This window comes from Bradyrhizobium canariense (assembly GCF_018130465.1).
Taxonomy (GTDB): domain Bacteria; phylum Pseudomonadota; class Alphaproteobacteria; order Rhizobiales; family Xanthobacteraceae; genus Bradyrhizobium; species Bradyrhizobium canariense_C.
The window spans coordinates 388,280-486,194 of record NZ_JAFCKJ010000004.1 but is presented as its reverse complement, the minus strand read 5'-3'; the positions used below and the strand labels follow the sequence as shown (position 1 = coordinate 486,194).

General features: G+C 64.7%; 97 protein-coding genes, 1 tRNA gene and 1 pseudogene (1 of these 99 only partly in view). 55 read left to right on the top strand and 44 right to left on the bottom strand.

Annotation, left to right across the window (positions count from 1 at the left end):
* Nucleotides 1–258 precede the first annotated feature (258 nt).
* Nucleotides 259–1,041 (bottom strand): carboxymuconolactone decarboxylase family protein, encoded by a 783-nt coding sequence (locus JQ591_RS15650; protein ID WP_211396887.1) that lies wholly within the window; start codon nt 1,039–1,041, stop codon nt 259–261.
* A gap of 262 nt (nt 1,042–1,303) precedes the next feature.
* Here JQ591_RS15650 and JQ591_RS15645 point away from each other — a divergent pair, with 262 nt between their 5' ends.
* Complete coding sequence (locus JQ591_RS15645) at nt 1,304–2,203, top strand: LysR family transcriptional regulator (RefSeq protein WP_211396886.1); 900 nt, start codon at nt 1,304–1,306, stop codon at nt 2,201–2,203.
* A 49-nt stretch (nt 2,204–2,252) separates the two neighbouring features.
* Here the strand turns inward: JQ591_RS15645 and JQ591_RS15640 are convergent, their stop codons facing one another.
* From JQ591_RS15640 to JQ591_RS15620, 5 genes are all read right to left on the bottom strand, one after another.
* Nucleotides 2,253–3,566: an NAD(P)H-dependent oxidoreductase gene (locus JQ591_RS15640; protein ID WP_211396885.1), complete on the bottom strand. Its 1,314-nt coding sequence runs from the start codon at nt 3,564–3,566 to the stop codon at nt 2,253–2,255.
* 161 nt (nt 3,567–3,727) lie between these two features.
* Nucleotides 3,728–4,528 (bottom strand): phytanoyl-CoA dioxygenase family protein, encoded by an 801-nt coding sequence (locus JQ591_RS15635; protein ID WP_211396884.1) that lies wholly within the window; start codon nt 4,526–4,528, stop codon nt 3,728–3,730.
* Between the two features lie 141 nt (nt 4,529–4,669).
* Nucleotides 4,670–5,347: a GntR family transcriptional regulator gene (locus JQ591_RS15630; RefSeq protein WP_211396883.1), complete on the bottom strand. Its 678-nt coding sequence runs from the start codon at nt 5,345–5,347 to the stop codon at nt 4,670–4,672.
* Between the two features lie 189 nt (nt 5,348–5,536).
* Nucleotides 5,537–6,349, bottom strand: a complete 813-nt coding sequence (locus tag JQ591_RS15625) for an alpha/beta fold hydrolase (RefSeq protein ID WP_211396882.1) — start codon at nt 6,347–6,349, stop codon at nt 5,537–5,539.
* Nucleotides 6,350–6,351: 2 nt separating this feature from the next.
* Nucleotides 6,352–7,170 carry an alpha/beta fold hydrolase gene (locus tag JQ591_RS15620; RefSeq protein ID WP_211396881.1) on the bottom strand — a complete coding sequence of 273 codons (819 nt, stop codon included), beginning with the start codon at nt 7,168–7,170 and terminating at the stop codon, nt 6,352–6,354.
* Nucleotides 7,171–7,307: 137 nt separating this feature from the next.
* On the opposite strand from JQ591_RS15620, the gene JQ591_RS15615 reads away from it, so the two are divergent.
* On the top strand, nt 7,308–7,850 hold the full coding sequence (locus JQ591_RS15615) for a methylated-DNA--[protein]-cysteine S-methyltransferase (RefSeq protein WP_211396880.1): 543 nt from the start codon (nt 7,308–7,310) through the stop codon (nt 7,848–7,850).
* Nucleotides 7,851–7,984: 134 nt separating this feature from the next.
* Here the strand turns inward: JQ591_RS15615 and JQ591_RS15610 are convergent, their stop codons facing one another.
* Nucleotides 7,985–9,529 carry an acyl-CoA synthetase gene (locus tag JQ591_RS15610; RefSeq protein ID WP_211396879.1) on the bottom strand — a complete coding sequence of 515 codons (1,545 nt, stop codon included), beginning with the start codon at nt 9,527–9,529 and terminating at the stop codon, nt 7,985–7,987.
* Between the two features lie 187 nt (nt 9,530–9,716).
* Nucleotides 9,717–10,889 carry an acetyl-CoA C-acetyltransferase gene (locus JQ591_RS15605; RefSeq protein WP_211396878.1) on the bottom strand — a complete coding sequence of 391 codons (1,173 nt, stop codon included), beginning with the start codon at nt 10,887–10,889 and terminating at the stop codon, nt 9,717–9,719.
* A gap of 207 nt (nt 10,890–11,096) precedes the next feature.
* Here JQ591_RS15605 and JQ591_RS15600 point away from each other — a divergent pair, with 207 nt between their 5' ends.
* The 8 genes from JQ591_RS15600 (at nt 11,097) to JQ591_RS15565 (ending at nt 20,151) form a co-directional block, all read left to right on the top strand.
* Nucleotides 11,097–11,699 (top strand): TetR family transcriptional regulator, encoded by a 603-nt coding sequence (locus tag JQ591_RS15600; RefSeq protein WP_249136980.1) that lies wholly within the window; start codon nt 11,097–11,099, stop codon nt 11,697–11,699.
* A gap of 67 nt (nt 11,700–11,766) precedes the next feature.
* Nucleotides 11,767–12,525 carry an SDR family NAD(P)-dependent oxidoreductase gene (locus JQ591_RS15595; protein ID WP_211396876.1) on the top strand — a complete coding sequence of 253 codons (759 nt, stop codon included), beginning with the start codon at nt 11,767–11,769 and terminating at the stop codon, nt 12,523–12,525.
* Nucleotides 12,526–12,689: 164 nt separating this feature from the next.
* The gene (locus JQ591_RS15590; protein WP_211396875.1) at nt 12,690–13,496 is read left to right on the top strand and encodes an enoyl-CoA hydratase/isomerase family protein; all 807 of its coding nucleotides are present in this window, start codon (nt 12,690–12,692) and stop codon (nt 13,494–13,496) included.
* A gap of 43 nt (nt 13,497–13,539) precedes the next feature.
* Nucleotides 13,540–15,411, top strand: coding sequence for an AMP-binding protein (locus tag JQ591_RS15585; RefSeq protein ID WP_211396874.1), 1,872 nt, complete (start codon nt 13,540–13,542; stop codon nt 15,409–15,411).
* Nucleotides 15,412–15,438: 27 nt separating this feature from the next.
* A complete protein-coding gene (locus tag JQ591_RS15580) occupies nt 15,439–16,566 on the top strand; it encodes an acyl-CoA dehydrogenase family protein (RefSeq protein WP_211396873.1) in 1,128 nt (375 codons plus the stop codon).
* Nucleotides 16,567–16,686: 120 nt separating this feature from the next.
* A complete protein-coding gene (locus JQ591_RS15575) occupies nt 16,687–17,931 on the top strand; it encodes an acyl-CoA dehydrogenase (RefSeq protein WP_211396872.1) in 1,245 nt (414 codons plus the stop codon).
* A gap of 136 nt (nt 17,932–18,067) precedes the next feature.
* Nucleotides 18,068–19,312 carry an acyl-CoA dehydrogenase gene (locus JQ591_RS15570; RefSeq protein WP_211396871.1) on the top strand — a complete coding sequence of 415 codons (1,245 nt, stop codon included), beginning with the start codon at nt 18,068–18,070 and terminating at the stop codon, nt 19,310–19,312.
* A gap of 140 nt (nt 19,313–19,452) precedes the next feature.
* Nucleotides 19,453–20,151 carry a nitroreductase gene (locus JQ591_RS15565; RefSeq protein ID WP_211396870.1) on the top strand — a complete coding sequence of 233 codons (699 nt, stop codon included), beginning with the start codon at nt 19,453–19,455 and terminating at the stop codon, nt 20,149–20,151.
* A gap of 97 nt (nt 20,152–20,248) precedes the next feature.
* Here JQ591_RS15565 and JQ591_RS15560 read toward each other — a convergent pair whose 3' ends face one another.
* Both JQ591_RS15560 and JQ591_RS15555 read right to left on the bottom strand, forming a co-directional pair.
* Nucleotides 20,249–20,797, bottom strand: coding sequence for a sigma-70 family RNA polymerase sigma factor (locus JQ591_RS15560; RefSeq protein ID WP_211396869.1), 549 nt, complete (start codon nt 20,795–20,797; stop codon nt 20,249–20,251).
* Entirely contained in the window at nt 20,797–21,030 is a 234-nt protein-coding gene (locus JQ591_RS15555; RefSeq protein WP_007597239.1) for a NepR family anti-sigma factor, read from the bottom strand. The genes JQ591_RS15560 and JQ591_RS15555 overlap by 1 nt, the downstream gene beginning before the upstream one ends.
* A 219-nt stretch (nt 21,031–21,249) precedes the next feature.
* Here JQ591_RS15555 and JQ591_RS15550 point away from each other — a divergent pair, with 219 nt between their 5' ends.
* The gene (locus JQ591_RS15550) at nt 21,250–22,056 is read left to right on the top strand and encodes a response regulator (protein WP_007597237.1); all 807 of its coding nucleotides are present in this window, start codon (nt 21,250–21,252) and stop codon (nt 22,054–22,056) included.
* A 72-nt stretch (nt 22,057–22,128) separates the two neighbouring features.
* Here the strand turns inward: JQ591_RS15550 and JQ591_RS35315 are convergent, their stop codons facing one another.
* Nucleotides 22,129–22,485 (bottom strand): energy transducer TonB family protein, encoded by a 357-nt coding sequence (locus JQ591_RS35315; RefSeq protein WP_249136978.1) that lies wholly within the window; start codon nt 22,483–22,485, stop codon nt 22,129–22,131.
* On the bottom strand, nt 22,379–22,816 hold the full coding sequence (locus JQ591_RS35310; RefSeq protein WP_249137062.1) for an energy transducer TonB family protein: 438 nt from the start codon (nt 22,814–22,816) through the stop codon (nt 22,379–22,381). The genes JQ591_RS35315 and JQ591_RS35310 overlap by 107 nt, the downstream gene beginning before the upstream one ends.
* 277 nt (nt 22,817–23,093) lie before the next feature.
* Between JQ591_RS35310 and JQ591_RS15540 the strand changes: the two genes are divergently transcribed.
* The 5 genes from JQ591_RS15540 to JQ591_RS15520 all read left to right on the top strand — a co-directional run bounded on the left by JQ591_RS15540 (nt 23,094) and on the right by JQ591_RS15520 (nt 27,057).
* On the top strand, nt 23,094–23,693 hold the full coding sequence (locus JQ591_RS15540; protein ID WP_211396868.1) for a nuclear transport factor 2 family protein: 600 nt from the start codon (nt 23,094–23,096) through the stop codon (nt 23,691–23,693).
* Nucleotides 23,694–23,943: 250 nt separating this feature from the next.
* Nucleotides 23,944–24,357, top strand: coding sequence for a hypothetical protein (locus tag JQ591_RS15535; protein WP_211396867.1), 414 nt, complete (start codon nt 23,944–23,946; stop codon nt 24,355–24,357).
* Nucleotides 24,358–24,477: 120 nt separating this feature from the next.
* Nucleotides 24,478–26,355 (top strand): molecular chaperone HtpG, encoded by a 1,878-nt coding sequence (gene htpG / locus JQ591_RS15530; protein ID WP_211396866.1) that lies wholly within the window; start codon nt 24,478–24,480, stop codon nt 26,353–26,355.
* Nucleotides 26,356–26,478: 123 nt separating this feature from the next.
* Nucleotides 26,479–26,754, top strand: coding sequence for a DUF3551 domain-containing protein (locus JQ591_RS15525; protein ID WP_211396865.1), 276 nt, complete (start codon nt 26,479–26,481; stop codon nt 26,752–26,754).
* 33 nt (nt 26,755–26,787) lie between these two features.
* Complete coding sequence (locus JQ591_RS15520; RefSeq protein ID WP_211396864.1) at nt 26,788–27,057, top strand: DUF3551 domain-containing protein; 270 nt, start codon at nt 26,788–26,790, stop codon at nt 27,055–27,057.
* A 44-nt stretch (nt 27,058–27,101) separates the two neighbouring features.
* On the opposite strand, the gene JQ591_RS15515 is transcribed toward JQ591_RS15520, so the two are convergent.
* Both JQ591_RS15515 and JQ591_RS15510 read right to left on the bottom strand, forming a co-directional pair.
* Entirely contained in the window at nt 27,102–27,809 is a 708-nt protein-coding gene (locus tag JQ591_RS15515) for an SGNH/GDSL hydrolase family protein (protein WP_211396863.1), read from the bottom strand.
* Nucleotides 27,810–27,904: 95 nt separating this feature from the next.
* Complete coding sequence (locus JQ591_RS15510) at nt 27,905–28,885, bottom strand: Bug family tripartite tricarboxylate transporter substrate binding protein (RefSeq protein ID WP_211396862.1); 981 nt, start codon at nt 28,883–28,885, stop codon at nt 27,905–27,907.
* Between the two features lie 232 nt (nt 28,886–29,117).
* Between JQ591_RS15510 and JQ591_RS15505 the strand changes: the two genes are divergently transcribed.
* The 5 genes from JQ591_RS15505 (at nt 29,118) to JQ591_RS15485 (ending at nt 33,744) form a co-directional block, all read left to right on the top strand.
* Nucleotides 29,118–30,932 (top strand): long-chain-acyl-CoA synthetase, encoded by a 1,815-nt coding sequence (locus JQ591_RS15505; RefSeq protein WP_211396861.1) that lies wholly within the window; start codon nt 29,118–29,120, stop codon nt 30,930–30,932.
* 140 nt (nt 30,933–31,072) lie between these two features.
* On the top strand, nt 31,073–31,318 hold the full coding sequence (locus tag JQ591_RS15500) for an acyl carrier protein (protein ID WP_007597226.1): 246 nt from the start codon (nt 31,073–31,075) through the stop codon (nt 31,316–31,318).
* Complete coding sequence (locus JQ591_RS15495) at nt 31,305–32,687, top strand: class I adenylate-forming enzyme family protein (protein WP_211396860.1); 1,383 nt, start codon at nt 31,305–31,307, stop codon at nt 32,685–32,687. The genes JQ591_RS15500 and JQ591_RS15495 overlap by 14 nt, the downstream gene beginning before the upstream one ends.
* Nucleotides 32,680–33,402, top strand: a complete 723-nt coding sequence (locus tag JQ591_RS15490) for an SDR family NAD(P)-dependent oxidoreductase (protein WP_211396859.1) — start codon at nt 32,680–32,682, stop codon at nt 33,400–33,402. The genes JQ591_RS15495 and JQ591_RS15490 overlap by 8 nt, the downstream gene beginning before the upstream one ends.
* A 126-nt stretch (nt 33,403–33,528) precedes the next feature.
* Nucleotides 33,529–33,744: a hypothetical protein gene (locus JQ591_RS15485; protein ID WP_211396858.1), complete on the top strand. Its 216-nt coding sequence runs from the start codon at nt 33,529–33,531 to the stop codon at nt 33,742–33,744.
* A 4-nt stretch (nt 33,745–33,748) separates the two neighbouring features.
* Here JQ591_RS15485 and JQ591_RS15480 read toward each other — a convergent pair whose 3' ends face one another.
* Nucleotides 33,749–34,174 (bottom strand): hypothetical protein, encoded by a 426-nt coding sequence (locus tag JQ591_RS15480; protein ID WP_249136976.1) that lies wholly within the window; start codon nt 34,172–34,174, stop codon nt 33,749–33,751.
* Between the two features lie 176 nt (nt 34,175–34,350).
* Here JQ591_RS15480 and JQ591_RS15475 point away from each other — a divergent pair, with 176 nt between their 5' ends.
* Complete coding sequence (locus JQ591_RS15475; RefSeq protein ID WP_211396857.1) at nt 34,351–35,490, top strand: DUF3095 domain-containing protein; 1,140 nt, start codon at nt 34,351–34,353, stop codon at nt 35,488–35,490.
* 4 nt (nt 35,491–35,494) lie between these two features.
* On the opposite strand, the gene JQ591_RS15470 is transcribed toward JQ591_RS15475, so the two are convergent.
* From JQ591_RS15470 to JQ591_RS15460, 3 genes are all read right to left on the bottom strand, one after another.
* Nucleotides 35,495–35,929, bottom strand: a complete 435-nt coding sequence (locus JQ591_RS15470) for a DUF2147 domain-containing protein (protein WP_211396856.1) — start codon at nt 35,927–35,929, stop codon at nt 35,495–35,497.
* 79 nt (nt 35,930–36,008) lie between these two features.
* Nucleotides 36,009–37,391 (bottom strand): MATE family efflux transporter, encoded by a 1,383-nt coding sequence (locus JQ591_RS15465; protein ID WP_211396855.1) that lies wholly within the window; start codon nt 37,389–37,391, stop codon nt 36,009–36,011.
* Nucleotides 37,392–37,473: 82 nt separating this feature from the next.
* Nucleotides 37,474–38,001, bottom strand: coding sequence for a GNAT family N-acetyltransferase (locus JQ591_RS15460; RefSeq protein ID WP_211396854.1), 528 nt, complete (start codon nt 37,999–38,001; stop codon nt 37,474–37,476).
* A 237-nt stretch (nt 38,002–38,238) separates the two neighbouring features.
* Between JQ591_RS15460 and JQ591_RS15455 the strand changes: the two genes are divergently transcribed.
* The 11 genes from JQ591_RS15455 (at nt 38,239) to JQ591_RS15410 (ending at nt 46,285) form a co-directional block, all read left to right on the top strand.
* Nucleotides 38,239–38,835 carry a superoxide dismutase gene (locus JQ591_RS15455; protein WP_007597204.1) on the top strand — a complete coding sequence of 199 codons (597 nt, stop codon included), beginning with the start codon at nt 38,239–38,241 and terminating at the stop codon, nt 38,833–38,835.
* A 245-nt stretch (nt 38,836–39,080) separates the two neighbouring features.
* On the top strand, nt 39,081–39,692 hold the full coding sequence (locus JQ591_RS15450; protein WP_211396853.1) for a permease: 612 nt from the start codon (nt 39,081–39,083) through the stop codon (nt 39,690–39,692).
* Nucleotides 39,689–40,189, top strand: a complete 501-nt coding sequence (locus tag JQ591_RS15445) for a hypothetical protein (protein WP_211396852.1) — start codon at nt 39,689–39,691, stop codon at nt 40,187–40,189. Before JQ591_RS15450 ends, JQ591_RS15445 begins: the two co-directional genes overlap by 4 nt.
* A 43-nt stretch (nt 40,190–40,232) precedes the next feature.
* On the top strand, nt 40,233–40,484 hold the full coding sequence (locus JQ591_RS35305) for a hypothetical protein (RefSeq protein ID WP_249136973.1): 252 nt from the start codon (nt 40,233–40,235) through the stop codon (nt 40,482–40,484).
* Nucleotides 40,485–40,486: 2 nt separating this feature from the next.
* Nucleotides 40,487–41,242, top strand: coding sequence for a metal ABC transporter ATP-binding protein (locus JQ591_RS15440; protein WP_211396851.1), 756 nt, complete (start codon nt 40,487–40,489; stop codon nt 41,240–41,242).
* Nucleotides 41,243–41,248: 6 nt separating this feature from the next.
* Nucleotides 41,249–42,118: a metal ABC transporter permease gene (locus JQ591_RS15435; RefSeq protein WP_211396850.1), complete on the top strand. Its 870-nt coding sequence runs from the start codon at nt 41,249–41,251 to the stop codon at nt 42,116–42,118.
* A gap of 5 nt (nt 42,119–42,123) precedes the next feature.
* Nucleotides 42,124–42,987: a metal ABC transporter solute-binding protein, Zn/Mn family gene (locus JQ591_RS15430; protein ID WP_211396908.1), complete on the top strand. Its 864-nt coding sequence runs from the start codon at nt 42,124–42,126 to the stop codon at nt 42,985–42,987.
* Between the two features lie 54 nt (nt 42,988–43,041).
* Nucleotides 43,042–44,088, top strand: a complete 1,047-nt coding sequence (locus JQ591_RS15425; RefSeq protein WP_211396849.1) for a CobW family GTP-binding protein — start codon at nt 43,042–43,044, stop codon at nt 44,086–44,088.
* Nucleotides 44,088–45,107: a WD40 repeat domain-containing protein gene (locus JQ591_RS15420; RefSeq protein ID WP_211396848.1), complete on the top strand. Its 1,020-nt coding sequence runs from the start codon at nt 44,088–44,090 to the stop codon at nt 45,105–45,107. The genes JQ591_RS15425 and JQ591_RS15420 overlap by 1 nt, the downstream gene beginning before the upstream one ends.
* A gap of 30 nt (nt 45,108–45,137) precedes the next feature.
* On the top strand, nt 45,138–45,854 hold the full coding sequence (locus JQ591_RS15415; protein WP_211396847.1) for an MgtC/SapB family protein: 717 nt from the start codon (nt 45,138–45,140) through the stop codon (nt 45,852–45,854).
* 101 nt (nt 45,855–45,955) lie between these two features.
* Nucleotides 45,956–46,285: a hypothetical protein gene (locus JQ591_RS15410; RefSeq protein WP_211396846.1), complete on the top strand. Its 330-nt coding sequence runs from the start codon at nt 45,956–45,958 to the stop codon at nt 46,283–46,285.
* Between the two features lie 180 nt (nt 46,286–46,465).
* Here JQ591_RS15410 and JQ591_RS15405 read toward each other — a convergent pair whose 3' ends face one another.
* The 5 genes from JQ591_RS15405 to JQ591_RS15385 form a co-directional block, all read right to left on the bottom strand.
* The gene (locus JQ591_RS15405; RefSeq protein ID WP_211396845.1) at nt 46,466–47,908 is read right to left on the bottom strand and encodes a homospermidine synthase; all 1,443 of its coding nucleotides are present in this window, start codon (nt 47,906–47,908) and stop codon (nt 46,466–46,468) included.
* Between the two features lie 48 nt (nt 47,909–47,956).
* Nucleotides 47,957–48,346, bottom strand: coding sequence for a RidA family protein (locus JQ591_RS15400; protein ID WP_211396844.1), 390 nt, complete (start codon nt 48,344–48,346; stop codon nt 47,957–47,959).
* A 135-nt stretch (nt 48,347–48,481) separates the two neighbouring features.
* On the bottom strand, nt 48,482–49,069 hold the full coding sequence (locus JQ591_RS15395; RefSeq protein ID WP_211396843.1) for a GNAT family N-acetyltransferase: 588 nt from the start codon (nt 49,067–49,069) through the stop codon (nt 48,482–48,484).
* Nucleotides 49,070–49,214: 145 nt separating this feature from the next.
* The gene (locus tag JQ591_RS15390) at nt 49,215–50,357 is read right to left on the bottom strand and encodes a type III PLP-dependent enzyme (RefSeq protein WP_211396842.1); all 1,143 of its coding nucleotides are present in this window, start codon (nt 50,355–50,357) and stop codon (nt 49,215–49,217) included.
* Between the two features lie 672 nt (nt 50,358–51,029).
* On the bottom strand, nt 51,030–51,284 hold the full coding sequence (locus JQ591_RS15385) for a hypothetical protein (RefSeq protein ID WP_007597166.1): 255 nt from the start codon (nt 51,282–51,284) through the stop codon (nt 51,030–51,032).
* A gap of 136 nt (nt 51,285–51,420) precedes the next feature.
* Between JQ591_RS15385 and JQ591_RS15380 the strand changes: the two genes are divergently transcribed.
* Genes JQ591_RS15380 through JQ591_RS15370 form a run of 3 tightly spaced genes read left to right on the top strand, consistent with a single transcriptional unit; the run spans nt 51,421 to nt 55,252 of the window.
* Complete coding sequence (locus JQ591_RS15380) at nt 51,421–53,502, top strand: M3 family metallopeptidase (RefSeq protein WP_211396841.1); 2,082 nt, start codon at nt 51,421–51,423, stop codon at nt 53,500–53,502.
* Nucleotides 53,502–54,140: a DUF1007 family protein gene (locus tag JQ591_RS15375; protein ID WP_211396840.1), complete on the top strand. Its 639-nt coding sequence runs from the start codon at nt 53,502–53,504 to the stop codon at nt 54,138–54,140. Before JQ591_RS15380 ends, JQ591_RS15375 begins: the two co-directional genes overlap by 1 nt.
* Nucleotides 54,131–55,252 carry a nickel/cobalt transporter gene (locus tag JQ591_RS15370; RefSeq protein WP_211396839.1) on the top strand — a complete coding sequence of 374 codons (1,122 nt, stop codon included), beginning with the start codon at nt 54,131–54,133 and terminating at the stop codon, nt 55,250–55,252. Before JQ591_RS15375 ends, JQ591_RS15370 begins: the two co-directional genes overlap by 10 nt.
* Nucleotides 55,253–55,322: 70 nt before the next feature.
* On the opposite strand, the gene JQ591_RS15365 is transcribed toward JQ591_RS15370, so the two are convergent.
* On the bottom strand, nt 55,323–55,721 hold the full coding sequence (locus JQ591_RS15365; protein WP_211396838.1) for an MAPEG family protein: 399 nt from the start codon (nt 55,719–55,721) through the stop codon (nt 55,323–55,325).
* A gap of 82 nt (nt 55,722–55,803) precedes the next feature.
* Here JQ591_RS15365 and hemH point away from each other — a divergent pair, with 82 nt between their 5' ends.
* The 4 genes from hemH (at nt 55,804) to JQ591_RS15345 (ending at nt 59,543) form a co-directional block, all read left to right on the top strand.
* Nucleotides 55,804–56,841 (top strand): ferrochelatase, encoded by a 1,038-nt coding sequence (hemH, locus tag JQ591_RS15360; RefSeq protein ID WP_211396837.1) that lies wholly within the window; start codon nt 55,804–55,806, stop codon nt 56,839–56,841.
* Between the two features lie 10 nt (nt 56,842–56,851).
* A complete protein-coding gene (locus JQ591_RS15355; protein ID WP_211396836.1) occupies nt 56,852–57,829 on the top strand; it encodes an ABC transporter substrate-binding protein in 978 nt (325 codons plus the stop codon).
* Between the two features lie 253 nt (nt 57,830–58,082).
* The gene (locus tag JQ591_RS15350; protein WP_211396835.1) at nt 58,083–59,084 is read left to right on the top strand and encodes an SPFH domain-containing protein; all 1,002 of its coding nucleotides are present in this window, start codon (nt 58,083–58,085) and stop codon (nt 59,082–59,084) included.
* Between the two features lie 15 nt (nt 59,085–59,099).
* Nucleotides 59,100–59,543, top strand: coding sequence for an NfeD family protein (locus tag JQ591_RS15345; RefSeq protein ID WP_211396834.1), 444 nt, complete (start codon nt 59,100–59,102; stop codon nt 59,541–59,543).
* A 181-nt stretch (nt 59,544–59,724) separates the two neighbouring features.
* On the opposite strand, the gene JQ591_RS15340 is transcribed toward JQ591_RS15345, so the two are convergent.
* Nucleotides 59,725–60,051 (bottom strand): winged helix-turn-helix transcriptional regulator, encoded by a 327-nt coding sequence (locus JQ591_RS15340; protein ID WP_211396833.1) that lies wholly within the window; start codon nt 60,049–60,051, stop codon nt 59,725–59,727.
* Between the two features lie 72 nt (nt 60,052–60,123).
* On the opposite strand from JQ591_RS15340, the gene JQ591_RS15335 reads away from it, so the two are divergent.
* Entirely contained in the window at nt 60,124–60,678 is a 555-nt protein-coding gene (locus JQ591_RS15335; RefSeq protein WP_211396832.1) for a carboxymuconolactone decarboxylase family protein, read from the top strand.
* Between the two features lie 108 nt (nt 60,679–60,786).
* Here the strand turns inward: JQ591_RS15335 and JQ591_RS15330 are convergent, their stop codons facing one another.
* Entirely contained in the window at nt 60,787–61,794 is a 1,008-nt protein-coding gene (locus JQ591_RS15330; protein ID WP_211396831.1) for a KpsF/GutQ family sugar-phosphate isomerase, read from the bottom strand.
* A 191-nt stretch (nt 61,795–61,985) separates the two neighbouring features.
* On the opposite strand from JQ591_RS15330, the gene JQ591_RS15325 reads away from it, so the two are divergent.
* Together JQ591_RS15325 and JQ591_RS15320 are read left to right on the top strand one after the other, a co-directional pair.
* A complete protein-coding gene (locus tag JQ591_RS15325; RefSeq protein WP_211396830.1) occupies nt 61,986–63,767 on the top strand; it encodes an outer membrane beta-barrel protein in 1,782 nt (593 codons plus the stop codon).
* Nucleotides 63,768–63,778: 11 nt separating this feature from the next.
* On the top strand, nt 63,779–64,045 hold the full coding sequence (locus JQ591_RS15320; RefSeq protein ID WP_211396829.1) for a hypothetical protein: 267 nt from the start codon (nt 63,779–63,781) through the stop codon (nt 64,043–64,045).
* Nucleotides 64,046–64,206: 161 nt separating this feature from the next.
* Here JQ591_RS15320 and JQ591_RS15315 read toward each other — a convergent pair whose 3' ends face one another.
* Together JQ591_RS15315 and gltB are read right to left on the bottom strand one after the other, a co-directional pair.
* Nucleotides 64,207–65,658, bottom strand: coding sequence for a glutamate synthase subunit beta (locus JQ591_RS15315; protein ID WP_211396828.1), 1,452 nt, complete (start codon nt 65,656–65,658; stop codon nt 64,207–64,209).
* Between the two features lie 144 nt (nt 65,659–65,802).
* On the bottom strand, nt 65,803–70,536 hold the full coding sequence (gene gltB / locus JQ591_RS15310) for a glutamate synthase large subunit (RefSeq protein ID WP_211396827.1): 4,734 nt from the start codon (nt 70,534–70,536) through the stop codon (nt 65,803–65,805).
* 492 nt (nt 70,537–71,028) lie between these two features.
* Here gltB and JQ591_RS15305 point away from each other — a divergent pair, with 492 nt between their 5' ends.
* Nucleotides 71,029–71,808, top strand: a complete 780-nt coding sequence (locus tag JQ591_RS15305; RefSeq protein ID WP_211396826.1) for a hypothetical protein — start codon at nt 71,029–71,031, stop codon at nt 71,806–71,808.
* A 244-nt stretch (nt 71,809–72,052) separates the two neighbouring features.
* Here the strand turns inward: JQ591_RS15305 and JQ591_RS15300 are convergent, their stop codons facing one another.
* Together JQ591_RS15300 and JQ591_RS15295 are read right to left on the bottom strand one after the other, a co-directional pair.
* Nucleotides 72,053–72,823 carry an alpha/beta fold hydrolase gene (locus JQ591_RS15300; protein ID WP_211396825.1) on the bottom strand — a complete coding sequence of 257 codons (771 nt, stop codon included), beginning with the start codon at nt 72,821–72,823 and terminating at the stop codon, nt 72,053–72,055.
* Between the two features lie 202 nt (nt 72,824–73,025).
* The gene (locus JQ591_RS15295; protein WP_211396824.1) at nt 73,026–73,487 is read right to left on the bottom strand and encodes an Hsp20 family protein; all 462 of its coding nucleotides are present in this window, start codon (nt 73,485–73,487) and stop codon (nt 73,026–73,028) included.
* A gap of 219 nt (nt 73,488–73,706) precedes the next feature.
* On the opposite strand from JQ591_RS15295, the gene JQ591_RS15290 reads away from it, so the two are divergent.
* Nucleotides 73,707–74,654, top strand: a complete 948-nt coding sequence (locus JQ591_RS15290; RefSeq protein WP_211396823.1) for an alpha/beta fold hydrolase — start codon at nt 73,707–73,709, stop codon at nt 74,652–74,654.
* Nucleotides 74,655–74,807: 153 nt separating this feature from the next.
* On the opposite strand, the gene JQ591_RS15285 is transcribed toward JQ591_RS15290, so the two are convergent.
* Nucleotides 74,808–77,603 carry a di-heme-cytochrome C peroxidase gene (locus JQ591_RS15285; RefSeq protein ID WP_211396822.1) on the bottom strand — a complete coding sequence of 932 codons (2,796 nt, stop codon included), beginning with the start codon at nt 77,601–77,603 and terminating at the stop codon, nt 74,808–74,810.
* A 175-nt stretch (nt 77,604–77,778) separates the two neighbouring features.
* On the bottom strand, nt 77,779–79,575 hold the full coding sequence (locus tag JQ591_RS15280) for an adenylate/guanylate cyclase domain-containing protein (RefSeq protein WP_211396821.1): 1,797 nt from the start codon (nt 79,573–79,575) through the stop codon (nt 77,779–77,781).
* Between the two features lie 247 nt (nt 79,576–79,822).
* On the opposite strand from JQ591_RS15280, the gene JQ591_RS15275 reads away from it, so the two are divergent.
* Nucleotides 79,823–80,455, top strand: coding sequence for a LysE family translocator (locus tag JQ591_RS15275; RefSeq protein ID WP_211396820.1), 633 nt, complete (start codon nt 79,823–79,825; stop codon nt 80,453–80,455).
* Nucleotides 80,456–80,461: 6 nt separating this feature from the next.
* On the opposite strand, the gene JQ591_RS15270 is transcribed toward JQ591_RS15275, so the two are convergent.
* On the bottom strand, nt 80,462–81,214 hold the full coding sequence (locus JQ591_RS15270; RefSeq protein WP_211396819.1) for a sulfite exporter TauE/SafE family protein: 753 nt from the start codon (nt 81,212–81,214) through the stop codon (nt 80,462–80,464).
* Nucleotides 81,215–81,303: 89 nt separating this feature from the next.
* Here JQ591_RS15270 and JQ591_RS15265 point away from each other — a divergent pair, with 89 nt between their 5' ends.
* The gene (locus JQ591_RS15265; protein WP_211396818.1) at nt 81,304–82,194 is read left to right on the top strand and encodes a LysR substrate-binding domain-containing protein; all 891 of its coding nucleotides are present in this window, start codon (nt 81,304–81,306) and stop codon (nt 82,192–82,194) included.
* A gap of 104 nt (nt 82,195–82,298) precedes the next feature.
* On the opposite strand, the gene JQ591_RS15260 is transcribed toward JQ591_RS15265, so the two are convergent.
* The 3 genes from JQ591_RS15260 to JQ591_RS15250 form a co-directional block, all read right to left on the bottom strand.
* Nucleotides 82,299–83,264, bottom strand: coding sequence for a Bug family tripartite tricarboxylate transporter substrate binding protein (locus JQ591_RS15260; RefSeq protein ID WP_211396817.1), 966 nt, complete (start codon nt 83,262–83,264; stop codon nt 82,299–82,301).
* A gap of 18 nt (nt 83,265–83,282) precedes the next feature.
* Nucleotides 83,283–84,065, bottom strand: coding sequence for a histidinol-phosphatase (gene hisN / locus JQ591_RS15255; protein ID WP_211396816.1), 783 nt, complete (start codon nt 84,063–84,065; stop codon nt 83,283–83,285).
* Nucleotides 84,066–84,597: 532 nt separating this feature from the next.
* Nucleotides 84,598–85,488, bottom strand: coding sequence for an N-formylglutamate amidohydrolase (locus JQ591_RS15250; protein ID WP_211396815.1), 891 nt, complete (start codon nt 85,486–85,488; stop codon nt 84,598–84,600).
* Between the two features lie 350 nt (nt 85,489–85,838).
* On the opposite strand from JQ591_RS15250, the gene cpdR reads away from it, so the two are divergent.
* From cpdR to JQ591_RS15230, 4 genes are all read left to right on the top strand, one after another.
* On the top strand, nt 85,839–86,198 hold the full coding sequence (gene cpdR, locus JQ591_RS15245; protein WP_007597092.1) for a cell cycle two-component system response regulator CpdR: 360 nt from the start codon (nt 85,839–85,841) through the stop codon (nt 86,196–86,198).
* 74 nt (nt 86,199–86,272) lie between these two features.
* Nucleotides 86,273–86,347: transfer RNA gene (locus JQ591_RS15240), tRNA-Val, on the top strand.
* A 201-nt stretch (nt 86,348–86,548) separates the two neighbouring features.
* On the top strand, nt 86,549–87,022 hold the full coding sequence (locus JQ591_RS15235; protein ID WP_211396814.1) for an L-2-amino-thiazoline-4-carboxylic acid hydrolase: 474 nt from the start codon (nt 86,549–86,551) through the stop codon (nt 87,020–87,022).
* Nucleotides 87,023–87,036: 14 nt separating this feature from the next.
* Nucleotides 87,037–87,279 carry a hypothetical protein gene (locus tag JQ591_RS15230; RefSeq protein WP_211396813.1) on the top strand — a complete coding sequence of 81 codons (243 nt, stop codon included), beginning with the start codon at nt 87,037–87,039 and terminating at the stop codon, nt 87,277–87,279.
* Nucleotides 87,280–87,291: 12 nt separating this feature from the next.
* On the opposite strand, the gene JQ591_RS15225 is transcribed toward JQ591_RS15230, so the two are convergent.
* Nucleotides 87,292–87,756, bottom strand: coding sequence for an NUDIX hydrolase (locus JQ591_RS15225; RefSeq protein ID WP_211396812.1), 465 nt, complete (start codon nt 87,754–87,756; stop codon nt 87,292–87,294).
* Between JQ591_RS15225 and JQ591_RS15220 the strand changes: the two genes are divergently transcribed.
* Nucleotides 87,755–88,312, top strand: coding sequence for a RidA family protein (locus JQ591_RS15220; RefSeq protein ID WP_249136971.1), 558 nt, complete (start codon nt 87,755–87,757; stop codon nt 88,310–88,312). The two genes, JQ591_RS15225 and JQ591_RS15220, sit on opposite strands and share 2 nt — an antisense overlap.
* A 9-nt stretch (nt 88,313–88,321) precedes the next feature.
* Here JQ591_RS15220 and JQ591_RS35745 read toward each other — a convergent pair.
* Nucleotides 88,322–88,488: pseudogene (locus JQ591_RS35745) on the bottom strand (enolase C-terminal domain-like protein); the annotation flags it as partial.
* A gap of 163 nt (nt 88,489–88,651) precedes the next feature.
* Between JQ591_RS35745 and JQ591_RS15215 the strand changes: the two are divergent.
* Nucleotides 88,652–89,926: a lipase family protein gene (locus JQ591_RS15215; protein WP_211396811.1), complete on the top strand. Its 1,275-nt coding sequence runs from the start codon at nt 88,652–88,654 to the stop codon at nt 89,924–89,926.
* Here JQ591_RS15215 and JQ591_RS15210 read toward each other — a convergent pair.
* Nucleotides 89,923–91,014, bottom strand: a complete 1,092-nt coding sequence (locus JQ591_RS15210; protein ID WP_211396810.1) for an enolase C-terminal domain-like protein — start codon at nt 91,012–91,014, stop codon at nt 89,923–89,925. The two genes, JQ591_RS15215 and JQ591_RS15210, sit on opposite strands and share 4 nt — an antisense overlap.
* Before the next feature lie 178 nt (nt 91,015–91,192).
* Here JQ591_RS15210 and JQ591_RS15205 point away from each other — a divergent pair, with 178 nt between their 5' ends.
* On the top strand, nt 91,193–92,755 hold the full coding sequence (locus JQ591_RS15205) for an adenylate/guanylate cyclase domain-containing protein (RefSeq protein ID WP_211396809.1): 1,563 nt from the start codon (nt 91,193–91,195) through the stop codon (nt 92,753–92,755).
* Nucleotides 92,756–92,992: 237 nt separating this feature from the next.
* On the opposite strand, the gene JQ591_RS15200 is transcribed toward JQ591_RS15205, so the two are convergent.
* The 4 genes from JQ591_RS15200 to JQ591_RS15185 form a co-directional block, all read right to left on the bottom strand.
* Nucleotides 92,993–94,219 (bottom strand): ABC transporter substrate-binding protein, encoded by a 1,227-nt coding sequence (locus JQ591_RS15200; RefSeq protein ID WP_211396808.1) that lies wholly within the window; start codon nt 94,217–94,219, stop codon nt 92,993–92,995.
* Nucleotides 94,220–94,650: 431 nt separating this feature from the next.
* Entirely contained in the window at nt 94,651–95,580 is a 930-nt protein-coding gene (locus JQ591_RS15195; RefSeq protein WP_211396807.1) for an alpha/beta hydrolase, read from the bottom strand.
* A gap of 136 nt (nt 95,581–95,716) precedes the next feature.
* Complete coding sequence (locus tag JQ591_RS15190; RefSeq protein ID WP_211396806.1) at nt 95,717–96,211, bottom strand: hypothetical protein; 495 nt, start codon at nt 96,209–96,211, stop codon at nt 95,717–95,719.
* 22 nt (nt 96,212–96,233) lie between these two features.
* Nucleotides 96,234–96,638: a DUF3606 domain-containing protein gene (locus tag JQ591_RS15185; RefSeq protein WP_211396805.1), complete on the bottom strand. Its 405-nt coding sequence runs from the start codon at nt 96,636–96,638 to the stop codon at nt 96,234–96,236.
* A 268-nt stretch (nt 96,639–96,906) separates the two neighbouring features.
* Here JQ591_RS15185 and JQ591_RS15180 point away from each other — a divergent pair, with 268 nt between their 5' ends.
* Nucleotides 96,907–97,047, top strand: a complete 141-nt coding sequence (locus tag JQ591_RS15180) for a hypothetical protein (RefSeq protein WP_018321489.1) — start codon at nt 96,907–96,909, stop codon at nt 97,045–97,047.
* Here JQ591_RS15180 and JQ591_RS15175 read toward each other — a convergent pair.
* A protein-coding gene (locus JQ591_RS15175) for an ATP-binding protein (RefSeq protein ID WP_211396804.1) crosses the window boundary here: on the bottom strand, nt 97,044–97,915 show its 3' portion. It continues 715 nt past the right edge of the window; the window shows 872 of its 1,587 coding nt (coding positions 716–1,587); the start codon falls outside the window, past its right edge; its stop codon occupies nt 97,044–97,046. The genes JQ591_RS15180 and JQ591_RS15175 overlap by 4 nt on opposite strands.

Here is a 97,915-nt window from a genome sequence, read left to right as displayed (position 1 = left end):
GTCCTCCCTCGAATCTTTGCAAATCCGAAGGAATCACAGGCCCGCCAATGCCGCTCACCTTTTTTCGGTCAGGCTCTAAGGGGCGCGAACCGGGCGCGCGCCGATCATCGGTTCGAGATACCGATTTCCGCGATGTTTCGTGCGATAGGCCCGGTCGATCGAATCCATGATCGCTTGGGCGTGGGCATCCAGCGCCGCCGATGCGGCGCCACCGGCGACGATGCCGATGGCCTGTCGACGGGAGGTACGGCGGCATCGCTACGGGGACCTCTTCTCGATGACTTCCTTGATCACCGGCGCTGCCGAGAATGCGTTGGGCCAACCGGCATAGAATGCAAGATGTCCGACGACCTCGCCGGCTTCTTCCTTGGTCAACCCGTTATCCATCGCCCGGTTCAGATGGTAGGTGATCTGCGCGACCTGGCCGGTCGCGACGAGGGCACTGACCGTGGTGAGACTTCGGTCGCGCGGGGCGAGCCCCGGCCTGAGCCAGAGGTCGCGGAACAGCACGTCCGTCGTGTCCTGGACGAGGCTGGGCGTGATCTTGCCGAACTGCTCGCCGACCCGGGTCGCTCGCTGCGCCTCTGCCGCCTCGTCGAGGGGAAGCTGGGGACCGGAGGCCGGCGGAAGCTGGTCGGTGCCGATGTTGCGGCCCTTGAACACGTCCTTGGCCGCAGCAACGGCATCCATCGCATTGGCCCATCCGGTGTAGAATGCCAAATGCGTGATGATCTCCGACAATTCGGCCGGCTTCACGCCGTTGTCGAGCGCGAGGTTGAGATAGTACGGTAATTCGACCGTCTGATCTCGAGCGATGAGCGCGGCGATCGTGACGATGCTCCGGTCGCGCGCGGGCAGCCCCGGCCGCTTCCAGAGATCGCCGCGCACGACGTCCTTTGCATATTTTTCGAGGGCGGGCGCTACGGCCCGAATGTCTTCGGTCGTGGGCATGGCCTTTACTCCTTCGATGATTGTCTGTTGACCGTTGGCCGCGCCAGCGACGAGCGAAAGCGAAAGTACGGTTGCTGCGAGAAGCTTCATTGATGTCCTCCACGGTTGGCAGGTTCATCATCAGCCACGACGCGACTAGCGCGGCGCAGAGCACGGGTGACGGCGTTGGCGAGAAACACGGCGTTCAGTCCGGCTCCCTGACGACCAAGCCAAGCGCGGACTTGCCTTCCGGCGATCCGTCCTCCGCGCCAAGCACTGCCGTCGGAGCAGCCGGTCAGCATCCAAAGTAGGCGCTTGGGCTCGTTCAGATTAGATGATAAAAGCCAATTAGATTGATTGGAGTAGCCTATAAATGGAACGCGCCGACGCGAGCGATCTGCTCGCCTTCCTTGCCGTGGCGAGGGAGCGCAGCTTCACCCGCGCGGCGGCGCGGCTGGCGATCGCTCAGCCGACGCTCAGTCAAATCGTCCGGAATCTGGAAGAGCGGCTGGGCGTAAGGTTGCTGAACCGTACCACCCGCAGCGTTACGCCGACGCAAGCTGGCGAGCGGCTGCTGCAGAAGATCGGACCCAAGTTCGACGAGATGGATGCCGAGCTCGGAGCCTTGAGCGAACTACGCGAAAAGCCGGCCGGGACGATCCGAATTACCGCGACGGAATATGCGGCGCAGGCGATCCTGATGCCTGCCATGGCCAAACTCGTGCCGCTGTATCCGGACATCAAAGTCGAGGTGATGATCGACGTTGGCCTCACGAACATCGTGGTCGCGCAGTACGACGCCGGGATTCGGCCAGGCGAACTAGTCGCGAAGGACATGATCGCGGTGCGGGTCGGTCCGGACTTGCGCATGGCCGTGGTGGGCTCGCCGTCCTACTTCGCATCCCGAGTGAAGCCGCGGACACCGCAGGATCTGACGCAGCATAACTGCGTCAACCTTCATCTACCCACCCACGGCGGAAGTCTCTACGCGTGGGAGTTCGAGAGAAACGGACGCGACGTCAAAGTGCGCGTGGACGGGCAACTTGTCTTCAACAGTTCGGGCGCCCTGCTTCAGGCGGCACTGCAGGGTCTCGGCCTAGCCTATCTGATCGAAGGCAACGTGCAGCCCTATCTCTCTAGCGGCGAACTCATCCGTGTGTTGTCGGATTGGTGCCCGCCGTTCTCCGGATATCACTTGTACTATCCGAGCCGCAGACAATCGTCGCCTGCGTTCTCACTGTTGGTTGATGCTCTTCGATATCGCGGGAAATAATGGAAGCCGAAGACTAACCTTCAAGAGGTGAAGTTCATCCCGGCACGGTCTACCCCTCTTTCGCGAACGCCGCCTCCATTGCCTTCCGCGTCCTGATCGTCTCGTTGCCCGCGTCGAACTCGACGTCGCTCCAGCGCACGATCTCGCCATGTGCGACGTCGTGCTTCAACTTGAGCCGATGCGCCAGCCCGATCGGCAGGGCGCCGGCCTTGAGGCTCGCGGCCGCCGGCACCAGCTTGCCCCAAACGGTGTAGCCGCCTTCGCCGTCCAGCATCTCGCCGGCGCGCAGATTACGTTTTGCCACGGAGGCGACGTCGCCGCGGAAACCATGGGGCTGCCCCGTCGGCTCGCCCCGCAGCGCGGCCGACAGCACCGAGATGTTCAGCTCGAGCCCGATCAGATGATAGGGCTTGTACATCGCAGCGTATCGCCCGCTGCCGTCGGTCTTCAGGCCGTATTGCCTGAAGCAGTCGGCGGCGTAGTCGTTCGGCGCCTCCAGCACGACGTAGACGCCCCAGCGCAGATCGCGAAACACCGGTCGGCCGTCGCGCTCGAGCGAGGAGACCACCTCCACGACGCCCGACCGCTCCAGCACGCCGCCCTTGCTGCGCGGCCGCATGATATGCGGCAGGTCGTCGACGCCGCAGGGTGGAAACAGCAGGCCCTCCGCGGGCACGTCCAGTCCGCAGGCATTGGCGATCGCGGCCATCTCGATCGCCGACTTGGTGCCGTCGAGGAAGGAGTTGAACATCTGCGGATTCATCCCGGCCGATTGCGCCTCGCCCGCGGTCAACCCGTAATGCTGCCAGACGCCATCCGGCGTCACGTCGTGATAGGCCGGCAGATATTTTGTCCCTTTGCCGGCGGCGACCACGTGAAAGCCGGTGGCGCGGGCCCAATCCACCATCTCCGCGGTCAGCGCCGGCTGGTCGCCATAGGCCAGCGAATAGACCACGCCGGCCTTGCGGGCTTCCTCGGCGAGCAGCGGACCCGCCAGCACGTCGGCCTCGACATTGACCATCACGATATGCTTGCCCGCCGCGATCGCCGCGCGCGCGTGCTTGATGCCGACGGCCGGATTGCCGGTCGCCTCCACCACCACGTCCATCGCGCCGCCGGCAATGGCGCGCGCGCCGTCATCGGTGAAAACAGTGGCGGCGATCCGCGCCGCGTCCCAGCCGACGGTGCGGCAGGCCTCGCGCGCGCGGTCGCGATCGACGTCGACGATGATAGGCACCTCCAGCCCCGGCGTGTGCTGCACCTGCGCCAGAAACATCGAGCCGAATTTGCCGGCGCCGATCAGCGCGACGCGGACGGGCTTGCCGGCGGAAGCGCGGGCCTGGAGGAGGCGGAAGAGGTTCATGGGGATGTCCTGCGGAATGATCGTGTCCCGGACGCGGTGCAGCGCGTAGCGCTGCTCCGCAGAGCCGGGACCCAGTGTAAGGGAATCCGTGCCGCGTGGGCCCCGGCTCTGCAGCGCACCGCTAAAGAAGCGCTGCGCTGCGTCCGGGGCACAAGAGTGTCTTACTCCGCCGCCTGACGCGGCGCACGGGCGAGCCGCACCAGCGCGTCGTCGTCCACCTTCTTGATCGGCGCGAAGTCGCGATGCGCGATGTACTCCGGCCTTGTCGGGGTTCGGATGTAGTTCGAAACCGCGTTCAGCGTCAGGTACACGATCTTGCGCGGGTAGGGCGTGATGTTGCCGGCCGAGCCATGCACGAGATTGCCGTGGAACATCAGCATGCCGCCGGGCTTGCCGGTCGGCGCCACGATGCCGCCCTGCTTGACGAGGCGCGTCACGGTCTCCTCGTCGAGCGTCCACAGCGGATAGGAGGTCGTCGCAAGGTCGTGCGAGGCCTTGAGGTCGCCGGCGTTCTGGCTCTGCGGCACCAGCATCAGGGGACCGTTGATCGGCATCACCTCGTCCAGGAAGATCGCGATGTTCATCGCGCGCGGCTCGGGCATGCCGTCGTCGCGCTTCCACGTGCCGTAATCCTGGTGCCATTGCCAGACGTCGCCGGTGAAGGCGGATTTCGCGTTGATCTTGAACTGGTGCATGTAGACCGGCTCACCGAACAATTGCTCGACCGGGTCGATCATGCGCGGATGCGCACCCAGAATGCCGAACGCCTCGTTGTAGAGATGCGCGGCAAAGGCCGTGCGCGGCGCGCCGCTCTTCTCGCGCCAGACTTCCGGCCGGTTCGCGTCATAGATGGCGACCGCCTCGCGCGCGAGGAGATCGACTTCCTCTGGGCTGAACAATTCGGGCAGGAACAGCCAGCCCTCGCGGTGGAAGAACTCCAGTTGCTCCTGGGACAGTTTCATGGGGCGTCCTCCTTTGGTTTGTTTTTGTTATATTCGTCGTTCCGGGGCGGTCCGTAGGACCGAACCTCAGGTGCGCAATTGCGCACCGGGGAACCTCGAGATTCCGGGCTCACGCTTCGCCTGCCCCGGAATGACGGCGACCTACGCCGCCGCCTCGTTCGTTGCCCTCAATCTCTCTTCGGTCATTCGTCCCGCGGTCTGCGCATGGGCAAGCGCCGCACGTTCGGCCGCCTTCGCATCGCCCGCGAGAATGTGTCCGGCAATGTCGGCATGCTCGGCCCAGGCACTGCCGCGATAATCGAGCTCCGACAGCACCGTCGCCATCGAGCGGCGCATATGGGGCCATTGCGGCGTAATCGTCTCTTCGATCACGGGATTGCCGGCGAGCCGATAGATCGCGCGATGAAACTCGACGTCGAGCGCGATCAGCTCGGCGAGCGTGGTCTTGCCGTCGATCCTGCGCCCGGCGGCGAGCGCCGCCTCCAGCCGCGCGCGTCCCGCCGCATCGCTTGCGGCGCGTCCGCCGGCAAGCCGCGCCGCCAGCGCATCGATCGCGCCGCGCACCTCGTAGAGCTGGCGGATGCGTGCGGGATCGAGCTGGGTGACTTCAAAGCCGCGCCGGCCGCTCTCGGCGACGAGTCCCTGCCGGTGCAACAGGTGCAGCGCATGCGACACCGGCTGGCGCGACACGCCGAGCCTGTCGGCAAGCTCGTTCTGCCGGATGCGCTGGCCGGGCTGCAGCGTGCGGTCGGAGATCGCCTCCAGGATCCGCGCATAGACCTGGTGGATCAAGTTCGGAAGCGGGTCGAGAGGGATCACGCCGGCAGCTCCGAGAGTCATGATAGGGAATACAGAATTCCGTGTTTGAAGATACGGCGAGAGGATAAGGGCGTCAAGCGCGGCCAAGGCGGCGTCCGACCTCGTTTTTTCGTTCTTCTAAGTCATTGATATTGCTGGGGCCGGCTACTGTACATGGGGTTGTTTTCGAGGAAAAAGAGGGCAGGTCGCTTACTCCGCCAGGAACGCGACCACCGCCTCGCCGAACTCCAGCGGCGCCTGCTCGAACATCCAGTGGCCGGCCTTGGGGATCACGGCCGTCTTGGCGCCCGCGATGTGCGCGGCCAATACGCGCCACATCACCGACAGGCTCCCCGTCGTCGCGCCGCCGCCGATCAGCAGCGTCGGCGTTCTGATCGCCTGCGCATCCGCGAGCGTGTAGGGCCGGCGCTGCTCGTTGATCTGGCCGAGGAAGGTGATGGCGTTGTCGCGCAATTGCTGCTTCGCCGCCGCCGGCACGCGCCGCCACGTGCCGTCGCCTTCGATGCCTTCGTAGAAGTTCTGCAGCGCGGCCTCGATGTCGCCGGCGCGGATCATCTCGACCGAGCGCGCCGTGCGCGCGGCCAGCGGCGGGTGCGCGGGCGTGCCTGCCGGCACAGGCAGGCTGGCATCAAGATCGCCGCCGGGCTCGGCCAGCACCAGCTTGCGCAACAGATCGGGCCGCGCCTGCGCCACGCGAAAGGCGATGTGGCCGCCGCGGGAATGGCCCATCAAATCGACCGGCCCGGGTTCGACCTGCTCGATGAAGGCGATCACGTCAGCGACGTGCTGGGCCATCTTGTAATCGTCGCCGACGGCGTCCCAATGCTCGGGAAAGAAATGCCGCAGGCTGACCGAAATCACGCGATGCGATTTCGACAGGGGACCGAGCACCGAATACCAGGTGCGGAAATCGCCGAGCGTGCCGTGCACGCACACCAGCGGCGGTCCTCGTCCCACTTCGAGATAGGCCATGTCGTAACCGTTGACGCAAAATGTCTGCATGATCAGCTCGCCAGAAAATCCAGCACCACTTCGGAGTATTTCTGCGGCGCCTGCTCGAACATCGGGTGCGTCGCGTTCGGGATGACGGCCGTCCTGGAATACGGCACATGCGCGGCGAGCGCATGCAGCACTTTCGGCAGCAGGCCCTTGGTTCGCGCACCCAGGACGAACAGCGTCGGCACCTTGATCGCCTCCGCATCCGCCTTCGAGAATGGCGGGCGGTTGTCGCGGACCTGGCCGATCAGCGTGTACGCGTTGTCGCGCAGATTCTGCTTCACCATGGCCGGCAGCCGCGGCCAGGTGCCGGCTCCCTCCAGCGTGTCGACAAAGACGGCGAGGCCGCCATCGACGTCGCCGGCCGCGATCTTCTCGGCCGAGGCCGTGAACCGCGCCAGCAGCGGCGAGGGGCCGCCGGCATAGTCGGGATCGAGGCTGGCATCGAGCTCGCCGCCGGGCTCGGCCAGGACCAGCCGCCGGAGCAGCTCCGGCCGCCGCTGCGCCACGCGGAAGCAAATGTGCCCGCCGCGGGAATGGCCCATCAAATCAACCGGGCCGAGGTCGAGTTCCTCGATGAAGGCGATGACGTCTTGGACATGCTGGGCGATCGAATAGGTGTCGCCGACGCCATCCCAGCGGTCGGGGAAGAAGTGCCGCAGGCTGACAGCAATCACCCGGTGCCGCTGCGTCAGCGTGCCGAGCACGCAGCCCCAGACCCGGAAGTCATTGAGCGACCCGTGGACGCAGACCAGCGGCGGCCTTCCTCGCTCTTCGCCCACGTCGAGATAGGGCATGTCGTATCCGTTGACGTGGAGGCTCTGCATTCTGGGCTCGCGAAAGGGGGGCGGAACTCCTGTGCAAGATTCCCGGAAACCGGGTGGATCGCAACTATTTCCAAGCCTAGATTTAGTCTCAGATCACAATGGGGGCATGCGAGGGAACGCAAGCCAGGGACCAAGCCATGACCGACCAGCATTTTGCCCTGTTCGATAGCAAGATCGGCCTATGCGCCATTGCCTGGGGTCCGCGCGGCATCAACGGCACGCAACTGCCGATGGGCGGCGAGCAGAAGATCCGCACCCGCATCAGCCAGCGCCATGCCGACGCCAGCGAAGCCGAGCCGACCGCCGAAGTGCGGCAGGCGATCGACCGCATCACAAAACTGCTCGCGGGCGAGCCGGATGACCTCACCGACATCCCGCTCGATCTCGACGGCGTGCCCGACTTCAACCGCGGCGTCTACGCGATCGCCCGCACCATTCCGCCGGGCAAGACCGTCACCTATGGCGACATCGCCAAGCAGCTCGGCGGTGTCGAGCTGTCGCGCGACGTCGGCCAGGCGCTCGGCCGCAATCCGTGCCCGATCGTCGTGCCCTGCCATCGCGTGCTGGCGGCCGGCAACAAGCCCGGCGGCTTCTCTGCGAATGGCGGCGTGGTCACGAAGCTGAAGATGCTGGAGATCGAAGGCGCGCTGGTGAACCACACGCCGAGCTTGTTTGATTGAGGCTGGGCTCTCGTGCCCCGGACGCGGTGCGGCACATAGTGACGCACTGCAGAGCCGGGGCACAGCACCTCAGCGAGATGGGTCCCGGCTCTGCGGCGCACCGCTACGCGCTGCACCGCGTCCGGGACACTCGCCTAAATCTTCGCTGCCGCCTTCGGCCAATATTTGTCACGCAGATGCCGCTTCACCAGCTTGCCGGTCGGCGTGCGCGGCAGCTCGGCTTCGAAATCGATCGAGCGCGGGCATTTGATCGCCGAGAGGCGGCTCTTGCAGTAGGCGATCAGGTCAGCCTCGAACGCCTTGCCGGCGCGCTTCGGATCGTGCGGCTGCACCACCGCCTTGACCTCTTCGCCCATCTCCTCGTTCGGCACACCGAACACGGCGACGTCGGCGACCTCGGGGTGGGTGATGAGCACGTCCTCGGTCTCCTGCGGGTAGATATTCACACCACCCGAGATGATCATGTAGGACTTGCGGTCGGTGAGGAACAGAAAGCCATCCTTGTCGAGATAGCCGACGTCGCCGAGCGTCGACCAGCCTTTTGCGTTGTAAGCCTTCTTCGTCTTCTCGGGATCGTTGTGATAGGTGAAAACAGGCGCGTCGGCGAAATAGACCGTGCCGATCTCGCCCGTCGGCTGCTCCTCGTCGTTCTCGTCGAGAATCTTGATCTTGCCGACCACGGCGCGGCCGACGCTGCCGCGGTGCTCCAGCCATTCCTTCGAGTTGCAGACGGTGACGCCGTTGCCTTCGGAGCCCGCGTAATACTCGATCAGGATCGGCCCCCACCATTCGATCATCTTTGCCTTGACCTCGACCGGGCAGGGGGCGGCGGCGTGGATCGCGCCCTTCAGGGTCGAGACGTCGTAGCGGTTGCGGACCTCGTCCGGCAGCTTGAGCATGCGCACGAACATGGTCGGCACGAGCTGCGCGTGGGTCACCTTGGACGTTTCGACCAGCTTCAGGAAATCTTCGGCGTCAAAGTGCTCCATGATGATGGAGGTGCCGCCGAGCACGATCGCCATCATGTTGAAGCGCAAGGGAGCCGCGTGGTAGAGCGGTGCGGGTGAGAGATAAGTAGTCTCGGCGTTCATGCCGCACATGCTGGCGCAGAGCACGCGCAGAAACGCGTTCGGCTCGTCGATCGGCTTGCCCTCGAACGCCTTCTTGATGCCCTTGGGCCGCCCGGTGGTGCCCGACGAATACAGCATGTCGTAGCCGGCGACCTCGTCGGCGATCGGCGTTGTCGGCTGCGCGGCCGCTTCCTTGTCGTAGGAGCGGAAGCCGGCTTGCGGCTCGTCCATCATGTAGAAGACCGGCTCGCCGGCGGCGCCCTTGATCAGGCCCTTGATCTGGTCGGCGCATTTGGGTGTGGTGATCACGACCTTGGCGCCGCAATCGGCGATGATGTAGTCGATCTCGTCCTGCTTCAGGTAGCGGCTGATCGCGGTGTAATAGAGCCCGCTGCGTTGCGCAGCCCAGCAGACCTCCATGAAGGCGAGGCGGTTCTCCATCAGCAGCGCGATGTGGTCGCCGGCCTTCAGCCCGAGCGAGCGGAACAGCTGCGCGCCCTGGTTCGAGAGCTCGTCGAGCTCGCGATAGGTGATCGCCTTGCCGGTGGCGGCCATCCGGTAGGCGATCTTGTTTGGCTTGGTCTTGGCGTAGACGGACGGATGCGTCATGGTCGAGATCTCTCAACAAGAAAGGTGTCATCCCGGCGCAGGCCGGGATCCATAGCCACCAATCCAGATTGTTGAAACGCGATGTTGCCCAGCTAGTCCTAACCACAAATTTCTGTGGTTATGGGTCCCGGCCTGCGCCGGGACGACACCTTCAAATGTGGCAACGCCTGAGCGATGCAATGCGGACTTACAGCCGCTCGACGATCGTTACATTCGCCATGCCGCCGCCTTCGCACATGGTCTGGAGGCCGTAGCGCTTGCCGCGCTGATGCAGGGCGTGCACCAGCGTCGTCATCAGCTTGGTGCCGGAGCCGCCGAGCGGATGGCCGAGCGCGATGGCGCCGCCATTGACGTTGAGACGCGCCGGATCGGCACCGGTGGTCTTCAGCCACCCCGTCGGCACCGAGGCAAACGCCTCGTTGACCTCGAACAGGTCGATGTCGTCAATCGTCATGCCGGCCTTCTCCAGCGCGCGCTTGGTGGCGTGCAGCGGTGCGTCCAGCATGATCACGGGATCGCCGCCCATCATGGTCATGTGATGGACGCGCGCCAGCGGCTTCACGCCAAGCTGCTTGAGGCCGCGCTCGTTCACCACCATCACGCCGGAGGCGCCGTCGCAGATCTGGCTGGCGCTGGCCGCGGAGAGCTTGCCGTTCTCGGCGATCAGCTTGACGCCCTTGATGCCGTCGAGTGTGGCGTCGAAGCGGATACCCTCGTCGATGTGGTGGGTGTCCTTGGAGCCGTCGGCGCGGGTGATCTCGAGCGGCACGATCTCCGTCTTGAAATGGCCGGCCTGCGTTGCCGCGATCGCGCGCTGATGGCTGTTGTAGGAGTATTCGTCGAGCTCATCCTTGGAGAGACCGTACTTCTCGGCCATCATCTCCGCGCCGGTGAACTGGCTGAACACGATGTTCGGATAACGGTGCTCGATACCCGGGCTCTTGTAATTGCCGAAGCCATTCTTGGCGGGAAGCTGCGACGACAGGCCCATCGGCACGCGCGTCATCGATTCCACGCCGGCAGCGATCACCACGTCCATCGCGCCGGACATCACGGCTTGAGCTGCGAAGTGCAGCGCCTGCTGCGAGGAGCCGCATTGGCGGTCAATCGAGGTGCCCGGCACGCTCTCCGGCAGTTTCGAGGCCATGATCGCGTTGCGCGCGACGTTGTTGGACTGCTCGCCGACCTGCATGACGCAGCCCATGATCACATCCTCGACCAGCGCGGGATCGACCTTGGTGCGGTCGACCAGTTCGTCCAGCACCTTCGCAGCGAGATCGGCCGGATGCCATCCGGCGAGGCGGCCCCCCTTGCGCCCGCCGGCGGTACGCGCAGCGGCGACGATGTAAGCCTCGGCCATGTCGGTTTCTCCCTGGATTATTTTGAACGGTTGGTTGTCGGGGCGGATTTAAGGGGCGACTGGTTGTTTAGTCAATCGATCAATTAACTCTTGTGGCGAGGCGCTGCTTGGGCTTATCTGCGCGCCTCTCGACGCACAGCAGAGATCTCCGTGACTACCAGCGTACCGAACAGACTCCCCAGCGGAAAAAATTCCACGGCAGAGAAATTGCTCGTGGCCGCGAGCGAGCTGATGATCGAACGCTCCTCGATCGAGATTTCGCTGAGCGACATCGCGCAGAAGTCCGGCGCCAACGCTGCGCTGGTCAAATATCACTTCGGCAACAAGGACGGCCTGCTGTTGGCGCTGCTCGAGCGCGACGCGGGAACGGAACTGTCCAATCTCGAATACCTGCTGGCCCAGCCGATCACGCCGACCGCGAAGTTGAAGCTGCATATCGGCGGCATCATTCGCGCCTATCACCGGTTTCCCTATATGAACCGGCTGATCCACTATCTGCTGCACGAGAGCGTCGCGGGCTCCGCGGACGAAGTCTCGAAATTTTTCGTCGCGCCGCTGCTGGATTTCCATCGGCGCCTGCTCGCCGACGGCGTCAGCCAGGGCGAATTCCGCGCCACCGATCCGGTGCTGTTCTACACCAGCCTGATCGGCGCCTGCGATCATTTGTTCTTCGGCCGGCACGCGATGTCGCGCGCGACCGGCGTCGGCCCGGTCACCGACGACGTCTGCCGGCAATACATCAAGCACATGGAAACGCTGATCTGCGGCGGCATCCTCACGCAAGTCGAGGAAGCCACCGCGGCCGGATAATTCCGGCCAAACTCTCAATGTCCAGAGAAGAAACGCCCAAGGAAAAGGTAGAGGAAAGGTATTTGCGATGCAGTTGAAAGACGTAGCCGTTCTCATCACCGGCGGTGGGTCGGGCCTTGGTGCCGCGACCGCCCGCGCCATGGCCGCCAGGGGCGCCAAGATCGGCGTGATCGATCAGAGCAAGGAAAACGCCGAGAAGGTTGCCGCCGAAGTGAAAGGCATCGCGCTTCACGCCGATGTCACCAGCGAGGAGCAGATCAAGGCGGCGATCGCCAAGGCGGAAGCCGCACACGGCGTCGCGCGCGTGCTGATGAACTGCGCCGGCATCGGCGGCTCGCAGCGCATCGTCGGCCGCGACGGCGTCTACCCGCTGGAAAAATTCGCACGCATCATCAACGTCAACCTGATCGGCACATTCAACTGCCTGCGTCTGTTCGCCGAGCGTCTCGTCACGATCGAGCCGGTCGGTGAAGAGCGTGGTGTCATCGTCAACACCGCTTCGGTCGCTGCCTATGAAGGTCAGATCGGCCAGATCGCCTATGCGGCGTCGAAGGGCGGCGTCGTCGGCCTCACGCTGCCGGCCGCGCGCGACCTCGCGAGCCAGAAGATCCGCGTCAACACCATCGCGCCCGGCCTGTTCCTGACGCCGCTGCTGATGGGCTTGAACGAAGAAGCCCGCAAGAGCCTCGGTGCCCAGGTGCCGCATCCCGCGCGCCTTGGCGACGCCAATGAATACGGCTCACTGGCCGTGCATATCGTCGAGAATCCGATGCTCAACGGCGAAACCATCCGCCTCGACGGTGCGATCCGCATGGCGCCGCGGTAGACCCGCCGTCGTCCTGGCGAAAGCCAGGACCCATTGCCACCGGCGTGAGTAGAAGCACGAGCTTAACCAACGCCGGTGGTCCAACAACTCGGGCCTGTGGTTATGGGTCCTGGATCAGCGCTCGCTCCGCTCGCTTGTCCAGGACGACGATGGGGAGATTGCGCATGTCCCAACCGCTGCTGATCGAGCACAATGACGGCGTCGACACGGTGACGCTCAATCGTCCTGAAAGCCTCAATGCGCTCGATCCGGCGCTGATCGACGCGCTCAACGTCTACTTCCAGGGCCTCCAGCGTAACCGCGACACGCGCGTCGTCGTGCTGAAGGGCGCAGGCAAGAATTTTTGTGCGGGCCTCGACCTCAAGGCCGCAATGCAGCGTCGTGCCGGGCAGCAGGAGCCGCCTGACGTCACCGAGTCGCTGGATTCGCAGCGGCGCATCGCCGACATCGTGATGCTGATGCGGCGCTGTCCGCAGCCGATCCTCGCGCTGGTCCAGGGCGCGGCGGCCGGCGGCGGCTTTGCGCTGGCGCTCGCCTCCGACATCCGCATCGCGACGAGATCGGCGCGGATGAACTGCGCCTTCATCAAGCTCGGCCTTGGCGGCTGTGACATCGGCACTAGCTATTTCCTGCCGCGCCTTGTCGGTGTCTCCGTTGCCTCGGAGCTGATCCTCACGGGTCGCTTCATCGGCGCCGAACGCGCACTCGCGGTGGGGCTGGTCTCCGAGGTCGTCGACGAGGACAAGCTCGATGACGCCGCCGAGCCGTATGTCGACGCGATGATCACGGCCTCGCCCGTGGGCCTGCGCCTGTCCAAGGAATGTCTCAACATGAGCGTCGATGCCGGATCGCTGGAAGCCGCGATCGCGATGGAGGATCGCAACCAGGTCCTGTGCAGCCGCTCCGAGGAATTTTCGGAAGGCATCAGGGCCTTCCTTGAGAAGCGAAAGCCTGTCTATATCAAGCGCTGAACGAGAACGATCCGCAAAGGACGATAATTCCGGGAGACGCAAAATGAGTGGAAGCGCGGCGGCGGTGATGACGAAGCCCGCCTTTCGCAAGGTCGAGTGGCTTGCGCGCGACATCGACGTCGAGCGCCGTGACGACGGCACGGTGGTGCTGAAGTCGCGCATTCCGCTGCAGCCTTACGAGAAGCACATCCCGGCTTCGCTGGCAAAATGGGCGAAGGAAGCGCCTGAGCGCATCTGGCTTGCCCAGCGCGGCGGCCCCAACCGCGAATGGCGCAAGGTGTCCTATGGCGAAGCCAAGCGCATCGTGGATGCGCTGACGCAAGGCCTGCTCAATCTCGCGCTCGACGGCCGTCCGGTCACGATCCTCTCCGGCAATTCAATCGAGCACGCGCTGATGACGCAGGCCGCGATGCAGGCGCGCGTCCCGGCCGCGCCGGTCTCGCCGGCCTACTCCTTGATGAGCCATGATCACGTCAAGCTGAAATATCTGTTCGATCTGATCAAGCCCGGCGTGGTGATGGTGCAGGACGGCCCGACCTTCGAGAAGGCGCTGAAAGCGCTCGATCTCACCGGCGTCACCGTCGTTCACGTCTTGCGGCCTTGCGAGGGCATCGAGAGCGTCAGCTTTGCCGCGCTCGCGGCGACAGCCGTGACCGCCGATGTCGAAGCGTCGATCGGCAAGATCACGCCTGAGACCGTCGGCAAGCTGCTGTTCACGTCAGGCTCGACCGGCATGCCCAAGGCAGTCATCAACACGCAGGCGATGATGTGCGCCAACGCGGCGATGATGATGCAGGTGCGGCCGCGCGATCCGCACGGTCCGATCTCGACCATGCTGGACTGGATGCCCTGGAACCACACCATGGGCGGCAACGCGGCGTTCCACCCGATCCTGGTCGATGGCGGCACGCTCTATATTGACGACGGCCGGCCGATGCCGGGCCAGTTCGAGGAAACCCTCCGGAATCTGCGCGAGATCTCGCCGACCTATTACGCCAATGTGCCTGCCGGCTATGCCGCGCTCGCCGCCGCCATGGAGAAGGACGAGGCGCTGTGCCGCTCCTTCTTCAAGAACCTTTCGATCATGGCTTATGGCGGCGCGCGGCTGCCCGATGATCTCTACGACCGCATGCAGGCTCTCGCCGTGAAGACCACTGGCGAGCGCATCGTGTTCTACACCGGCTGGGGCTCGACCGAGACCGCGCCGACCTCGACCGGCACCTATTGGGACACCGAGCGCGTCGGCCTGATCGGTCTGCCGTTCCCCGGCGTCGAATTGAAGATGGTGCCGTGCGGCTCGAAATACGAGCTGCGTCTGCGCGGTGTCAACGTCACCCCGGGCTATTTCGGCCAGCCCGATCTGACGAAGAAGATGTTCGACGAGGAAGGTTTCTATTGCATCGGTGACGCCGGCATCTTCGTCGACGACACCGATCCGGTGAAGGGAATCATCTTTGCCGGGCGCGTGGTTGAGGATTTCAAGCTGACCACCGGCACCTTCGTCCATGTCGGCTCGCTGCGGACGGATGCGATCGCCACCGCGACGCCCGTCGTGCATGATGCGCTGGTCGCGGGGCAGGATCGCGCCTTCATCGGCCTGCTGGCCTGGCCGAACCTGCATGCCTGCCGCCAGCTCGTCGGCAACCCCGATCTCAGCTTCGATGATGCAGTGAAGCATCCCGAGGTGATCGCTTGCTTCAGGCGCGGGTTGGAGGCTCACAACAAGGAGTGCGAAGGCGCCAGCAGCCGCATCATCGCACGCGCCATGCTTATGGCGGAACCGCCGTCGATCGACGGCAACGAGCTCACCGACAAGGGCTACATCAACCAGCGCGCCGGCCTGGAGCGCCGTGCCGCGCTGGTGGAGCGGCTCTATGCCGACAAGCCCGACCAGGACGTGATCATTCTCAAGTAATCGACATCATCAACACGGATACGCGCCATGAACTTCGATTTCTCCGACGACCAGAAGCAGCTCCGCGATCAGGCGCGCAAATTCCTCACTGAGAAATGCCCGCCGAAGGCGGTGCGCGCAGTCCTCGACGGCAAGGCGCCGTATGACAAGGAGCTGTGGAAGGGCCTCGCCGAGATGGGCTTTCTCGGTGTCGCAATTCCAGAGGACTTTGGTGGCGCGGGCGCCGGTCATCTCGAACTTTGCGTGATCGCTGAAGAGATGGGCCGGGCGAACGCACCGGTGCCGTTTTCCTCGACCGTCTATCTCGCCGCCGAAGCGCTGCTGATCGCCGGCAGCGACGCGCAGAAGAAGAAATGGTTGCCGGCGATTGCCTCGGGCGAGGCGATCGGCACGCTGGCGCTGTTCGAGGGCAAGGGCAATCCTTCGCCGAAGAACGTCAAGCTCTCGGCTGCGAATGGCGTGCTCAACGGTGTCAAGAAGCCGGTCGCCGATGGCGCGATCGCGGACTTCGCGGTGGTCGCGGCACGCACGGGATCGAGCGGACGCGACGGCGACATCTCCTTGTTCATTGTCGATCTCAAGGGCGGCGGCGTCGAGGTGAAAGGCCTGACCAATCTCGATCCGACCCGCGGGCAGGCCGAGATCACTTTCAAAGACTGCAAGGCCGAGCCGCTGGGTGCGGCCGGCGAAGGCTGGAGCATTTTGACTCAAGTGCTCGACCGCGCCGCGGTGCTCTGCGCGTTCGAGCAGGTCGGTGGCTCCGACCGCGCGCTGGAGATGGGCCGTGACTACGCGCTCGACCGCATCGCCTTCGGCCGTCAGATCGGCTCGTTCCAGGCCGTCAAGCACATGCTGGCGGACATGTACGTGTCGGCGACGCTGGCACGTTCCAACAGTTATTACGGCGCCTGGGCGCTCTCGACCAACGCCGCGGAGCTACCGGAAGCCGCCGCCGCGGCCCGCATCAGCGCGACGCAGGCGTTCCAGCACTGCGCCAAGAACAACATCCAGGTTCACGGCGGCATGGGTTTCACCTGGGAGTTCGACTGTCACATGTACTATCGCCGCGCCAACGCCATGGCGCTCGGGCTCGGTAGCCTCACCTATTGGGAAGACCAGCTGATCGACCGCATGCGCAAGAAGAACGCGGCGTAAGCCATCGGTAATTTGTAGGATGGGTAGAGCGTAGCGAAACCCATCATGACGCGGGTGGTCCGAGAGATGGGTTTCGCTTTGCTCTACCCATCCTACGACACCGGCGAAGGATGAGAGACGATGAATTTCGACGACACCCCGCAAGAGGCCGAATTTCGCGCCACTGCCCGCGCCTGGATCGCGGCGAATGCGCCCAAGCAGTACGAGGAGGAGCTTCGAAAGTCCTCGCTCGGCCGCACGCAATTGAAGAACGCCAACATTCTGGAAGTGGCAAAGGCCTGGCAAAAGAAGAAGGCAGATGCCGGTTGGGCCTGCCTGCATTGGCCCAAGGACTATGGCGGCCGCGGCTCATCGCCGATCGAGCGCGTGATCTGGCAGCAGGAAGAGGGGCCATTCGGCCAGCTGTCCCGCATGTTCATCATCGGCCACGGCATGTGCGGGCCGACCATGATGGCGTTCGCGCGCGAGGAGCATAAGCGCGCCTATCTGCCGCCGCTCGCCTCCGGCGAAAAGGTCTGGTGCCAGCTGTTCTCCGAGCCCGCCGGCGGCTCCGACGTTGCTGGGTTGCGAACCCGCGCGGAAAAGGACGGCGACGACTGGATCATCAACGGCCAAAAGATCTGGACGTCGGGCGCGCACTATTCCGACTACGGCATCCTGCTCACCCGCACCGATCCGACCGTGCCCAAGCACAAGGGCCTCACGATGTTCTTCCTGGACATGAAGAGCCCGGGCGTCGAGGTGCGGCCGATCAAGCAGGCGAGCGGTGCGTCCGACTTCAACGAGGTCTATTTCACCAATGTCCGCATTCCCGACCACCAGCGCCTTGGCGAAGTTGGCGATGGCTGGAACGTTTCGTTGACGACACTGATGAACGAGCGCAGCGCGATCGGCGCGGCCGTCTCGACCGGTTTCCCGGAGCTGTTTGAATACTGCTCGAGCCTGATGCTCGATGACGGCCCGGCGATCGAGGATCGCGCGGTGCGCTCGAAGCTGGCGAATTGGGCCGTGAAGGCGAGCGGGCTGAAATACACCAGCATGCGCGCGATTTCCGCGCTGTCGAAGGGCGAGCGGCCGGGGCCGGAAAACTCCATCGGCAAGCTGGTGGCGGGCTCGATGATCCAGGACGTTGCGACCTACGCGCTGGACTTGCAGGGTGCGAGCGGAGTGGTCAGCGGCGAAGATGCCGAGCTCGCCGGCCGCTTCCAGGCCATGCTGCTGCGTGCGCCCGGTACCCGCGTCGAAGGCGGCACCGACGAGATCATGCGCAACATCATCGCCGAGCGGGTGTTGGGCCTGCCCGGCGACATCCGGGTCGACAAGGACGTGCCGTTCAACAAGATCCCGACGAAGGGAAGAGGCTGATCGTGTCCCGGAGGCGGTGCGGTACGAAGTACCGCGCCGCAGAGCCGGGACCCAGAAAGCTACAATGGGCCCCGGCTCTGCAGCGCACCGCTTCGCGCTGCGCCGCGTCCGGGGCACGAGAGAGGAGAGTTCGAAGATGAATTTCGACGACACCCCGCAAGAAGCCGCATTCCGCGAGACCGCGCGCAAATGGGTCGAAGCCAACGCGCCGAAGGAGCTCCACGCCGAGCTGTCAAAATCCTCGCTCGGCCGCATCAGGCTCGCGAAGCACGACATCGTCAATGTCGGCAAGGCCTGGCAGAAAAAGAAATTCGAAGGCAACTGGGCATGTCTGCACTGGCCGAAGGAATATGGTGGCCGCGACGCCACGCCGATCGAGAAGGTGATCTGGCAGCAGGAGGAAGGCGTCTATGGCAAGCTGACGCAGCCGTTCCAGATCGGCGAGGGCATGTGCGGCCCAACCGTGATGGCTTTTGGCAGCGAGGACGCCAAGCGGCGCCATCTGCCGAAGCTGGCCGCGGGCGAGGAGATTTGGTGCCAGCTGTTCTCCGAGCCGTCGGCGGGCTCTGACGTCGCGGGCTTGCGCACACGCGCGGAGAAGAAGGGCGACGATTGGGTCGTCAACGGTCAGAAGATCTGGACCTCTGGGGCGCACTATTCCGACTACGGGCTTTTGATCGCGCGCACCGATCCCAATGTGCCCAAGCACAAGGGCCTCACCATGTTCTTCCTGGACATGAAGAGCCCCGGCGTCGAGGTGCGCCCGATCAAGCAGGCCAACGGCATGCAGGAGTTCAACGAGGTCTATTTCACCGACGTCGTCATTCCCGACAGCCAGCGCCTCGGCGCCATCGGCGAGGGCTGGAGCGTGTCGCTGACCACGCTGATGAACGAGCGCATGTCGATCGGCTCGCGGCTTGCGACCGGCGTCCCTGAATTGTTCGAGTTCTGCTCCAATCTGATGCTGGAGGATGGCCTCGCCATCGACGATCCGGCCGTGCGCTCAAAACTTGCGAGCTGGGCGGTGAAGTCGAGCGGGTTGAAATACACCAGCTACCGGGCGATCTCGGCGCTGTCCAAGGGCGAGCGGCCGGGGCCGGAGAATTCGATCGGCAAGCTGGTGTCCGGCATGATGCTCCAGGACATCGCGACTTACGCCATGGACCTTCAGGGCGCAGCCGGCGTTCTTACCGGCGCGGACGAGGAGACCGTGCAGGGCCAGTTCCAGCAGATGCTGCTTTCCTCGCCCTCGATGCGCATCGCCGGCGGCACCGACGAGATTTTGCGCAACATCATCGCCGAGCGCGTGCTGGGACTGCCGGGCGATATCCGCGTCGACAAGGATGTGCCGTATAACAAGATCCCGACCAAGGGACGGTGATCCAGCCTCTCGCTGTATCTCGTGGGGTGGGCAAAGCGAAGCGTGCCCACCACATGCAGATGCGCCGGGGCAAGTCTGTCGGTGGGCACGGCGCGATGCGCCTTTGCCCACCCCTACGAAGAGAAGGCGCGAGTTGATCCATGGACGCACAAGTGAAACAAAACGACCGCATCGGCGTGCTTGAAGAGTTGCTCAACGAGCGCTATTCGGTGCGCGCCTTCCTGGCCAAGGAGGTCGATCGCGCGACGATCGAACATTTGCTGACCACCGCGCAGCGCACGGCGTCCTGGTGCAACAGCCAGCCCTGGCAGGTGATCATCGCCAGTGGCGAGGCCAAGGAACGTTTTCGCAAGCTGATTTACGCGGAAGCATCGAGCGGGCTCGGCGACGACTATGACTTCACGCCGCCGCGGGAATATCTCGGCGCCTATCTCGAACGCCGCCGCGAGAGCGGCTTCCAGCTTTACAACACGCTCGGCATCGTCAGGGGCGACAAGGCGGCGTATGCGAAGCAGGCGTTGGAGAACTACAATTTCTTCGGCGCCCCGCATGTGGCCATCATCCACACCAACGAGCCGCTCGGCATCTACGGTGCGATCGATTGCGGCGCCTATGTCGGCAATTTCATGCTGGCCGCGCAGGCGCTCGGGCTCGGCACGATTCCGCAGGCGGCGCTCGCGCGCCACTCCGGCCTGATCCGCCGTCATTTCAATCTGCCCGATGATCGCCGAATCGTCTGCGGCATCTCGTTCGGCTATGCCGACGACGCCCACAAGGTCAACAGCTACCGCACGTCGCGTGCGAGCGTGGCCGAGACCGTGACCTTCGTGGATGAGTGATCGAGGCGGCGCAGGCTCCGCATCACGTTTCGGACGTGCAAAGGCGGCCGCGGAAGCGGCCGCCTTCATGTCGTCTCAGTCCGATTGACGCCGGCCGTCAGCCGCCGCTGCCGCCGATCACGGCGCGAATGGTCTCGTCGGGCCCGAAATCCTCGGCGCCGTCGACATAGAGCAGCGCCGCGAGCTTGGAGCGCGCACGGTTGACGCGGCTCTTGATCGTGCCGACTGCGCAGCCGCAGATCGAAGCCGCATCCTCATAGGAGAAGCCGGAGGCGCCGACGAGGATCAGCGCTTCACGCTGGTCCTGCGGAAGCTTGTCGAGCGCCGTGCGGAATTCCTCGAACTCGAGATGGGCATTCTGCGAGGGCTGTGTCTTCAGCGTCTTGGCATAGTTGCCCTCGGCATCCTCGACTTCCCGCCGCCGCTTGCGATAGTCGGAGCGGAACAGGTTGCGCAGGATCGTGAACAGCCACGCCGGCAGATTGGAGCCGGGCTGGAACGAGTCGATGTTGGCGAGCGCGCGCAACAGCGTCTCCTGGACCAGATCGTCGGCGCGGTCTGCATTGCCGCTGAGCGAGATGGCGAACGCGCGCAGGCTCGGCACGGCCGCCAGGATGTCGTCACGCAGGGAGTCCGTGAGAGGCATTAATCCCTCCCATTGTTGTTGTCGTTGGAGCCGCCACCATTTTCCACTTGGGGTGTCGCTCCCGGCGCATCAAGTTTCTTGATCAGTTCCGCGAACCGGTCCGGAACCCCCTGCCGCACCACGTCGTCGTACATGGCGCGCAGCTGATGCCCGATCCGGGATTGGATCTCCGGAGTGAGCCCTCCCTTGCCGGGGGTCGTGCTTTTGCTGGCTTGAGACTTGAGATCTTTCATGACCTGTTCCACGTTTCCCCGAGTTAAGTGACTGTAAAATCGAGAAGTTCTCTCAACCGGGAGCCGTTCCCTGGATAGGCTCAATGCGAGTTGCGAGAAAAAGTTCCGCCCCGATACGGAACTTTTCTCTGTCTGAGGCGTAATCAGCCCAGCAGGGAACCCGGGCCCCCCGCGTAACGCCTGCACGTCAAGGTTGGCCCGAAGATGATTGGAGTGGGGATGTCCCGTTCACAGCTTGTTGCTGAACACTTGCCGTTGTTGCGCCGGTACGCACGCGCCCTGACGGGCAGCCAGTCCTCCGGTGACGCCTATGTGGCAGCCATGTTGGAAGCCATGCTGGGAGATCCGTCGGTGCTCGACGAGAGCCACGGGCCGCGTGCCGGCCTGTTTCGACTGTTCACCCAGATCTGGAATTCCGTTTCCGTCAACGACGATTCCGAGGTGACGAACCTGCCGATGCCGCCGGAGCGACGGCTGTCGAACATCACGCCGTTGCCGCGGCAGGCCTTCCTGCTGCTCTCGCTCGAGGGATTTTCGGAAGAAGAGGTCGGCTACATTCTCGGCACCGACGTCGGCGAGACGCGCCGGCTTGCGGATGCCGCAGGGCGGGAGATGGCAGCCGAGATCGCCACCGACGTGCTGATCATCGAGGATGAGACCTTCATCGCCATGGATCTCGAGAGCCTGGTGAAGAATCTCGGCCACAATGTCGTCGGCGTCGCCCGCACCCACGCCGATGCGGTCGCGCTGGCCAAGAACAAGCGTCCCGGCCTGATCCTCGCCGACATCCAGCTCGCCGACGGCTCGTCGGGCCTCGACGCCGTCAATGAGCTGCTCCGCACCTTCGAGGTGCCGGTGGTGTTCATCACCGCGTACCCCGAGCGCTTCCTCACCGGCGAGCGCCCCGAGCCGGCGTTCCTGATCTCAAAACCGTTCCAGCCGGCGATGGTGTCGGCGGTGGCGAGCCAGGCCCTGTTCTTCCAGCGCAATTCGCGCAACCGCGCGCCGAAAGTACCGGCGGCGTAAGGAAGCCCGCATTGAAAAAGAAAGACGGCGCGCTGAGAGGTGCGCCGTTTTTTTGCATTTGTCCGCGAGGGTTCAGCAGCCTCGGCAGACGCTGTTGAGCTTTGCCTTTACCTTGGCCTCGTCCTCGATCCATGGCCATCCTCCCTTGGGTGGCGTTCCATCCAACGTCATGAGGACGGTGATCCTCTGGAGGTCGTCGACCGCCTCGGAAGGTGGCTTCGGAAACGGCGCGGCCCGCTCCACCATCGCTAGAGCTGCCGCATCGAGCAGCCGAGAGCCCGTGCTCTCTATCAGCGCGGTCGAGATCAATTTACCTGCGCGATCAACCACGAATGTGACGCCGGCGTCGCCCCTCTGGCCAATCGCTTCGGAAGGAAACATCCTGTTGCGCCAGACGTGCTCGGTCACCGTTTTGCGCCACATGGCCATGGCATCGAGTACCGTAGAGGTGGAGACGGGCGTGACCAGCACTAACCCGTAAGGGGGGCACCTGGAATTGGCGGCCTCGGAAGACGATCGGGACTGTGAAAGAGAACGAGCTCTCCGTCAGTTCCGAAGGCGCTTCCGGAAATGGCTGAGCGCGCTCGACGATCGCAAGCGCAGCAGCATCGAGCGATTGAGACCCGGCGCTCTCTGCCAGCGTCCGCGATATTAGTTTGCCGGACCGATCCATAACGAATGCAACCCTGGCCTCCCCCGTTTGCCCCATCGCGGCAGGCGGGAAGAAAGTTCTGCTCGCGATGTGCGCAGCCAGTCTCATCTTCCAGGCCTGGACGGAATCGGTCTGCGCTCGGGAAGGGAAAGCCGCCAGCAATCCGAGAAGCGCGGCCAGCACGAGGAATTTCATTTGCATCGGATGCGAATACTAGTCGCGGTCAGGTTGATTGCAAGGCTGGCTGCTCGTATCGCGCGGACTGGCTGTGGGCAATCGAACGCCCCCAAAGCATCGTGCGCGCTTGACGGCAACCCAATTGCCCGTTGATACCTCGGGCCGATGACATCCATCGCCGCTTCAAGCCGCCAGGAGATTTCGCATCATGGACCAGCAACTCCTCGACCGCCTCGCCATCCGCGACCTCGTCGAGAACTGGGCGGTGTGGCGCGATGCCGGCGATTGGGAGCGCTTTGCCACGGTCTGGCACGAAGAAGGCTGGATGTCCGCCACCTGGTTTCAGGGGCCGGCGCGGGATTTCATGCGGGTCAGCCAGGAGGGGTTCGCCAAGGGCGTGCGCATCCTGCATTTCCTCGGCGGCACCAGTATCGACCTCGAGGGGGCGCGCGCCATCGCGCAGACCAAGATGACCATCTCGCAGCGCGCGCCGGTGCATGACGTTCCCTGCGACGTCGTCTGCACCGGGCGCTTCTACGATTTCCTGGAGAAGCGGTCAGGCGCGTGGGGAATCGTCCGCCGCCAGCCGATCTACGAGAAGGACCGGATCGACCCCGTCGACCCCGCCGCGACACTTCAGCTCGACCAGAAAGCCCTTGCCGCGCTACCCGAAGGCTACCGCCACCTCGCCTACATGCAGGAGCTGATCGGCTACAAGGTCAAGCGCGATATGCCCGGCCTGACGGGGCCTGAGGTCGAGCAGCTCTATGCCGAGGGGCGGGATTGGCTGGCCGGGAAGGCGAACTGAACTCCAGACAAAAGTAAGGCGCGACTGGCATCACCACAGTCGCGCCCTACGTCGCCGGCTTATGGGGCAGGGGGGAATAGCCGGCTGCTGAGACGACTCCCGTCCGCCAAAGTCGTTCCAGTCGAGTGCGAATTTTTTTTCGCGGGGCCGTGCCTTTTCGCACACGGTTAAGTGATCTTAACGACTGAGAACTCCCGGTCCTCTCCTCGCGTTGTTCCCGTGATCGCCATGGGGCGAGGGACCGACAGCCATGTCACAGATTCAAAAGGTATTTTTAGGCGCCGTCGCGATCGCCGCGACGCTTGGCGCCGTTCAGGTGGGCGCCGTGCAGCTGGCCTCCGGCCATGATCTGGCCGACCGCTGGCAGGCGGTCGCCGACAAGCCGGGCCATAACGTCAATCGCTCCAGCAAAGCCGACCGGCTCGCCGACATCAAGCAGGCGGAGGTTCCGACCCGCACCGTGTCGATGCGGCTGAACGATCTGGCCGACACGTCGGTGCTGCTGCGGGTGCCCGCGGTGATCGAGACCGGTAACGCCAAGCCGCCGGTGCTGCTCCCGAACCAGAAGCAGGGCCGCAAAAAGCCGACGATCGCCTGCGAGCCGATGGTCAGCTCCCTGACTGAGGTCGCAAAACTGCTCCAGCCCGGCCGCTGTGTGACTTGATCGGCATTGGCCGCGGACAAACTCGCCCTCCGCCGGGAGGGCGATTGCTTACGTCCACTTGATCCCCTGCCCCCTCGCGTTATATCCCGGGTTTCCCCTTTCGATTGACCGGGTAAACGCATGACGACGTCAGACACGGCTGTGCATACGCAGCCCTTCCAGGCCGAGGTTTCCGAGCTTTTGCACCTGATGGTGCACTCCGTCTATTCCGAGACCGACATCTTCCTGCGCGAACTCGTCTCCAACGCATCGGACGCCTGCGACAAGCTGCGCTATGAGGCCATCGCGAGTCCGGCGCTGCTGGGCGAGGGCGACGCGCTCAAGATCCGGATTATTCCGAACAAGACGGCCGGAACGCTTGCGATCGCCGACAATGGCATCGGCATGGAGCGGCAGGAGCTGATCGACCATCTCGGCACCATCGCCCGGTCCGGCACCAAGGCGTTCGTGTCGAAGCTGAAGGAGGCCAAGGAGGGCCTCGGCCTGATCGGCCAGTTCGGCGTCGGCTTCTATTCCGCCTTCATGGTCGCCGAGAAGATCGTCGTGGTCAGCCGCCGCGCCGGCGAGAGCGACGTCTGGACCTGGACGTCCTCGGGCGGCTCGGGCTTCGAGATCGCGCGTGCCAGCGAGGAGGATGCGGGCCGCGTGCAGCGCGGCACCGAGATCGTCCTGCACCTCAAGGACGATGCGAAGAAATATCTCGAGGCCTACGAGATCGAGCGTGTCGTCGCCGCTTATTCCGACAACATCCTCTTCCCCATCGAACTCGTGCCCGAAGAGGGCGAACCGCGTCAGATCAACTCTGCAAGCGCGCTGTGGCAGCGCTCGAAATCCGAGCTCACGCCGGAAGACTACAAGAAGGCCTATCAGCAGATCGCCTCCGCCTTCGACGATCCCGCGATGACGCTGCATTATCGCGCGGAGGGGCGTTACTCCTACGCCGTGCTGCTGTTCGCGCCCTCGACAAAGCCGTTCGACCTGTTCGAGCCGAACCGCAAGGGGCGCGTCAAGCTGTATGTCCGTCGCGTCTTCATCACCGACGATGCCGATCTGCTGCCGGGCTACCTCCGCTTCATCCGCGGCGTCGTCGACAGCGAGGATCTCCCGCTCAACATCTCCCGCGAGATGCTTCAGAACAATCCGCAGCTCTCGCAGATCCGCAAGGCCGTGGCGACCCGGGTGGTGTCCGAGCTCGAAAGCCTTGCGGAGAAGGATCCGGAGAACTTCGCGAAGATCTGGGAGGCCTTCGGCGCGGTGCTGAAGGAAGGCATCTACGAGGATTTCGAACGCCGGGAAAAGCTGCTCGCGCTGTCGCGTTTCACCACGACCACGGGCGAGAAGCGCTCGCTCAAGGACGTCATCGCCGATTTCAAGCCGAACCAGACCGAGATCTATTATCTCGTCGGCGACAGCATCGAGCGGCTGAAGTCGAGCCCCCGGCTCGAGGCGGCGACTGCGCGCGGCATCGAAGTGCTGCTGCTGTCGGATCCAGTCGACGCCTTCTGGACCTCGATGCCATCGGAGTTCGGCGGCAAGCCGCTGAAGTCGCTGAGCCAGGGCGATCTCAACCTCGACCTGATCCCGCGCGTCGACGAGGCGGACGAGGCGAAGAAGGACGAGCCGGCCGCCGACGAGGCCGCCACCATCGCCGTGATCAAGGCCGCGCTCGGCGAGCGCGTCAGCGACGTCAAGGCATCGACGCGTCTCACCAGCTCCGCTTCCTGCCTCGTCGCCGACAGCCAGGGCCCGAGCCGCGAGCTCGAGCGCATCCTGTCCCAGCAGAACCGCGGCATGCGCACCAAGCCGATCCTTGAGATCAATCTGCGCCATCCGCTGGTCACGGCGATCACGAAGGCTCAGGCCGGCTCCGAGGCGGTCGACGATCTCAGCCTGCTCCTGCTCGAACAGGCGCAGATCCTGGACGGCGAGCTGCCGGAAGACCCTGCGGCGTTTACGGCAAGGTTGAACCGGCTGGTGTTGCAGGGGCTCGGCAGGTAGCGGGCGCACCGCACTCACCTTGCCGTCATCCGCACGCAGGAACAGTCGCCTCTGCCGTGGTGTTGTGCCATATGAGGCGGCCGGCATCCCGGCCGCCGACATGAACGATTCGAGGATTTCTCCATGCGTTTGCCGATCCTGACCCTCACCGCGATTGCCACGCTGTTCGTGGCGGCAGATGCCAGCGCCCAGACCTATGATCCACGCTATCCGGTGTGCATGCACGTTTACTCGCCCGGCGGCTTCGGCGGCGGCGGCGATTACTACGACTGCTCCTTCACCTCGATTCCGCAGTGCCGCGCCACGGCTTCGGGTCGCTCGGCAAGCTGCGACGTCAATCCCTACTATGCCTTCGATGAACCGCCGCCGCCGCGCCGGCGCCACAAGAAGGTGCACTAGCGATCCGCAATGCGGATTTCAGGGGCAATTTTCATGCGTCGCTCATTCGGCCTGATCATGACCGTCGGTGCCCTGCTCACGGCCGCGCCGTCGCATGCGCAGACCTTCGATCCGCGCTATCCCATCTGCATGCACGTTTATTCCGGCGCGAACGAGGGTGGCGGGGAGTGGTACGATTGCTCCTTTACCTCGCTGCCGCAGTGCCGCACCACCGCTTCAGGCCGCTCCGCGAGCTGCGATCTCAATCCGTATTATCCGGTCAACGCACCGCCGCCGCGCTTGCGCCATAAGCGAGGCGGCTAGCGCTCACCGCCGGTTCGGCCGTCAATCCGACGGAGTATGCAGGACTAGCTGCCGTGAGGCGCCTTGTTGGCTGCGGTGACGATCGCGTCGGTCAACTGCCAGGTCATCTTGTCCGTGGTCCAGTCGCTTGCGTGCAGCCTGCTATCATCGCCCGGGTCGACCATGCGGTCGAACGAAATTCCTGCAACATCGTGCCAGCCCTTCATCAGCGCGAAGCGACGAAAGACGTTGACCCCCTTTGCATGCGCGATCTCGCTGATCGCTGCGACCATCGCGTTCGTCTTGTCGGCCTTGGCCGGTGTCAGCAGCGCCGGCACATATTGCAGGTCCATCAGGATCACGTCGATCCGCTTGGCGCCGAGCAGCCGATCAACACCGTCACGGATGGCCTGCGTGGTGTCCTTGAACGAGGGCGGATCGGCGGATTGCCACACTGAATTGGTGCCGACCTGCCAGATGACGAGATCGGGGTTGAGATCGAAGACGTCATGGTCGAACCGCTTCAGCTCCAAAGCGGCCTCTTCGCCGCCAACGCCCCGGTTGACCACCTCGATCACGACATTTGGAAATCGTATCCGAAGGTCCGCCAGCAGCCGCTGCGGATAGGGGGCGATGCCTCCTTCGCCCGCCGTGGTCGACGAGCCGATCGCGACCACCTTGACCTGTCCGCCCTTCAGGCGACTGGCAAAATTGGTCAGCGGCTGCTCGAACGGCGCGGCCTGGACGGGAAACTCGGACGAGTCGAGAGCCACAGGTCGTCTCCCTTTCGCAACCCGGACAATGCAGGGTAGAAAGCCTAACCCGTTTACCCGTGTCCGCCTAGCCTCGCGCGCCCGGATACAGGTCGCTACTCCTTCCTGATTCCCGACAACTCCACCACCTTGCGCCAGCGGTCGGTCTCCGCCGTCAGCATGCCGCCGAATTCGTCGGCATTGCCGTGCAGCGGGATTGCGCCGAGCCCGGCGATGCGGGACTTGATCTCCGCATCGGACAGCGCGGCGTCGATTTCGCGATTGAGCAGATCGACGATTTCGCGCGGCGTGTCGTGCGGGGCGCCGACGCCATAGAACGACGAGGTTTCGTAGCCGGGAAGCGTATCGGCGATCGATGGCACGTCCGGCAGAATCCCCGAACGCTCGCGCGTGGTGACGCCGAGCGCGCGCAGCTTGCCGGCGCGCACCAGCTCGAAGGATGAGGTGACGTTGTCGAACATGCCCTGGATCTGGCCGCTCATCACGTCGGTCAATCCGGGGGCCGAGCCGCGATAGGGCACGTGGGTGAACTGCACGCCGGCCAGCGACTTGAACAGCTCGCCGGAGAGATGCAGCGAGGTGCCGATGCCGGAAGAGGCGATCGACATCTTGCCGGGATTGGTCTTGGCGTAGGCGATGAAGTCGGCGACGCTCTTCACCGGCAGGTCGTTGTTGACGACCAGCACCAGCGGAATTCGCGCGACGCCGGCGACCGGCGCGATGCCCCTGGCGAAATCATACGGCAGCGCCGGGTCGAACGAGGCGTTGATGGCGTTCGCGGTCGAGGTCAACAGCAGCGTGTGACCATCGGGGGCGGACGTGATCACCGCCTGTGTCCCGATATTGCTGCCGGCGCCAGGCTTGTTCTCGACGACGAAGGTCTGGCCGAGCCGGTCGGAGAGGCGCTGGCAGAGCAGCCGCGACAGCACGTCGGTGGCGCCGCCCGGCGCATAGGGCACCACCCATTTCACGCTGCGCGAGGGATAGGAGGGATTGCCGATCGCAAAGGCGCGTGGCGCGGCGAGCATGGCTGCGGCAGAGGCTGCAGCCTGAAGGAAATGTCTCTTGGTGATCATCACGCTCTCCAGTTCACCTCGCCCCGCAAGCAGGGCAAGGGGGACACGCATACCGCGCCCGACAACCGGCTTTGCTATCGCAAGAATTGCGAGGCCGCGCACGCCGATCCCACCGGCTTGGTAAAGGATGACTAGAGTTAATCACCCACTAACCCGGTTTTACCTTGTCTCTTAACACCTGGGCAGGGCGTGCGAGCTAAGCTTAGGGAACCAGCAGACACGTTCCGAAAGAATGAACGGCATGACCACCGGCGTCATCGAGCAACCGAAAGCCGCGCGCGCACCTTCGGCTTCGAAAATCTGGCTGAAGGCGATCGAGCTCACCGCACGGATCGAGACATTTCCGGGCCGGCTGTTCGCGGACGTCGTCGATGATTGGGCGCAGCGCCAGCCCGATCGCATTGCGCTCACCACCGATGACGCGAGCCTCGACTATGAGGGGCTTTCGAAACGCATCAATCGGTATGCGCGGTGGGCGCTCTCGGCCGGTGTGGCCAAGGGCGACACCGTTGCGCTGATCATGCCGAACGGCATCGACTATGTCGCGGCCTGGCTCGGCATCAGCCGCGTCGGCGGCGTGGTCGCGCTGATCAACACCAAGCTCGTCGGCCAGTCGCTCGCGCATTGCATCGGAGTCGCAAAGCCCGTTCACATCATTGTCGCGCACGAGCTCGCGGAGGCGTTGGACGGCGCGGCGCCGCACCTGAGGACGGAAGCAAAGGTCTGGACCCATGGCGATGCCCGCAGCGCGCGCGCGATCGATGTCGCGCTTGCCGCCGTCGATGACGGGCCGCTTTCGCCGGACGAGCATGGCGACGTCACCATCGACGACCGGGCCCTGCTGATCTACACGTCCGGGACCACCGGCCTGCCGAAGGCCGCGAGCATCAGTCACCGCCGCATCCTCAACTGGGGCTTTTGGTTTGCCGGCCTTAGCGGCGCGACGCCCCAGGATCGGCTTTACGATTGCCTGCCGCTGTTCCACTCGGTCGGCGGCATCGTCGCGCCATGCAGCATGCTCGCTGCCGGCGGCTCGGTGGTGATCGCGGAAAAATTCTCAGCCTCGAATTTCTGGCCCGACATCGTGCGCCACGACTGCACGTTGTTTCAGTATATCGGCGAGCTCTGCCGCTATCTGCTCAAGGCGCCGCCGTCGGAATATGAGAACCGGCATCGCCTGCGGCTCGTCTGCGGTAACGGCCTGCGCGGTGACATCTGGGAAGATTTTCAGGCGCGTTTCGCCATTCCGCGCATCCTCGAATTCTACGCGGCAACCGAAGGCAATTTCTCGCTGTTCAACGTCGAGGGCCAGCCCGGCGCGATCGGCCGCGTTCCGCCGCTGCTCGCGCATCGTTTCCCTGCCGGTCTCGTTAAGCTCGATCCCGATAACGGCGTGCCGCTGCGCAATGCAGAGGGGTTTTGTATCGCCTGCGCGCGCGGCGAGGCGGGCGAAGCCATCGGCCGCATCGGCACGGCGGATGAGGGCGGCGGTCGCTTCGAGGGCTACACCGAGGCGAGCGAGACCGAGAAGAAGATCCTGCGCGATGTCTTTGCCAAGGGCGATTCCTGGTTCCGCACCGGCGATCTGATGCGGCTCGACGAGAAGGGCTTCTTCCACTTCGTCGACCGCATCGGCGACACCTTTCGCTGGAAGGGCGAGAACGTCGCGACCTCGGAGGTCAACGACGCCGTGCGCGATTTCACCGGCGTGATCGACGCCACCACCTACGGCGTCAGCATCCCCGGCACCGATGGCCGCGCCGGCATGAGCGCGATCGTGGTGAACGAAGGCTTCGCCGTCGAGGCGCTGCCCGCCCATCTCGCACAGCGCCTGCCGGCCTATGCTCACCCCGTCTTCATACGCATCTCACGCGAGCTCGATGCGACCGAGACGTTCAAGCAGAAAAAGGCCGAGCTCGCGCGCGAGGGATTTGATCCGGCCGCGGTCTCCGATCCGCTGTTCATGCTGGACCCGAAGACCGGCGTCTATGTCGCGCTCAATTCGGAGGCCTATAAGCAAATCAACCAGGGGGCGATCCGGCTCTAGCCGCCCGAAAATTCGGAGATAGGTCCAATTTTATCCGAATTGTCCAAGAAGCCATTTACTTCTGTCGGGTAAACAAGCGGCCAAGGGAGGCGGTCATCAAGAACCGCCGCAACACGAACGACAACAGAAGCGAGCCAGCCATGTCGGTACGGTCTAAGGTCATTGAAGCGATCCAGCAGATCGCCAAGGAGCAGCACGTCGCGCTGCCCGCGCTCTCGGACGATCTGTCCCTGCACGAGACGGGCTTCGACTCGCTCGCCTTCGCCATCCTGGTGGCGCGCCTCGAGGACGAGACCGGCGTCGATCCCTTCACCATTTCCGAGGACGCAGCGTTCCCCGCCACCGTGGGCGATTTCGTGCGGGCCTACGAAAATGTCCCCGCGTGAGATCTTTGCGCTCCGCGACCATCTTGGCGCCGAGCTGACGGGCCGCACGCTGTCGGACGCGCACGATGCCGTGTCGCTGACGGATATCCTGTCGCAGACGGTCCTGGGTGGCCGCCTGCGCGAGCTGTCCGGCCACGCAGTGCTGCTGAAACTATCCGACCAGCTCCGGTCGGGCCTTGCCATGATCGAGCTCGACGGTATCGCGCGCCGTATGCTGCTGTGTCCGCCCGATCTCAACCCCGCGCATCTCGACGCGCTGATCGCGGACGGCGGGATCGATGCCTTCGTCACCGACGAGCCCGATCGCTGGGCCGAGACCGGCGTGCCACTGGTCGTCACCGCACAACTGCCGCTTCAAGCCACCGCGCCGGCCAGGACCGAACGCGCCACGGAGTGGCTGATGCTCACTTCGGGCACGTCGGGCGTGCCGAAAATCGCCGGCCATACGTTGGAAGCACTCACCGGCGCGATCGTCGCCGAAGGCCCGGCGCGCGGACCCGCGCCGGTATGGGCGACGTTCTACGACATCCGCCGCTATGGCGGCCTGCAGATATTCCTCCGCGCCGTCCTCTCCGGCGGCTCGATGGTGCTGTCCGATCCGCACGAGGCGCTCGGCGATCACGTCGCACGGCTGAACGCGCGCAGCGTCTCCCACATCTCCGGCACGCCCTCGCACTGGCGCAAGCTGTTGATGAGCGGCTCGGCCGCACAGTTCGCGCCGCGCTACGTCCGCCTCTCCGGCGAGATCGCCGACCAGGCGGTGCTGGACGGCCTGAAGGCGGCGTTCCCGAATTCCTCCGTCGGCCATGCCTATGCATCGACCGAGGCCGGCGTCGGCTTTGCCGTCAATGACGGGCTGGAAGGCTTTCCGGCCGACTATCTCGGCAACCGCAACGGCGTCGAGATGAAGGTCGTCGACGGCTCGCTGCGCATCCGCTCGACGCGCACGGCGCACGCCTATATCGGCCGCAACGCGGCCGCGCTGACCGATGGCGATGGATTTGTCGACAGCGGGGATATCGTCGAATTGCGCGGCGACCGCTACTATTTCGTCGGCCGCCGCGGCGGCATCATCAATATCGGTGGGCTGAAGGTTCACCCTGAAGAGATCGAGGCGGTGATCAATCGTCATCCCGACGTGCGGATGTCGCGGGCGAAGTCACGCAAGAGCCCGATCACCGGCGGCATCGTCGTCGCCGACGTGATCCTCGCCGACGGCACCGATCCGGCGCGCACGAAAGACATTCGCGACCAGATCCTGGATCAGTGCCGCGCGCAGCTCGCGTCCCACAAGGTGCCGGCGGTGATCCGCTTCGTCGAGGCGCTCGACGTCACCCCGGCCGGCAAACTGGCGCGCACCGATGCATAATGTCCTCGTCACCGGCGGCAGCCGCGGTATCGGCCTTGCGATCGGCCAGCGCCTCATTGGCGCCGGCTACAACGTGATCGCGGCGGCGCGGCGCGAGAGCGACGAGCTCAAGGCCGCGATTGCCGGGTCGGAGGGGCGCCTGCATTTCCGCTCCTGCGACCTCGCCGTGATCGACGCGATACCGGCTTTCGCAAAGCTCGTGCGCGACGAATTCGGCCCGATCTACGGCCTCGTCAACAATGCCGGCCTCGGGACCGAGGGTCTGCTCGCGACCATGCACAATTCCGCGATCGAGGCGCTGGTGCAGCTCAACGTGCTGTCGCCGATCATTCTCACCAAATATGTCGCACGGCAGATGATGGCCGACGGTGCCGGCCGTATCATCAACATCTCCTCGATCATCGCGACCACCGGCTATAACGGCCTCTCCGTTTACGGTGCGACCAAGGCCGCCGCCACTGGCTTCACCCGTTCGCTCGCACGCGAGGTCGGCAAGCTCGGCATCACCGTGAACGCGATCGCGCCCGGGTTCATCGACACCGAGCTGACTCATAATCTCTCCGACGACAGCCGCAAGCGCATCGCCGGCCGCAGCGCGCTGCGCCGCCTGCCTGAGACCGACGACGTCGCGCGCATGGTGGAATATCTGCTGGGCGAAGGCGGTCGCAATGTGACGGGTACCGTGTTCACGGTCGACGCGGGCAACACCGCGTAGCCGGAACTCCACCGCCACAATTGCGTTGATCCGGCGCAATGACATCATCCGGATTTGGTCGTAAGATACCCCGCACATCGGTTGGGTTACGTCAATCGATCTGCCCTAATCGATAGGGAGCAGTCCATGACCGCTTCGAACTCGGGCAAGGCATCGGCGAAGCCATCTTGCGCACAGCAAAGCGACGTTCACTGCCAGCCTGTTAACTGCCAGCCAATGTCTCATCAAAATTCCGGCGATCACGGTTACGAAATGTATCCGCAGAAATTCGTGCGTCTGGTCGGGTGCCACGACGCACCCGCATCCGCGCTGCGCAAGCGTCAGGACGAGAAGCTGCACTAGACGTTCAGGTCCGGTGCTTCGGCAGGTCAATCCGTTCGTGTGAGAACTCCGGCGGGCCGTCGGTCAGGCGGCGGATTCGGCGCTCGCGTTCGTCTTCAGACAGGGCAGGATCGATCAGCCTCTCGAGTTCATGCACCGCAAGCTCTTCGATCCTGGTGGCATCCGATGCGAGCGGGTGCCCTGGCGGGAGTGCCGGGGGCGCGATCTTCAGGCCCAACTCGACCAGCTTGCGGATAGCATCCGAGCGCGACAGGTGATGGGCTTCGGCCCAGGTATCGACGGCCGCGGTCAGGCTTTCCGGCATCTTCACCGCGCTGATCGGATCACGCCCGGTGCGCCGGCGTACCGGAGCGGTGGAGTCCTTCTTGTCGAAGTCGGGCACGTCGATGATCCCGCGCAACCATGTCAGATGGTCGAGACTAGACGCCATTTGCGGCCAGCTGTTTGATGCCGATCAATGACCTTCTGTGGCATTGCAGCGCGCCCTCATCTTGTTGTCCGGGCCCATTTCGGCCAATGATTGCAAGGGCGCGCCGCCCGGCGAACCCGGTCGATCCTGCTACGTATGTCTTTTGGACGCGCGTCCCAACCATCCGGCCTCACCCGATGACTTCAGCCTTCTATAGCGGCATTCCGGTCTTTCGCGGCTTCACCAGCCTGATGGACCCCGCTTTGTATTCGCCGCTGCCGGACGACTGGAGCATTGGCGTTGCCGACATCGTGGATTCCACCAAGGCCATCGCGGCGCAGCGCTACAAGGCGGTGAACATGGCCGGCGCCGCCGTGATCGCGGCGGTGACGAACGCATTGGAGGGTCGCGAATTTCCCTTCGTGTTCGGCGGCGACGGCGCGAGTTTTGCAGTCGCGCCTCTCGATCGCGAAGCGGCCCGCGAGGCTCTGGCCGCGACCGCGACCTGGGTGCGGGAAGATCTCGATTTAGGGATGCGCGTCGCGCTGGTGCCGGTGAGCGCCATCCGCGCGCAGGGCCTCGACGTGCGCGTCGCGCGCTTCGGTCCGTCGGCCAATTTGTCCTATGCGATGTTCTCGGGCGGCGGGCTCGCGTGGGCCGACGCCGCGATGAAGCGCGGCGAGTTTGCGATAGCCGAAGCACCCGCGGGCACGCAGCCCGATCTTTCCGGCCTGTCCTGCCGGTTCGAGGTGATTCCGGCTGCGCGCGGCCTGATCCTGTCGGTGCTGGTGATGCCGACCCAGGGCGTCGACCCGCGTGCCTTCCGCAAGGTGATCGAGGACGTCATCCACCTCGTCGAGCGCAGTCCGGATGCCGGTCGGCCCGTGCCGCCCCAGGGGCCGCCGCTGACATGGCCGCCGCAGGGGCTGGATTATGAGGCGCGCACCAAGCGCGGAGGTCCGCTGCTCGCACGCCGCGCCGGCGTGCTGGCCTACACGCTGTTCGTCTATCTGATCATGCGCTTCGACCTCAAGGTCGGCGGCTTCGTGCCGAAGCTCTATACACGGCAGGTCGTGGAGAACTCCGATTTCCGCAAATATGACGACGGCCTGCGCATGATCCTCGACTGCACGCCGGAGCTCGAACGCGCCCTCAGCGATCGCCTCGCGACGGCCGCGCGCGACGGCATCGTGCGTTACGGTCTCTACCAGCAGGACGCCGCGATGATGACCTGCTTCACCCCGTCGGCGCTGCGCAGCGACCACGTCCATTTCATCGACGGCGCGCGGGGCGGCTACGCCTCGGCGGCGACGGCGCTGAAGGCGATGATGGCGTGAAGCGCTAGCGCCCCGCGCGCGTCCAGGTCTCGCCGCCGCAGAGCGCGCCGACGCAGCCTTCGACCCGCAGCGAATCCGCTGATGTCACCGTAACGCTGCTCGCATAGGTGCTGCCGTCGTCGGCATTGTAGATCTGGCCCGACCATTTGTTCGGCCCTGAAGGCTGCATGCCGCTGAACAATGGCAAGCCGATCATCGGGCGCCTGGCGAGGGCGGGATTGGGATTCTTGCTGTCGGTGGCGGGCTGGCCGGTCGCGGTGTCGTGGGGTTCACGCAGCCAGACGACATTGCCGCAGATGCCGCCGCCGCATTTGCCGATCTTGACGCGGGCATCGCCGGCCTGGGTCAGCCAGGTCCCGTCGGCGCTCTGCGCATGGACGGCAGTCGCGCCAAGTAGCGCAGCCAGGAGGACGATGAGAGCGGCGAATCTGGAAGTCATGGAGAGAGCCCCGAAGTGGAGCGCCTCCATAGCAGCCTAGCAGGATAGTGCAACGCTGGATGGAATCACATTGCTGCGCTCATTTGCCCCAGCGCACGAAGGCGACCGAGGCCGCGGTCGACAGCCCGAATACCACCATGGCGCCGCCGACCAGCGCGAACAGGGTCCAGGCCGGAGCCTGCGCCATCATGAGGCCGCCGCCGCCGATCGCGACGATCAGAAGCCGCGCGGTGGAGGCGAGCACGGGGCCGCCGACGCGCGCCGCGCCTTGCGAGGAGAAATACAGCGACACGCCCATGCCGAAGAACACGAAGGTCGGGCCGGCCCAGTGGAAATAGCTGTGCGCGGCGGCGGCAACGCCGGGATCCCTGGTGAAGAGCGAAACCCACAGTGACGGATCGAGCGCGATGACGAGGCCGATCAGGCCAACGGTAAGTCCCGAGGCCGCGGCCGCGGTCCAGGCCACGCGCCGCGCGCGCTTCACCTGTCCGGCGCCCATCGCCATGCCGACCATCGGCACCGATGCGATGCCGAAGGCGAAGGTGATCGGGATCAGCAGGAATTCCAGCCGCGAGCCGATGCCATAACCGGCCAGCATCTCGGTGCCGAAGGTCGCCAGGATCTTGGTGAAGATCAAAATGGTGAGCACGGTCTGGAGCGGCGACAGGCAGGCGACCGCGCCGACCTTGAGGATATCGAAGAACAGCGCGCGATCGAAATGGAAGGCGCGAAAATCCAGCGGCAGCCGGCTGCGGCCGGACCAGAGATACCAGAGGAAAAAGATGGCGGCGCAGGTGAACGCGATCAACTGACCGGCGGCGACACCGGGCATGCCGAATTGCGGCACGCCGAACAGGCCGAGCCCCAGCGTGCCGCCGAGCGCGATCTGGAGCACGCTCGTCCCGATCAGCGCCATCGAGGGCAGACGCATGTCGCCGGTGCCGCGGATCACCGAGGCCAGCGTGTTGACGAGCCAGATCGCGACCGCGCCGGAGAACAGCATTTGCGAATAGCCGCTGGCTTCCTCGAGCACGCGCTCGCGCCCGCCCAGCAGCGTGAAGAAGCTGCGGCCGAAGACAAGCATCGTCACCGTGAAGAAAAGCCCGCCGCAGAGGCCGATGATGGCGGCATGCAGCGCCAGCGTTGCCGCTCGGTTCCGATCGCCGGCGCCGAGCGCGCGGCTGATCGCAGACGAGACGCCGCCGCCCATCGCGCCCGCGCTCATCATCTGCGTCAGCATGGCGAACGGAAACACCAGCGCGATCGCTGCGAGCGGGATGGTGCCGAGCCGGCCGATATAGGAGGTCTCGGCGATCGCGACCAGTGTGCTGCCGACCATCGCGATCATGTTGGGGATCGCGAGCCGCAAAAGTGTGGGCAGGATCGGTGCCGTCAAAAGACTGGCGATGGAGACGACCGGAGCACGCGGCGGCACGGCGTCTATAGAGGCGTCGATCGTCATGGGTCACCGCGTGGAATATGAGATGATGCTCAACATATTACAGGACGTGCGGCGCCGGCACCAACCTGCCGTCACGCAGGGCTCACCACGGCAGACCGCATAGGTCGATGGTGCCCAGCGTCGGCGCGCTGACGATGTTGCAGACATAGGGCGCCATATGGGTGAAGCGGATCCGCCCCTCCGGCTGCTCGCAATACACCTCGCCCTTGAAGGGGAGCCAGCTGCGGGCCTCGTAGAACGCAAAATTGTGCGGCTCGCAGAACAGCAGCGCGAAGCGGACGGCTTCGTTGGCGCGCATGGTGTGCAGCGCGGCGTCGATCGCCATGGTGGCAAAGCCGCGGCCGCGCTGGTCCTCGCGCGTGCAGACGCCGCCGATGCCGCCGACGTGAACCTTCTGCCCGTTCCAGGTGGCGGTGCGGAAGTAGATGCCGACATGGCAGACGAGACCGTCCTCGGGCGTCTCGATCAGCACGCGCAGGTCGGCATTGGCCCATTTGACGTGAGCCCAGGGCTGCTTCCCGATGATATCAGGTCCGAAGACCGCCTGATGCAGCGGCTCCGCCGTCCGCCACGAGGCGTCGCCGTTCAAAATGTCGATCTCGATGCTCATCGCTCTCTCTTTCGCATCTGCGCCGCCGGTCTGTTTCGTTCTGCCATAAGCACCTCAAAGACAATGCTAATTTGCAGCCCGGTTGAAACGCCCCACATCCTTGCGACGAATTTATGCAATCCGGCCAAGCCGCCGCACCACGCCTTTTGGAAAATTCGCGGTATTTAACGGCGACGGAACCTTCTATAAGGGGTGACCGTTAAGTCTCGTTCCCCCATCAGTCGCGGACAACAACCCATGACCTTTACGCTGCCCCCACTCCCTTACGCCTATGACGCCCTCGGGCAATTCATGTCGAAGGAAACGCTCGAATTCCACCACGACAAGCATCATCAGGCCTATGTCACCAACGGTAACAACGCGCTCAAGGGCACCGAATGGGAAGGCAAGTCCCTTGAGGAGATCGTCAAGGGCTCGTTCGGCAAGAACCCCGCGGTGTTCAACAATGCCGGCCAGCACTATAACCACATCCACTTCTGGAGCTGGATGAAGCCCAATGGCGGCGGCACCAAGCTGCCGGGCAAGATCGAGAAGAAGATCAACGAGGACCTCGGCGGCTTCGAGAAGTTCAAGACCGACTTCCAGGCGGCCGGCGTCGGCCAGTTCGGCTCCGGCTGGTGCTGGCTCCAGGTCAAGAACGGCAAGCTCGAGATCTCCAAGACCCCGAACGGCGAGAATCCGCTGGTGCACGGCGCCACCCCGATCCTCGGCTGCGACGTCTGGGAGCATTCCTACTACATCGACTATCGCAACCGCCGTCCCGACTATCTGAAGGCGTTCGTCGAGAACCTCGTGAACTGGGAATACGTCGAGTCCCTGTTCGACAAGGCCTGAGTCGACAAGGCCTGAGTTCGACAAGGCCTGAGGCTTCACGCATTCCGGATTCGGCTTTGCCGCTCCGGAATGACGGAATTGAAAAGGCGGTCGCATGCGTGGCCGCCTTTTTGCTGTGCGGAATTCGTACTTCGCCTCGCATGGCCCTGCGCGAGGTGCGCATCGCTCCCGTCATCGTACCGTTTGCATCGCGAGGACGGCGCCCTTAATCAGGACGGGCATCCCCCTCGAGCCGAACGAGCCCGTTGTCAGAACCTTCCCCGAAAGATCCGGCGCCCGCCGAGGATGCGGAGTCCGAGCCGCGGCCGGGGCGCGTGCGCAAGCCGATCGGCTGGTCGACCATCATCATCGCGGCCCTGGTGGCGGTGAGCGCGGGTCTGGTCTGGCGGCGTGACGGCACCGACGGTGTTCTCGACATACTGACGCACGATCTCTCGCTGTTCGGCGGCATCCTGCCGCGCGTGCTGGCCGGCTGCCTGCTCGGCGCGTTCATCTCCGAGATATTGCCGCACGAAAAAGTCTCGCGCGCGCTCGGGCCGAAATCGGGCCTGAAAGGCCTTCTGATCGGCACTGCCTTCGGCGCGATCCTGCCCGGCGGTCCCTTCACCGCCTATCCCGTGGCGAGTGCACTGCTGGCGGTCGGCGCCGATTTCGGTGCCGTCATCGCCATGGTCGTGAGCTGGACCTTGATCGGCTATGGCCGGGCGGTGGCCTGGGAAATCCCGATCATGGGCACCGACTTCACGCTGTGGCGCATCGTCATCTCGCTGCCGTTGCCGGTGCTCGCAGGCGCGCTCGGCCGCTTCGTCTATGTCCGGCTGTATCCGAAGCCGGCCACGAAGGACGATGAGACGTGAGCGCCGCGCTTCTGATCGACATCCTGTTGTGGGGCTCGGTGTTCGCCGTCGGCCTGATCGCCTTTCGCCGCGGCCCACCGGTGTTCAAGGCCTCGCTGCGCGAAGGCTCCATGGACTTCATCAACATCGTGCCGCGGATTGCGCTCGGGGTGATCGGCTCCGGCTACATCGCCGCCATCATCCCGCAGGAGGTGATCAGCGGCTGGCTCGGCCCAGACAGCGGCTGGCTCGGGGTCGCGACTGCCGTGGTCGCCGGGGCCGCGACGCCCGGCGGCCCGGTGATCGGGTTTTCCATCGGTACGGTGGCGCTGAAATCGGGCGGTGGGGTGCCGCAGGTGGTCGCCTATGTCGTCGCCTGGGCGCTGTTTGCCTTCCAGCGGGTGATCCTGTGGGAAATTCCGTTCATGCCGGCCCGTTTCGTCTGGTTCCGCTGCGCGGTTTCGGTGCCGTTCCCGTTCGTGGCCGCCGCCATCGCGATGGTGATCGGCAAGCCCTGACCCCGACGTGGACAGGGGTAATGTTATAATATAACGTCTCGGCATGGTTCCCGCCGCGTCCCAAGCCCATCATCACGACCACGCTCATGGTCACTCCCATGACCACGGGCATTCGCATGGACACGATCACACCCACGCCCATCAAACCCACGCCCATGCCCACGATGCGGCCTCTCCGCATCCGGCTCAGGCGGCACACTGGTCGATCCTGCGCATGACGATGGCCGCCCGCCTCGCGGCCGCGCTCGCGGTCTGCGCCGTGCTCTGGGGCGTGGTCTTCCTGGCGATGAGGTGACCATGGCGGCGCTGCATTTCCACAACGTTACGCTCGGCTATGACCGCCATCCGGCCGTGCACCACCTCAATGGTGAGGTCGCGCCGGGTGCGTTGCTGGCCGTGATCGGCCCGAACGGCGCCGGCAAGTCGACGCTGTTGCGCGGCATCGTCGGCATCCTCAGGCCGCTCGACGGCAGCATCCATCTGGGCGGGCTCGACTCCCGCGATATCGCCTATCTGCCGCAGAGCGCGGAGATCGACCGCAGCTTCCCGATCTCGGTGCTGGACTTCGTCGCCACCGGGCTGTGGCGTGGGACCGGCCTGTTCGGCGGCATCGGCAAGGCGGCGCGCGAAAAGATCCTCCGCGCGATCGCGTCCGTTGGCCTCAACGGTTTCGAAAACCGTCCGATCGGCACGCTCTCGGGCGGCCAGATGCAGCGCGTGCTGTTCGCGCGCGTGCTGCTCCAGGACGCAGGGCTGATCGTGCTGGACGAGCCCTTCAACGCCATCGACAGCAAGACCACGGCCGATCTGCTGGCGCTGGTGAAGCACTGGCACGGCGAGGGCCGCACCGTGCTCGCCGCGCTGCACGACATGGAGATGGTGCGCACCCATTTCAGCGAAACGCTGGTGCTGGCGCGCGGCCCCGTGGCGTGGGGGCCGACGGCGGAGGTGCTGACGCCGGAAAACCTGATGGTCGCGATGCGGATGTGCGAAGCCTTCGACGACAGCGCCGCCGCCTGCTCGGCCGATGACGCCCGCTCACGGGCGGCTTGATATCCGATGATCTATGACGCGCTGATCGGCCCGTTCACCGAATTCGAGTTCATGCGACGTGCGCTCGCGGCCGTCATCGCGCTGTCGCTCGCGGGTGCGCCGATCGGCGTGTTCCTGATGTTGCGGCGGATGAGCCTGGTCGGCGACGCCATGGCGCATGCAATTCTCCCCGGCGCCGCTGTCGGTTTCCTGCTCTCAGGTCTCAACCTGTTCGCGATGACCGCCGGCGGCCTGATCGCAGGTTTTGCCGTCGCGATCCTCGCAGGCCTCGTCGCACGCTCGACCGGGCTCAAGGAGGATGCCTCGCTCGCGACCTTCTATCTGGCATCGCTGGCGCTGGGCGTGACCATCGTCTCGATCAAGGGCACCAATATCGACCTGCTGCACGTGCTGTTCGGCAATATTCTCGCGATGGACGACCAGACGCTGCTGGTCGTCGCCTTCAACGCCACGGTGACGCTGCTGGTGCTCGCGGTGATCTACCGGCCGCTGGTGATCGAAAGCGTCGATCCCCTGTTCTTGCGCACCGTGAGCCGTGCTGGCGGGCCTGCGCATCTCGCTTTCCTCGCGCTGGTCGTGATCAACCTCGTCAACGGCTTTCAGGCGCTCGGCACCCTGCTCGCGGTGGGATTGATGATCCTCCCGGCCGGCATCGCGCGGTTCTGGTCGCGCGATCTCACCGTCATGATCTGCATCGCGGTCGTCGCTGCCGCCGTCTCCGGCTATGCAGGTCTCGTGCTGTCGTTCCAGACCCGTGTGCCGTCGGGCCCTGCGATCATTCTGGTGGCGAGCGCGCTCTATATCGTCTCCGTCCTGTTCGGCCGGGTCGGCGGTGTCGTCAGGCAGCTGTTTCCCGGCCGGCATCTGGAAGCATGACAGCGATGCGGCGCATCCTGCTTTGTGTGCTCTTGCTGATCGCCTCGCCGCTGCACGCCGCGGAACGGTTGAAGGTCGTCGCGAGCTTCTCGATCCTTGCCGATTTCGTCCGCAATGTCGGCGCCGACCGGATCAATCTGACGACGCTGGTCGGCGCCGACAGCGACGTCCACGTCTACACGCCGGCGCCGAGCGATGCGAAGCGGATCGCGGACGCGAAGCTGGTCATCGTCAACGGGCTTGGTCTCGAGGGTTGGCTGCCGCGCCTCGTGCAGTCCTCGGGCAGCAAGGCGCAGGTGGTCACTGTGAGCGCAGGCATCGCACCGCTCAAGCTCGGCTCGGCCGCCGACCCGCATGGCTGGCAGTCCGTCCCCAACGCGAAGGTCTACGTCACCGACATCGCCAATGCGCTGGCTGCGGCCGACCCAGATGATGCGGAGTTCTTCCGCGCCCAGGCCAAGGCCTATCTAGAAAAGCTCGAAACGCTCGACCGCGAGGTCCGCGAAGCCGTGGCCAAAATCCCGCAGGAGCGGCGCAAAGTGATCTCGACCCATGACGCCTTCGGCTATTTCGCCGCCGAATACGGCGTCCAGTTCATCGCTCCCCTGGGTGTCTCCACGGAAACCGAGCCCAGCGCGCGGGACATCGCCACCATCATCGGCCAGATCAAGGCCCAAAAAATCCCGGCCGTGTTCCTGGAAAATATCAGCGACGACCGGCTGATCCGGCGGATCGCGGCGGAGACCGGCTCAAAAGTCGGCGGGACCCTGATTTCGGACGGTTTGACCGGCGAAAAGGGGCCTGCACCCACTTACATTGATATGGTCAGGCACAATATAAAGGCCCTTACCAGCGCGCTTGACCACTAGGGCAGGGGCCACCCCGCCTCGCGTCGCGCGAAAAGCCCGAAGTCCGGAGTTGTTATGTCTGAAGCGACCGCCCAGAAAATTCCCGTGACCGTCCTGACCGGCTATCTCGGTGCCGGCAAGACCACGCTGTTGAACCGCATCCTGTCGGAAAACCACGGCAAGAAATACGCCGTCATCGTCAACGAATTCGGCGAGATCGGCATCGACAACGACCTCATCATCGGCGCCGATGAGGAAGTGTTCGAGATGAACAATGGCTGCATCTGCTGCACCGTGCGCGGCGACCTCGTGCGCATCATGGACGGCCTGATGAAGCGCAAGGGCAAGTTCGACGCCATCATCGTCGAGACCACCGGCCTTGCTGATCCGGCACCGGTGGCCCAGACCTTCTTCGTCGACGAGGACGTGCAGAAGAACGCGCGCCTCGATGCGGTCGTGACGGTTGCGGACGCCAAATGGCTGTCCGACCGTCTCAAGGACGCGCCCGAGGCCAAGAACCAGATCGCCTTTGCCGACGTCATCGTGCTGAACAAGACCGATCTCGTCACCAAGGCGGAGCTTGCCGAGGTCGAGGCCCGCATCCGCGCCATCAACCCCTATGCGAAGCTGCACCGCACCGAGCGCTGCGCGGTGGCTTTGGCCGACGTCCTCGATCGGGGCGCCTTCGACCTCGACCGTATCCTCGACATCGAGCCCGACTTCCTGAATGCGGAAGATCATGATCACGACCATGATCATCACCATCACGGCCACGACCATCACGACCATGATCACGGCCATGGCTTGAAGCACTATCACGATGAGGACATGCAGTCGCTGTCGCTCAAGACCGACAAGCCGCTCGATCCGAACGTGTTCATGCCCTGGCTCCAGAATCTGGTGCAGGTGGAGGGCGGCAAGATCCTGCGCTCCAAGGGCATCCTCGCCTTCCACGACGACGATGACCGCTACGTCTTCCAGGGCGTTCACATGATGCTGGAGGGCAACCACCAGCGAAAGTGGAAGGACGGCGAGCCGCGCGAAAGCCGCCTTGTCTTCATCGGCCGCGAATTGCCCGAAGAGCTCATTCGCACGGGCTTCGAGAGCTGCATCGTCTCGTGATGAAAGAGTTTACGCCGGCTCCCGATTCCGCCTCGATCGTCTCCGTCACCGAGCGCGTCAAACCGCTCGCGCTCGGCATGGGCGTGACCTCCGTGCATTTCCTCGGGCCCCGCGCCGCCTTCGTCGGCGGCGAGGAGAATGTCGCGTTCGTGGATGACCAGGGCGAGATCAGCAAGGTCGCTGTACACAGCGGCGGCATTCTCTCGGCCGCCTCCGACGGCAAGCGCCTCGTGATGGGCGGCGACGATGGGAAAGTCGTGTCGCTCGACGCCAAGGGCGAAGTGACGCTGCTTGCGACCGATCCGAAGCGGCGCTGGATCGATGCAGTGGCGCTGCATCCGGACGGTGCCTACGCCTGGTCGGCCGGCAAGACCGCTTTCTTCAAGAGCGGCAAGAGCGAGGAGAAGTCGCTCGATGTGCCCTCGACCGTCGGCGGCCTTGCGTTTGCGCCGAAGGGCCAGCGTCTCGCGATCGCCCATTACAACGGCGCGACGCTGTGGTTTCCCAACATGGCGGGATCGGCCGAATTCCTGCCCTGGGCCGGCTCGCATCTCGGCGTCACCTTCAGCCCGGACAACAAATTTCTGGTCACCACGATGCACGAGTCGGCGCTGCACGGATGGCGGCTCGCCGATAACAGGCACATGCGCATGACCGGCTATCCCGGCCGCGTCCGCTCGATGTCGTGGAGCGCGGGCGGCAAGGCGCTGGCGACCTCGGGCGCCGACACGGTGATCCTGTGGCCGTTCGCCAGCAAGGACGGCCCGATGGGCAAGGAGCCCGCGATGCTCGCGCCGCTCCAGGCGCGCGTGTCGGTGGTCGCCTGCCATCCCAAGAACGACATCTTCGCTGCCGGCTATAGCGACGGCACCGTGCTGATGGTGCGTCTGGAAGACGGCGCCGAGATCCTTGTCCGCCGCAACGGCACCCCACCCGTGGCCGCGATCGCCTGGAACGCCAAGGGGACGCTGCTGGCGTTCGCTGACGAAAATGGGGATGGCGGCCTGCTGGAGCTTTAATATGTCATCGTTCTGACCGTAGATGGGGCCATGCGGTTTCTGACGACCTTCCAGATCGCTGACTTCGCGGACACGCTGGCCAGCCTGTTCACGGCCTTCGTGCTGGGCACGCTGATCGGCGCTGAGCGGCAATACCGGCAGCGCACCGCGGGCCTGCGCACCAACGTGCTGGTCGCGGTGGGGGCCGCCGCCTTCGTCGATCTCGCCATGCACCTGACCGGCGCAGACGGCGCGGTGCGGGTGATCTCCTATGTCGTCTCCGGCATCGGCTTCCTCGGCGCTGGCGTCATCATGAAGCAGGGCATGGACGTGCGCGGGCTCAATACCGCGGCGACGCTGTGGGCTTCGGCCGCGGTCGGCTCCTGCGCCGGCGCCGACATGATCGCGCAGGCCGCGGCGCTGACGGTGTTCGTGATTGCCGGCAACACCATGCTGCGGCCACTGGTCAACGCCATCAACCGCATCCCGTTGAACGAGAAGGCCTCGGAGGCGACGTACTATTTCAAGCTCGCGGTCGCACCGGACGCCTTGCCCGACATGCGCGACCGCCTCGTCGAGAAGCTCGAGGGCGCGAAATATCCGGTGGCCGATATCGATGTGGTCGAGACCGGGGATGATCTGATCGAGATCGTCGCAAAGCTGGTCGCGTCCGCGGTGGATCCGAACGAGCTCAACGCCGTGGCGACCGACCTGCAACACCTGCCGGGCGTGCGCCACGCCACCTGGGAAGTCAGCACGACGGACTGAGCGCGGCGTCTTGGCGCGCAAGCGCGCGGTTCCAGCCTCGCCTGGCACGGAACCGCAGTCGGGCGAGTTCGTTGATCCCGCGGACAAAGGCGGTGATCGATATGCCCGGCCAAGATGACAAGCGCGGATTTCGAGATATCTTGATCGCCTGCTCGCTGTTCGCGGCAGGTGTCGTGGTGTCAGGCCTATCGCTGGCGCAAATCCGAGCCGAAAGCCGGATGGAGCTGGCGCAGGCGACCCAGCCGCTCCAGGGCACGCCGTCCGACGATCAGACCAAGGCGCCCGCGGAAGCCAAGCCCGGCGGCGACCGGCCGACCACGCCGGCGCCCGAGCCCGCACGCCCCGATCCGCAGACGCAAGGCGCGGCGACCAGGCCGGCACTGCCGGCGGCGCCGGCCGAGAAGATCGGGCCGTCGATCAAGGAGAAGTAATTCAGGTGGCAGCCACGCTCTCGCTGTCATCGTCCGCGAAGGCGGACGATCCAGTATTCCAGAGGCCATGCGTGGATACGGAGGGGCCGCGGCGTACTGGATGCCCGGCCTTCGCGAGGCATGACTGCGCTATGTGGGATGGGCGTCGGCCCGCAATGACGGGCTGAGAGAGACGGCGCCTCACCGCACCAGAACATTCCGGAACTGCCAGGGATCGCTGGTATCGATATCCTCCGGAAACAGTCCCGGACGATCCGTCAGCGGCGTCCAGTCGGTATAAAAGCCCTTCACCGGGCCGAGATACGGAATCTGGATTTCCAGCAGACGGTCGAAATCCATCTCGTCGGCTTCGACGATGCCCTCGTTCGGGTTTTCCAGCGCCCACACCATGCCGCCGAGCACGGCGGAGGTCACTTGCAGGCCGGTGGCGTTCTGATAGGGCGCGAGTTTGCGGGTCTCTTCGATGGAGAGCTGCGAGCCGTACCAGTAGGCATTGTTGTCATGGCCGAACAGCAGCACGCCGAGTTCGTCGATGCCGTCGACGATTTCGTTCTCGTCGAGGATGTGGTGCTTTTCCTGCATCTTCGCGGCGCGGCCGAACATTTCATGCAGCGACAGCACGGCATCGTCGGCCGGGTGATAGGCATAGTGGCAGGTCGGCCGATAGACCGCCGTGCCTGATGCGTCGCGCACCGTGAAGTAATCGGCGATCGAGATCGACTCGTTGTGGGTGACGAGGAAGCCATACTGCGCGCCGCGGGTCGGGCACCAGGTGCGCACGCGCGTGTTGGCGCCGGGCTGCATCAGGTAGATGGCAGCGCCGCAGCCGGCTTCGTGGGTCCGCGCATTCTCCGGCATCCACTTCTCATGGGTGCCCCAGCCGAGCTCGGACGGCTGCACGCCTTCCGACAGGAAACCTTCCACCGACCAGGTGTTGACGAAGACATCAGGCTCTTTTGGCGACTTGGAGCGCTGGGTGTCGCGTTCGGCGATGTGGATGCCCTTGATGCCAGCCTGCCGCATCAAGTCCGCCCATTCGGCTTTGGTCTTCGGCTTGGGGGCATTGAGCTTCAGATCCGCCGCGACGTTGAGCAGCGCCTGCTTGACGAAGAACGAGACCATGCCGGGATTGGCGCCACAGCAGGAGACGGCCGTCGTCGATCCCGCGGGGCGCGCCTTCTTTGCGGCCAGCGTCGCTTCGCGAAGCGCATAGTTGGAGCGCGCCTCCGGGCCCTTCGACGAATCGAAATAGAAGCCGAGCCAGGGCTCGTTGACGGTGTCGATATAGAGAGCGCCGAGTTCGTTGCAGAGCTCCATGATGTCGGTGGAGCCGGTATCGACCGAGAGATTGACGCAAAAACCCTGGCCGCCGCCTTCGGTGAGCAGCGGGGTCAGCAATTCCCGATAATTGTCCTTGGTCACGCCCTTCTGGATGAAGCGGACATTCTGCTTCTCGCAATGTGCCTTGCGGCCCTCGTCCTTGGGATCGATCACGGTGATGCGCGACTTGTCGTAATCGAGATGCCGCTCGATCATCGGCAGCGTGCCTTTGCCGATGGAGCCGAAGCCGACCATGACGATGGGACCAGTGATCTTCGCGTAGATCTGCGAGGCGGGGCTCATGGGATGGTTTCTCCGGAACGTGCTGGCGAACAAATGTTGAGGGATGGATCAGGCGCTGCGGCGCTTGGCGGTGACTTCGATCTCGACCTTCATCTCGGGCCTGGCGAGGGCGGAGACGACCAGCAACGTCGCAGCCGGCCTGATGTCGCCGAGAACCTCGCCGCAGACGGCGAAGTGGGCATCGATGGTGCTGGCGTCGGTGACGTAGTAGGTCGCACGGACGATATCGGCCATCTCGAACCCACCCTCCTTTAGGGCGGCTTCGATGGTCTTGAAGCAGTTGCGTGACTGGCTCGTGACATCGGCCGGCATCGTCATCGTGGTGTAGTCGTAGCCGGTGGTTCCCGCGACAAAGGCGAAATCGCCGTCGATCACGGCGCGGCTGTAGCCGACGGTCTTCTCGAGGGGAGAGCCGGTGGAGAGCAGGCGACGGGACATGGTCGTGGGCCTCGGCTGAAGGGGGTGTTTGGCGGGTTAAAGGGCGTTTCTCGGGCCTGCGCAACCCTAAAGGAACGGGCGCGCGCGGGCATCGCCGCGGGACGCGGCTTCGGTCGTCGCCATCATGGCAATCCCTTAGGCCGCGTGCGCCTCGAGGCCGCGAACTACCCTCCGTTTGGGCAGGGCCGCGCCGGTCGGGACGATCATCCCGGCTGCGCCGTCCAGCGCGCCCGCCGTGAATTCGATCGCCAGCAGGCGATCGCGTTCGAACGGGCCGGGCAGCGACAGCTCGCCGGTGTTCTCGGCCGAGAAGCCGAAGCGGGCGTAATAGGGGGCATCGCCGAGCAGGATCACGGCGGCATGCCCGCGCGCCCGGGCGGCGGCCAACGCTTGTTGCATCAGCGCGGCGCCGATCCCGAGCTCGCGGCAGGCAGGGTCCACCGCCAGCGGTCCGAGGACCAGAGCGGACCTGCCTCCGGCGCTGACGTGCCACAGCCGCACGGTTCCCACGAGTGTCCCCTCGCGCACGGCGGCCAGCGCAAGGCCGGCAGCGGGTGCGCGTCCGTCGCGCAGGCGCTGGCAGGTGCGGTCATGGCGGTTCTCGCCAAAGGACGCATCGAGCAGCGCTTCACGCATCGCAACGTCGGCAGCACGCTCCGCACGGATCGCGAACGGAGAGGCTTTCGAAGTGAGGGCAACCTGTGTCTTCCGAAAAGCAGTCATGGCGCGTCAGTCCCCGCTTGAATCGGACGTGCGCGAGGCACGCCGTCCAAGGCGTCGTCAGAAATCGAAATGTCAGGGAGGGAGCCGGCAAGCCGGCTCCCGGGTTCGTCAGGCCTCAGCCGAGAGGCGGATCAGATGTGGCAAATCAGATGTGGTAGGTCTTCAGCGGCGGGATACCGTTGAACGCCACCGCCGAGTAGGTCGACGTATAGGCCCCGGTGCCTTCGATCAGCAGCTTGTCGCCGATCTCGAGCGTCACCGGAAGCGGATACGGGTTCTTCTCGTACAGCACGTCGGCGCTGTCGCAGGTCGGGCCCGCGAGCACGCACGGCGTCATGTCCGCACCGTCATGCGGGGTGCGGATGGCGTAGCGGATCGACTCGTCCATGGTCTCGGCGAGGCCGCCGAACTTGCCGATGTCCAGATAGACCCAGCGCACCTCGTCCTCGTCGCTCTTCTTCGAGATGAGCACGACCTCGGATTCGATGATGCCGGCGTTGCCCACCATGCCGCGGCCCGGCTCGATGATGGTCTCCGGAATCTGGTTGCCGAAGTGCTTGCGCAGCGCGCGGAAGATCGACCGGCCGTAGGTGACCACCGGCGGCACGTCCTTCAGGTACTTGGTCGGGAAACCGCCGCCCATGTTGACCATGGTCAGGTTGATGCCGCGCTCGGCGCAGTCGCGGAATACCTGCGAGGCCATCGCCAGCGCACGGTCCCACGCCTTCACCTTGCGCTGCTGCGAGCCGACATGGAAGGAGATGCCGTACGGCTCCAGGCCCAGACGCTTGGCGACGTCGAGCACGTCGACGGCCATCTCCGGATCGCAGCCGAACTTGCGCGACAGCGGCCATTCGGCGCCGGCGCAGTCATAGAGGATGCGGCAGAACACTTTTGCGCCGGGAGCGGCACGGGCGACCTTCTCGACCTCGGCGGCGCAATCAACCGCGAACAGCCGAATGCCGAGCGCGAAGGCGCGCGCGATGTCGCGCTCCTTCTTGATCGTGTTGCCGTAGGAGATGCGGTCGGGCGTCGCACCGGCGGCCAGCGCCATCTCGATCTCGGCGACCGTCGCGGTGTCGAAGCAGGAGCCCATGGAGGCGAGCAAAGCCAGCACTTCCGGCGCCGGGTTCGCCTTGACGGCATAGAACACGCGGCTGTCGGGCAGCGCCTTGGCGAAGGTCTGGTAATTGTCGCGCACGACCTCGAGGTCGACGACGAGGCACGGTTCGGTGTCGAGGCCCTCGCTGCGGCGGTTGCGCAGGAATTCCTGGATACGGTCGGTCATAGCACTCTCCCAAACGGCCCAGCGACGGGGATCCGTTCAAAAAATGACGTCGGATAAGAGCGCTCCGGCCAGATCGCGCGATGGAGGCGCGACGAGCCAAAGACTCACATCAGACTGTGCTGCCGTGGATTGGTTGGGAATTTTCCCGCCCGCACACCTGGCAATGAAGGACAAGCCTTTTCAGTAGCCCGCGCCGGCGTTGGACTGCCGGTAGAGACCAAAAAAGCCCGATCCGTCGTTGCTTTAAGTCGCGTCCCCCGTTGAGAGCGGGGTGCGCCGGTTCGCCTCCGGCTGCCAGTCACGGTTGCAAAGAGTAAAGTCACCTTCGACAAGGCATCTCTTTGAGAGAGATGCTGGACGCTCCGGGTTTGCTTTCGTCTTCCGGCTATGAGCCTTCCGACTTCCGCACTTCCGAAGAGCCCCTCGGCTTCTTCACCCCTTGGCGGCTGTCCGGCCTCTTGTCCGGATACCTACCGACTGACACACGACCACAGGCACGTGCGAAATTGGGCAATCCGCACATAAGTGTTTTGACTCTGGTTCGCAAGAGATTTTTTAGGCTGGCAACAGAATTGCCTAACATCTGCTTGCGCAGTGTTGCGCCAGCGACGCGGAAGATGAACGCGCGTTAAGTTTTTCCGCGCGCGCGTGTCTCTCGTACGCGAGGAAGCGTCAGCCGCGCTTCGTGAACGGCTCGACGCGCTGAGCGGCGCGGATGAAGGCAGTCATCACGAGAACGCCGAGCGCGAACAGCGCGGCCTGAAGGATGTGCGTGCCCTGCTCGCCCAGCCCGAACAGGATCGCGAGCGCCCAGCCGCCGGCAAACGCCGCGCCGAACACCTCGGCGCCGATCAGGATGGCGGCGCTGATGACGGTGATGACGCTCGGCCAGACGATTCGACGGGAAGACGAGGAGGTCGCGTTCATGAGCTCAGGGGTCCTAGGCTTGAAGGGCCGCAATCTCCTCGAAAAGGCGGCCGGGAGCAAGGGCAAATGGCCCAAAAAAGCCCCATCGCGTGCTATAGCTGGCCGCAACAATCGAGCCACAAAATCGAGACTTGCGATGTCAGAACCCCGCCAAACTACGGACTCCGAGACCAACCCGCTGCTGAAGGCCTGGGTGACGCCGTTTGCGACCCCGCCCTTCGACGAGATCAAGCCGGAGCACTTCCTCCCGGCCTTCGAGCAGGCCTTCGCCGACCACTCCGCCGAGATCGCCGCGATCACCAGCGACCCGACCGCGGCCGACTTCGCCAACACCATCACGGCGCTGGAGCGCTCGGGCAAGCTGCTCAGCAAGGTCGCGTCGGTCTTCTACGACCTCGTCTCGGCGCATTCCAACCCGGCCATCCTGGAGATCGACAAGGAGGTTTCCTTGCGGATGGCGCGGCACTGGAATCCGATCATGATGAACGCCGTGCTGTTTGGCCGCATCGCCCAGCTGCACGAGAACCGCGCCAATCTCGGTCTGACACCGGAACAGCTCCGCCTGCTCGAGCGCACCTACACCCGCTTCCACCGCTCGGGCGCCGGCCTCTCCGAAGAGGCCAAGACGCGGATGGCGGAGATCAACGAGAGACTCGCCCAGCTCGGCACCAGTTTCAGTCATCATCTGCTCGGCGACGAGCAGGAATGGTTCATGGAGCTCGGCGAAGCCGACCGCCAGGGCCTGCCGGAGAGTTTTGTCGCCAGCGCCAAGGCTGCGGCAGAAGAACGCGGCATGGCCGGCAAGGCCATCGTCACGCTGTCGCGCTCCTCGGTCGAACAGTTCCTGAAGAGCTCGGCTCGGCGTGACCTGCGCGAGAAGGTCTACAAGGCCTTCACCGCGCGGGGCGACAACGGCAATTCCAACGACAACAACACGACCATCGTCGAGGTCCTGAAGCTGCGCGAGGAGAGCGCCAATCTCCTGGGTTACCCGACCTTCGCGGCCTACCGGCTCGAGGATTCCATGGCCAAGACGCCGGAAGCGGTGCGCGGACTTCTGGAGCGGGTCTGGAAGCCGGCGCGGGCGCGGGCGCTCGCCGACCGCGACGACATGCAGGCGCTGATCACGGAGGAGGGCGGCAATTTCAAGCTCGCCTCCTGGGATTGGCGCTTCTATGCCGAAAAGCTGCGCCTTCAGCGCGCCAATTTCGACGACGCCGCGATCAAGCCGTATCTCGCGCTCGACCACATGATCGCTGCCGCCTTCGACTGCGCCACCCGCCTGTTCGGCGTTACCTTCGAGGAGCGCAAGGATGTGCCGGTCTGGCATCCGGACGTCCGGGTCTGGGAGATGAAGGGGCCGGACGGCAAGCACAAGGCGCTGTTCTATGGCGACTACTTCGCCCGGCCGTCGAAGCGCTCCGGCGCCTGGATGACCTCGCTGCGCGACCAGCAGAAGCTCGACGGCGAGATCGCGCCGCTGATCCTCAACATCTGCAACTTCTCCAAGGGCGCGGGCGGGGAGCCTTCGCTGCTGTCGCCCGACGATGCCCGTACCCTGTTCCACGAGTTCGGTCATGGCCTGCACGGCATGCTCTCCAACGTGACCTATCCCTCGCTGTCGGGCACATCCGTGTTCACCGACTTCGTCGAGCTGCCGTCCCAGCTCTACGAGCACTGGCAGGAACGACCCGAGGTGCTGCAAAAGTTTGCCCGCCACTACCAGACCGGCGAGCCGCTGCCGGACGACCTCCTGCAACGCTTCCTTGCCGCGCGAAAATTCAACCAGGGCTTTGCCACGGTCGAGTTCGTCTCCTCGGCGCTGGTCGATCTCGAATTCCACACCCAGCCGGCCTCCGCCACGCAGGATGTCCGCGCCTTCGAGAAGAAGGAGCTGGAGAAGATCGGCATGCCCGAGGAGATCTCGCTGCGTCACCGTCCCACGCAATTCGGTCACATCTTCACCGGCGACCATTATGCCGCCGGCTATTACAGCTACATGTGGTCGGAGGTGATGGACGCCGACGCCTTCGGCGCGTTCGAGGAGGCCGGCAACATCTTCGATCCCGCCGTGGCCAAGCGCCTGCACGACGACATCTACTCCTCGGGCGGATCGGTCGATCCGGAAGCCGCCTATGAGGCCTTCCGCGGCCGGCCGCCGGAGCCGGACGCGCTCTTGCGCCGTCGCGGCCTGCTCGACGCCCCGAAGGCGGCCTGATGGGTATGCGCGCCCTGTTCGGGCTGCTGCTCGCCGTCGCCCTGTCGCTCGCGGCTGGCGCGGCGCGAGCGCATCCGCATGTCTGGATCACCGCGACCAGCCAGCTGCTCTACGCCGAGGACGGCACCATCACCGGCGTGCGCCACGCCTGGACCTTCGACGACATGTTCTCGGCCTATGCGGTGCAGGGGCTCGAGAGCAAGATCAAGGGCACCTATACGCGCGAGGAGCTCGGGCCGCTGGCGCAGACCAATGTCGAGTCGCTGAAGGAATACGCCTACTTCACCTTCGCGCGAGCCGACGGCAAGAAGGAGCGATTCCAGGAGCCGGTCGACTACTTCCTCGACTACAAGGATACGGTGCTGACCCTGCACTTCACGCTGCGGCTGAAGAACCCGGTCAAGCCCAAGCAGCTGGTGCTCGAAGTGTTCGACCGCTCCTTCTTCATCGACTTCCAGATGGCCAAGGACAATCCGGTCAAGCTGGTCGGCGCGCCCGCGGGCTGCCAGATGAAGCTTGAGCGCCCGAGCGACGGCACCGCGAGTGCCCAGAAGCTCAACGAGCAGACATTCATGAACGGCGAGAACTCGAATTTCGGCATGATGTTCGCCAACAAGATCACGGTGGATTGCCCTTGAGCGGTCGTCTTCATTCCCCGCTCGCACGCGGGCTGCTCGCCTGCGCTGCTGTTGTTGTCGTGTTGGGTGTAGCCGATGCCGCGCTCCACAATCTCCTGGCGCAGAATCCGTTCGGCGCGCCGCGCCCCGCACAGGCGGCCGAGCCCGAGGCTAGCGGCCTCATCGGCTGGCTCTTGGCAAAACAGTCGGAATTCTATCGCCAGATGTCGGCGACCATCCGCGCCGCGAAGTCCGACGGCTCGGCGGTGTGGACGCTGCTCTTCATCTCGTTCGCCTATGGCATCTTCCACGCGGCCGGCCCCGGCCATGGCAAGGCGGTGATCGCCTCCTATCTCGTCGCCAACCGCGAGACCGCGCGGCGCGGCATCGCACTGTCGTTTGCCTCGGCACTGATGCAGTCGCTGGTGGCGATCCTGATCGTCGGCGTCTCGGCCTGGGTGCTGAATGCGACCGCCAAGACCATGTGCAAGGCGGAAGGCGCGATCGAGATCGCAAGCTACGCCCTGATCGCGCTGTTCGGCCTGCGCCTGGTCTGGGTCAAGGGCCGCACTTTCATCCGTGCCCTCCAGGCGGTTCAGCCGGTGCCGGCGATCGCGGGCGTGCCGCATGACCATCATGATCACGGTCACCACCATCACGATGCGCATGATCATCATCCCCACGATCACAGTCACGACCACGCCCATGCCCATGCCCACCACGAGCATGACCACGTCCACGACGAGCATTGCGGCCATTCCCACGGCCCCACGCCGAGCGAGCTCGCCGGGCCCGGCGGCTGGCGTCGCGGGTTTGGTGCGATCCTCACGGTCGGCATCCGTCCCTGTTCGGGCGCGATCCTGGTGCTGGTGTTCGCGCTCGCGCAGGGCCTGTTCTGGGCCGGCATTGCCGCGACCCTGCTGATGGGGCTCGGCACCGCCATCACGGTCGCGGCCATCGCGGTCGTCGCCGTCTCCGCCAAGGACATCGCCGGTCGCCTCAGCGCGGGCCGCGACGGCGGCGGCGCGCTGTTCATGCGCGGCATCGAATTCGGCGCCGCCGCCCTCGTGCTGCTGTTCGGCGCGGGCCTGTTGTTCGGCTACATCGCGGCCGAACGGACCACGTGTTTCTAGTCAAGACTCTCGTGCCCCGGACGCAGCGCAAGGGTGCTGCACCGCGTCCGGGACACGGCAGCGGTGAACCTCACACCGGCAGAAACCGCTTCAACACCGGCATGAAGAAGATTCCGAGATTGATCGCAAAGCCGATGCTCCAGAGGATCGAGCGCAGCGTCGGGCGGTTGCCGAGATAGGTCAGCACATAGGCGATCCGCACGATCAGGAACAGCGCCGCGAGCTCGTCGATCAGGCGCTGCGGCGAATCCCTGTATTCGGCCAGCAGCACCGCGAAGGCGAAGAACGGAAAGGTTTCGATGCCGTTCTGGTGGGCGCCGAGCGCGCGCTGCGCGATGGCGTCCTCGAAGAAGGCGGGGTCGCGCGGCCGCGAATTGTCGAATCCGCGAAACCGAATCCATTTGATCGAGACGATCGTCGACAGATAAAGCAGCAGCGCTCCAAGGACGCACCATTCCGCGAGTGTCATATTCCCTCCCCCGCTTGGGTGCGACCCTAGCGAAACAGGCCTCATCTTGACAAGTTCGGAGCAACGCGCGACGCAACGATACATGACGACAATCGCCCCCATCGCAGCCGCGAAGCCAGCCGTCCGGTCCAGTCTGCCGCGCGTCGGCGTGCTCCTGGTCAATCTCGGCACGCCCGATACGGCTGATGCGCCCGGCGTGCGGGTCTATCTCAAGGAGTTCCTGTCGGACGCCCGGGTCATCGAGGATCAGGGCCTGATCTGGCAGCTGGTGCTCAACGGCATCATCCTGCGCAGCCGACCCCGCACCAAGGCGCTCGACTACCAGAAGATCTGGAACACCGAGAAGAACGAGTCGCCGCTGAAGACCATCACGCGGTCGCAGAGCGACAAGCTCGCAGCCGCGCTGTCGGATCGTGACCACGTCGTGGTGGATTGGGCGATGCGCTACGGCAATCCCTCGATCAGGTCGGGCATCGACGCGCTGATCGCGAAGGGGTGCGAGCGCATCCTCGCCGTGCCGCTCTATCCGCAATATTCGGCCCCGACCTCGGCGACCGTCTGTGACGAGGTGTTCCGCGTGCTTGCCCGCCTGCGGGCGCAGCCGACGCTGCGGGTGACGCCGCCTTATTACGAGGACGAGGCCTATATCGAGGCGCTCGCCACCTCGATCCAGACGCATCTGGCGAGCCTGCCGTTCGAGCCGGAGCTGATCGTCGCCTCCTTCCACGGCATGCCGAAATCCTATGTCGACAAGGGCGATCCGTATCAGGGCCAATGCGTCGCCACCACCGAGGCGCTGCGCCGCAGGCTCGGGATGGACGAGACGAAGCTGTTGCTGACCTTCCAGTCGCGCTTTGGCAATGACGAGTGGCTCCAGCCCTACACCGACAAGACCATGGAGCGTCTGGCGAAAGAGGGCGTGCGCCGCATCGCGGTGGTAACGCCCGGCTTTTCCGCCGACTGCCTGGAGACGCTGGAGGAGATCGCGCAGGAGAATGCCGAGATCTTCAAGCACAATGGCGGCGAGCAGTTTTCCGCGATCCCCTGCCTAAACGACAGCGAACCCGGCATGGATGTGATCCGCACGCTCGTGCTGCGCGAGCTTCAGGGCTGGATCTGATGGGCGCCCCATGAATCGCCGCGAGGTTCTGGCGCTTCTTGGGATGACCGCGGCGCTGCCGGCCTCAGTGTTGGCGCAGCAACCGAACGCGACGCGCCGGCTCGGCGTGCTCTCGGTCACTGCGGCCGACGATGCGATCGGGCAGACGCGTAGCGCGATCCTGGTCGAGGCGCTTGCCGGCCATGGCTGGAAGGAGCGCGACAACCTCAAGATCGATTGGCGTAACGGCGGCGGCGACCGTGCGCGCATCGCGCAACTCGCCGACGAACTCGTGGCGCTCAAGCCCGACATCCTGCTTGCGGTCGGCACGCCATCGGTGGAGGAGCTGCGCCGGCGCACGACGACGATCCCGATCGTTTTCGCCGTCGTCACCGATCCTGTCAGCCAGGGTTTTGTCCAGAATCTCGCCCATCCCGGCGGCAATGTCACCGGCTTCACCGATTACGACGGCCCGCTGGCCGGTAAATGGCTGGAGATGCTGACACAGGTCACGCCAAAACTGTCCCGTGTCTTCGTCGTCTACAATCCCGCCACCGCGCCGTTCGCGCCCCTGATGCTGCGTACGATCGAGGACGCTGGCCGCGCGCTCCATGTGACGGTGGAGCCCGCGCCGGTCCATGACAGGGCCTCGATCGCCGCCCTGGCTTCGCGGAAAGACGGCGGCCTGCTGGTGCTGCCGGACTTCTTCACCATGTCCAACCGTGCGCATCTGCTGGCGGCGATCAGTGAAGCGCGCGCGCCGGCGGTGTTCTGGAGCCGCACCTTCGTCGACGAGGGCGGCTTGATGTCCTACAGCACCGATAGCGCCGAGCAGCTCCGCCGCGCCGCCTCCTATATCGATCGCATCCTGAAGGGTGCGCGAGCGGCCGACCTGCCGGTCCAGAATCCCACCACGTTCGAGCTGGCGATCAACTTGAAGACGGCCAAGGCGATCGGCGTCACGCTTGCGCCAAGCCTGCTCGCAACCGCGAACGAGGTCATCGAGTAGGATTTGGCTGCGACCGCCGGCATGGCTGGGTTCGTTAATTTTCGCCGCTAGGTCTGCGCCTGCACTCTTTCAAGAGCGCCTCGCAAATACATAATCGCGGCCATTCCCTCTCCCGGCGTCTTGTGTAGAATCACGCCGATGCCGAGATTATGCACGACCGCTGAACCCATCGCTGAACCCTTCTGAACCCTTGGGGTTGTGATCCCGACCAATGACAGCGCGGGAAAGGGCCTTTTCCCGCCTTGGAGGAAATATGAGCGGTTTCGACATTTTCGCGATTGTGCTGGTTTTGCTCGTCATCGTCACGCTGGTTGCCGGCGTGAAAACGGTGCCGCAGGGCTATGACTGGACCATCGAGCGGTTCGGCAAATACACCCAGACGCTGAGCCCGGGGCTCAATCTGATCGTGCCCTATTTCGATCGCGTCGGGCGCAAGATCAACATGATGGAGCAGGTGATCGACATTCCCGAGCAGGAGGTGATCACCAAGGACAACGCCACCGTGACGGTCGACGGCGTCGCCTTCTTTCAGGTGTTCGACGCCGCCAAGGCGAGCTACGAGGTCTCCAACCTGACCCAGGCCGTCACCGTGCTCACCATGACCAACATCCGTTCGGTGATGGGCTCGATGGATCTCGACCAGGTGTTGTCGCACCGGGACGAAATCAACGAGCGCCTGCTGCGTGTGGTTGATGCCGCCGTCTCGCCCTGGGGCCTCAAGGTCAATCGTATCGAGATCAAGGACATCGTGCCGCCGGCAGACCTCGTCGAGGCGATGGGCCGACAGATGAAGGCCGAGCGCGTCAAACGCGCCGACATCCTTCAGGCTGAAGGTGCACGCCAGTCCGAGATCCTGCGCGCCGAGGGTGCCAAGCAGGGCCAGATCCTCCAGGCGGAAGGTCGCCGCGAGGCCGCCTTCCGCGACGCCGAAGCACGCGAGCGGTCGGCGGAAGCCGAGGCCAAGGCGACGCAGATGGTCAGTGAAGCCATCGCCAAGGGCGACGTCGCGGCGCTGAACTATTTTATCGCCGACAAGTATATCAAGGCGTTCGGCCAGTTCGCGGACTCGCCGAACCAGAAGATCATCATGCTGCCGATCGAAGCCACCAGCATGCTCGGCTCGCTCGCCGGCATCGGCGAGATTGCCAAGGCGACGTTCGGCGAAAGCGCGGCGTCCGCGGCCGCCGCTGCCCGCCGCGGCTCGGTGCCGTCGTCCAGCCCGACGCCGCCGGCAGTGCCGCCGCGGCAGGGGTAAGAAAGAGGTCGTGTCATGACCGACATGTTGGTATCGCTGGGCACCTGGAACTGGCTGATATTCGGCTTCATGCTGATGGCGCTGGAGGTGCTGGCGCCGGGAATCTTCCTGTTCTGGCTCGGGCTCGCCGCGTTGCTGGTCGGCCTGATCTCGTTCGCGTTCGCCATGTCCTGGCAGATCCAGCTCGTGATGTTCGCAGTGTTCGCCGCCGCCGCCGTGCCGGTGTGGCGCCGGCTCGCGCGGTCGAAGGGGGATGCGAGCGCCAGCCCGTTCCTCAACAAGCGCGCGGATGCGCTGCTCGGCCGCGAGTTCACGCTGGAGAAGCCGATCGTCGACGGCAACGGCACCATGCGCATCGGCGACACGGTCTGGCGCGTCGCTGGGCCCGATACGCCGGCGGGGACGCGGGTGAAAGTGGTGCAGGTGGACGGTGCGAATCTGACCGTGGCGGCGGCGTGATTCTTTCTTCCCTCCCCCCTTGTGGGGAGGGTGGCTCGCCGCGCAGCGGCGAGACGGGTGAGGGGTATCTCGCCTCCAACGCTGAGCTGAGTTTGCGGAGACAAACCCCTCATCCGGCGCTTCGCGCCACCTTCTCCCACAAGGGGAGAAGGAAGATTGGAGCGCGGAGCTACGACTAACGCTACCTCTTCCACCGCTCCGCAAACCGGTGCAGCGGCATGAACGTCTCGCACAATTCCCGTCCGAGCGCCGTCAGCCCGTAACCGCCAGCTTCGCCCAGCTCCACGAACCCCGCTTCACGCAGCTCGCTCAGCCGCGCCTGCAGCACCGTCGGCGAGGCCTCGTCGCAGGCGGTGCGCAAGCCGCGCGAGGTGAGGGGGGCATCGCGCAATTCCCACAGGATCCGTAAGGCCCAGCGTCGCCCCAGCAGGTCAAGCAGCGCCATGATCGGCCGCCCGGTGCGCGAGCCACGGACGCTGCGCGATCTGGAGGAGGTCTGTTTCGCCATCGTCGCCCTCTTGCGTGTCGCTACAAATAGTGTAGCATGTTGCTACAGTAAATGTAGCAAGAGAGACGGCCAATGTCCGAGGCTTCACCGCGCATTGCCCCGCTCACCCCGCTTTATCCCCCGGAGATCCAGGCGCAGTTCGACCGCATCATGCGCGGCGCGCCGCCGCTGCTGCTGTTCCGGGTGATGGCGGGCCATACTCGCGCCTGGGACAAGTTTCGCGCCGGCGGCCTGCTCGATCCCGGCCCGCTGTCGTTGCGCCAGCGCGAGATCGTCATCGACCGCACCTGCGCGCTGAACAAATGCGAATATGAATGGGGCGTGCACGTCGCGACCTTCGCCGCGCCGGCGCGGCTCAGCGAGGCTGAGGTGCGTGCGACCGTACAGGGCGATGCGGCGTCGTCTTGCTGGTCGCCGGCCGAGCAGGCGCTGATCGCCGCCGTCGACGCGCTGCATCACCGCGCGACGTTTGACGACGCGGAGTTCGCCGCGCTGTCGGCGCATTACGACGAGGCGCAGATCCTGGAGATCATGCTGCTGTGCGGCTTCTACCGCACGGTGTCGTATCTGGCGAACGGGCTGCGGCTGCCGCTGGAGCAGACGGCGGCGAGATTTCCGCAGCTCTAACCACACGTCATTGCGAGGAGCTCTTGCGACGAAGCAATCCAGGCTGTCTCCGCGGTGACAATCTGGATTGCTTCGCTGCGCTCGCAATGACGGAGGAGAGAGGACGCGCTAAGCCACGCCCGCCCGCAGCAGATCGTGCAGATGCACGATGCCCACCACCTTGTCCGCCTCGGTCACGACCAGCGTCGTGATCTTGCGGGTGTTCAGCACCTCGATCATCTCGGTGGCCAGCATCGAGGGCGGCACGGTCTTCGGCTGCCTGGTCATGATGTCGTCGACCGACGCCGTCAGCAGGTCCGGCCGCATGTGGCGGCGCAGATCGCCGTCGGTGATGATGCCGACAGCCTCGTTCGCATCGTTGACGATGCAGACGCACCCCAAACCCTTGGCGGACATCTCCATCACCGCGTCCGACATCTTGGTGCCGAGCGGCTTGAGGGGGATCTCCGCGCCGGTGCGCATGTAGTCGCGGACGAATTTCAGCATCGCGCCAAGCTTGCCGCCGGGGTGGAAATGCGCGAACTCGAGCGCGGTGAAGCCGCGGCCTTCGAGCAGCGCGATCGCGAGCGCATCGCCGATCGCGGCCTGCATCAGGGTCGAGGTGGTCGGCGCCAGATTGTGCGGGCAGGCCTCGCGCGCCTTCGGCAGCTCGATCACGATGTCGGCCGCTTGTCCAAGCGAGGATGCCGCGTTCGACGTCACCGCGATCATCGGGATCGCGAACCGCGCGGAATAGTTCACGAGGGTCTTCATCTCCGGCTGCTCGCCGGACCAGGACAGTGCCATGATGACGTCGTCGGTGGTGATCATGCCGAGGTCGCCATGGGCGGCTTCGGCGGTATGCACGAAGAAGGCGGGCGTGCCGGTCGAGGCCAGCGTCGCCGCGATCTTGCGGCCCATATGGCCCGACTTGCCGAGCCCGGTGACGATGACGCGGCCCTTCGCGTTGCGGATCAGATCGACCGCCTTGGCGAAGCTCGGGCCCAGCGGGCCGCGCAGGGCGGCGGCGAGCGCATTGATGCCGCCGCTCTCCGTCTCCAGCGTGCGGAGTGCGGATTCGACGCTGTCGGGAATGGGGCCGGATGATTGGGTCATCAGCGGTTTCGAACTCGGCATGTTCTGGTCCAGGGAGGAGGGGCGTTCGCCCGTTGGCGCCTGCTTAGCACGCCACGGCCTTCCATGCGACGAGGCCGCCCCAGCCCTCAACCGGTCGTTAACCATAATTGTTTTAACTCCATTAACGATGGTTCCCGCCAGTCGGCGGGGACAATCGCGAAAGTATTTGATTTCGTTGGAGTTCTTCCATCGTGGGGTCGTCTCCAGGCACGAGCCGGAGCAAACGCGCGCATTTCCTGCGCGCAGCTTTGCCGTGCTTTGCGCTGACGGTCCTCGGAAGCGCCCCCGCGGCCGCCCAGAGCCTCACTCCCGACCTGTTCAGTCCCAACCGCGGCGGGTTCGCCTCGCCCGACACGCTGCCGACGCGCCGCACCGCGGGCGTGCCGCAGGCACCGTCGGATGCACTGCCGACGCTGCCCGATCCCAATGCCGATTTGCGCAAGCGCCAGCAGACGCCGGCGCGCCCAGGCCAAAACCCGATCAGCCAAAACCCGACCAACCAAAACCCGACCAACAAGGTCCCGATCTACGGCCTGCCCGCCGCCAATGGCGCCAGCGCCTCCGGCTACGATTCGCTCAACCGCAAGCGACAGCAGCCAAAGTTTTATCCCGGACAGCCGAAGCCGAAGCGCCCTGTCGGACCCGGCTCGCCGGTGCCGCCGGCAACGCCGGAGCGGACGCTCGGCCCGCCGCGCATCGCGCCGCCGCCCTCCGAGACCGCGCACAAGACACCGGTGCCGCCGGCGATGGCCGGCAACGTGCCCGGCCAGCCGCTGCGCCGCCGCCTCAAGCTCGACGAGGATTCGTTCGGCGCGGTCGGCGACTATGCCGGCAGCTTCCTGATCAAGGGCGGGCTCGAGCTCTCGACCGGTTACGACACCAATCCGGCGCGTCTGAACAAGCCGGTCGGCTCGCCGGCCTATGTGGTCGCGCCCGATCTCGTCGTGGCGTCTGACTGGGAGCGCCACGCGCTGGTCGCCGATCTGCGCGGCTCGTTCTCGGGCTACACCAACAACATGCCGGCGACGATCGACGGCTTTGCCTCGCCTTCGCCGGTCGAGGTTGACCGCCCCGACTTCAACGGCCATGTCGACGGCCGCATCGACGTCAATCGCGATCTCAAGCTGACCACGCAGCTGCGCCTGCGGCTCGCCACCGACAATCCCGGCAGCCCGAACGTGCAGGCCGGTCTGCAGAAATATCCTGTTTACGCCACCTATGGCACGACGGTCGGCTTCGACCAGACCTTCAACCGCTTCCAGGTCGCGGCCGGCGCCACGGTGGATCGCACCGCCTACACCAACTCCAAGCTCACCGACGGCTCGACCTTTAGCAACGACGACCGCGACTTCAACCAGTATGGCGGCGTGGGGCGCTTCTCCTACGAGCTCAAGCCGGGCCTGAAGCCGTTCGTCGAAATCCAGGGCGACACCCGCGTCCACGACCAGGCGGCGGACCGCAACGGCTTCTTCCGCGATTCAAACGGCGGCTACGCCAAGGTCGGCTCGTCCTTCGAGTTCTCGCGCATCCTCACCGGCGAGGTCTCGGTCGGCTATTCCGCGCGCAACTACGTCGACCCGCGCCTCAGCCAGCTCGCTGGCTTCCTCACCTCGGGCTCGCTGATCTGGAATGCGAGCGGCCTGACCACGGTGAAATTCGCCACCGACACGCAGATCGCCGAGACCACCATCCCCGGCTCGTCCGGCGTGCTGGTGCACACCTACGCCGCCGAAGTCGATCACGATTTCCGCCGCTGGCTTACGGCAGTGGGCAAGTTCACCTACGGCACCTACGACTACCAGGGCCAGAATCGCAACGACAAGACCTACTCGTTCGAAAGCAATCTGATCTACAAGCTCAACCGCAACATCTGGATCAAGGGCACGCTCCGCCACGACATTCTGGATTCGAACCAGGCGGGGTCAAGCTCGCAGGGCACGGTGGTGATGCTAGGGGTGAGGCTGCAGAATTGAGGGAGGCCGCCGTGGCAGCTCGAATTACTTTAGACATCAATTCGGTCGGTGAATTCGAGCTATGGCTCAATCCCGAAGGCCGCGACCTTCTCGTCAAAAAACTGCTCGCCCTGAGTGAGACCAACGAACATTTTCACTTAATGCCAAGTGAAGTAGCATCGGACGTTGAAGTTTCGACGCGTCCCTATCGACCGAACGACAAGCTTCTCGAATACGGTAAGGTGCTGTTCCGGCTTGACGAGTGGGACGCACAGCACTTTCCGCACGTCTTGGGCTGAGGCCCGCCGCCCTCGCCACCCACTCCGCTGTCATGCCCCGCGAAGGCGGGGCATCCAGTACGCCGCGGCTTCTCAGTAGATCACAACTGTCTCGGAATACTGGATCGCCCGCTTTCGCGGGCGATGGCACCGTTTTGTAAATCTGGCAGCGAGCCAAGCAATTACCGCGGCAGATCCGTCTTCCCCATCAGGAACGTATCGATCGACCGCGCACACAGCCGGCCCTCGCGGATGGCCCAGACCACCAGCGATTGGCCACGGCGCATGTCGCCGGCCGTGAACACGTTCGGGCGCGAGGTCTGGTAGTCGAGTGTGTTGGCCTTGACGTTGCCGCGCGGGTCGAGCTCAACCGAGAGCGTCTTGAGCAGGCCCTCGTGCACGGGATGGACGAAGCCCATCGCGAGCAGGACGAGGTTGGCATCGAGCTCGAACTCGGTGCCGGCAATCGGCTTGAACTTGTCGTCGACGCGGACGCAGTGCAGCTTCTTGACCTGGCCGTTCTCGCCCGAAAACTTCTGCGTCAGCACGGCGAATTCGCGGATCGCGCCTTCGGCCTGGCTCGAGGACGTCCGCATCTTCAGCGGCCAGTTCGGCCAGGTCAGTCCCTTGTTCTCGTGCTCCGGCGGAGCGGGCATGATCTCGAGCTGGGTCACGGAGAGCGCGCCCTGGCGCAGCGAGGTGCCGATGCAGTCGGATCCGGTGTCGCCGCCGCCGATGACGACGACATGCTTGCCGCCGGCCAAAATCTCCTGGACGCCATTCAGCGGCTCGCTGGAGACGCGGCGGTTCTGCTGCGGCAGGAAGTCCATGGCGTAGTGGATGCCGCCAAGATCGCGGCCGGGGATCGGCAGGTCGCGCGGGGCTTCCGCACCACCGGTCAGTGCCACGGCATCGTACTCGTTGAGCATCTCGCGCGGATCGATATTGCCGTCGACACCGACATGGCTGTTGTAGCGGAAGGTGACGCCTTCGCCTTCCATCTGCCTGACGCGACGGTCGATGACGCCCTTCTCCATCTTGAAGTCGGGGATGCCGTAACGCAGCAGTCCGCCGGCCTTGGCGAACTTTTCGAACAGATGCACGTCGTGCCCGGCGCGCGCGAGCTGCTGCGCGCAGGCCATGCCGGCCGGACCCGAGCCGATCACCGCGACCTTCTTGCCGGTCTTCACGGCCGCCACTTCCGGCTTTAGCCAGCCATTATCCCAGGCGCGGTCGACGATCGCGCATTCGATGGTCTTGATGGTGACGGGGTTGTCGTCGATGTTGAGCGTGCAGGAGGCTTCACACGGCGCCGGGCAGATGCGTCCCGTGAACTCCGGGAAATTGTTGGTCGAGTGCAGATTGCGCGAGGCCTCTTCCCAGTTGCCCTGGTAGACGAGGTCGTTCCAGTCCGGGATCTGGTTGTTGACCGGGCAGCCCGGCGTGCCGGGCGCGACCGAGCCGGTGCCGTGGCAATAGGGAATGCCGCAGTTCATGCAGCGCGCGGCCTGGTCGCGCGTTTCCTTCTCGGACAAGGGAACGACGAACTCGCTGTAATGCTTCACACGCTCGGCAGCCGGGGTGTACTTGCGGTCATGCCGTTCGATTTCGAGAAAACCCGTGATCTTGCCCATTAAACCCGAAGTCCCTGCCGCTTAAATTCGTTCTGTTTCTTTCTCGTCGTCATTGCGAGGAGCGAAGCGACGAAGCAATCCAGTCCGCATCAGAGGAGAAAGTCTGGGTTGCTTCGCTACGCTCGCAATGACGGGGTGTGATGCTCAAGCCCCGATCGCGATTTTCGGCTCGGCGTCCGCGTTGGCTGCCATTTCGCGCAGCGCGCGCCGGTACTCGACCGGCATCACCTTGCGGAATTTGGGCAGCCAGTCTTTCCAGTTGGCCAGGATCTCGGCGGCGCGCCTGGAGCCGGTCGCCTTGGCATGACGCGTGATCAGGACGTGCAGCCGCTCGACGTCGGAGGCGAGCAGGTCCTTGAACACGTCGACCCGGCCATGCGCCTCGAGGTCACCGGAGTGGTGATAGGTGCCGGCGTTGATCAGCTCTTCCGACAGCACCGGCTCGAGCTCGACCATCGCCATGTTGCACAGCTTCTCGAAATCGCCGGTCTCGTCCAGCACATAGGCGATGCCGCCGGACATGCCGGCCGCGAAGTTGCGCCCGGTCTTGCCGAGCACGACCACGATGCCGCCGGTCATGTATTCGCAGCAATGGTCGCCCGCGCCCTCGACCACCGCCACGGCACCGGAATTGCGCACGGCAAAACGCTCGCCGGCGATGCCGCGGAAGTAGCACTCGCCTTGAATGGCGCCGTACATCACGGTGTTGCCGACGATGATGCTCTCTTCCGGCACGATGGCGCTGTTGGCCGGCGGCTTGACGATGATCTTGCCGCCCGAAAGGCCCTTGCCGACATAGTCGTTGGCTTCGCCTTCGAGCTCGAAGGTGACGCCTTGCGCCAGCCACGCACCGAAGGCCTGGCCGGCGGTGCCCTTGAGGCTGACATGGATGGTCTCATGCGGCAGGCCGGCATGGCCGTAGATCTTGGCGATCGCACCCGACAGCATAGCGCCCGCGGAGCGATTGGTGCTGTTGATCTTGGCCTCGATCTTCACCGGCGCACCCCGGTCGAGCGCAGGCGTCGCCTGCTCGATCAGCGTGCGATCGAGCACCGCTTCCAGATGATGGTTCTGGCGCTCGGAGTGATAGATCTTCTGGCCCTTCTCTTCCTTCTGCTTGACGAACAGTTTTGAGAAGTCGAGCCCCTTGGCCTTCCAGTGCGCGACCAGCTTGGTCTGGTCGAGCAGCTGCACCTGGCCGATCATCTCGTTGAAGCTGCGGAAGCCGAGCGAGGCCATGATCTCGCGGACTTCCTCGGCGACGAAGAAGAAGTAGTTGATCACATGCTCGGGCTGGCCGGTGAAGCGCTTGCGCAGGACCGGGTCCTGGGTCGCGACGCCGACCGGGCAGGTGTTGAGATGGCACTTGCGCATCATGATGCAGCCGGCTGCGATCAAGGGCGCGGTGGCGAAGCCGAACTCGTCGGCGCCGAGCAGCGCGCCGATCACGACGTCACGCCCGGTGCGGAAACCGCCGTCGACCTGGACCACGATGCGGCTGCGCAGCCGCTCGCGCACCAGCGTCTGGTGGGTTTCGGCGAGGCCGATCTCCCACGGTGAGCCGGCGTGCTTGATCGAGGTCAGCGGCGAAGCGCCGGTGCCGCCCTCGAAGCCCGCGATGGTGACATGGTCGGCACGCGCCTTGGCGACGCCCGCGGCCACCGTGCCGACGCCGATCTCCGAGACGAGCTTGACCGAGACGTCGCCCGTCGGGTTGACGTTCTTGAGGTCGTAGATGAGCTGCGCCAGATCCTCGATCGAGTAGATGTCGTGATGCGGCGGCGGCGAGATCAGGCCGACGCCCGGCGTCGAATGCCGGACTTTTGCGATGGTCGCGTCGACCTTGTGGCCGGGCAGCTGGCCGCCTTCGCCGGGCTTTGCGCCCTGCGCCATCTTGATCTGCATCATGTCGGAGTTGACGAGATACTCCGTGGTGACGCCGAAGCGGCCCGACGCGACCTGCTTGATCGCCGAGCGCATGCTGTCGCCATTCGGCAGCGGCTTGAAGCGGTCGGATTCCTCGCCGCCTTCGCCGGTGTTCGACTTGCCGCCGATCCGGTTCATGGCGATCGCCAGCGTGGTGTGCGCCTCGCGCGAGATCGAGCCGAAGCTCATCGCGCCGGTGGCGAAACGCCTGACGATGTCCTTGGCCGACTCGACCTGGTCGAGTGGCACCGGCTTGCGCTTCTCTTCGTCCGCGCTCTTGATCCGGAACAGGCCGCGCAGCGTCAGGAGACGCTCCGACTGCTCGTTGAGGATCTTCGCGAAAGCGCGGTAGCGTTCCAGCGAATTGCCGCGGGCGGCGTGCTGGAGCAGCCCCACCGACTCGGCGGTCCATGCATGGTCCTCGCCGCGGCTGCGATAGGCGTATTCGCCGCCGACATCGAGCGAGGTCTTGTAGACGAGAGCGTCGCCGAACGCGTCGGCGTGGCGGCGCACCGCCTCTTCGGCGATCTCGCCAAGACCGACGCCTTCGACGCGGGTGTGCGTGCCGGCGAAGAACTTCGCGACGAAATCAGCCTTCAGGCCGACGGCGTCGAAGATCTGCGCGCCGCAATAGGACTGGTAGGTCGAGATGCCCATCTTGGACATCACCTTGAGCAGGCCCTTGCCGATCGACTTGATGTAGCGCTTGACGATCTCGTAGTCGTCGAGCGAGCCGGGCAGGCGGTCCTTCATCGCGATGATGGTCTCGAACGCCAGATACGGATTGATCGCTTCCGCGCCGTAGCCGGCCAGACAGGCGAAGTGATGCACTTCGCGCGGCTCGCCGGATTCTACGACGAGGCCGACCGAGGTGCGCAATCCCGTGCGGATAAGATGATGATGCACGGCGGCGCAGGCGAGCAGCGACGGGATCGGAACCCGGTCGGTGCCGACCATGCGGTCGGACAGGATGATGATGTTGACGCCCTCGCGCACCGCGCTCTCGGCGCGCGCGCAGAGCTCATCCAGCACCTGGTCCATGCCGGCCGCGCCGAGGCCGGCGTGGAAAGTGGTGTCCAGCGTGCGCGACTTGAAGTGCGACTCAGCGACGTCGGAGATCGAGCGGATCTTCTCGAGGTCCGCGTCGGTCAGGATCGGCTGGCGCGCTTCGAGGCGCTTGGTGGTGGCAAGGCCTTGCAGGTCGAACAGGTTCGGCCGCGGTCCGATGATGGAGACGAGGCTCATCACCAGCTCCTCGCGGATCGGGTCGATCGGCGGGTTGGTGACCTGCGCAAAGTTCTGCTTGAAGTAGGTGAACAGCGGCTTGGCCTTGTCCGACAGCGCCGAGATCGGCGTGTCGTTGCCCATCGAGCCTGCGGCTTCCTCGCCGGTGGAGGCCATCGGCGTCATCAGGATGGTGATGTCTTCCTGGCTGTAGCCGAACGCCTGCTGGCGATCGAGCAGCGACAGGTTGGAGCGTACGCCGGTGGTCGGCACCTTCGGCAGCTCTTCCAGCACGATCTGGGTCCGCTCCAGCCACTCCGTGTAGGGATGGCTCCTGGCGAGCTCGGCCTTGATCTCGTCGTCGGGGATGAGGCGGCCCTGCTCGAGGTCGACCAGCAGCATCTTGCCGGGCTGCAAGCGCCACTTGGTGATGATCTGGTCCTCGGGAATCGTCAGCACGCCCATCTCGGACGCCATCACGATGCGGTCGTCCTTGGTGACAAGATAGCGCGCGGGCCGAAGGCCGTTGCGGTCGAGCGTGGCACCGATCTGGCGGCCGTCGGTGAAGGCGATCGCGGCGGGGCCGTCCCACGGCTCCATCAGGGCTGCATGATATTCGTAGAAGGCGCGGCGCTTCTCATCCATCAAGGGATTGCCGGCCCACGCCTCCGGAATCATCATCATGACGGCGTGCGGCAGCGAGTAGCCGCCCTGCACCAGGAATTCGAGCGCGTTGTCGAAGCAGGCGGTGTCCGACTGGCCTTCGTAGGAGATCGGCCAGAGCCGGTTGATGTCCTTGCCGTACAGCTCGGAGCTCACCGAGGCCTGGCGCGCCGCCATCCAGTTGGTGTTGCCGCGCAGCGTGTTGATCTCGCCGTTATGCGCGATCATGCGGTAGGGATGCGCCAGCGACCACGCCGGGAAGGTGTTGGTCGAGAAACGCTGGTGAACAAGCGCCAGCGCGCTCTCGAAATCCTTCTCGTGCAAATCGGGATAGTACTTGCCGAGCTGGTCGGCGAGGAACATGCCCTTGTAGATCACGGTGCGGCAGGACATCGAGCACGGATAATAGCCGGCGAGGCCGCGGTCGCGGCGCTGATAGATCGCCTGCGAGATCGACTTGCGCAGGATGTAGAGCCGGCGCTCGAAATCGTCCTCGGTCTTGGCGGTGCCGTTGCGGCCGATGAACACCTGCATGCAGGCGGGCTCGGTCGGCTTCACGGTGACGCCGAGCGAGGAATTGTCAGTCGGCACGTCGCGCCAGCCGAGCAGCGTCAGGCCTTCTTCCTTGATCTGGTCGGCGATGATGCTCTTGATGACGTTGCGCCAAGCGGTGTCGCGCGGCATGAACAGCGCGCCGATGGCGTATTCGCCCGGATTGGGCAGCGCGAAGCCGAGCTCTTTCGTCTTGCGGCTGAAGAAAGCATGCGGGATCTGCACCAGAATGCCGGCGCCGTCACCGGCGCGCGGGTCGGCGCCGACGGCGCCGCGATGCTCGAGGTTGCAGAGGATGCTGAGCGCGTCCGCAACGATCTCGTGCGATTTTTTGCCCCTGATGTTGGCGATGAAGCCGACGCCGCAGGAATCCTTTTCCAGGCTCGGATCGTAGAGGCCTACGGCCGGCGGGCGTGAATTGTGTTCCTGAATCGGATCGGTCGTTTTCGAGGCGACCGTCGCCGACAGTTGTTCTGCCACGATGTTTCCGCGCTCGACTTGCGACCCGTTCATGTCCTCGTCCTCTCCATGCGGCAAGCTGCCTCACCGCCATCTTCGGCGCACCTTGGGCGTCCCGCGGCACCCGCTTCTGGGTCACCGCTCGTCCGCTAGCGAGCCGCATTTTCTTAAATTCAGGCCAAGGCGTTCTTCGTCCCCGAGAACGGCTTTGCCTGTTGCCTTCTTGGCGCTCGAGAGCACCGACTTTCGTTGCAATCCCTATGCCGGAACCGCAAGCGAAATTGAGACAGTCTTCCTGTCCTAACCATCACCTTGCCAAATTTTTGTCTATCACACAAGCGCGTGCAAGTCCCGATTCCCGATATGTCAATCAATCGCTTTCCGAAAGTTGCGCGGCCCCGGTTTTGAAGCAAACGCGCCCTGATCCGGCCCTGTGGACGCCGAAATCGCGAATGAAGCTTCGGATGGCCCCTTCGGAAGTCGCGTCACGCCGCCAGAAGCGAAAGAGCGCGAGCCAATCGGGAGCCTGACAGGAGCGTCTCGACCATGAAGTTTTTCACAGGATGTGTGGCCGCGGCCACGCTGGTGCTGGCTGCGACCGCGGCTCAAGCGCAGGTTTTTGCGCAAGTTCCGGCGAACGGTATCGGGAGCGGGGCCGCTATTGCGGTGTCGGATTTCGACGGACCCTATGCGCCATCGGACGCCGCGCCGCCACCGCCGCCGCGTTACGGCCAAGGCTACGGCTATGGCTATGGCTATGAAGAACGCGGGCCGGCCCCAGTGCTGCTGCCATCGATCGAGGTCTACGCGGTGCTGCGCGAAAACGGCTTCTCTCCGCTGGGCATCCCGCGCCTGCGCGGCAGCGTCTACACCATCGCGGTGATCGACCGCCGCGGCGAGGACGGTCGGCTGGTGATCGATGCCCGCGACGGAAGAGTTTTGCGCTTCATGCCAACCAGGGATGCGTACGGCATGGCGCCCGGCTACGAGGAGCCTGCTGTTGCGCCTTATCGCCCGCAAAGCGCGCTGCCGCCACCGACATTAGTCCGCAGCGGCCCGCCGCGCCCGCCGGCCCCGATCCCGCATGTCGCCAGCCGCTCCGTACCGCTTCCCAAGGCCGCCCCGCCGCGCGGCGAGGCGCCCGTCGCCGCCGCCAAGCCGGCCGAGCCTGCGACGCAGCAGGCCCAGGCGCAGCAGGCGGCCGCCGTGCAGGCAAAGCCCGCCGAGGTCGCAGCGCAAGCCGCGGCACCCACCGTCGGTCAAGCCAAACCGGCGGCGGCGATCCTGCCGACCCAGGATATGCCGGCCGCGCAGGGGCTGGATTAGCAAGCTGCTCGCGTGATGCGACTGCGCTCACCACATTTTCGGTGTCGTCCTGGCGAAGGCCAGGACCCATACCGCGAGGTCTATCGGCGGCAGTCGGTGCGAGTACCGGACGACGGGTCTTCGCCAAACTCCTCCCTGGGGTAATGGGTCCTGGCTTTTGCCAGGACGACGGCGGGGAGCGAGTTGAGCAAAACAAAAAAGCGCCCGAAAATTTCGGGCGCTTTTTTCATGGGGCAATCGCTGCTCAACTTCGCCCGTACCCCGCCGCTTCCAGGATCAAATTCGCCACTTCCTTCGGGTGCGACACCAGCGAGAGGTGGCCGGCATCGAGCTCGATCGTGGTTGCGTTCATGCGCTTGGCGAGGAAGCGCTCGAGATCGGGATTGATGGTGTAGTCGTTCTTCGACACCGCGTACCAGCTCGGCTTGGAATGCCATGCCGCCTCCGTGGTGCGACCGGCGAAGATCGAGGCGGCCGTCGGCCATTGCACGGCGTAAAGCTCCTTGGCCTGCTCCGGCTTAACGCCATTGGCAAAATACTTCAGGAAGGCGTCTTCCGAGAGCTTGGTGTAACCGTCGCGCTCGACGACGCCGGCGCGTGCCGGTCCCGCCGGAAACTGCTTCGACAGCGCGACAAAATCCTCGTTGGCATCGGGCGCACGTGCGGCGACATAGACGAGGCCGCTGACCTTCGGGTCGGTGCCGACCTCGCTGATCACGGTGCCGCCCCAGGAATGCGCGACCAGCACCGTCGGACCATCCTGTTCGGCCAGCACGCGCCTGGTCGCCTCGACGGAGTCCGCAAGCGACGACAGCGGATTTTGCACGGCCGTCACGTGCAGGCCCGCGGCCTGGAGGATCGGGATCACCTCCGACCAGCTCGAGCCGTCGGCCCAGGCGCCGTGCACCAGCACGACGTTCTTGGCCTTCACGGTCGGCGGCGTCTGCGCGTGAGCAAGGCTGAGAGGGGCCGCCAGCAGGCCCGCGGCGACGAAAAGGCTGCGCCAGAAAGTCATGATCGTGCTCCGTCTTGTTTTGGGTTCGGTATCCAAAAGACGAGGCGCGGGGCGGCGGTGTTACGCCATTTCACCGCTCTGTGATGCGGTGCAAAAACGATCCAAACTAAAGGTGTCGTCCTGGCGAAAGCCAGGACGACAGCGAGAAAAAACGCCCCGGGGCACCGGGGCGTTTTCGCAACCTGGAAGTGGCGGACGTGATTTACGCGGCTACCGAGTTCTCGATCACCTGTGCGCCTTGCGCACCGGTGTTGATCGCGATCTGGCGCGGCTTCTTCGCCTCGGGAATCTCGCGCACGAGGTCGACGTGAAGCAGCCCGTTCTCGAGCGAGGCGTTCTTCACCTGCACGAAGTCGGCAAGCTGGAACGCACGCTCGAAGGCACGCGCGGCGATGCCGCGGTAGAGCACTTCGGCCTTCGAGTTCTCGTTGGCGACTTTCTCGCCCTTGATCGTCAGCGTGTTTTCCTTCGCGACGATGGAGAGCTCATCCTTGGCAAAGCCCGAAACCGCAACGGTGATGCGGTAGTCGTTCTCGCCAGTACGCTCGATATTATAGGGGGGATAACCCGGGCTGCCGTCCGAACCGGCCTGGTCGAGCAGGCTGAAGAGGCGGTCGAAGCCGACGGTGGAACGATAGAAGGGGGTGAGGTCGTACGTACGCATGGTCAAGTCCTCCATTGAGCGACTGTTGGTAACCCGCCCGCCTATCGGGCCGGGCTTTAGTCTGTGTGCAGCCTGATGTTCCGGATCCGAAACACTGGTAGCGGCCTGCACCATGGTGATATGGGTTCAGGGGAACGGCGTTCAAGAGGGCGGAAGCAGCGCCTTTTCGGCGCTCCCGCCCCCTGATTTGCAGCACTTTGCGCCCAAGCACTTCCAATCATGACGCTGGTCTCGATACCGTCCAATCCCGTTCCCGAAGACGTCGTCAGCGGTACCATCAAGACCCCTGATGGCGTCGAGCTGCGCTTTGCGCGCTGGGCGCCGCCGGCGAACCGCAAGGGCACGGTCTGCGTCTTCACGGGACGCAGCGAGCAGATCGAGAAATATTTCGAGACCGTGCGCGACCTGCGCGATCGCGGCTTTGCGGTGGCCATGATCGACTGGCGCGGGCAGGGCCACTCCTCGCGCCGCCTGCGCGATCCGCGCAAGGGCTATGTCCGCGACTTCGCCGATTTCGAGATCGACGTCGAGACCTTCGTGCAGCAGGTGGTGCTGCCGGATTGCCCGCCGCCCTTCTTCGCGCTCGCCCACTCCATGGGCGGCACCGTGATGCTGCGGGTGGCGCATGCGGGCAAGCGCTGGTTCGACCGCATGGTGCTGTCTGCGCCGATGATCGACCTGCCGGGCCGTGCCACCTCGTTTCCGGCGCGGACGCTGCTGAAGACGATGCGCGTGTTGGGGATGGGCGGCAGCTATGTTCCCGGCGGCACCGACCAGATCACCGGGCTCAATCCCTTCATCAACAATCCGCTGACCAGCGATCCCGTGCGCTATGCGCGCAATGCCGCGATCCTGGAGGAGGATCCGACCCTCGGGCTCGCGTCACCGACGGTCGCCTGGGCCGATACCGCCTTCCGCGCGATGAACACCTTCAGGGGCAAGAACTACCCGTCCGAGATCCGTCAGCCGATCCTGATGCTGGCGGCCTCCAGCGACACCGTGGTCTCGACCGCGGCGATCGAGGAGTTCGCCTATCATTTGCGCGCCGGCTCCCATCTCGTGATCGCCGGCGCCAAGCACGAGATTCTCCAGGAGCAGGACCGCTACCGTTCCCAATTCTGGGCAGCCTTCGACGCCTTCGTGCCGGGCACGCCGCTGTTCAAGTGAGGAGGCGGGATATGCCCCCTCGCTTCGCTAGCAGCTAGACTCGCGGAGAGATTCTCATTCTTCGTCATTGCGGCGTGGATGCATTCCTGCCTCCGCCCGCATCCGCCTTCGCTGAGGCTTCGGCGGACGAGAGCGGCGAGGTGAACCGGCAGCTCACAGCGTCTTCAGGTACTCGATCAGGTCCTTGCGCTCTTCGTCTTCCAGCTGGCGGCCGACGACGCCCTTCTTGTAGGGCGGCCCCTTGCCTTCGAACGAATGACCGAGATTGCTGTTGCCGTTGATCTCGGTGCCGTCGGGCCAGGTGGTCGAGAACTGCGTTTCTCCGGTCTTGCAGCGCTCGCCCTCGACGACGGCGAAGCCGACCAATGTCGGATCGTAGTCGCGGCTACCCATGCAGAATTTCTTCGGCCGTTCGGATGCAGGCCGCAGCATCCAGTCCAGCGAGGGCACCGAGCCGTTGTGGAGATAGGGCGCGGTGGCCCAGACGCCGTTGAGCGGGCGCGCGCGATACCAGGGGCCGGGCTCATTGGGATCCGGCGGTTGCGGCCCGGGATTGGGACAATTGGCGCGCTCGCCCCACCAACGCTTCTGCTCGTCGGGCGGGATTTGAGCGTCATTCATCGCCTTGCGGCCGACGATGTCGACGATCGCCATCAGCCCGACCGAGTAGGGCATTTCAGTCGAGGTCGCGGCCGGCAGGTTGGTGCATTTCCACTGGTCCTTGAGGATGCGTGTCGGATCCAGGTCGAGGAAGCCCGGCACCGAGACCGTCCGCTTCTCCAAAACCTTGGCCTGGGCGGAATCCGTCCCCATGCCCGTGACGCTCTTCTGGATCGGGTTGAGCACCATCTCGTCGCCGATGCGCTCCCAGCGCGGCGACGACCACACGCTCTCCTGCGGAAACTCCTTGTCGAACTCGGGATCGTTGACGGGACCGAGGTGGCACTCCACGCATATCTTTGCGTAGAGCTTGCGGCCGCTCTTGACGCGGTCCGGATTGATCTTCCAGTCGTCGCCGAGGATTTGCGAAGGCCATTTCGGCGAGGTCAGTCCGCCGAGCTTCTTCTGCGCGTAGGGATTGGGGCCTGCCAGCAGGCTCTCGATCCAGTGCAGATTGGTGACATCGGTCGAGGACCGATAGAGCCTGTCCTTGGGATAGGCGTCGGACAGGTTGAACAGCGCCGTCACGCCGAGGGCCTCGCCGGCGTTGCGGATCAACGGCTGTTCGATCGAGGCGTCATACTGCGCGAATTTGAGCCACGGCACGGTCCAGATCGGAGGAAAGCTGACCGGCGCGTCCTGGGCATGCAGGTTCTTCTCGAATCCCTTGACCCCGCTGAGCGCGAAATCCTGCGAGAACACCTGGTTGCCGATGCGATTGAGCGCATCGAGACGGCCGAAGCCTTCTTCCGTGTCCTTTTGCCACTTGCCGTCCCAGGTCTTCTTGCCGGCGATCGTCTTGTCATAACCCTTTTGCCAGTCGAGCAGGAATGTGAGGGTCGCCTTGAGGCTCTGCTTGAGCGCATTGCGATCGGCGTCGCTCGCATCGGGGCCGAGCACGCGGTCGGCGAACCGCTTGAAGCGGAACGGCACGTAAAGCGTGTAGGCGATCGAGAGCCCGGTCACGCTTTCGAGCTTTTTCAAATCGGTCATGGCCGGGCCGCCGTCGAAGCGTACGTCCACGCCCTTGTAGCGAACGTGCCCGGTGTGGCAGGCGGCGCAGGTCAGCCCGATCTTGTCTTCCTCGCGCCGGCCGGTCGCGGGATCGACGACGCCCGTCATCCGCGCGAAGCCGACCGGAAGGCCGTCGACATTCTCGACCGGCGTCCAATCGGTCGACACACTCGGCGGCTTGGTCGTGTCGTAGACATTGGCAAAGCCGAAGCTTCGCAACGTGGTTGCGTCGGTCTTGATGGATTGCGGGCTCGGGATGAAGCCGAAGCGCTCGAGATAGGCGCTGTCCTTCACCAGGCCGGGGCGTGAGAACAGGCGAAGACGAGGCTGCTCCAGCGCCATGAACCAGGTGTAGGGCACCGGAAAGGTCGCGGTGCCCTGGCTGGTGTGGTGAAACCAGTACCGGTCCTCCAGCGACCAGTTCTGCTCGAGCCAGAAGGCTGCCGTCGTCTCCGGGAGTTTTGGCAGAGGCGGCGGCAGCACCTGCGCGACGATTCCCTTCTGCGGCAGCATGGCGCGGACCTGATCGGGGAATTCGGCGACCGCGACCAGGGCGAGGAGACCGGCGGCGAACAGGAACGCGATGATTCCGAGCGCCCAGCGAAACCTGAGCGCGCAGGCTGACAGCAGCGGCTGCGACACGATCCGCTGGTTGATACGGTCAGGGAATTGGCGCTCGTTGAACAGCGTGCGCACGTCTGCGATGCTGAGATAGCGATCCTTGCCCGTGCCCTTGCCGATGATCTTCAGCACGATGGGCCACTCGAACTGCATCAGCAGCGGGTAGTACCAGCGCGCGGCGCTGCCCGCGCGCTTGAGGTTCTCGTGCATGAAGGTCTTGATTTCGGCGGCGTTGATGCCGGGCTCGCTGCTGCCGGTGTCCGGATCGGTGTAGGTCCGGCCGAAGCTCTGCAGGCGCGCGATCTCGTCCTCGTTGACCTTGCCGTCGACGCCGAGAATGCGCGAACCGGCGCCGAGCTTGTCGAGGGGGCCGCCGCGCAGTGCATCGAGCTGAGGACCGGACCAGATGCTCTTCAGGATATGGCTGAAGCCGTTGGCGATGGTGGCAATGCCGCGGACCTGGATGCGGGCCGACACCTTTTTCAGCCCGGTCTCGCCGCTCGCATTCGCGATGGTCTGCGACAGCGTGTTGAGCGGGACGGTGCCGCCATCAACAAAACCTTCGCCGACGAGGCCGCGCAGGAATGGACAGGGATTGTTCGGCGAGACCTGGATCGAGGGGTCGAAGGGGGGCTTCGAAGCGGAGTCATGCATGGCCCAAAATCCTGAAAACGGCGAATCGTGAAATACAGACGCGGCGATAGAGCGCGGAAAGTCCTAACAAACCGACAGCACGTTATACTACTTCAGCGTGTAGCGAAGTGTGGCGGAATTCACTGTCGTGTCAAGAAAGGCAGAGGGGAAATTGCCGCGTGGCCGCGGCCGGACTTCAGGATTCGGCGACGCGTTTGACGTCGCTCTGGACCAGGGTCAGCTTGGCGAGCGGCACACCCGCATTCAAAAGTCCGTCGCGGTAATGGGCGAGGTCCTCGGGCCGCTTCCAGTGGAAATTGCGCAAATGACGGTCGACATTCAGGGTCGGGTAGTTGCCCATGAGCACGCGGGTCGCCTCGATCGCCTCGCCGGCCCGTCCCAATTGCGCCAGCGCCGCGGCGCGGATCGCCAGCGCCTGCAAATGGTTCGGGTTGACGTAGAGCTGTTCTCGGGCCCATGACAGGGTCGCGTCATATTGGCCCAGCAGATAGTGGCTGAAGGCGTTCAGCGCGGCCCATTGGTAGCGCGGATCGCTGTTGTCGCGCTGTGCGGCCATTGAGAACAGCTCGATCGCTTCGCGGTGCTCGCCGATGACGAAATGGCAGATGCCCAGCACGCCGCGCGCGCCGTTGTCGTAGGGGTTGAGCGCGACCGCGCGCTTGGCGGCGTCCATCGCGGCCTCGTAATGTCCCTCCAGCGCGTGGGTCCAGGACAGGATCGAGAACGCAAATGACGAGCGCGGATCGAGCCGGACGCTGGTTTCGGCAAGCTTCATCGCCTCGGCCCACATCTCGCGCGTGCCCTTGACCCAACCGAAGTGGATGCTCTGGATCTGGATCGTGGCGAGATAGGCGTGTGCAATCGACAGCTTGGGCTCGAGCCTGATGGCCTCCCGGAACAGGTCGACGGCCGTGGCCAGGTCTTCCTTGGTTTGCCGATAATAGTGCGACAGCCCTTTGAGGAAGCGGTCCCAGGCGGTCACGTCGGTCGAGAGCCGCGCCGGCGCCGAGGCCTCGGCCCGGACGATCTCGGTGGCGATGGCGGCGGACAGGTTGGTGGTGATCTCGTCCTGCATCGCGAAGAGATCGCCGATGTCGCGGTCGTAGCGGCCGGTCCAGAGCTGCTCGCCGGTCTCCGGCGCGACCAGCTCGGCGGTGACACGGATCTTGGCTCCGGCGCGCCGCACCGAACCCTGGATCAGATAGGTGGCGTCGATCTCCCGCGCGATCAGGCGGGTGCTGACGTTGTTGCCCTTGAACACGAAGGTCGAGTTGCGGCTCAGCACGCGATAGAAGGATTGCAGCGACAGCGCGTGGATCAAATCCTCGGTCAGGCCGTCGGAGAAATACTCGTCCTGGGCGTCGCTGAGATTGGCGAAGGGCAGCACGCCGACGATCGCTGTGCGGTACTGCTGCGAGAGGGCGGACGCCTCCCTCAGCGCGGGCGCAAGCGCCGGTGCGCCCTCGGGCGTCCAGGTCCAGACCCCGATCGGATCCTTGATGTTCTTGAAGCGGTGGTTGCCGGCATCGACCAGCGGCACGGTGAGATGCTTGCACGCCTCCCTGTAGGCCTTGGCCGAGATCGCGAAGCCGCCGGGACTCGCTACCGACTCCAGGCGGACGGCAATGTTGACATCGTCACCGAAGACCTCGTCCTCGTCGGCGATGACGTCACCCATGTGGATGCCGAGGCGGAACTGCATGGCGCGATCGGCGGGCAGATGGTGATTGCGCTCCGCCATCAGCGTCTGCATCGCGATCGCGGCCTCGGTGGCGCCGACGATCGAGGGGAATTCCAGCAGGAAGCCGTCGCCGGTGTTCTTCACGACGCGGCCGCCGTGATTGAGGATGATGGGGTGGATCGCGCTACGATGGGCCTTGAAGGCGGCATGGGTGCCGGCCTCATCAGTGCCCATCATGCGCGAATAGCCGGCGACATCGGCGCAGACGATGGCGGCCAGACGTCTTTCCATATTCCGGGGCTCCAAGAGACTAGCAAGAGACTTGGAAGGGATCGAGAACCGGCCACGGCGTGGCAGTTGCCTCGAATCCCGCATTTCAAGAACCCTTCCTTTATAGAGCAGATGAGGCCGAGCGAAAGTATGATCCGCATTGCAAATTCAAGGTAAATCCTCAGCAATCCCGGCGGTGGACGGGGACGAGCGAACCCATTAAGCCGACCTCTGAGGGCGACGGTTGGGCGTCGGAGGCACGTCACACATGCTGGGCATTCACGAAATCTGGCTCTTCGTCCTGTCGGGCGTGCTGCTCAACATCACGCCGGGGCCTGATACGGTCTATGTGATCGGCCGCAGCATGCAGATGGGCTGGCGAGGTGGTGCCGCGGCTGCGCTGGGCATCAGTTGCGGCTGCTTTTTCCATGTCGCGGGCGCGGCGATCGGCCTTTCGGCCCTGCTGATGGCCTCATCGACCGCGTTCTCGATCCTGAAGCTGGTCGGAGCGGCCTATCTCGTCGTCATCGGGCTTCAGATGCTGTGGTCGCGCCCGGTGCCGGCCGCAGCCATCGACGAGCCGGTGCGGAGCTCGCTGCGGCGGGTTTTCCTCCAAGGCGTCTTCACCAACGCGCTCAATCCCAAGGTCGCGCTGTTCTTCCTGGCCTTCCTGCCGCAATTCGTCGCAGCCGACTCGGCGCACAAGCCGCTCGCCTTCCTGACGCTTGGCCTGATCTTCATCTGCACGGGAACGCTGTGGTGCCTGGTGCTGGCGGCGTTCGCGGCAAAGGCCGCCCACCGCTTGCGGACCTCCGAGGGCGCGGTCGCCTGGGTCAACCGTGCCCTCGGCAGCCTCTTCATCTATCTCGGCATCCGCGTCGCCATGCTGGAGACGCGGTAACTTCTCTTACGCGAATTCCTTCAGCAGCGCGCTGCCGGCGAGATAAAGGCCGAGCAGGACCATCGCGATCAGGAACCAGCGGCGAAACGCTTCCGCCGGCATCCGCGCCCGCACCGACTGGCCGATGAACATGCCGGCAAAGGCGCAGGCCATGCCCACGGCGCCCGGCACCGCATTGGCCGGCGTCAGCAATCCGCCCGCGGTGAGGTTGAAGGCGAGCGCCAGTGTCGCTGTCGTGAAGAACACGCCGAGCGCCTGCACCAGCTCGTCCTTCTCCATGCCGATCGCCTGCATGAACGGCATCGAGGGGATCACCTGCACGCCGGTCGAGGCCGAGATCACGCCGGTGACCACGCCGACCACGCCGCCGACCCATTTCTCGTTCCGTGGCGCGACGCGGAACTGGAATTTGTTCAGGCCGATGATCGCGTAGATGACCAGGAGTACGCCGAGCACGATCGTGCCGTAGCGCGCATGCGGGCCGGTGAGCGCGCCGGCATTGAGCCAGCACCCGATCACGGTGCCGATCATCAGCGGCCACAGCCGCCTCAGGATGTCGCGCAGATGGGGGCCGACGAAAGTCTGCCAGATGTTGGTGACGATGGCGGGCACGATCACGATGGCGATCGCGCGGCTGGGCGCCATGCTCACCGCGAGCAGGCCCATGGACACCGTCGGCAGGCCGAGCCCGACCACGCCCTTGACGAATCCGGCGATCAGGAAGACGGCGGCGATGAGAATGAGGAGCGGGTCGATCATATCTGCACATTGACCGATGCCGCGCGCCGGCACAATCTGTAGGTTACGGAGAAAGCCTTCGTCTGGAACGAAGGCTGAAGGGACCCGCGATGCGCTTCGACCTCGTCGACCTCCAGCTGTTCATCGCGGTCGCCGACCAGCGCAGCATCACCCGCGGCGCGGAGCGGTCGCATCTGGCGCTGGCCTCGGCCAGTGCCCGCATCAAGGGGCTGGAGGATGCGCTCGGCGTCGCGCTGCTCAAGCGCGGGCGCCGCGGCGTTGAGCTGACCGCGGCCGGCGAGAGCCTGCTCGATCATGCCCGTCTCGTCATTCACCAGATCGACGCCATGCGCGGCGATCTCGCGGGCTTTGCCAGCGGCGTGCGCGCGAGCGTGCATTTCCTGGTCAACACTTCGGGGCTGTCGGAGCATCTGCCAAAGGCGCTGGCCGGCTTCCTGCACGAGCATCGTGATATCGCCGTCGACATCGAGGAGCGCGAGAGCACCGACATCGCGGCCGCGATCACCGCCGGTGCCGCCGATCTCGGATTCGCCGCCGAGCACGCGCTGCCCGATCACATCGAGCGCTTCGTCTTCAGCGAGGATCATTTGACGTTGGTGACGTCGCGGCGCGGCCCGTTCGCGGGCCGCCGCCAGATCGATTTCCAGGAGGCCGGCAGTTGCGACTTCGTCGGGCTGACCAGCGCCACCGCGCTTCAGATGCATATTTCGAAGCACGCCGCCCGGCTCGGCTTGCGGCCGCATTACCGCGCGCGCATGCGCGATTTCGATGCGATCTGCCAGATGGTCGCCGCCGACGTCGGCGTCGCCCTGGTGCCGATCTCCGCCGCCCGCCGCTGCGCCAAGCTGATGCCGCTCGCCATGGTCCGCCTGCGCGATGCCTGGGCCAACCGCAAACTCGTGATCTGCGCGCGAAGCTTCAAGACGCTGCCGCGCCCGGCGAAGATGCTGGTGGAGCATTTGCGGGCAGAGGCGGTGTGAGCGAGCGTGTTGATATGAGCCTCCGGCGTGGTCGCGAACTCAACTGCGCTCCCACCCCCGCAAGGGGGGAGGGAACGCAGCGGAGCTTGCGGCCGCGTCGGGTGCTACTTCGCCGTCTCGACCCCGGCGTCCTTGATCACCTTCGCCCATTTCTTTGTCTCGTCCGCGATGAACTGACGAAAATGCTCCGGCTCATCTCCGACCAGCGTTGCGCCCTGGGCGGCGAGCTTTTCCTTCACCGCGGGATCCGCCATCGCCTTGGTGGCGAGACCATGCAGGGCTGCGACGATCTCCTTCGGCGTGCCCTTCGGCGCGACCATGCCGTACCAGTTCTCGATGCGCAGGTCCGCAAAGCCCGCTTCCGCGGTGGTCGGCACGTCAGGCGCCGTCGGGGCGCGCTCGGCCGAGCCGACTGCGATCGGCCGCAGGGCGCCCGCCTTGACCTGCGGCAGCAGCACGGGGAGATCCAGGAACGTCATCTGCACCTGCTGGCCCAGCAGATCGTTCACGGCCGGCGCCGCGCCGCGATAGGGCACGTGCACGATGTCGATCTTGGCCGTCAGCTTGAACAATTCGCCGGCGAGATGCGGCAGGCTGCCGGGTCCGGAGGACGCGAAGTTGAGTTTTCCCGGCTGCGCCTTGGCGAGCGCGATCAATTCGGCGATGTCTTTCGCGGGCAAATTGGTGGCGACCACCAACATTTCCGGCACGGTTGCGACCAGCGTCACCGGCGTGAGGTCGTTGAGCGTATCGTAGGCGACCCTCTCCATGCTCGGGCTGATCGCCAGCGCGCCGGCGCTGGAGATCGCGATGGTGTAGCCGTCAGGTGCAGCCTTGGAGACGGCATCGGTGCCGAGCACGCCGCCCTGGCCGCCGCGATTGTCGATCAGCACCGGCTGTCCCGACAGCTCCGACATGCGCTGGCCGATCACTCTCGCGATGATGTCGTTGGGGCCGCCGGCCGGGAACGGCACGATCAGCTTGATCGGCTTGGCCGGGAAATTCTGGGCGGAGGCGAGGGTGGGAAACAGAAGCAGGCTTGCGAGGAAGAGCTTACGCCAGTTTTTCATACAAGCCTCTTGGGTCGCCTATCCGTTGAGCAGTTTCAGTGCTTCTTCGTGAACCCTGGCGTCGCCGGCCGCGACGATGCGGCCGCCGCCCTGCGCCGGCTTGCCCTCCCAGGTGGTGACGACGCCGCCGGCGCCGGTCACGATCGGGATCAGGGCGGCGATATCGTAGGGCTTCAGCTCGGTCTCGACCACGAGATCGACGTGACCTGCCGCCAGCATGCAATAGGAGTAGCAGTCGCCGCCATAGCGCGACAGCCGCGCGCTCTTTTCGATACGGCCGAAGATGGCGCGGTCGCGCTCGTTCATCAGCAGCGGGCTGGTGGTGTAGGTCGTCGCCTCCGTCAGCGAAGCACAGCGGCGGACCTGGAGCCGGCGCTCGCCGGAGGGGCCTTTATAATGGGCCGAGCCGCTGTCGCCGGAAAAGCGTTCGCCGATGAAGGGCTGGTGCATCATGCCGTACACCGGCGTGCCCTTGTGCAGCAACGCGATCAGCGTGCCCCAGATCGGAAAGCCGCCGATGAAGGATTTGGTGCCGTCGATGGGGTCGAGCACCCAGACATAGTCCGAATCCTCGCGCTCGTTGCCGAATTCCTCGCCGACGATGCCGTGCTGGGGAAAGTTGGCCTTGATCAGACGCCGCATCACCGCCTCCGCGGCGCGGTCGGCCTCGGTCACGGGGTCGAAATCCTTGGTCTTGCTCTTGTCCTCGATCGACAGCGAGGTGCGGAAGAACGGCAGGATGGTTTCGCCGGAGGCGGTGGCGAGCCGTCCGATGAAGGCGGAGAAATCGATCACCGTCACGGCGTGTCCTCAAAAACGAAAGTCGGGTGAAGCTCACTCCTGCCTAGCTCAAATCGGAAGGATCGTGCAGCGCTGTCTTGCTTTTGCACCCTGGTATTTTGGATGCCGGAAGTGGGCGCCTCATCAAAGTCATGCGCTGGCCAAAAATCGATCATTGAGTTGAAACCTTAGTTCCGATTTTGCCTTGTTCGTATGCAAATGACTATCAACCCATTGAATTTCCTTATCAAAGGAACTGAATCTGGGTTTCTCTGGAAGCAACTGAGCCATGTCCGTTTTGCATGGGAAACGGCTCAAAAGCCCTTGCGCTTTGTGCGTCGCGGCCGCATATTGTTGCGGTGCGGTAGCGCTCTGCGTTACCGCTGCCCTCCTTGGGCGTTTCCTCCCTAGACTTGGGCCGCTTCTTCATAAGAAGCGGCCCTTTTTTCTTTCAGCCTCTAATTTCTTTCAGCCTTGGCTTTCATTTCAATGCGCGTCGCGAAACGCGTTCGCGCTGATCGCACACAACACAATCGTTCGAAAAACGTCGCGCCTATTCCGCCGCGGCCTGGAACGGGCCGAGATCGCCGAACGGGACCGTGGTCGCCAGCACGTCGGCGAGCACGCCGAAGTCCGACGCCACGCGCGCAAAGCGCGGACTGCGCTCGCGCCGCCGCTCGTCCATGTAGATCGCGCGGTTGAGCTCGAGCTGCACGGCGTGCAGGCCACTGGCCGGGTTGCCGTAATGCTCGGTGATGAAGCCGCCGGCATAGGGCTTGTTACGGCCGATCGAATAGCCGAGCCCGGTCATGGTCTCCTCGACCCGGTCGGGCAATAGCGGCGTGCAGCTCGTGCCGTAGCGGTCGCCGATCACGATGTCGGGTCGGCGCGGCTCGTCGCGGGAGACGCCGACCGAGGGCATCGAATGGCAGTCCACCAGCACCACGGTGCCGAACATCTGGTGCACCTTGTTGATCAGCCGGCGCAGCGCGCGATGGTAGGGCTTGTACAGCGTCTCGATCCGCCCCAACGCGTCGTCGACCAGGATGCGGTCGCGATAGATTTCCTGGCCGTCGCCGACCACGCGCGGAATGGTGCCGAGGCCGCCGGCAACCCGCATCGAGCGGGTGTTGGCAAAGCTCGGCAGGCGCCCTGTGAACATCCGGGGATCGAGCTCGTAGGGCTCGCGATTGACGTCGACATAGGAGCGCGGAAAGTGGACCCGCACGGTCGGAAAGCCGCGGTCGCTGAGATGGCCGATCAGCTCGTCCATGAAGGAATCTTCGGAACGCCGCAGCGTCGGCAGGTCGATCCTGGACGCCGCGAGAAATTCGTCCGGATAGGTCGAGCCGGAATGGGGCGAGTTGAAGATGACAGGCGCGCGCCATTGCGCGGGCTCAACGATCTCGAAGGCTGGCGACTTGTCGCCGTCAAACCGGGTCATCTTCTCAGGCTTCGTCCCTTGGTGTCAGGCGCCGCACGATCCGGCAAGCCCGGCACGGGCCTCAACGCATTGATTCGGCCGATCGAGCGGCTCTTATGTGTCGTCATTGTCCGGAATCGCAACCATCCTGCCAAGCGAAAAGATGTGATCTCCGCTGGAACATGTCTTAACCCTGCGGGCAGCGAGGTGGGGATCAGCGGCTGCAGCTCGATTGATTCGAACTGCGTTCAGGTTCACAAGGGGGGCCGGCACGCACAGCCGGCTCAGGGTAAAGATTTTCACCCCAAATTTACCCTCCGTCGGGCTTAGTGACCTTTGCTGATATCCTCTGGGGATTCGACATTTCCGCCATGCCAAAGATCCTGCTCGCCGAAGACGACAACGACATGCGCCGTTTCCTGGTCAAGGCGCTGGAAAACGCCGGTTTTCAGGTTTCATCCCACGACAACGGCATGGCCGCCTATCAGCGGCTGCGGGAAGAGCCGTTCGAGATGCTGCTCACCGACATCGTGATGCCGGAGATGGACGGCATCGAGCTCGCCCGCCGGGCCTCGGAACTCGATCCCGACATCAAGATCATGTTTATCACCGGCTTCGCCGCGGTCGCCCTGAACTCGGATTCGGACGCCCCCAAGAACGCCAAGGTGCTGTCCAAGCCCGTGCATTTGCGCGAATTGGTCAGCGAAGTGAACAAGATGCTGGCGGCTTAAATCGGTCCCCTTCCGTCCTTGCACCGGCTCTCCTGAGCCGTTATAGGGACCCGACCCGATCTAGACGACATCTAGGGCGCGTAGCTCAGCGGGAGAGCACTACCTTGACATGGTAGGGGTCACAGGTTCGATCCCTGTCGCGCCCACCATCCTTTGCTCGCGATAGCCGAGAGAAGGATGCCTTGCCGAAGCTCAGCGGGCATCGGCCAAGCCTCAACAACCGAACGCATCCGACGCGCGCAGCCCGGACCACGCTTCGCGCAATCCGTGAATCTCGTCATCCGGCATTAAACCCGGATTACGCTTCGCTCCTTCCGGGTTACGATGCCGCGTCAGGCGCGAGGTCGCACATGAGCGTTTCCGTCATCGAACAAGCGAAGATCCAGGCGCAGGTCCTGGTCCCGCTGGTCAAGGCGCTCCAGGCCGAGCTCGGCGAGGCGCGCGCCAATGCGCTGGTACGGGCCGCGCTGGGCGATCTCTATCGCCGCTTCGGCGAGGAGTTCTGGAAAGCGAAGGACGAGGCCAATCTCGGCGAGGCCGTCGGGTCCGCCTTCAAGACCTATGCCCGCGACGACGCGCTCGCCTATGACGTCATCGAGCAGACTGGGGACATCTTCGCCTTCGACGTCACGCGATGCGCCTATGCCGAATTCTACAAGGCGCTGGGCGAGCCCGACCTCGGCTTTCTCCTGGTCTGCACCGCCGACTTTGCGACCGCGGAAGGTTTCGGCCCCGACGTCGCGCTGACGCGGACGCAGACCATCATGCAAGGCGCGCCGCATTGCGATTTCCGCTACCGGCGCGATCCGGGCGGATCACGGTGAAGGGACTACGGGCCATGCGAGCGAGCTGTCTTGCCGTGGCGGTCCTGTCGCTGATTGCGTCGCGGGCTGACGCAGCCATCGTCGACTGGCAGGCCGAGCTCCAGCGCTGCCGTACGCTGCGCGAAAGCATGGCGCCATTGCTACAGGCCGGCCAAGGATTATCCGCGGTCGGCCGCTCCAATACGGCCGTCCGTCGTTGCATCTGGATCCAGCGCCGGGCGGTGCGCAAGAAAATCCCCGGCGCGGAGACGTGGTAGCGAGAGCGTCTGTCAGTTGGACGTCTTCTTCGGGGCGAGCAGGTCCTTTAGCCCGGCCGGATAGAGGCTCGGCCCGCCCTCGATGTCGAGGCCGGCGAGGTCGAACCAGCGGGCGATGATCTGCTCCCCGTTATCCTCGCGGAAATCGATTCGATCCTGGCCGCTGAACGCGCCGCCGGGAAACGCGACCTCCGCGATGAACATCACCTCATGCCCGGTCGCTCCCTCGTGCAGGAAGATGTTCTCCATCATCGACGGCTCGCCCGTGATGGTGATGCCGATGCCGAGCTCTTCGCAGAATTCCCGTACGAGTGCCGTCCGCCAGCTCTCGCCAAACTCGATCTCGCCGCCGAGCGGACGCACGCCCTTGATCCGGCCCGCGTCGTCGCGAACCTCGGCCGCCAGGAGGCGTCCGTCCCGCCAGTGCAGACCGATTGCCACGACTCTGATGTGGGGATGCGGGCGCCATGGGGTCATGGAGGATCGTTATCGTGCGCGCTGCCGCTGCGCAATGTGCGGCAAGGGCCTCGCAGGCTTGATCCGGGACTCGGCGCCTGCCATGGTCCGGTCATCCGCTACGCCGGATGTGAGAATAAGGCAGTTTATCGAGATGAGCAGTGTGAACAAGCCCGGCGGCAACTATGTGCCGGTGATCATTCATGATGGAATTGCGTATGTCAGCGGCCAGCTGCCGCGTCGCGGTGAGGACCTGCTATATGCGGGCAAGGTCGGCGCAAATGTCGATATCGCGGCCGCGCAGGAGGCTGCAGCCCTCTGCGCCGATCTCTGCATTGCGGCCATCAACCACGCAGCGGGCGGAGAGGACAGGATCGTCCAGGTCCTGCAACTCGTTGGATACATTGCTTCGGCGCCTGGATTTACCCAGCAATCGCAAGTCATGAACGGTGCCTCCGACCGGCTGATCGAACGCCTCGGCGATCGCGGTCGTCACACGCGGACGTCCGTCGGCGTCGCCGAATTGCCGCGGGGCGCTCCGGTCGAGCTGAGTATGATTGCCGCTGTTCGGTCGTAGCAGGCCGCCTTATGTGACGAGATATTTGGCGACCGCCGCCTCGTCCCCCACGCAATCCCGTTGCCGGGCTCCTCGTTCGGCAGCGCAAAGCCGTCCTTGATCGCAAGCCGCGTCGCCAGCACCGGGTTGGCCCAGTCGACATATTCCAGCCAGTGCGCGGTTGGTGTCACGCAGACCGGCATCCGCCCATCTCTGAAAAGACATGTCCGAAAAAGACGTATCTGAAATGGACTTGGACCTGCGCGCGATCGTCTCCATAATCGGCGCCGAAAGCGCATGGCCGCGGCAATCAACCCGCCAACAAAAATGCGGCACGCTGCAAAGGAACTGGAGACGCCCATGTTCACAACCCCGATCGCGAAATCGATGATGGCGCTGGCCATCGTCACAGGCCTCGTGATTTCGCAGGCGCATGCGGACTCGTCGTTGCCCGTGGGACCGAAAGTGGGCGATCAGGACCTGTCCGGCTTTTATCGCTGGTCGCAAACCCTCCCCGAAAGCCCCGGTGTGACGCTGCGCAGGGAGGCGATGCTTGCGCAGCCGGAGATCACGAGCGCCGGTGTCGCCGAGCGCATCCTCTACACATCGACGGATGTGCGCTGGCACGCCGGTATCGTGCCGGTGAGCGGTACGGTCTATCTGCCCAAGGGTGAGCCGCCGGCCGGAGGCTGGCCGCTGGTCGCGTGGGCGCACGGCACGCTCGGCGTGTCGGATTCCTGTGCGCCGTCCTGGACCGGGCACAAGCCGCGCGATGCCACCTACATCCAGCGCTGGCTCGAGAACGGGTTTGCGGTGGTGGCGACCGATTATCAGGGGCTCGGCGGAGCGGGGCCGCATCCTTATCTGATCTGGGAGGCGGAAGGACGCTCCGTGCTCGACGGCGTGCGCGCCGCGCTTGCTGCATATCGCGACAAGCTCGCTTCAAAGGTTTTCGTCACCGGACAATCGCAAGGCTCGGGCGCGGCAATGGGGGCGACCGTGATCGCGGAAAGCTACGCGCCCGACGTGCCGCTGATCGCCACCGTGGCCACGGGCCTGGTTTCGACTTTCCCCGACGGCCCCTACAAGCCGCCGCAGACGACCGCGATCGCCTCGCCGATCTATACGTCGCTGATGCTGCTCGGCGGTTCGCTGCCGGACGGCGCGCCGTCCGCCGACGATCTCGTCTCCGACAAGGGCAAGCCGGTCCTGAAGGCGGCGCGTGAAAGCTGCACGCCGGAGATGCGCGAGGTCGCGCGCAAGGACGGCGTTACCGCCGAGAACGTCTATGTCGAGCCGATGGCCAATGTGCTGGCGCGGTTGACGCCGATCACGGACATGAAGGCCGTGCGCCTGAAGGTGCCGATGCTGCTCGGTACCGGTCTTGCCGATTCCACGCTGGTGCCGACACGGCAATATGCCGAAGTCGCGGCGCTGTGCGCGGCCGGCAACGATGTGATCTGGAAGACTTATCCCGGCGCGACGCACAATGGCGGCCTGAACGCAGCCTTCCCGGATGCGCTCGCGTTCTTCCGCGGCATGCTCGCCGGACAAAAGCCGCAGGGCAATTGCGCGGAAATTTCCGAGCCCGGTGCTCCGGGCGAGGCCACGAAAGGGATCGCTTTCAACGATTAACTCACCAGATACTTCTTCACCGCGTCCTCGTCCCACGCAATCCCGTTGCCGGGCTCCTCGCTCGGCAGCGCAAAGCCGTCCTTGATCGCAAGCCGCGTCGCCAGCACCGCGTCGGCCCAATCGACATATTCCAGCCAGTGCGCGGTCGGTGTCACGCAGAGCAGGTGCGCGCTGACTTCGGAGAACAGATGCGTCGACATCTCGATCCCGGCGGCGTGCGCCAGTGACGCCGCGCGCAGCCAGCCGGTGACGCCGCCGATGCGCTGCACGTCGGGCATCACGTAGTCGCAGGATTCCGCCAGCAGGGCCGATTGCATCGCGAACGCGCTGTCAAAATTCTCGCCGATCTGGACCGGAGTGCGCAACGCATCCGCGATACGGGCGCAGCCGGAATAGTCGTCGTGACGAATCGGCTCCTCGATCCAGGTCAGGCCCTCATCGTCGAGCATCTCGCCGCGGTGGATGGCCTCGGTGACCGTCAGCGCCTGGTTGTAGTCGCACATCAGCGTCACGTCGTCGCCGACGGCCTTGCGCACCGCGCGCACCACCTTCAGGTCTTCCCGCGCATCGGGGCGGCCGACGCGGATTTTTGCGGCCTGAAAGCCCTCGGCCAGCAGCTTGTGGGCTTCCTCCACCGCGGCACCCGCCGGCATGATGCCGAGCCCCTTCGAATTGTAGGCCGTGACCGGTTTCGGCGCGCCGCCGAGCAGCCGCGCCAGCGGCAGGCCGCGTGCGCGCGCCAGCGCGTCCCATGCCGCCATGTCGATGCCGGATTGCGCGATCCGCTGCAGGCCGGCGAGCCCCAGCAGCGTGAAGCGCTGGGTCAGCTTGCGCTCGATCTCGAACGGCAGCAGCTCGTCGCCCGCAAGCAGCTCTGACATTTCCGCGACCATCGCCGTCAGCGACTTCAAGGCCGAGGGGGTGATCGAGAACAGATAGGCGTGCCCGGTTGCGCCCAAATCGGTCTCGCAGTCGATCAGCACCAGCGGCGCCTTTGCGACCGCCCCGGTCGAGGTTTTAAGCGGCAGGTTCATCGGCACGATCACGGGGCGCGCATTGAAGCGCTTGATACGGATGGTCCCGGTCATTTGGAGGATCTCCCGGCGGAGTGAATGGAGGTTGATGCTGATCTTAAACATTCGCCACGAAACGAAAAGGCGCTTGCCGCGACCACCATAAAATGGGGTTGCGCAGGCCCGTGTTTGCGGGCTCTGTGCCGCGAATCCCCCGAGTTCGCGACAAAGACGTCCGCAACGGAGCCACAGAGTGAAACAAGAGATCTCCGAAGAACAGCGCAAGAGCGGCATCCTGACCGGCGCCGCGATCGCCTTCCTGCTGCTCGCCCTGCCGCTGGCGGTATGGCTGGACCTGACGGAGCTGAGCAAGACGGCGCTGCGCCGGCAGGCTGCCGATCTCAATTCGGTCATCACCAGCGTGCGCAGCTATTATGCGACCAACGTGGTCGGTCGTGTCCTCGCCAACCCGAACGGCGCCACCAGGGTCGTTCACAACTACGAATCGGTCCCCGGCGCGATCCCGATCCCGGCCACGCTGTCGCTGGAGCTCGGGCGGGTGATCGGGGCGCAGCAGGAAAACATCACCTACCGTTTCGTCTCGGACTTCCCGTTCCAGAACCGCGCCCCCCACCAGCTCGACAAGTTCGAGAAGGACGCGCTGGAAGCCCTGCGCGCCGATCCCGAGCAGAAGATCGTCGAGACCGAGACCTCGCTTTTCAACGACAAGGTCCGCCTGGTCGCTCCCGTCGTGATGGGCCCGGCCTGCGTCAGCTGCCACAACAGCCACCCCGAGAGCCCGAAGAAGGACTGGAAGGTCGGCGACATCAGAGGCATCCAGGAGGTGATCATCGCCCAGCCGATCGCCGCCAACATCTTCTCGTTCAAGTTCCTGCTGGCCTATTTTCTGATCGCCGCCGGCAGCGGCTTGTCGTTCCTCTCGCTCCAGCGCCGTCAGGCGAGCCGCATCAAGGGCATGAACAGGGAGCTCGAATCCGCCAACGACTTCCTCGCCTCGCTCTCGATGAAGATCTCGCGCTACATCCCGCCCCAGGTCTACCGGAGCATCTTCAGCGGCCAGAAGGACGTCACCATCCACACCGAGCGCAAGAAGCTCACCATCTTCTTCTCCGACATCCAGAACTTTACCGCGACGGCGGAACGGCTGCAGCCGGAATTGCTGACCCAGCTCCTCAACGAATATTTCACCGAGATGTCGGCGATCGCGCACGAATATGGCGGCACCATCGACAAGTTCATCGGCGACGCCATGCTGATCTTCTTCGGCGACCCTGAAACCAAGGGCGACCGCGCCGACGCGCAGGCCTGCCTCCAGATGGCCTGGCGCATGCAGCACCGCCTCACCGAGCTCAATGCGAAATGGCGCGCTTCCGGCATCGAGCTGCCGTTCAAGGCCCGCATGGGCATCAATTCCGGCTATTGCAATGTCGGCAATTTCGGCAGCAGCGACCGCATGGACTACACCATCATCGGTGCCGAGGCGAACCTCGCCGCGCGCCTGCAATCGATCGCCGAGCCCGGCGGCATCGTGCTGAGCTACGAAACCTTCGCGCTGGTCAGCGAGACTGTCCGCGCGCATGCGCTGCCCGCGATCACGATGAAGGGCATCAGCCGCGAAATCATTCCCTATTCGGTCGACGCGCTGAACGATGCCTCGGCTGAAAAGAGCGGCGTCATCACCGAGCGCGCACCGGGGCTGGAGCTCTATCTCGATCCTGCCGTCGTGAAATCGGGCGATGCCGCGCGGGTCCGCTCGCTGCTGGAAAGCGCGCTGGCCTCGCTGAAGCCGGCGTGAGACGCGAACTTACGTAACCGCTTTTCTGATCGAGAGAGTCCCCGTGTGGTACGCCTCTCCCTACCCCTCCCCCGCAAGGGGGGAGGGAACATACCTTCTTCGCGGCGAATGACTCCATTCACTAGGGCAGCCTCGATGAGGGCACAGCGTGGCCACGTGCTCCGCTGCGCTCCCTCCCCCCTTGCGGGGGAGGGCGGGGGAGAGGGGTGGCCCAGCAAATGATGCGCCTGAGCAGGCTCACCGCGCCGCACCTTCCGTGAACGCCGTCTCGATCACCTCACCAAACGGCTGCCACGACCGGCCGTCAAACTGGACCAGCCGCATCTGCCGGATTGGCAGATAGCTGTTCGACGAGGTGCTCATCCTGATGTTGGGTAACGCAACGGAGGGCTGATAGCCCTTGAGCGACGCCGCCTGACGCATGATGTTCTCGCGCGAGACATCGTCGCCGCATTGCTTCAGCACTTGCGTCAGCGCCTCGGCCGCGGCGTAGCCATAGAGCGCAGCGCTGTTGTTCGTGCTTTCGACGTGATGGTACTTGTCCATGAAGGCGAACCAGTCCTTCATGGCGGGATCGTCTTTCCATGCGGGGTCGCTCGGATCCTTCAGAAAGGCTGCCGAGATCACACCGGCCGAATTCTCCAGGCCCGCGGGCGCCATCGCATTGGCGATCGAGGCGGAGGCGTCGTTGACGATGAAGACCGGGCGCCATTTGAGTGACGCCGCCAGCTTGATTACCTTGGACGCTGTCGACGGCACGCCGAGAAAGACGAAAATATCGGCGCCCGCGCGCTTGAGGATCGAGACGTGGCCGTCGAGATGCTCATCGGCAAGGTCGAAGGCGATGTCGACGAGGATGAGACGGTTCAGATCGCCGAGACCTTCCTCAATGCCTTTGAGAAGCGCGCGTCCGAACTGGTCGTTCTGCCAGAGCACTACGATCTTCTTCCTGGGATAATAGGCCTGGATGTAGTTGGCGTAGATGCGCCCCTCCGACCGGAACGACGGCTGCCAGCCCATGGTCCAGGGAAACGCCTTGGCCTGGCTCAGCTCCTCGTCGCCGGAGGCGACGAACAGCTGCGGGATATTCTTCTCGTTCAGATACCGGCGCGTGGCGAGATTGCCGGGCGTGCCGAACGATCCGAACATCAGGTGCACGTCGTCCGTCTCGACCAGATTGCGGGTCAGCTCCAGCGCGGTCGTCGGATCGGAATTGTCGTCGCGGGTGATGAAGCGGATCTTGCGACCGTTGATGCCGCCGCGCGCGTTGACCATGTCGAAATAGGCGGCTTCCGCCTGGCCGATGGCGCCGAATTCGGAGAGCGGTCCCGAATACGGCATGACATTGCCGATGCGGATTTCCTTGTCGCTCGTGGGCTGCTCGGAATGCTGTTGCTGCGACATCGCGCCGAGCGAAGCGAAGGCGACGGTCAGGACGAACAGCAGTCTGCCGGTGACGCGCATGCTCGACACCTTGTCGTTGGCCCCCAACGAGGTCGGCTTAATCCGCACCCAGGCGAGTTGATCTACGTCAAGCGTTTGGCGATCCTGTGGCCGGATTGCCTGCTTAAAGGCCGTGTATGCCAGCTGCAACGAAACGGCAGACATGCTGACGCGCCGCTTGCGTTGTGGAAAGGCGAATACGTTGTTCCGTCATCCTGAGGTGCGAGCGGCGCGATGCGAAAGCATCGCGCGGGGAGCCTCGAAGGATGAACGCCCATCACTGCTACTGCGCGGAGAGAGCCGGGCCGTCGCCTTCGAGGGCCGCTGAAGAAGCGGCCACCTCAGGGTGACGGTGATGGACTGGTTGCCGCGCACGGGATTCGTAGCCCGTATGGAGCAGTGATATGCGGGCCCGGCCATGACGTTGCCAGAGCTGTGTCCGCAGCAAACCGCTACGGCAGACCGCGCGCCTCGAGCTGATGCACCAATAGCAGCGTCGGCTCGGCGAGACTGTCGCCGGAGCCGTCGAGGCCGAAGGCGCTCGCGATGCCGTCGCGGCTGCGCAGCAGCGTGGCGCGCGGACAATGGCCGGCGCCGCAGAGCGTCTTCTTCAGGGTTTCGCCCTGAGCCGTGATGCCGGCGGAATCGTCCGCGGCCCAGGCCAGCACGATCGGGACGTCGACGTTGAGGATGCCGGGGAACACCGAACGGTTGTTGTACTGGCTGGCGTCGCTGCCGAGATAGGCCTTCTCGCTGTCGCTCGCGTCCTTGCCGGCGCGGTAGACCCCGGACACCAGCACGACCGCCGCGACATCGGCGCGGTCGGTCTGGAGTTCGGGATGGGCCAGCAGGGTGGCGACATGGAAGGCGCCGGCGCCGTAGCCGACCGCGACGATCTCGCGGGCATCGCCGTTGAACAGGTCGATATTGCCGTGGATCCAGGACAGCGCCGCCGCCACGTCGGTTGCGCCGGCCGGCCACGTCGCCGAGGGCGCCAGCCGGTAGTTGACGCGCACGCCGATCATGTCGTTGCGCGCGGCAAAGCACATGGCCTGGTCCTGGATCTGGCGCGACAGCTCCGGCGCGGCGCGGTCGCCGGTGAAGGTGTCGCCGGCCACGAATAGCAGCACCGGCCGCGGCGTATCCGCCTTGGTCGTGCTGGTGGCGACATCGAGCACATTGGCTTCGCTCTCGCCGTAGCGCAGGCCGCGCGAGAAGGTGACCTGCTCGCACAGCCGCGCGGTGCCGCCCGCGGTGGTGTCGTTGTCGGTGAGGCCCACCCGGACCAGGTCGGACGGCGCCGCCAGCCGCGCCGGCAAGGGGCCGTGTGCGGAGGCCGCCGTGACGGTCAGAACAAGGAAAAATGCGAGATAATTCTTCATGTCGGTGTCGGCCCTGCGTGCCCGATATGGGCTCGCGCGTTTGGCCCGTCTTTTCAATTCGCCTTATTAGTTAGCTGGTCTTGAGGCGATTTCACGGCACCCGTGGTTCTCCCCCGGCTGGTTCTCCGCGCGTGGTTCAATTCCCCGGCTGGAACGTGCAATCCGCCCCGCTGCCGTCCTTCCGCCTGATGGCGTTGGGGTCGATCGTGCAGCTCAGCTTGGTCAGGCTCTCGAAAGTCGATCCCGCGGCGCCGTCGGGCGGAATGCCGGCCAGTGCTTCGGTGGCGAAGATCTCGTTGGCCGTGGAGCCGTTCACCGTCCTGGTCTTCTTGCCGAAGGTGACCTCGCAGTTCCGCACGGTGATGTCGACATTGCCGGTGCGGCAGACGATTCTGTCGGCGGTCACCACGATCGGCTTCTTGTAGGGAATGTCGCCGTTGGCGGCGAACAGCATCGCCATTGCCTTCTTCTCGGCACCGGACAGGACGGGCGACAGCGGCGCGATCACCCCCGCGAGCGCCAGCGCCGTCGAGCCCGAGACTTTTGCGGGCGTCGCGCCGGATGCTTCGGCGACGCCGCAGGCGGTTGCGACAACGAGGGCGCAGGCGAGGATCGATCGACCGGGTTTCATCTTGCCTCCACGGACCTGAGTCTCAAGCCGCTTTCTTCCGCTTGGCAACCTTCTTGGTGGTCTTTTTGGCCTTTTTCTTCTTCGCCGCCTTCTGGGCCGCGAGATAGGCCTCGACCTTCTTTGACGAATGGCCGGCCGCGGCGACGGCGGCCTTCAGCCTCGCCGGAGTGATCTTGAATTTCTTCGACCAGTAGCGGACCTCATAGGCTTCGCCGAGCGCGATCCGGCTCTTGTCGGCGGCGCGGTGCTTCTGAAGCTTGATGTAGGCCTCGACCTTTTTGGCGGAGTGGCCGACCTTCTTGACGGCGTATTTCAGCTTGGCCGGCGTCACCTTGAACTTCTTCGACCAGTAGGCGACTTCGTACTTCTCGGTGAGCGCAATCAGCGCCCGATCGGCTCCGCCCCGCTTTGCCTTGTCGTCGGCCATGCTTTCCCTCCTGCCGTGGATCGCATCCAGTCTAGCATGCAACCGAATTCGGAAGGCAAGGCGGGGGCGGCCGGCGATTGCGCGAAACGGGCGTTTTGCACCGGTGTGTCAGATGCTTGTGCGGGGTGACCCGGCCTCATGCCGGAACGCGGCTTTTACTGTGCATGGGGTTGTTTTCGCATTTTTTGTTGTTCGCGCTTCCGTGACGGAACCTTTTGGAGGCTGATGCGACTTATCCATGACACGGGAAAACACGTGCGAGGCTGTCATGGCACACAAGCATACCGCCGATCCGGCAGAGATCATGCGGGCGACCGGTCATCCTGAGCTGGAATACGCCGCCGGCTGGACCATCGCCGGTCTGGTCACCATCGGCACCATCGTCGCCGCCTGGGTGTTCGCGATCTAGGCAATTGGGAATTGGAGCTCGAACGCCGCGCCCTGATCGGTCGGCTTGAGCCTGATCGAGCCGCCATGGCTCGCCATCACCGCGCGCGCGATCGCGAGCCCCATCCCGGTGCCGCCCTGGTCGCGGCGGGTGGTGAAGAACGCGTCGAATATCCTGTCGCGGTTCGGCGCTGAGATCGGCTCGCCGTCATTGCTCACGGTCAGAAGCAGGGTCGTCCGCTCGTCCGCCGCCTCCAGCCTGATTGTCCCAGCCTTGTGCCGCATCGCGTTGTCGGCGAGGTGCGACAGCACGATCAGCGCCTTCTCAGCTGACATGCCGATCATCAGGTCGAGGCTGCCGCTGGCCTCGATTGAGCTCGCCGGAAACCGGCTCCTGAGGTCGGCAATCACGGGCGCCAATTCCGTGCGCTCGTTTTGCGGCAGGCTTTCGGCACGCGCGAGTTCGCGCAGCCGCTGCGCCATCGCTTCCAGCCGCTGGGTGTCGGACAGGATGTTGGCGATGAACGTCTCCTGCTCGGCCGGCGTTAGGCTGCCTGACTTGCCCTGAATCGAATCCTGCAGCAACTCCGCCGCGCCCTTGATCGAGGTCAGCGGCGATTTCAGCTCATGGGTGAGGTGGGCCGAGAAGGTCGCGATATAGTCCGAGCGCCTTGCGAGCTGTTCGGCCATGCCGAGGAAGCTGTGCGAGAGCTGGGCGAACTCGCGCGTGCCGTAATGTCGGAGCGGCCTGAACGCCTCGCGGTCGCCGCGGCCTATTCTGGTGGCGCGATCGATCAGCTCGCGCATCGGCAGCGTGATGGTGCGCGAGAACACCAGCCCGATGGCGATCGTGCCGAGGACCACAGCAAGCCCCGCCAGCACGAACTTTG

What these genes read in the sequence shown, in the direction of transcription:
- JQ591_RS15650 (WP_211396887.1), bottom strand. Translation starts at nt 1,041, where the DNA reads ATGAAGCTTCTCGCAGCAACCGTACTTTCGCTTTCGCTCGTCGCTGGC.
- JQ591_RS15645 (WP_211396886.1), top strand. Translation starts at nt 1,304, where the DNA reads ATGGAACGCGCCGACGCGAGCGATCTGCTCGCCTTCCTTGCCGTGGCG.
- JQ591_RS15640 (WP_211396885.1), bottom strand. Translation starts at nt 3,566, where the DNA reads ATGAACCTCTTCCGCCTCCTCCAGGCCCGCGCTTCCGCCGGCAAGCCC.
- JQ591_RS15635 (WP_211396884.1), bottom strand. Translation starts at nt 4,528, where the DNA reads ATGAAACTGTCCCAGGAGCAACTGGAGTTCTTCCACCGCGAGGGCTGG.
- JQ591_RS15625 (WP_211396882.1), bottom strand. Translation starts at nt 6,349, where the DNA reads ATGCAGACATTTTGCGTCAACGGTTACGACATGGCCTATCTCGAAGTG.
- JQ591_RS15620 (WP_211396881.1), bottom strand. Translation starts at nt 7,170, where the DNA reads ATGCAGAGCCTCCACGTCAACGGATACGACATGCCCTATCTCGACGTG.
- JQ591_RS15615 (WP_211396880.1), top strand. Translation starts at nt 7,308, where the DNA reads ATGACCGACCAGCATTTTGCCCTGTTCGATAGCAAGATCGGCCTATGC.
- JQ591_RS15610 (WP_211396879.1), bottom strand. Translation starts at nt 9,529, where the DNA reads ATGACGCATCCGTCCGTCTACGCCAAGACCAAGCCAAACAAGATCGCC.
- JQ591_RS15605 (WP_211396878.1), bottom strand. Translation starts at nt 10,889, where the DNA reads ATGGCCGAGGCTTACATCGTCGCCGCTGCGCGTACCGCCGGCGGGCGC.
- JQ591_RS15595 (WP_211396876.1), top strand. Translation starts at nt 11,767, where the DNA reads ATGCAGTTGAAAGACGTAGCCGTTCTCATCACCGGCGGTGGGTCGGGC.
- JQ591_RS15590 (WP_211396875.1), top strand. Translation starts at nt 12,690, where the DNA reads ATGTCCCAACCGCTGCTGATCGAGCACAATGACGGCGTCGACACGGTG.
- JQ591_RS15585 (WP_211396874.1), top strand. Translation starts at nt 13,540, where the DNA reads ATGAGTGGAAGCGCGGCGGCGGTGATGACGAAGCCCGCCTTTCGCAAG.
- JQ591_RS15580 (WP_211396873.1), top strand. Translation starts at nt 15,439, where the DNA reads ATGAACTTCGATTTCTCCGACGACCAGAAGCAGCTCCGCGATCAGGCG.
- JQ591_RS15575 (WP_211396872.1), top strand. Translation starts at nt 16,687, where the DNA reads ATGAATTTCGACGACACCCCGCAAGAGGCCGAATTTCGCGCCACTGCC.
- JQ591_RS15570 (WP_211396871.1), top strand. Translation starts at nt 18,068, where the DNA reads ATGAATTTCGACGACACCCCGCAAGAAGCCGCATTCCGCGAGACCGCG.
- JQ591_RS15565 (WP_211396870.1), top strand. Translation starts at nt 19,453, where the DNA reads ATGGACGCACAAGTGAAACAAAACGACCGCATCGGCGTGCTTGAAGAG.
- JQ591_RS15560 (WP_211396869.1), bottom strand. Translation starts at nt 20,797, where the DNA reads ATGCCTCTCACGGACTCCCTGCGTGACGACATCCTGGCGGCCGTGCCG.
- JQ591_RS15555 (WP_007597239.1), bottom strand. Translation starts at nt 21,030, where the DNA reads ATGAAAGATCTCAAGTCTCAAGCCAGCAAAAGCACGACCCCCGGCAAG.
- JQ591_RS15550 (WP_007597237.1), top strand. Translation starts at nt 21,250, where the DNA reads ATGTCCCGTTCACAGCTTGTTGCTGAACACTTGCCGTTGTTGCGCCGG.
- JQ591_RS35315 (WP_249136978.1), bottom strand. Translation starts at nt 22,485, where the DNA reads ATGGCCATGTGGCGCAAAACGGTGACCGAGCACGTCTGGCGCAACAGG.
- JQ591_RS35310 (WP_249137062.1), bottom strand. Translation starts at nt 22,816, where the DNA reads ATGAGACTGGCTGCGCACATCGCGAGCAGAACTTTCTTCCCGCCTGCC.
- JQ591_RS15540 (WP_211396868.1), top strand. Translation starts at nt 23,094, where the DNA reads ATGGACCAGCAACTCCTCGACCGCCTCGCCATCCGCGACCTCGTCGAG.
- JQ591_RS15535 (WP_211396867.1), top strand. Translation starts at nt 23,944, where the DNA reads ATGTCACAGATTCAAAAGGTATTTTTAGGCGCCGTCGCGATCGCCGCG.
- htpG (WP_211396866.1), top strand. Translation starts at nt 24,478, where the DNA reads ATGACGACGTCAGACACGGCTGTGCATACGCAGCCCTTCCAGGCCGAG.
- JQ591_RS15525 (WP_211396865.1), top strand. Translation starts at nt 26,479, where the DNA reads ATGCGTTTGCCGATCCTGACCCTCACCGCGATTGCCACGCTGTTCGTG.
- JQ591_RS15520 (WP_211396864.1), top strand. Translation starts at nt 26,788, where the DNA reads ATGCGTCGCTCATTCGGCCTGATCATGACCGTCGGTGCCCTGCTCACG.
- JQ591_RS15510 (WP_211396862.1), bottom strand. Translation starts at nt 28,885, where the DNA reads ATGATCACCAAGAGACATTTCCTTCAGGCTGCAGCCTCTGCCGCAGCC.
- JQ591_RS15505 (WP_211396861.1), top strand. Translation starts at nt 29,118, where the DNA reads ATGAACGGCATGACCACCGGCGTCATCGAGCAACCGAAAGCCGCGCGC.
- JQ591_RS15500 (WP_007597226.1), top strand. Translation starts at nt 31,073, where the DNA reads ATGTCGGTACGGTCTAAGGTCATTGAAGCGATCCAGCAGATCGCCAAG.
- JQ591_RS15495 (WP_211396860.1), top strand. Translation starts at nt 31,305, where the DNA reads ATGTCCCCGCGTGAGATCTTTGCGCTCCGCGACCATCTTGGCGCCGAG.
- JQ591_RS15490 (WP_211396859.1), top strand. Translation starts at nt 32,680, where the DNA reads ATGCATAATGTCCTCGTCACCGGCGGCAGCCGCGGTATCGGCCTTGCG.
- JQ591_RS15485 (WP_211396858.1), top strand. Translation starts at nt 33,529, where the DNA reads ATGACCGCTTCGAACTCGGGCAAGGCATCGGCGAAGCCATCTTGCGCA.
- JQ591_RS15480 (WP_249136976.1), bottom strand. Translation starts at nt 34,174, where the DNA reads ATGGCGTCTAGTCTCGACCATCTGACATGGTTGCGCGGGATCATCGAC.
- JQ591_RS15475 (WP_211396857.1), top strand. Translation starts at nt 34,351, where the DNA reads ATGACTTCAGCCTTCTATAGCGGCATTCCGGTCTTTCGCGGCTTCACC.
- JQ591_RS15470 (WP_211396856.1), bottom strand. Translation starts at nt 35,929, where the DNA reads ATGACTTCCAGATTCGCCGCTCTCATCGTCCTCCTGGCTGCGCTACTT.
- JQ591_RS15465 (WP_211396855.1), bottom strand. Translation starts at nt 37,391, where the DNA reads ATGACGATCGACGCCTCTATAGACGCCGTGCCGCCGCGTGCTCCGGTC.
- JQ591_RS15460 (WP_211396854.1), bottom strand. Translation starts at nt 38,001, where the DNA reads ATGAGCATCGAGATCGACATTTTGAACGGCGACGCCTCGTGGCGGACG.
- JQ591_RS15455 (WP_007597204.1), top strand. Translation starts at nt 38,239, where the DNA reads ATGACCTTTACGCTGCCCCCACTCCCTTACGCCTATGACGCCCTCGGG.
- JQ591_RS35305 (WP_249136973.1), top strand. Translation starts at nt 40,233, where the DNA reads ATGGTTCCCGCCGCGTCCCAAGCCCATCATCACGACCACGCTCATGGT.
- JQ591_RS15440 (WP_211396851.1), top strand. Translation starts at nt 40,487, where the DNA reads ATGGCGGCGCTGCATTTCCACAACGTTACGCTCGGCTATGACCGCCAT.
- JQ591_RS15435 (WP_211396850.1), top strand. Translation starts at nt 41,249, where the DNA reads ATGATCTATGACGCGCTGATCGGCCCGTTCACCGAATTCGAGTTCATG.
- JQ591_RS15430 (WP_211396908.1), top strand. Translation starts at nt 42,124, where the DNA reads ATGCGGCGCATCCTGCTTTGTGTGCTCTTGCTGATCGCCTCGCCGCTG.
- JQ591_RS15425 (WP_211396849.1), top strand. Translation starts at nt 43,042, where the DNA reads ATGTCTGAAGCGACCGCCCAGAAAATTCCCGTGACCGTCCTGACCGGC.
- JQ591_RS15420 (WP_211396848.1), top strand. Translation starts at nt 44,088, where the DNA reads ATGAAAGAGTTTACGCCGGCTCCCGATTCCGCCTCGATCGTCTCCGTC.
- JQ591_RS15415 (WP_211396847.1), top strand. Translation starts at nt 45,138, where the DNA reads ATGCGGTTTCTGACGACCTTCCAGATCGCTGACTTCGCGGACACGCTG.
- JQ591_RS15410 (WP_211396846.1), top strand. Translation starts at nt 45,956, where the DNA reads ATGCCCGGCCAAGATGACAAGCGCGGATTTCGAGATATCTTGATCGCC.
- JQ591_RS15405 (WP_211396845.1), bottom strand. Translation starts at nt 47,908, where the DNA reads ATGAGCCCCGCCTCGCAGATCTACGCGAAGATCACTGGTCCCATCGTC.
- JQ591_RS15400 (WP_211396844.1), bottom strand. Translation starts at nt 48,346, where the DNA reads ATGTCCCGTCGCCTGCTCTCCACCGGCTCTCCCCTCGAGAAGACCGTC.
- JQ591_RS15395 (WP_211396843.1), bottom strand. Translation starts at nt 49,069, where the DNA reads ATGACTGCTTTTCGGAAGACACAGGTTGCCCTCACTTCGAAAGCCTCT.
- JQ591_RS15390 (WP_211396842.1), bottom strand. Translation starts at nt 50,357, where the DNA reads ATGACCGACCGTATCCAGGAATTCCTGCGCAACCGCCGCAGCGAGGGC.
- JQ591_RS15385 (WP_007597166.1), bottom strand. Translation starts at nt 51,284, where the DNA reads ATGAACGCGACCTCCTCGTCTTCCCGTCGAATCGTCTGGCCGAGCGTC.
- JQ591_RS15380 (WP_211396841.1), top strand. Translation starts at nt 51,421, where the DNA reads ATGTCAGAACCCCGCCAAACTACGGACTCCGAGACCAACCCGCTGCTG.
- JQ591_RS15375 (WP_211396840.1), top strand. Translation starts at nt 53,502, where the DNA reads ATGGGTATGCGCGCCCTGTTCGGGCTGCTGCTCGCCGTCGCCCTGTCG.
- JQ591_RS15365 (WP_211396838.1), bottom strand. Translation starts at nt 55,721, where the DNA reads ATGACACTCGCGGAATGGTGCGTCCTTGGAGCGCTGCTGCTTTATCTG.
- hemH (WP_211396837.1), top strand. Translation starts at nt 55,804, where the DNA reads ATGACGACAATCGCCCCCATCGCAGCCGCGAAGCCAGCCGTCCGGTCC.
- JQ591_RS15355 (WP_211396836.1), top strand. Translation starts at nt 56,852, where the DNA reads ATGAATCGCCGCGAGGTTCTGGCGCTTCTTGGGATGACCGCGGCGCTG.
- JQ591_RS15350 (WP_211396835.1), top strand. Translation starts at nt 58,083, where the DNA reads ATGAGCGGTTTCGACATTTTCGCGATTGTGCTGGTTTTGCTCGTCATC.
- JQ591_RS15345 (WP_211396834.1), top strand. Translation starts at nt 59,100, where the DNA reads ATGACCGACATGTTGGTATCGCTGGGCACCTGGAACTGGCTGATATTC.
- JQ591_RS15340 (WP_211396833.1), bottom strand. Translation starts at nt 60,051, where the DNA reads ATGGCGAAACAGACCTCCTCCAGATCGCGCAGCGTCCGTGGCTCGCGC.
- JQ591_RS15335 (WP_211396832.1), top strand. Translation starts at nt 60,124, where the DNA reads ATGTCCGAGGCTTCACCGCGCATTGCCCCGCTCACCCCGCTTTATCCC.
- JQ591_RS15330 (WP_211396831.1), bottom strand. Translation starts at nt 61,794, where the DNA reads ATGCCGAGTTCGAAACCGCTGATGACCCAATCATCCGGCCCCATTCCC.
- JQ591_RS15315 (WP_211396828.1), bottom strand. Translation starts at nt 65,658, where the DNA reads ATGGGCAAGATCACGGGTTTTCTCGAAATCGAACGGCATGACCGCAAG.
- gltB (WP_211396827.1), bottom strand. Translation starts at nt 70,536, where the DNA reads ATGAACGGGTCGCAAGTCGAGCGCGGAAACATCGTGGCAGAACAACTG.
- JQ591_RS15305 (WP_211396826.1), top strand. Translation starts at nt 71,029, where the DNA reads ATGAAGTTTTTCACAGGATGTGTGGCCGCGGCCACGCTGGTGCTGGCT.
- JQ591_RS15300 (WP_211396825.1), bottom strand. Translation starts at nt 72,823, where the DNA reads ATGACTTTCTGGCGCAGCCTTTTCGTCGCCGCGGGCCTGCTGGCGGCC.
- JQ591_RS15295 (WP_211396824.1), bottom strand. Translation starts at nt 73,487, where the DNA reads ATGCGTACGTACGACCTCACCCCCTTCTATCGTTCCACCGTCGGCTTC.
- JQ591_RS15290 (WP_211396823.1), top strand. Translation starts at nt 73,707, where the DNA reads ATGACGCTGGTCTCGATACCGTCCAATCCCGTTCCCGAAGACGTCGTC.
- JQ591_RS15285 (WP_211396822.1), bottom strand. Translation starts at nt 77,603, where the DNA reads ATGCATGACTCCGCTTCGAAGCCCCCCTTCGACCCCTCGATCCAGGTC.
- JQ591_RS15280 (WP_211396821.1), bottom strand. Translation starts at nt 79,575, where the DNA reads ATGGAAAGACGTCTGGCCGCCATCGTCTGCGCCGATGTCGCCGGCTAT.
- JQ591_RS15275 (WP_211396820.1), top strand. Translation starts at nt 79,823, where the DNA reads ATGCTGGGCATTCACGAAATCTGGCTCTTCGTCCTGTCGGGCGTGCTG.
- JQ591_RS15270 (WP_211396819.1), bottom strand. Translation starts at nt 81,214, where the DNA reads ATGATCGACCCGCTCCTCATTCTCATCGCCGCCGTCTTCCTGATCGCC.
- JQ591_RS15265 (WP_211396818.1), top strand. Translation starts at nt 81,304, where the DNA reads ATGCGCTTCGACCTCGTCGACCTCCAGCTGTTCATCGCGGTCGCCGAC.
- JQ591_RS15260 (WP_211396817.1), bottom strand. Translation starts at nt 83,264, where the DNA reads ATGAAAAACTGGCGTAAGCTCTTCCTCGCAAGCCTGCTTCTGTTTCCC.
- JQ591_RS15250 (WP_211396815.1), bottom strand. Translation starts at nt 85,488, where the DNA reads ATGACCCGGTTTGACGGCGACAAGTCGCCAGCCTTCGAGATCGTTGAG.
- cpdR (WP_007597092.1), top strand. Translation starts at nt 85,839, where the DNA reads ATGCCAAAGATCCTGCTCGCCGAAGACGACAACGACATGCGCCGTTTC.
- JQ591_RS15235 (WP_211396814.1), top strand. Translation starts at nt 86,549, where the DNA reads ATGAGCGTTTCCGTCATCGAACAAGCGAAGATCCAGGCGCAGGTCCTG.
- JQ591_RS15230 (WP_211396813.1), top strand. Translation starts at nt 87,037, where the DNA reads ATGCGAGCGAGCTGTCTTGCCGTGGCGGTCCTGTCGCTGATTGCGTCG.
- JQ591_RS15220 (WP_249136971.1), top strand. Translation starts at nt 87,755, where the DNA reads ATGGAGGATCGTTATCGTGCGCGCTGCCGCTGCGCAATGTGCGGCAAG.
- JQ591_RS15225 (WP_211396812.1), bottom strand. Translation starts at nt 87,756, where the DNA reads ATGACCCCATGGCGCCCGCATCCCCACATCAGAGTCGTGGCAATCGGT.
- JQ591_RS15215 (WP_211396811.1), top strand. Translation starts at nt 88,652, where the DNA reads ATGTTCACAACCCCGATCGCGAAATCGATGATGGCGCTGGCCATCGTC.
- JQ591_RS15210 (WP_211396810.1), bottom strand. Translation starts at nt 91,014, where the DNA reads ATGACCGGGACCATCCGTATCAAGCGCTTCAATGCGCGCCCCGTGATC.
- JQ591_RS15200 (WP_211396808.1), bottom strand. Translation starts at nt 94,219, where the DNA reads ATGCGCGTCACCGGCAGACTGCTGTTCGTCCTGACCGTCGCCTTCGCT.
- JQ591_RS15195 (WP_211396807.1), bottom strand. Translation starts at nt 95,580, where the DNA reads ATGAAGAATTATCTCGCATTTTTCCTTGTTCTGACCGTCACGGCGGCC.
- JQ591_RS15190 (WP_211396806.1), bottom strand. Translation starts at nt 96,211, where the DNA reads ATGAAACCCGGTCGATCGATCCTCGCCTGCGCCCTCGTTGTCGCAACC.
- JQ591_RS15185 (WP_211396805.1), bottom strand. Translation starts at nt 96,638, where the DNA reads ATGGCCGACGACAAGGCAAAGCGGGGCGGAGCCGATCGGGCGCTGATT.
- JQ591_RS15180 (WP_018321489.1), top strand. Translation starts at nt 96,907, where the DNA reads ATGGCACACAAGCATACCGCCGATCCGGCAGAGATCATGCGGGCGACC.